This is a genomic window from Imperialibacter sp. EC-SDR9 (assembly GCF_902498805.1).
Lineage (GTDB): Bacteria > Bacteroidota > Bacteroidia > Cytophagales > Cyclobacteriaceae > Imperialibacter.
This window is the reverse complement of the sequence record NZ_LR701579.1, coordinates 171,346-253,978: the sequence shown is the minus strand read 5'-3', so window position 1 is coordinate 253,978 and position 82,633 is coordinate 171,346. Positions and strand designations below refer to the sequence as shown.

Here is an 82,633-nt window from a genome sequence, read left to right as displayed (position 1 = left end):
TTAACACAGCTATCAGAGACCATTGGGCCATTGAAAATAAACTTCATTGGGTACTAGACGTCGTCTTCAATGAAGACGCTTCCAGAAAAAGGAAAGGAAACTCAGCAGCAAACTTCAATGTCATCACCAAAGTAGCGCTATCCTTACTCGAAGATTGTCAAATCAAATTACCTAGAACCCAGAAAAGAAACAGAGCTGCATTCAACCCTGCTTTCAGAGAAGAATTACTCAAGGTTTAAATGCGATTGCCCTGAGTTGCAGACAAGTGAAGTGATCCTTATAGGGAATATCTTGTAAGATTATTCTAATTTAAAGGTTGAAAGAAACCTTTGAATAATGACTAAGCCCTACCTGCTCTGCATACTACCTTTCCTCCTTTTTGCTTGCTCCGAGCCTGACGAGCCCGGAGAAATAAAGCTGCGTTTCAATACTCCTGCCAAAGTATTCGAAGAGGCCATGCCCATTGGCAACGGTCGCCTTGGTGCTATGATGTATGGTGATGTTGCCAAAGAAAAGTTCTCGTTGAATGAAGAAACGCTTTGGTCAGGCGGGCCTGTCGATGCCAACATGAACCAGGAGGCATACAAACATCTCCCAGCTGTTAGAGCAGCCCTTTTCAACGAAAACTACCAGCTGGCTGATAGCCTCGTCCGCAATATGCAGGGTTCCTTCTCACAGGCTTATGAGCCTATGGGCTTTCTTACCTTTGATTTCGACCATGCTGGCGACCCAACTAAGTATAGCAGGTCGCTTGATTTAAGCCGGGGCATCGCTACTGTTGACTATGAAATAAATGGCACAGCCTTTCATAGGGAAAGTTTCGTGTCGTTTCCGGATCAGGTAATACTGGTGCGGCTTTCTGCTGAAGGAAATGATAAGCTAAATTTTGAATTGGGCCTCAATAGTAAACTTCCGTTTTCCACTATAGCGGAGGGAGCACAGGTGGCCATGACAGGCTTCTCTCCTATCAAGTCGGAGCCAAGTTATCGGGGTGATATGCCCGATGCGGTGAGGTTTGATAGCTTGAAGAGCATGCGCTTCTGCACCATTGCCAAAGTGCTGTCGACCGACGGAACCTCCGCCGCCACCGACGATAGAGTGAAAGTGTCGGGAGCATCGTATGCCATCATAGCACTTTCCGCTGGTACCAGCTTCAATGGCTTCGACAAGCAGCCGGGCACAGAGGGAAAAGACGAGATTGCCGCCGCCACTCAGTATCTCACTAAAGCTGAAGGCTCCGATTACGACATTTTATTGAGAAGGCACAAAGAAGACTTTGGTAAACTATTCGATAGGGTGTCCATCGACCTTGGGCATACACCTGCCGACACGCTACCAACACCGGAACGCCTCAAACGATTCACAGCAGGTGAAGCGGATCCAGACCTGGCCGCCCTTTATTTTCAATACGGCCGTTACCTGCTCATCAGCAGCTCGAGACCCGGAGGCATTCCCGCCAACCTACAGGGTATCTGGAACGAGCATGTGCGCCCGCCCTGGAGCAGCAACTACACCACCAACATCAATGTGGAAATGAACTACTGGCCTGTAGAAGTGGCTAACCTTTCGGAATTGCACGAGCCTCTGCTAAAATTCATTGGAAAGATCGCCCAAACTGGAGAAGCAACAGCCAAAAACTTCTACGATGCAGATGGGTGGGCGCTTCACCACAATTCTGACATCTGGGCAATGAGTAACCCAGTAGGAGATTTCGGCAATGGCTATCCCGGCTGGGCCAACTGGAGCATGGGCGGCCCCTGGATCAGCACCCACCTTTGGGAGCACTTCGCTTTTACAAGAGACACCGTCTTCCTTGAAAACCACGCTTATGAGCTGATGAAAGGTGCCGCACAGTTCTGCCTCGATTATCTGGTGGAAGGGCCCGAAGGATACCTGGTTACAGCACCTTCTACTTCTCCTGAAAATGACTACATCACCGACAATGGATATGTAGGCGCTACATTCTATGGCGGAACGGCTGACCATGCCATGATTAGAGAATTGTTCATTGACCTGATCGAAGCCACAAAAGTGCTCAACAGGGATGAAGATTTGAGGAAGGAGCTGGAGAGTACGTTGGGCAAGTTGTATCCCTATCAAGTTGGAAAGAAAGGCAACCTGCAAGAGTGGTATCATGACTGGGAGGACAATGACCCTCACCACAGGCATATTTCCCATTTGTTCAGCATCTACCCGGGCCACTCCATCACACCCTCGACCACACCAGATTTAATGGAAGCAGCCCGTCGCTCACTTGAACTCCGCACCAACAACGGCACCGGCTGGTCAATTTCCTGGAAAATCTCTTTGTGGGCCCGGTTGCTGGATGGCGACATGGCGCTGGATGCCATCAAAAAGCTTTTCAACTATATCGGCACAGAGGAAGGGGTGCAATACCAGGGCGGCGGCACCTACCCTAACCTGATGGACGCCCACCCACCGTTTCAGATTGACGGAAACTTCGGAGGCACAGCCGGCATTGCGGAAATGCTACTGCAAAGCCATGAAGGTGTCATCCATTTACTACCAGCGTTGCCTTCTGAGTGGAAATCCGGAAAAATCACCGGGTTGCGTGCACGTGGTGCCGTAACCGTCGATATAGAGTGGAAAGACGGCAAGCTGGTATCGGCAGTCATCACGCCCGACTTTGAGGGAGAATACACCATCAGATTCGGAGATAAAATGCAGACTATAGCGGCGAAGAAAGGAAGCAAGCAATCGATAAAATTCTAACAATATGGCGTACGATGAGCACCTTGCTGAGCGAATTGGCCAAAGCCTGAAATCGAACAAAGTGTCGTTCGAGGCCAAGAAGATGATGGGAGGGCTTTGCTACCTGGTGGACGGAAAAATGACCGTGGGCATTGTAAAAAATCAATTGATGGCCCGCATTGACCCTGCTATCTACGAGAAAGCACTACAACGAAAAGGAGCCAAGGAGATGGACTTCACTGGCCGACCAATGAAAGGCTATGTATTTGTGTCGCCTGAAGGAATAGATTTGGATGATGATCTGAACTATTGGGTCGGGCTGGCAGTGGAATTTAACCCCAAGGCCAAAGCGAGTAAAAAGAAATCGTAAATTGTGGCTATGTCAAAAGTTATCCTGAGTAAAAAAAGCATCAAAGAGCAGGAGGCAGAACGGATGAACAGGTTCCTAAGCCTGTCAGCTGAGGAGAAACTTGCATTTTTACTAAAGCTCAACAGCTATGCAGCAATGATGAAAAAAGGACCACTGAAGACACCGCAGGGAAAAGGGCTTTTGATTACAAAGCAGGTCAAAAATGACTAACGAGCTTCCGGAATTCCTTAAGGTAATTGATTCACTTAACAATCATCAGGTGCTTTATATGGTGATTGGTGGGTTTGCTGTTAACTATTACGGTCACAGCAGGGTCACCGGAGACATCAACTTGTATCTCAAAGATTCGTTGGAAAATCGCCAGAACCTTATCAACGCTATTGAGTCTCTCGGGTATGGGCGATTTGAATCACTACTCTCCGTTCCGATGATAGCTGGCTACTGTGAGATCATGATGGACGACGGGATGTATGTCGACCTGATGACGCAAATTCCAGGAATTGATCCGTTAGCTTTCGATGCAGACCGGGAGCAGTGCGAAAAAGCAATTATTCAGGGGGTACCCGTTTTCTACATCGGGTTTCGGCAGTTATTAAAGAACAAGGAAAGTACTGGTAGAAATAAGGACTTGCTTGACCTCGAAGAGTTAAGGAAAATAAGAAAGGATTAGAATATATCTCTCGCTTTCAAACTAAAACCAACAAGCACAACAGACTGAATTTCGTCCTCGCCAATAAACCGATTTCGCAGTTCAAATTTTCCGTTGTCGCCCAGCGCAAAAATCTCGATAATCTCCTCTCCCGGATACACTATCCAATACTCCCTAACACCACTTTCTTCGTACAGGCTGTATTTGTTTTTCAGATCCTTCGCTGCTGTAAAAGGAGAAAGTATTTCCACGACCAGATCGGGGGCACCTATGCATCCCTTGTCGTCCAGCTTGCTTTGGTCGCAAACGACCACTATGTCGGGTTGAACTACGTTGAAAATCTCTTTGTCTTCGCTGCCTTTCTTCGATGGAAGTCTGACATCAAAGGGAGCAAAGTATACTTCACATGAATGCCCCTCTAAGAAATTGTACATCTTATTTCCAAGTGAGGCACTTACCTTTTGATGGCTGCGATTAGGCGCTGGCGACATATGAAAAATCTTGCCTTTGATCAGCTCCACTCTATCCTCAAAAGTCCACCGCAAATAGTCGGCATAGGAATAGGCTGCTCCTGAATCAAGGAGGGTAATATCGTCTACGTTTTCCTCTGGAATTTTATATTTTACAGGCATCATGTAAATATAAAGATTTAACGCCTCTTTAAACAAAAAACCCCGACCATTTGGAATGGTCAGGGCTTGTATTTATCTACCCGAATAGATGTTAGTTCACATTCATGTTCGGGTCAAATTCAGCCTTCCAGGCAAGAATCCCTCCAGCCAGGTTATAGGCATTATCAAGCCCCTTTCTTTCGAGAAACTCCACAACCGTACCGCTTCTTCTTCCGCTTCTACAGTACACCACCACCTGCTTGCCTTTCTCCACTTTATCGATATTGTCGGCCATGTTGCCCATAGGTATGTGCAGCCCGCCAATATTGGCCTGAGCCACTTCATTGGGCTCTCTTACGTCAATCAGCTGAAAGTCAGCCCCTGAATCCATCAGTTTTTTCAGTTCGTTTACACTTATTTCCTTCATGGCTATTCCCGTTCTTTAATCTTCGAAGATCAAATTAAGTCCTTCAAAAAACAACAATTAAATGCTTAATCAGTATTTAAAGCCACTAATTTTTTTGAAAAGTTCCAAATAAGCCTTCACTTTGTCGCCTTCAATTTTGTAGTTACAGCATATGAGCAGCAAAAAACATTTCGAAACCAATGCCATCCGTACACAGGCAGAACGTTCTTCACAACGAGAACACAGTGTGCCCATCTACGCCACGTCTAGTTTCGTATTCGATAATGCTGAGCAAGCCCGTGCGTTATTTGCCAATGAGGAGCAAGGCAACATATACAGCCGGTTTTCCAACCCCAATAATGACGAATTTATCGAGAAGCTATGTCTGTTAGAAGGAACAGAGGACGGTATGGCCATGGCCTCGGGTATGGCAGCCATGTTCACCAGCATGGCGGCTTTTCTGAATAGCGGCGACCATATCATCGCTTCCCGTTCTGTCTTCGGCTCCACCCACCAGATTCTGACACAGCTTTTCCCTCGCTGGGGTATCACACATACTTACGTAGACCTGAGCGACCCCGCTGAAGTATGGGAAAAAGCTGTAACACCCAATACAAAAATGGTATTTGCAGAAACTCCCTCAAACCCAGCGCTCGACTTGATAGACCTGGAGTGGTTAGGGGAGTTCGGTAAAAAGCACAACCTGATCGTCAATATCGACAACTGCTTTGCTACCCCTTACCTGCAAAACCCAGCCAAATACGGGGTGCACATCGTTACCCACTCAGCCACTAAGTTTATCGATGGCCAGGGAAGAGCAATTGGTGGTGCTGTGCTCGGCAGCAAAGAGCATATCGAAAAAGTAAGGTTCTTCGCCCGACACACAGGCCCGGCCATGTCTCCATTTAATGGTTGGATTCTTTCCAAGAGCCTGGAAACACTGGCAGTGCGGATGGAAAAACATTGTGACAATGCGCTCAAGCTAGCCACTCACCTGGAAAGCCACCCCGAGGTGGTTTGGGTGAAATATCCTTTCCTTCCTTCTCACCCTCAACAGGCGTTGGCAAAAAAACAAATGACCCTTGGCGGCGGCCTCGTCACCTTTGAGTTGGGTGGTGGAGTAGAAAGAGGCAAGAAATTCCTCAATGCACTGCAAATGATCTCGTTCTCAGCCAATTTGGGCGACACACGCACCATAGCGACTCATCCTGCCTCTACTACACACTCGAAGCTCAACGCAGAAGAGAAAAAAGTGGTAGGCATCACCGATGGACTCATCAGGGTGTCAGTAGGCCTGGAGCACCTTGATGACATAATTGCCGACTTAGAGCAGGCAATTGAGGCATCGAAATAGCAATCAAATACTGGTGGCAAAAAAGCATCAACCCCAGCTATCAGTTGATACAAGATAACTGAGCTGAGGCTGATGACAACTTTGCCGTAAGTGAATTTATATTTTAAAGAACCACGAGCAATTGGGCAGCGGAAAGGAGTACACATCTCCATCTTGAAATACCGTTACGCCAGCCAATGCAATTTGGAAAGCCCGCCCCTCCCGATGCTGAAATCTTACGCCTGGCATCAAAACCAGCGCAGAGAATTTTTCATAACCGGACTCATCCGAGATTCTTACCGAAGTAAGCATTCCATTGCTGTCGTAGTTATCGTGCCACATACTGCTCCTGCGGTATTGGCTGGCCACAAAAAACATTGAGTCAAAAATAAAACTTGACTTACTACCTACCGGCGTTACACCGGCAATCGAGAATGATGGCGCCTTTGCCATCCCGTTTTTCTCTGATCGGTAAGGGATATTTGGATAGTAGTATCCTCCAAATTCGTCTGGCGTAACGGGATAAACGCCCGGCTCTGAATAGTAGCTTTCTGTTCCCGTCCCAACGTACAAGTAACCGGCAGAGAATGTAATATTACTCCGTCGATCCCCTAGCGTTACCATCCCCCAGTGAAGTCCTCCAGCACCTTTGAAGCTATTGAGATAACCGGAGGATCCCAGAAGCGTACCGATGCCAAAACTAACTTTATCATTTCGAGTTGGGATCGAGAGTTTGAATACTCCAACGAACGGACTGGCTATCCAGGTAGACATGATACCCGCCGAAAAATTGTCGGCCAGAGAAAAATGAACTTCAGGCCCATACAGGTTCAGCATGCCATAGTCCTCCCCCTTCCGTATTGGTAGCGCATTGGTAGTGAAATAGTACCTTGTACTGAACGGGTCATTGCCCTGGTACTCTCCGGTTACGTCAATACGATCCGACTCGGCAAAGGGTCTGATCGTTTTGACATCGCTCTTGGATATATAAATTTTTCCAAGGTTCTCCGTTTCAAGAAGTATTTCTCTCCCATCATCGCTCACAACCACACCTACTCTTACAATACCGTCGTGAGTAGTAACAACCACCTTTTCTGCCACGCTACCGGCAGCTGGCTCCTGTGCATAAGCTGCAAATGAAATAACCAGAGCAGCCACAAATGAAAAAATCAGTTTTGCTTTCATAGTACGAATCGTTTAAAAAATGATATTGGTCTTATAAAAAATCTTAAGTTCAAAACCTGAATTCCAGGTAGGCCAGGCACTATCAGCTATAGCCACCGCCTCTAAGAAAATACCCGCTTCAGGTTGCCGGGCAATAACACGAGATCAAAAAATAGCGATAGCATGCTACCCGCTATTGTGGGTTATGCAAAAAGTCGGCCAATTATTAAAACCTTAAACCAATCGAAACGCACCATGCCCACATCAAGACAATGACGTTCGCTTGCATATTCTGTCATCCTTAAATGATATTCTGCTGCTGATCATATGCTGTCCCTTGTCAAATATTACTACTTTTGCAGCTTCCGAATAAACAGCAAAAAGAATGGATTCTGCAGAATTAAAAAAAGTTGCCCTCAACGATATTCACGTGGCCCTGGGTGGCAAAATGGTGCCTTTCGCAGGCTACAATATGCCTGTTCGCTACTCCTCTGACCTGGACGAACACCATACCGTTAGAAATGCCGTAGGTGTCTTCGATGTGTCGCACATGGGAGAGTTTATGGTAGAGGGCCCGGGCGCCCTGCCCCTCATCCAAAGCGTGACATCCAACGATGCTTCGAAACTAGTAGACGGACAGGCGCAGTACTCCTGCCTGCCCAACGACAAGGGCGGCATTGTCGACGACCTGCTGGTATATAAAATGGCTGACGAGAAATACCTGCTAGTGGTCAACGCCTCCAATATCGACAAAGACTGGAACTGGATCAGCAGTCACAATTCCTTCGGAGCAAAAATGACCAATATCTCCGACGCCACTTCCCTTTTTGCGGTGCAAGGCCCGAAGGCAGTAGAAGTCCTTCAAAAGCTCACCAGCGTCGATCTTTCAGCTATTGGCTACTACCACTTCACTGTAGGAGAAATGGGCGGCATCAAAGACGTTATCATTTCCGCTACAGGCTATACAGGCGCAGGCGGCTTTGAGCTGTATGTAAAAAATGAGGACGCTAAAAAGCTCTGGGATAAAGTATTTGAAGCTGGAAAAGACGCTGGCATCAAACCTATTGGGCTTGGTGCCAGAGACACCCTGCGTCTGGAAATGGGCTTCTGCTTGTATGGCAACGACATTGACGACACCACCTCTCCCATCGAAGCTGGCCTCGGCTGGATCACCAAGTTTACCAAAGAATTCACTAACTCCGCTGCCATCAGGGCCGAAAAAGAAGCTGGTATCAGCAAAAAGCTGGTTGGCTTTGAGTTGGTTGACAGAGGCATTCCACGAGCGCACTACGAGCTGTTCAATGCCTCTGAGGAAAAAATTGGCGAAGTAACATCCGGCTCACAATCGCCCACCCTTGGCATAGGCATAGGCATGGGCTACGTGAACAAAGCATACAGCCAGCCCGACACGGAAATATTTGTGGGAGTAAGGGGCAAGTTCCTAAAGGCCAAAGTGGTAAAAGTGCCTTTTTTAAAAAAGTAAACAGATGAGGAATATTGACGTCTGCCTTTCTCCGGAACTAATCCATCAATACGAGTTAAAAGGCAAAATTGTGGTGGTGGTGGACATACTCAGGGCCACCTCCTGCATGGTGTCAGGCTTGGCTACCGGAGTAGCCGCCATCAAACCATTGGCCGATGTGGACATCTGCAAAGGGCTTAAGCAGGAAGGCTACTATACGGCAGGTGAACGCAACGGCAGCAAGGTGGAAGGCTTCGACATGGGCAACTCCCCTTTCGAATACATGGAGCCTCACCTGAAGGGGCAGAAAGTGGCCGTTACCACCACCAATGGTACTCTTGCCATCGAAAAATCAAAGACAGCAGATCAAATCGTTATCGGTGCCTTCCTCAACCTGAGCGCCGTTGCAAAATACATCCAGCAGCAAGACAAAGATGTGGTTGTGGTTTGTGCGGCCTGGAAAGGTAAAGTGAATCTGGAGGACAGCCTGTTTGCTGGTGCTCTGGTTGAAAGGCTGGCCACTTCGCACCAACCTGAGTGCGATGTCCCCCGAATGATGGTAAAGCTCTACCAGGTCGAAAAAAATGACCTCTTCACATTTGTGAAGGCATCGTCGCATGCCCGTCGGCTGAACAAGCTGGAGGTATTTAAGGACATCGAATTTTGCGTGCAGGAAGATCAGTTTGATATCGTTCCAGTCCTGAAAGAAGGACATCTCGTTTTAGCGGGCTAAAATGGCGCCGGCGGGCAACCCCACCGGCACAGCATCTATTCGACGCTACTCACTCCGCAACGTCTGCACTGGGTTGACGCTGGTAGCTTTGGTCACCTGACTTGCCACCGTCACGGCTGTTGTCACCAGCACAATGCCCATCGCCAGAATGAATGGTAGTGCTGTGGTTTGCTTAGGGTCTGGATAAATAGCGTTGATCATTTGAGTGATAAGAAAAGCACCTGCCGGTGCACCCAAAAGAAAGGCAATAAGAATCGTCCAAAAGTATTGTTTACTGGCAATTCTGATGATTTGCGTTGCATCAGCCCCCAGCACCTTCCTTATCCCAAATTCCTTTTTCCGACTTTGAATGCTAAAGCCGAGCAAACCAAACAAGCCCAGACAAGCCAGCACAATAGCTAAGCCAGAGATGAAGCTTATGATTACAATATTTCCCTGATTCTCTTTGAAGAAGTAATCAAAAACATCCACCTGATACTTGCTGTTGTAAGGGTCGTTAGGGGCAATTCCTGTCCATGCTGATGCAAAATATTCGTCCAGGCCTTTTTCATTACCCGCAGCGGTTTTCACTACGAAATAATTAAAATCCTCCTCGGGAGCAGCAGTGAAAACAGATGGTAGCATTTCATCATAAAAAGCATTGCACATAAAGTTTTCAACTACCCCCACTACTGTGTACCGTGTGCTATCGTAAGTCACCTGTTGGCCTATGGCATCGCCCCAACCGGCCTTTTCAACAAACATTTCTGTTACAATAATACTTCCTGATTGGTCAGCTGCTTTGCTGTCTCCAAAGAACCGCCCTTCCTTCAGGCGGAAGCCCATCGTTTCCATATAGTTTTCGCCCACATGAAAAGCATAGGTTTTGACCTCCTTATCAAGCACTTCGGCTTTGGTGAGTTTGTTGGCCCTGGCTACATGGTAGTTACTCCCGGCATAGCTCAAAACAGAGGTATTCTTGTTAGCTGCATCCCTCAAGGCCCGAAAGTCCGACGCCTCCACCAGTGGCATTGAAATGATTCCTTTGGGGTTGTATCCCCAGTCTTTTTCTGCCTGATAAATGGCATTGTCGGTAAAAACAAAGCAAGCGATGATGGTGCTTATGGCAAAGAAAAACTGAAAGCCCAGCAATATTTTGCTAAAGACGTTCTTCGAACCGAGCTTCTCATTTCCTCTGAAAATACTTGTTGGTTGAAACTTCGACACATAGAAGGCCGGATAGGCACCGGACACCAGCCCAATAAATAGCAGCAGTCCACCGAAGAAAGCAATCAGCATGGGAAAACTTGAAAATTCAAAAGGAATAGTAATCGGGATCATTGTGTTTAGCCCAGGCAAAAAGAAATAATAGCTCATTACGGTACCCAAAGCCAAAGCCAAAGTGCACAGAATGATGTTTTCCAAAATGAATTGGTAAATAATCTGTCGCCGGTTTCCTCCAATCACCTTCCTCATGGCTATTTCCTTCAAACGTCTTGTGGCAGCTGTGACGGAAATGTTCATATAATTAAAACAAGCCAGCAAAACCAACATAGATGCTACCACAGAAAGCCCAATACGCCCGGCTGGGTGCCCGGCTCCGCTTATCGAACCATCTATTTCAAATGACCTCAGCGCTAGTTGACTCAATGGCACCATTTCAAATTGTTCGATAGGCCATTTGCTACTTGTCTGATTCTGAAGAGCCACAAATCCATTAAAAGTCTCCTCTAACTCCTGCGGCTGATGACCATCTTTCATTTCAATAAAAATAGCATCAGTAGCATATGACCAGTCGTAGTGATCTTCGAGCTTTAAATCAAAGAAGTTGTCGATAGGCACCATGATTTCGAAGGAAAAGCTCGCTTTATCCGGCGTCTTGTCCATTACCGCCCCCACCGTATAGTTCTGAATCAAACCGTTGGAATACTTGATGGAAACATCCCTGCCCATTGGGTTTTCCTGTCCGAAATATTTCTCGGCGATATTTTTACCAATCACCACATAGCTTTTATTCTCCAGCGCATTTACATCTCCATACTTGATCGGAAAATCAAACACTTTCAGCAGAGCCGGGTCAACAAACGATACCAACTCACTAAAAACGTTGTCGCCAAACCGCATATTGCCGTACTGGAATTCGACCCGCACCACGTTGTCAACTCCAGCGTGCTTGTCCACCAAATCCGGCCCTATCAGCAAGGGAGCATCCGCCCACATTGCAGTGCTGTTCTCGGTTTTCACATGATTGATCAATTGGTAAATATTCTTCCTGTTGGAGTGGAAATCGTCCATATGCGTCTGCATATCAACAAATATGAAAATGGCGATGCCCATGCCTATCGCTACAGACAAGCCGAGGATATTGATGAGCGATATGCCCCAGTTTTTGGATAGGTTTCTGAAACCTACCGTAAAGTAATTTTTAATGAGTCCCATTTGATTAGCCTTATAATTTGAGTTTGTTCTTTTAATGTTCGCCCACCTGAAAAACCGAAGTACATTCCAAATAAACCGCCGCCGGGCTTTTTGGGTGTCTACAGCAGCCTCCCTCTCAAAAATCTCATAGATATCCCCTTCGATCTCCTCCAGAAGATCGGGATTGCAATACCACCTAAGGAATTTATCAGCCCATTTAGGCGGCGATAACTGCTTCATAATGAAAAGTTGAAGGCAATTTTTGGTATCCTTTTATACAGCTCGTTCCTGAAAGCGAAAGACTCATCCAGCGCTTTTTTGCCAACAGCCGTCAAAGTGAAGTACCGCTTGCGTCGCCCGCCTCTTTCGTTGGTCGCTCCTCCCATCCGTGACGTTACATAGCCCTTCTCTTCCAGCCTCCGCAACACAGCATGGGCCGCACTTACATTCATGCTTCTTCCAGTCTGCTTTTCTATTTCATCCATTACAGCCACGCCATAGGCCTCATCAAACAATGCCCCAACTGTCAGCAGTATAAGTTCTTCCAATTCACCCAAATACGAGCCTTTCATAGTCACTATTAGTTATACAAACATAAAAGTAATGCATTATGTTGTCTTTTTGTAGAAGAAATAAAATAAAAAGAGCCGGGAGGTTATCCCGGCTCCTGGCCCTATTCATCAATCACTTATGGTTTTTTATATCTCGCCCACGTTTCATCTATGTATACAGAGTCAATTTCTTGTCCTTGCTTCACTGTCTTTTCCGCAAAAAGTGTCCACCTGTTGGCGTTAACAACACCACCAAATGTAATGGTAGCCCCCGTTAGGGTATGACCCGACGGGTGAATCATTGCCACATTCTCGGTGTACGTCTTCCCGTCATAGATAATGGATCCTGTGCCTGTTCCCGAAATATAGTCTCCGTCATCATTGTATTGAATCCAAACAAAATGTGAAGGAGTCACAAGCTTCATATACTTCACAAAGCCAGGGTAGCTCATTTCAGGACCGCCTTCCCTTTCATGATAGGAAACCAGCTCCCAGGTTCCGACCAGAGAAGAATCGTTTTCTGCAACTGCGGGCACCTTCCTCCACATTTCCTCAATGCGAGACGAATCCACGACAACTGTTTCAGCACTTTCGACATCAAACTCAAAATCTTTCACGAAACCTCTATGATGCCATTCACCGTCAACAAAGTCAGCAGTGAAATTGATTTTTTGCCCGAGGATGCTACTGGTGGCTGGTAGAAAAAATTCAATGTTTTCAACATAATTCTCACCATCGTAGGTGTAAGTTCCGCCTCCCATCCCCACAAGTTGATCATTATCTTTCTGATAGCTTATCCAGGTAAAATGGGTTGGGGTCAGGTGTTTTTGGTATAGAATATTGGAGGGGTGATCTATCCATGCCTTTCCACCACTGGAGTCGCTCATGTAAGACACCAACTCCCACGTTCCCACAAGGCTTTTGGGGGCTTCCGTTGATTCCTTACCAGAATCGTTTGAGCAGCCGCTGATAAGCACATATATACTGACAATAAAAAAGATCGAAACATTTTTCATGGCTTGACTATTTTGGGTTGGTTTCTTCATCCTTATATGATCCTCATAAAATATAAGCAATATTTCTGAGGATGTCCGAATTTTCTACCGCTTAATATCTGCAGCATTGACAAAATCATCATCCATCGCAGGTTGACCTCACATATCGGTCACTTATAATCACTAACTTTCCAACCGATTTCATAAGTTTGCGGGTTAATAAAGAACCATGTCCTCTCATCCCTCTATTATTCTTAAAGCAGGAAAAGAACGCTCCATCCAGCGTTTCCACCCATGGGTATTTTCAGGGGCTATCCAACATACTCCAAAGGAGTTAAATGAAGGCGACCTGGTAGAGGTGCTGGACAGCAGAAAGAAGTTTCTGGGAATTGGCCACTACCAAATTGGCTCCATCACCGTGCGCATGGTGGCTTTCTCCGATGTCACAATCGATCAAGCCTTCTGGAAAGCCAAAATTGAAAAAGCAGTTGAAGCTCGCAGGGCAGTTGGTTTAACAAAAAAAGATAACCTCAATGTTTTCCGCCTGATACATGGGGAAGGCGACGGCTTACCCGGCCTGATCATGGACTACTACAACGGAACGGTGGTTTTTCAAGCGCACTCTGTTGGCATGTATCTGCTGAAAGACACTTTTGCTTCTATCCTCAAAGAGCTTGACCTCCCCATAACCGCCTGCTACAACAAAAGTGCTGGCACCATTCCTTTTAAAGCGCCTATTCAAGCTGAAGACGGATTTATCTTTGGGGAAGGCGACACCGTGGAGGTGAACGAATACGGAAGTAAGTTCACCATCAATGTGGTAGAAGGCCAGAAAACAGGCTTTTTTATCGACCAGCGGGAAAGCAGGCGACTGCTGGAGGAGTTTAGCAAGGGCAAGAAAGTGCTTAACACCTTCTGCTACACAGGTGGCTTTTCGGTATCCGCTTTAAAGGCTGGTGCCTCAGAAGTGGTCAGCGTCGACAGTTCGCAAAAAGCCATTGACCTGACTGAGCAAATCATTGATTTGAATTTCGGAAAAACGGAAAAGCATACGTCCCTGTGTGCCGACGCTTTCGACTATCTGGCTAAAATGCCCGACGATTTTGATGTGATTGTGCTCGACCCGCCTGCCTTTGCCAAGCATGTAAGGGTGCTTGAAAACGGTCTCAAGGGCTATCGCACGATCAATGAAAAGGCCATCAAAAAAATAAAGCCGGGAGGAATACTGTTTACGTTTTCATGCTCTCAGGTGGTGTCACCGCAAGATTTTCGCACGGCTGTGTTTTCAGCAGCTGCTGCCACAGGACGTGAGGTTCGCATCCTGTACCAAGTGCACCAGCCAGCCGATCACCCTGTAAGCATTTACCACCCTGAGGGGGAGTATTTGAAGGGATTGGTGTTGCAGATAAGCTAACTTTGACCCTACTTCAGCTTTTCATTGCCCTTGTGGCGGGTCTTGTCTCTGCTGGTCTTTTTCTCCAGGTTCTTTTGGAATGCCTCCGTTAGGTTAACTCCTGTCTGGTTGGCCAGGCAAATCAGCACCCACAGCACATCGGCCATTTCATCGCCCAGGTCTCTTCCTTTGTCTGATTCCTTGAACGACTGTTCGCCGTAAGTCCTTGCCATAATGCGGGCCAACTCCCCCACTTCTTCGGTCAGAATCGTCATGTTGGTCAGCTCGTTGAAGTAGCGGACACCCACGGTCTTTATCCACTGGTCTACCTGCTCCTGTGCTTGTTCTATCGTCATCTGGAAGGGTTTAAGCTTTGTTCTTAGTATCAATAATGATCGTAACAGGGCCATCGTTTACAAGCGCCACTTTCATATCGGCCCCAAACTCACCCGTCTCAATTTCACGTTGTAAGTCAACCTGCAGCTGGGCAATCATTTTCTCATAAAGAGGTATGGCCACATCCGGCCTGGCAGCTTTGATATAGGAAGGTCTGTTGCCCTTTTTTGTGCTGGCATGCAGCGTAAACTGACTGATAAGCAGTATGTCGCCCCCAACCTCCGCAAGGCTTCGGTTCATCACACCATCGTCGTCGTTAAAGATCCGCAGGTTGACAATCTTTCTACTCAACCACTCTATATCTTCCAGAGTATCGGCCTCCTCAATACCCAGAAGCAACATAATACCAGTTCCAATTTTTCCTTCGACGGCGCCCTTAATTGTTACAGATGCCTCCGAGACTCTTTGAACCACTCCAATCATTGCTCTTATTTTTCCTTCGAAACATTATCAGGTTCAAAGTACAATCAATAATCAATTCAGGCTAATCCTTTGTGGTCGTAATTTTTTCAATTTGTCGGGAGGGGAAAACGTGAAGGCCTGGTAGCCCCTTTTTGGCTGTGACCACCATTCCTTTTGCCACCCTGCTGGCCTCAATAGCAAAAAGCTTTCTACTCGATCCTATCATAAAAAAGGAGAATAGGTTGGAAAAAAACTTGGCAATTTCTTCGAAAGGGCGACGCTCATTCCTTTCACCCAAAAGAAGCGAAGGTTGGTAAATATACAGCGAAGGGAGGCTCAGTTTTTTCAATGCATCCTCCAGCATTCCTTTCACCTTGTTGTAATAAATGACCGACTCAGCATTGGCTCCCAGCGAAGTAACAACGTGGAAATGCTCACATGTGGCAGTTTTAGCAGCCATCTGAGCCAGATTGAAACAGTAGGTATAATCCACTTTGAAAAACGCTTCCTTCGACCCAGCCCTTTTCAAAGTAGTGCCCAGGCAACAAAAAAAATGATGGGCCTGCATATCAGCGGAAAGGCTCTCCAAATTCTCAAAATCTGTAATAACAGCCCGAACTTTGCTGCTTGCAGATGGGAGCTCTCTTCGTGTGAGGACTACAATTTTATCGTAATAATCATCGCCAACCAGCTGATCCAGCAACGATTTGCCAACCAGACCAGTGGCGCCAGCTATAAGTGCAGTCTTACCCATATCATTGAAGTTTAATTGTCGGCAACTCTATCTAAAGGCTACTTAAAACCATTGACGGATACCGCCTCTGCGGCCACTCTTTCCACAGACCTATTTTCTGGCTGGCGCTGGTTGAGAAAAAACACTTACCCGCTTATTGAAATATTAATTGCTGGCATTAAACGGCAAGTCGTTTAAGATAAAGTTATTTCCATCTTGCTTAAGTACAAAATATCCTTTGGAAAATTTAGTCACCTCCTGTTTTGCCAACTGCTCAGCCCTTTTCAAATCGAAAAATTATCCCTTTCCCATAACAGGTACTCGTCAATATCCTGCTTTAAGCTGCGGTAAATAAAAGCAATCATTGAGATATCATCGATCAGGCCCAGCGCTGGGATAAAATCAGGAATAAGGTCGATAGGAGTGATGAAATAAATAAGACCTGCAACCAGGAGGACGATACTTTTCCAGGGCATCACACGGTAATTACCAGAAATATAGTTCTTCACCATTCTGGAAATGACCTTGATCCGTCCGACAAAACCACTGAGCCTTTCATTGCTTTGGGTAATCTCGCCAAGCTTAGAAGACACACTCCCAATTATTTTATCCACACGATCACCATCCCGAAGTACCCGCTCGGCTTTCCTTTCATACGACGACAGTGCTTTCTTTTCCTTGTTCTCCTCCATATGACCTAAAACACCTTTCTGATTTCATCTTTCATAAAACTCAAGGCCTGCTCTACCGGATCACGCTCCTCTTGCATGGCCCTTTGAATAACGGCCTTTGCCAACTCAATGCTCTTCGATTCAGGATTCACTTCCGTAATCGCCTGATTAACAATCATAATCACACTTTCCATGGCGCTTTTTATCGACCTCCAGGCGTCGTCTGACATGTACAGCTGCTGCGACAAATTGTGGTTAAACTCGTCACGGATCTCCTTGAGAAGCACATGCTGTAGTTCTTTAGAAGTGAGGTTGCCGGTGCTCAGCCTGGCAAGCAGGTTACTTGGCGATATCCGTTCCAGAAAAAGGCACATTCTCTCATAGGCCTGGAGCCTGATCGGAAGAATGCTCTCCGTATTCTTCATTTTTAGCTCAAGCATTCGTTTTTCCAACTCTTTGTTCAGAAACGACCGCACCATCAGGTACATAGCATAAAGTACCAGACCAGCCGGAATAATAATTTTCGCAAGATCAACTAAGGGCTCCATTTACCAGGGTTTTGATTTGAAGTTAGAATTATTTTAACGGACTTACCGTTTTCAAAATAAATAAATTTAAATCCCCGAATTGCACCAACTTTGCCGGGGTTCAGGAAAAATTAGCGAATACAGATGAATATACACCCTGTAAGCATTAGCGGGAAAGCGCTGGGGGAGATCAAAGAGATCATTGCCAAAAAGAAGATACCTGAAGGCTATGGCCTGCGTATTGGCATCAGAGGAGCCGGCTGTGCAGGTGTTTCCTACATGCTTGGTTTCGACAAGAAAAAAGAGGGAGATATTGAGTACTCGATAGCGGGAATTTCCGTGTTTATTGCGAAAAAGCACACCATGTACCTGATCGGCCTGGAGGTAGATTTCTACGATGGCGCTGATGCCCGTGGCTTTTCCTTTGTCAACCCCGACCTACCGGTGCCTGACCAGGCTCACTGACGACTCCTCACACCTGCCCTCCAGCGGCGGCAATATCTTAGCCACGGTTATGTCAAGTATCTTCACCTCAGTGTATTCTTCAAAAAGTTTCTCTGATATTTTGTAAGCCAGGTGCTCTAGTAAGTTCACCGGAACTTCCATGATCTCAGCCACTATCTGATACACCTCCTCATAGTCGAGGGTGTCAGCCAGCTTATCGGACAATGCGGCTTTTGAAATGTCTGTTTGGAAAACCAGGTCAATGCGAAAATCATTGCCCCTTTCACGTTCAAAGCTATGAACGCCATGAAAAGAGTGAAACATCAGCCCCTTCAGTGCAATTTTTCCCTGCATCAATTCAGCTCATCAAAAAATGAGCCTGTCGAGCTGATTTCCTCCAGGCTGTACTCCTCGCCTGCTACCTTGATCACCTTTCTGGATTCGGTGACGGTCTTCGCTTTGACCTCTTCTTTTACGGGGGTTTTTTGAGCTGGCTTTACCTCGGCTTCCACGGAGAGTTTTCTGACCTCAGTAGGCGACTCAAGCTTCACATCCTCATCCGAAAAAATCTCCTTTTTCACACGGGAGAGTGCCTTTACCTTTTTCAATTGCTCATCAAAGGTTTTTCCGCTTCTGGCCTTTTCGATGCGATCCACCTTCTCCATGATATCGCTGGACGACATCCTCAGGCTATTGATCAAATTGTCACGGTGGTTCTCAATAGACTTATAGGTTTGCTCCAGGGTTTTCACTTCCTCATGCAAATCTTCAATAATTTCTCTTGAATGATCTTCAGCCCTCTCAATCATCGCACGGGCCTTATTTTTTGCCTCACTCATAAGGGCCTCCGCCTTCATTTGCGTCTCCTTCATATGAAGTTCAGCGGCTTTGCTTGCCTGCTCAATGAGGTTAGCAGCAGTATCGTCAGCAGTTTTGAGGGTTTTGAACAGCGAACTTTCAACTTCACGAAGCTTGGCAACTTCTTTTTCGGCGGCCTCCAGCTTGTAGCGCAACTCCTTGTGCTCATCTTGCATCCTCTCCCACTCTTGTGAAAGCGTCAGCAAAAATGCATTCACTTCATCTTTGTCGAGGCCTCTAAAAGCCTTTTCAAAAGCCTTTTGCCTTATTTCTAATGGAGTAATTTTCATCTGATAGTATATCTTCCTTTCGACGGCGGTATCGCCAAGGGGTTAACTAATAAACCGAAAATGAAGTTGCAGGTGAGCTAAAATAGGGAGGAAAGGTAGGTAAAATCTATTGTCATTCAAAGTGAGAGGGGTTGAAATTCAAATCCCACACCGATATGGACCTGTCGTCACTGGCAGAAACAAGCTGGTCATTGTAAGCCGTCCACAGCATTTTATTCACCGAAGTGCCATGTCCGGCATGGCGTGATTTGTCGATCACTTTTAGTAGTTGAAGTGTTGAGGCGTCCCACACCTTGATGCTTTTGTCCATGCTGCACGTTACAAAATGGCTACCCGAAGGGTTGTAAACAATATGATTGATGGCATACATATGGGCAACGATGGACTCATAAGCCGCATAGTCCTTCTCCACATCCCACACCTTCAAATGGGCATCCCTACCCCCGCTTAGCAGCCACTTGAAGTCAGGCGAGTAGCAAACGGAAAACACGGAATTGGTGTGAGAATCGATGGTATGAACCACATCATAAGTTTGGAGATCGATCACTCTTATGGTAGCGTCGGAATAACCCACTGCCAGGTGCCTGTCTACCGGGTTCACGGCAATCGTTCTGGCGCTTTTGTCACTGAATTTGAGCCTGCGAACAATTTTCACATTCGGCCAGTCAATCACAATCACCTCACCGCTTCCAGTGGCCACAAATAACAAATCCCTGTAATACTGAATATCGAATATAGCGGCATCGGTCAACTTCAACGAGGCCTTCTCCTTCCCTTCGGTGGTGTCAATAAAATGGACCCCGTCGTAGTTGTGTCCCGCCACTAAAAAACCCGCCTCACTGATATAGCAGAGCGCATAAATAGAGTTGTCGAGCTTGGCCACCAGCCTTCCATTTTCCGGTGCCTCCAAATCCCAACTGGCCACCATGCCATCACCAGCAGCGGAATAAAATAGCTGATTGGTACCTCCAGAAGCTAACGTGTAAATACAGTCCTTGTGCCCGGTAATGGCAGCTAATTTTTTTACCTCCACTTTTGACATTGCGCTATCTCTCTTTAGTTTCGATCAACGGATTACAAACATACAAAAGATGCCAGTGGTTCTGACGAAACGTATTAGTGAGGACGAGATTCTGGCGATTTGGGAAATCACCGAGTCGTATGAGGAATTTGAAGAGCGCCTTCACAGAACCCCCTGGATCGACAATGGGCAGGAAGGAACCATACACCCCATCAAGAGACTGGAGTACCTCGCCTGCCGTTTTGCTACCGAACACCTGACCGAAGCCATCAACATACCGTTTCACGGAGTTTATAAAGACTTCCACGGCAAGCCTCATCCGAAAGGAGATGAGTTTTTCCTTTCATGGTCGCATGCTTATCCCTATGCGGTAAGCTGCATTCATCTCAAAAAGCCTGTTGGCATAGATATTGAAAGACCAAGGGAACAACTCGTGAGAGCCAGCAGGAAATATGTGAATGACGAGGAATTATCTTTGGTAGAAGGAAACAACCTTGATCAGCTATGCCTCATTTGGGCCGCCAAAGAAGCTATTTTCAAAATGAATGGCAGAAGCGGTTTGTCGCTGAAGGACGACATAACAATAGAGAGCATAGAAAATACCAAAAAAAAGGTATTGTCTAAGGCGAATATTAATGGTAGCATTAAAAAAATATCTCTCGATTTCTTTCAAATGAAAGAAAACTGGGTGGTATATACCCGATAAATAGCTATATTTATATAAAATATTTTATATTTTATCTTCTTAAAAGAACATTAGAATTGAAAAAGACTGCTTGTGTATTTTTTTTAGTTGCCTGCTTACTTCAAACTACTGCGCCGGTTTATAGCCAAACTATCTCGGGCGATATCAACCTGCAGGACGTTTCGTCAGGAAAATCCTTTAGTTTTTCAAGTTTGCCTGGAGCTAAAGGTATTGTCGTGTTTTTTACGAGCGAACACTGCCCTTATGCCAAGCTCTACGAAAAGCGAATAGTGACGCTGGCTGCTGAGCTCAAGGGACTCGGTATTCACACAGTGTTGGTCAACCCCAACGACGGCATTCTAAGCCCCGATGATGCAGTGGAAAAGATGAAAGGGAAAAGCTATCCTTTTCCCTACCTGGCCGACAAACAGCAGCAGTGCGTGAAAATGTTCAACGCTCAAAAAACACCAGAGGTATTCCTTATCAAGGCGTCAGGAAGCAACTATGAATTGGTCTATCAGGGAGCTTTCGATGACAACCCCATGTCGGAAGAGGAAGTAACGGAGACTTATCTGGCCAATGCAGCCAGGGCTTTAGCTGCTGGGAAAGCGGTTGCCAAAAAAACCACCAGGCCAACCGGGTGCATGATTAAGAGCCGTTAAATTGGCGTTCGTTGCAACCAGGAAAGAAAGAAACGCCTGCTTACTTCAGGTAAACCTCTATGGCCTCCGGCTTGGTTTCTCCCTTAAATTCTTTGAGCAGCTTACCATCCTTGCCATAGATGAAAATATTTGGGTAGGACAGGCTACCGAAGGTTTCGTGAAGATCGACAATAGAAGTTTGCCCGAAAGTGATATTGGATGATGCTACTGGAAAATAGGTGCTTTGGAAGTGCCTTATGGTATCCAACGGCTCTTCGGAGAGAAAAATAAACTGGGTGTCTGGATAGCTATCTATTATACCAGAAATGCTTTTCGCTTCATATTGACAATGATCGCATGCCGAATTAAAAGCAACTAACACCAATGCACTCTCCCCTGCCAAGGCAGACAGCGCTAACTGGTGCTCGTCTACCGACATGAATTTGAAAGCTGGCAACGACTGCACATGTTTCTGGCGTTCTTCTTTGGCAGCCAGCATTTGCATTGATTTTGTGGCAAGCCATGCAATGGCTCCGATAGCAAGCAACGCATAGAATAAGATGAATAGCTTCCTTTTCATGAAAAACTGATTAGAATGAACACCGTAAACACTTGCATTATTACCCAAACCGAACCGTAGGAAGCAACTACCACCATCAACATGTTACTAAATGCGTTCTCCAAAAACTTCGAGAGGAAAAAGGCCAAAAGCAGAATATACCCTACCCAGAATAAACTTGAAGTCTGAATCAATGAGAATAAGTAGGCAGGATATTCAGAGACCTCCACAATGGAACTTAGGGAGAGCGGCGCAAAGGATTGCAAATCTTCCATTGAATATGTTCGATGAATAAGGCCAAACCAAATTACTTTCATGATCATCGGAATGAAGTTTACAAATTCCGCAAGAATAGTAGCCTTTAAAACACTTCGAATACTGAATTTAACATCAAACAATATAAGTCCACCGCTCACCACCATTACAACACAAAAAAACACCAAACTATAAATGCAAGGTAGAAATACATAATTCACCCACTGCATGGACATCTGGCGATCGACAAGATCTACCGCTCGCTCGTAGGCAACTTGTTTAAGGTAAGTGTCGATAAGAATAGACTCATCAATCAATGAATAACTTACAAGAAAATAGGCTACCTCAACTAGCACGAAAAAAAACAGAAGCAGCGATCGACAACTTAATTGCCCAACTTCCTGCTTAAAAGAAGTCAAATAGACCATCATCCAAACATTTTTTCTAAAAGAGACACCCTATTTCAATGAATATCAGCCGAATTAGCAACACACACCAATACTAAATAGAAGACAAAACGTAATATTTAGGACACCAAAGATACTTCACAACGAAGCTAAGACTGACATCCATTCAATAGTTACTACCTATGAAAAACATGAATACCCTAAATGGCGAAAACACAGCAAATAACCAGCTAATTTTTTATTCTAGTCCATAAAAAAGTTATCCACCTAGAGTCATAAGTGAGAATCAAACTATAAATAACAATATAAAAAATAAGGCCCATTTGATAGCCCGCCAAGCAAAGGAACCCAGTCAGAATGGCTAAAGAATGCAATAAGACGTGAACACTACTCGTCCTTGTTAGCTTAAAGCCAAAAAAAATGTAAGGAAAAATAATCGCAATTCCTGTTAAGATTATCGGGTCATCTACTGGTGATGGCATGAATCTAATAAGAGATGGAACGAATCTAATAATCAGACTGCCAAAAAACACAACAAATGAACAAACGTACACTAATTTTTCAAACGTTTTCATCTAATATCTATTCAAATTAAAACAATAAATGTGATGAATTTATAGAGCCATTGCTGGCTCTATAAATGCTTTTTTAACTGGAAGACGACAATAACCAAGACTGGTCAATTGTTAACATTCAGTATAGGCTGCCGCTATACCTCCAGCTAGTAGCTGTGCAGCAGCATATTGGCCTTGGGGGCTTGCAAAGACCGCAATTGCCAAAGGGTTACCGAATGCCGCAGAAAATCCCATGCCAATTACGGTACCAACTGCAATAGCTGCACCAGCACAGCCCCAAAAACCACCACCCTCAATCACCTCCATTTTCTCTAAACTTAATTCTTTCATAGCTTTAAAGTTATAAGTTAATAAATATTATAATACCTAATTTAGAGTCATATCACTGAAAAAAACTTTCAGTGTTCCATAAAAATATAACTTCTATTATCTTCCGAATATATGATGCCTTTCTCCGACGTTTCCTTAATAGAACTGACAATATTGTAAACAGTACGCTCGCTGACCTGAAGTCTTTTCGCCAACTCACCTGGAGAGCCTGTCTTCTGCTTTTCAATCAATTCAAGAATTAGTTTTGTTCGTTCGTAATATTTTAGTCCAGACATGGTCGGATAGTTATGGTCGTTAAGTCAATGCGTTAATTTGTGTAAGGTATTGATAGCCTTTGGCGTAGTCGTTGTCCCTTTCAACAAGCTGTTCATGTGTAGCAGCATCCACGATTGTCCCATTTTTTAGGAGGTAAATCCTATCAGCTTGTTTAGCAAGGCCAATTCTATGGGTCACCATCAGCAGGCTAGTGGCGTGTGCTTTACAATACTTTTTCAATAGCTCAAGAACTTCCCTTTCTGTGTCAAAATCCATGGCTGAGGTGGACTCATCCAATACGATAAAGGCCGGTTGCTTGTAAAGCGCCCTGGCGATGGTCACTAATTGCTTTTGCCCGCCAGAGAGAGTGGCTCCTTCCTCCCCTGTACAGGTGAAATAACCCTGCGGGAGCCTCGCAAAAAACGGCTCCATGCCCGTTTCTTTCAAAAAATTAACACATTTATCCAATTCGTTGGGATCGTTGCTCAGGCATATATTATCAAGCACCGTCGAATTAAATATCTTTTCAAACTGCGACACGGTGGCTATCCTTTTTCGCCATTCAGGCAAGCCCCACTCCGCTAGCAACTTATCATTAAGCTTTATCGCACCCCTTTCCGCCACATAAAAGCCCTGAAGGATATCCACCAGTGTGCTTTTACCACTGCCCACCTGCCCAAACAAAGTCACCACTTCACCGGCAGCAATTAGAATACTCACATCGCTGAGCAGCGGGCTCCTTCCCGGGTAGCGAAAAGTTAAATCGTTGATCGTGAGAACGGTGTTAGCACTATTTTTAAGCGTATGCTCAGGCAGCTTTGAAGGTTCATCAAACTCGTTTTCAACAGATGATATTTCAAATAGCCTGCTGAAAGCCACTTTGGCCTCCTGTATTTGAATATTGGCTATCATGAGCCCAGCAAGCGAGGGGATTATGGAGCCGCCAATACTGATCAGGGCCATTAGCTCGCCGAGCATGAGCTTTTCCTGCAGCACAAACCAAATACCCAGGCCGAAAATTACTGTAATGTACATCCCCACCAGCATTTGGGTGAAAAAACCAAAGCGGTTACCTGTCATTGCCAGGTTATATCCTTTGGTTTGATAAGCATCGTAAACCGCATTGATCCTGTCAGCATAAACGCCCTCCCTGCCAAAAGATTTAATGGTGGCTATTCCGCTCAGTGCATCTATATATTGAGACTCATTCATAGAATGGGCAGCCATTACCTCCTTTTGCCCTTCCAGTATCTGTGGGTGAAACCGCCAGGCGATGAGAACAAAGAATACAATGCTCGAGAGCGACAACACCCCCACCTCCACAGAAAGAGTGAAAACATATACACACGAAATCAGCACAACCAGCGAGTTGATAAGAATATCGCCTGTTACCAACGCCACGGTGCTCCTTATCCTCATGGAGTCGTTCATGCGGGCGATCAAATCGCCAGTGCTGAACCCCTTGAAAAATGCCATAGGCAGCTGGACTATTTTATCGATAAAAGACTTGACAATACGCACGTTCAAATCCTTGCCCTGCCTCACCATAAAAACGCCCCTGATGTAGCCCAACACCGCCCTTGCTACCAGAAGAATGAAGAGCGCAATAAAGCCAATAAGAATTTTTTCGGTTTCCTTGTTGGGCAAAAAATCGTCGATCAGTTTTTGTGAAAAAATGGCGGTAGAGAGCCCCAGCACAGCCATCGCAATACCAACTACTGCCGCAACAGATAAGATGGAAATATCGTCCGCTATGAGTGTCTTGAACCACTGCCATTGGCTTCTACTTTCGATGCCGGAAGTCTTAAATTTCTCAGACGGCTTCAGGCTAAGCAGGGCCTTTGACTGCCAAATGGCCTCCAGTTCGTCCGCCGAGTAGCTGGTAATACCCCATGCTGGGTCGCCGATTACAAACTTCCCATTGCCAAAGCCGTAGCAAACCACAAAATGTTGCCGGTTACCGTCCACTACCACGTGAAGAATGACCGGATGATCCAATTTCTTCAAATTCTCCATGTCGGCTTCAAAGCCCTTGGCTTCAAACCCAACCTGAGCGGCGGCCTGATAAAGACCCAATAATGAAGTGCCGTTGAGCGTAGTGCCGCTGGTTTCTCTCAGTTTCTCCTGCGAAATGTAGCCATCATGGTATCTGGTGATGGCACTGAGGCAGGCCAGCCCGCAAGCATATTCGCCGAGTTGCTGAACATGAATTTTCTTAAGCTGTTGTTTGGTATACTTCATTGAAAAGTAGGTTGATTTTCTCTTTTTGATCCGACAACCTTTTGAATCAATGCCAGCATATTTTCTTCTTCCACTGGCTGACTCGCTGTTATATATTTTTTCATTGTTCGTAAAGAATCGATAAAGAATGCCTTGTTTGATAAAACTTCATCGATCTTTTTTCCAATAGAAATAGCGTTGGCAGTTCTTATATTTCCTTTTAGTGCAAGCCCATGAAAAACAGCCCTGGCAGCATTGCCCGGCTGATCCCACTTTTTGGTAAGTGGGTAAATCAGCATAGGCACTTCTTTATCTATGCATTCTCTGATTGAGTTCAAACCGCCGTGCGTAAGCATCAAATCGACGTATGGGAGGAGTTCCTTCTGAGGGACCGATTGAAACACTCGCACATTAGATGGGCCTTCTGATAACTGGCCAACATCGAACCCCTGACCCACGGAAAGAATAAACTCACGATCAGGGGTTGATTTTGCCAACTCTATAACATGATTAAAAAACTTCTTACAGGTCGGTAAACTATTGTAGGTAACTGTTCCTAAAGAACAGTAAATCAAGACACTGTTGGGTTTATCCACTTTAGTTAACTCCATCTTCTTGAGCAGGCTTAGCAGTCGATTGTCGGCTATATCCAACGGTGGAACGTCCCTGTTAGAACTACAATAAGCTATGTTTGAGAATCTGTCAGCAAATGGGAAATCAAGTGGTTGTGGCGCTGTTGTGATCATAGGAACTTCTTTGAAGCCAATACCAAAACAACGATGCTTGTCAACAGTTAGAGATGCTGTTGGGCAAAGTCTCTTCATTATGGCAAGATTTGTATTTCCTCTAGTGAGCACTTCTATCCATACAGTATCGAGCCATCTCTTTAATTGATTCAGCTTCCAAAAACCATTTACAGTATTCCTTGAGAAGGCAGAAGCAGTTGGCACATAGCCGAACTGAAACGGCGGCACAGCTACCTGCTTCAAGGGCGGAAACATAGTTTGGATAGTGATAACAGGTATGTTCATGCTTCGATAGAAAAAAGCTTTCGTAGAAAAATGATCATCCAAAAGCACTACATCCGGCTTAACTTCATCAATAACTCTTTGATAAGATGTGAAAACCCTTTTATAGTTACCTATTTCAATATTATACCTCGATTTAAATAAATTACTTGCAAAAAAACTAAAGTATCCTCTTTCTTTTATCTCTGATTCGACTGGCCTGAGCAAAAATGACGGGAGTAAATAAAAACCATACTGACTTCTATCCAGAGATTTTCCAATATCAGCTAACCCAATAAAAACTACTTTAAAACTATTTAAGTGGAATATTTTGGCAATAGATAGCATTGAATTTACGTGTCCAAATGCTGGAAATGGATCGAAAAGAACCGTGATAATCAAGAAGGTACAAGGTTATTGTTGGTGAATAGTCGACATCAATATATGAATCTTTCAATCATAAATCAAAAAAAAAAAACATCCAAAATGATATTTTTCTATTACAACATAGAGGTTTGGATGCAGATATCGCCAAAATTATATACTACAACAGTTGTATTAATTGCCTCGATGATCAAATTAGGAGCGCTAAACAATGCAAATCATCAGTCGAACGTGGTTCTCGCATTTAAGGAGAAGCAGCGAGTTATGAGACATGGGGTATTACTTATCAAAAACAAAAGCAACCTGGATCAGCAATCGTATACTAATGACGAACTGTGGCCGAAAACATGAAAGGAAACAAGACCAACCTTGCATTTTTAACATGCGATGTTAAAAATGCAAGGTTGGTCATGGGTGTCGATCCCGGCGAATGGACACAATATTTAGGCGGTAGTCACAAACAGCCCACTAATAAATCTCTTCATCCCCCAAAACTTTCAAAAGTATCTTTATTTCATCGGTGCGGTGGTAGTCGCCCAGCTTATCAAAAGAAACGATCAGGTTTCTCATGATACGCCTTATGATTTCGAGGTTAGCGCACGGCTGATAGTAAGATTCCTGAGGAACGAGGTGTAGATGCTCGATGTAATTGTTGATGTCTTCTTTGCTGAACACCAACCCTTTGTTGAATACATTGATGTAAAACTGAAGCTTCTCTGTTTTGTAGGTAAGTATAAACAGATTGGGGAGGTTCACGCCTTTCACAGGCATATCGAGTTTCTGCGCTATCAGCATGTAAACCACGCACAACGAGATCGGGTTGCCTTTTCTTGACTCAAGTACTGTATTGATCATTGAGTTGGCGGGTGAATGAAAATGCTTGGTATTGGCGCTGAACTTCAGTTTCCCGAAGATGGCGCTGTTCAACATCTTGACCTGATCAAATGGGCTCAAATCAGGGTTATGCTCAGTCCAAACGTCCACAAAAAGCTGTTCAAAGTCTCTTACCAGTTTGCTGAGTTCCAGATCGGGGTATTGGTAGGTCGCAATCAACCACAAGCCTTCCAGCAGGTTGTCTTCCCTCTCATCCATCCACGCCTTCAATCGCTCCTGCAAGAGATCGAACTGTAGCGTATGAATCATGTCCTCCAGCCTTCGCTGGACAGTTGGATTGAAGCTTTTTTCCCATTCTCCTTCCAAAAACGGAATAATGGTCGTGCCTAGCGACATTATTTTCCCCTCCACATGAGTGCTAACCTCTGTGTCATCGTCGTCAAGCAACGACACCAGCGCTTTTAGCTCTCCCTCGTTGATCACCTCTACACTCATTTATACTGAATAACTTTAGTTCTGTTAATGGAGAAATACCTCGTCAAAATGCCTCAAAAAAATAAGAATCAAAAGAGAGTTTCAAATTAATGCATGCCCCTTAACGCCTGTTATGTTTGAATAATCCCCACATTGAATGGCCTGGTAATGGGGGCGTGATTGGCCGCTTCAATCCCCATGGAAATAATTTTCCTGGTCTCGGACGGATCAATGATCCCATCCACCCATAGCTGAGAAGCCGCATAGTAAGGGCTTAACTTCTTATTGTAGCTGTCGGTAATCTCGTCCAGGAGCTCCTTCTCAGCCTCCGGTGTTATTTCCTTTCCCTGCCCTTTGAGGGTTGATACTTTGATTTGCAAGAGCGTTTTGGCCGCAGAGCTGCCACTCATTACGGCAATCTGGGCCGTTGGCCAGGCGTAAATCAACCTCGGGTCATAAGCCTTGCCACACATGGCATAATTACCAGCACCATATGAATTACCTAGAATGAAAGTAAACTTGGGCACTACCGAATTAGCCACGGCGTTGACCATCTTTGCACCGTCCTTTATGATGCCGCCATGCTCAGCCCGGCTCCCCACCATGAACCCGCTCACATCGTGAAGAAACACGAGCGGTATCTTCCTCTGGTTGCAGTTCATGATAAAACGGGCCGCTTTATCTGCCGAATCACTATAAATCACCCCACCCATTTGCATTTCTGAGGCTGCTCCAGAGCCCTTTTTTGCTTTCACTATCTTCCGTTGATTGGCTACTATCCCCACTGCCCATCCGTCCACTCTTCCATGTCCGCAAATGAGCGTCTTTCCGTATTCGGGTTTGTACTCATCAAATTCGGATCTGTCTACCATGCATTTGATCACTTCCAGCATATCATAGGGTTTGACCCTATCTACAGGAAAGAGGCCATACAGCTTTTCCTCATCAAGTGGTGACTCAGTCTTTATTCTATCAAAGCCCGCATGCTCCGGAGCCCCTATCTTGTCAAAAATCTTCCTTACTGCATCGAGACATGCTTCGTCATTTGGATACCTATTATCAGTGACTCCAGATATTTCACAGTGGGTGGAGGCACCCCCAAGTGTTTCGCTGTCTACATCCTCACCGACGGCTGCCTTTACCAAATAGCTGCCAGCAAGAAAAATGGAGCCTGTTCCGTCCACAATCAGCGCTTCATCGGACATGATAGGCAAATAAGCTCCGCCGGCCACACAGCTACCCATAATAGCCGCCACCTGCACAATTCCCATGCTCGACATCAGGGCGTTGTTGCGAAACTGCCGCCCAAAGTGCTCCTTGTCAGGGAATATTTCATCCTGCATCGGCAGAAAGACACCAGCACTGTCGACGAGGTAAACGATGGGGAGTTTGTTTTCAATAGCGATTTCCTGCGCCCTTAGATTCTTTTTGGCTGTGATGGGGAACCATGCACCTGCCTTTACAGTGGCATCGTTGGCCACTATGACGCACTGGCGTTTGCTTACATAGCCAATGCCGACGACAACGCCTCCGGACGGGCAACCGCCATGCTCTTCATACATGCCGTCGCCCACAAGAGCACCTACTTCAAGAAACTCCGATTCGGCATCGATCAGATGGTGTATCCTCTCCCTGGCGGTGAGCTTTCCTTTGGCATGTTGGGCGTCTATTTTTTTAGTGCCGCCACCTTTTTTTACTTCGGCAAGTTTCTGATTGAGTTCACTAACGAGGAGCCTTAGTGCATCTTCATTTTTGTTGAATTCCAGATTCATATAAGCTTTTGGGTTAATAGCTAATTCTGACGTGCCTCCATCGCATCGGCTCAGATGAAACCCAAATTACCTCAAAAGGATTAATTTTTGTCCCTCGCCAGGTCTTTTTCGATTTTCTTCCTGCTTTTGCCCAGCGGAGCAAAGAAATGTTTGGGATATGCATTGATATGAACAACCAGGCTGTCAAGATCCTCGATGGTTTTGTTCAGATTGGAATAGATTGAATCTTCTTTGAGCAGGCGGCCTACTGTGCCCTCTCCTTTATTGAACATGTCGAGTGTGGTATTCACATGTGAAAGAAGCTCTTGCGTCTCATCCAGGGTAGCCTGTAGCTCCAGCGCATTTACTTTTTCAATCGCTCCATTGGCGTTGACTAAAATTGGGTCAATCCGCTTAATGGTTTGGCTAAGCTGAGCAGCCAGTTCCTGAAACGAAATCATGACATTGTTGAGTTCTTCCTTATTCTCGCCAATAATACCATTCACCTGGTGGGCCATCACCTGAAGCTCACCAATAGTGCTGTTGATCTTTTCACCACTGCCCTGAAGCCCAAGAAGTATTTCATTAATTCTTCTTATTGTAATCCCAAGGTTGTCGGCAACCGGTGCGGCACTTTCTTTCAGAAAATCGGTAATGCCTTTGTCGATTTCGGAAATAAGGGTGTCACCGTCCTCTATTGGCATTCCTACATCGTCGATGCTAAGCTCTATGGCCTTGCTCCCGAGAAAGTCGACATTGTACAGCTTTGCCCGTGTAGAGTCAGTCAGAATAATATCCTCATCGATGGTCATTTCTACCAAAACCTGATTATCCCTGTCCTGCAGGATACGGATTTTGCTGATCCTTCCAACAGAGTAACCGTTGACTATGACCGAGTTAGCTACTTTTAAGCCATCAATGGTCTCGTAAAGTGCATAGTACTTGCTGGTGTTGGAAAAAAAGTCGGTTCCTTTCAAAAAATTGAAGCCGTAGTATAGCAGTGCTCCAGATACAATAGTAAATAAGCCTACTTTAAATTCTTTAGAAAATCTCACGTAGTCTGGTTTAGTTCATTGACTCAATCTCATTCTTGTAATCTCTGAATGCCCGAAAGATGCCAGAAGCTATATACGATTGTTGCAAGGGATCGTTGAGTTCTCTTTCTTCCTGCTCATTGCTAAGATACCCTGTTTCAACCAAAACACTAGGCATAGAAGTTTCCCACAGCACCCAAAAACCGGCCATTTTCACTCCCCGGCTCTTTTTACCTACCCTTGTTTTGAATTGATGCTCAATTTTTGACGCCAAATTAAGGCTATTTTGCTGGTAGGCGCTCTGGGTCAAACTAAAAAGTATATAAGACTCGGGAGAATTGGGGTCAAAGCCCTCGTATACTTCGGAGTTTTCTTCCTGAAGTATAACAGCATTTTCTCTTTTGGCTACGTCAAAGTTAGCATCGCTTTTGTGAAGCCCCATTACATAGGTTTCGGTTCCCTCAACAGCAGGATTTGAAACCCAGTTACAATGTATCGAAATAAAAAGATCAGCGTTGTTTCGATTAGCAAAAAGCGCCCTGTCATGCAACGATGGGAAAGAATCATCATTTCTGGAGTAGAGGACTTCTACATCAGGAAGATATTTCTTGATTGTCTGCCCCAATTCCAGAGCAATCTTTAGTGCTATATCCTTCTCTTTGGATATCTTTCCGTGTGTTCCAGGATCCTTGCCGCCATGTCCGGCATCAATCACGACCTTCCTTACCCGATAGTCGTGAACCCCAATAGGGGAATAGGATGCAGCAACCAGAAGCAGTGAAAATGAAAGTAATAAGACAATATTTTTCACAACATTTCGGTTGTTAACCTTAAACGAAATAATTTTACGCAAAATTGAAAATTTTTATCAGAAACTGAAATCTGGTCGTTCATTTCAAATAACCATTTCTTAATTGTCCCAATTTTAAATGCTCTCAATAAAAAATGCCTTACTACTTGCTATCGGCATCGTTATATCCACATGGGGGCATGGGCAAAATTTAGGCCAGAAATCTGGACAAGATAGTGTTGCCATCGAAGAGAAACTCCCCATTTTGAAAGGAGATACGCTGGTGCCAAAACCAGAGCAAAGGTTTTTAGGCAGCGATACGCTGAGCTTGCCAGGGAGTGATTTCTTTCAAAATCTAGCTATCGATTCACTGGTTAACAAGCAGATAGGAGCAGATACATTGAAGACTGACTCGGCCAAAGTAGCAAAAGAAATTCCCAAAAGCGACATCGAAACTGCTATTAAATACGAGGCGGCAGATTCGATTTTTTTGGACGTAAACACCCAAAGAGTGATGCTCTACGGTGAAGGGAAAATTAACTATGGCAAAATCGAGCTTCAGGGAAACAGGATAGACATTGACTGGCCTACGAATACCATTAAAGCCAACTATACCACAGATTCATTGGGGAAAAAAGTCGGTGTACCGGTGTTCACCGAGGGTGATGAGAGCTACAATGCTCAGGACATGACCTACAACTTCAAAACCAGGAAGGCACTCGTGAACGGAATTGTCACTCAACAAGGTGATGCCTACATGCATGGTGAAAAAGTGAAAATGAATGCCAGTAGCGAGCTTTTTATCAGGAATGCCAAATACACCACCTGTAACCTGGAAGATCCTCATTTTCACATTGCTGCCAGTAAGCTGAAAGTGATCCCGGGCAATAAGGTGGTTTCAGGACCTTTCAACCTTCATTTCAGATCCATTCCTACTCCATTGGGCTTTGCGTTTGGTATGTTTCCGCAGCCGAAAAAGAAAGTATCGGGTGTGCTGGTACCCAAATATGGAGAAGAACGGCGGAGGGGCTTCTTTTTGAAAGACGGGGGCTACTACTTCGCCATCAACGACTATATGGATCTGGCGCTGACCGCTCAGGTTTTCTCCAAAGGAAGCTACGGTGCAACCTCTGATTTCCGATACAAAAAGCGCTATGCATTCAACGGCAATATGAACCTGTCGTTCAACAGGAATAAGGGAGAAAAGGAAGAAGACAGCCTGTCGACCAAAGACTACTGGATCAGGTGGAGCCACACTCCAGAAACAAAAGGTACTTTCCGGATTTCGTCGTCAGTGAACGCTGGTAGCTCCACCTATAGCCAAAATAACTACCAGAGTGTGCAGTTCAATACCAATGCGCAGTTCAACTCCAGTGTGAGTATGAGCAAAACGTTCACAGGCACACCGTTCAATGCCTCGCTCAACTTCAGGCAGAGCCAGAACGTGCAAACCAAATCGATGACCATTTCGGCGCCAGAGTTTACGCTGAACACCAACCGGTTTTTTCCGCTGGCCTGGATTACCTCCGGAAATGGCTCTGTGCTGGACAAATTGAGTGTCTCTCACAATTTTAGCCTTAAAAACGAGTTCAACAATACCAATCCAAACTACAATCCCAGTATTGAAGGATCGGAACAGTACCTGCCTGTCAACTCCGACAATCTTCCGGGCATGCTTCGTAACTCCAAAAATGGCGGACGGCATTCGGTACCTATTTCCACCACTTTTAATGTTTTCAAATTTATCAGTGTTAGCCCCAGCTTTAATTACACAGAATGGTGGTACCTGAAAGAGCTCAACAGGCGATGGGACGACGAGCAAAAAGAAGTGGTTACCGATACGGTTCGTGGCTTTAGCCGGGCCGGATCTTATAGTTTCGGCACAGGTTTTTCAACCAGGCTCTACGGCATGGTGTTCGTAAAAGGAGAAAAAGTGGAAGCCATTCGGCATGTAATTACTCCTACCATCTCCCTGTCCTACTCGCCTGACTTTTCAGAAGAAAAGTATGGCATCTATCAAAACGTTCAAAATGACTCGCTGGGGCACACAAAGCTGTATTCGAAATACGAAGGGTTTGTGTTTAATGGGCCGGGCCTGGGGAAATCGGGCAGTATTGGCTTTTCGCTTAACAACAACTTTGAGATGAAAGTGAGGGACAGAAAGGACAGCACCCAGGAATTCAAAAAAGTGAAGCTGCTCGACAACCTTTCCATTAGCTCGGGCTATAACTTGCTGGCAGACTCCTTTAACCTAAGCACAATAGGCTTCACAACGAGAACTCTGCTGTTCAACAAGCTGGATATCAACTATAGAATGACGCTTGATCCGTATTTGTATGTGCTCGACAGTTCAACAACAAGCTCGTCTGGAGCCAGAACAGTTTATCAAACCAAAGTAGACGAATTCACCTGGAACCACGGCCAGGGATTAGGAAACTTGAGTAATGCAAGTATTGCGCTTAGCACCAGCCTTAACCCAAAGGCACAAAAAGAGCAGAATAAGGACAAAGAAAGTGAGTTTGGAACGGAGGAGGAAAAAGACTACATCCGAACTCACCCTGATCAATATGTGGATTTTAATATCCCCTGGGATTTGCGCCTGAGTTACAATGTGGACTTTAGAAAAACAGGCTTTGCTGACCCAGTAGTTACACAGTCGTTCACAATGAATGGCAACACCTCCATCACCGAAAACACCAAGATCACCTTCAGCTCAGGCTACGACTTCAAAAACAAAGAAATAACGCAAACGAGGTTGGGAATCATAAGGGACATCCATTGCTGGGAGCTTTCCGCCGACTGGACACCCTTTGGCCGATTCACATCCTACTCTGTAACTTTGAGAGCCAAGTCGTCACTTCTGCAAGATTTGAAACTCAGCAAACAGAGGAGCTTCTTCGATTCATTTTAAAGAGCCGTTGTCCAGATGCGTCTAGGGTTTAAACAACGGATCGGCAATCTCCATGAAGTTCATAGCCAACAGCCCCAAAACGCCGATCACCAGGAGGTAGTAAATAGTAGGGATGATGGTCTTCCGCAAAATGAGACCTTCCTGCCCTAAAAACCCCACAGTAGCTGACGCCGCCACAATATTGTGAATAGCTATCATGTTTCCTGCAGCTGCCCCTACCGCCTGCAATGCCACCATAAGCGTGCCGGGCATCAACAATCTCTCAGCCACTCCAAACTGGAAAAAACTGAACATTAGGTTACTGACTGTATTACTGCCGGCAATGAAGGCTCCCAGCGCACCAATGGAAGGGGCAAATAGCGGGTAAATACTTCCGACATTGGAGGCCACCCACTCGGCCATAACAATAGGCATTCCGGGGATGTTTTCGGGGTTAACCCCTGAATTGATATAAATTCTCACCATAGGCACGGTGAAAATCAACACGAAGCCTGCGCCCAAAATCATTTTACTGCTGTCGGAAAATGCCTGCCTGACTTTCCTCATCTCCATTTTGTGCAACAAAACTGTTAAAAATCCAGCTAAAAGAAGAATGGTGCCCGGCAAGTAAAAGGGCGTGCTGCTGGCTGAGATATCAGTCCCCAGAATTTGGTTGTAGCTCACGGCGATGCTCGTAAGCATGCCTTTAAAAGGAAGCTGCGGAAGGCGGCTGAGTACCAGAAGCGCTGCCACCAACAGATAGGGAGCCCAGGCAACAGCCAGCGAAAATGGAGCTTTTTCCAGTTTGTTGTCTGGCTGCACTTCGAGGCTTCCCAGCCATAGTTTTGGCCAGTTTTCCCGAGGAGGGAAGTCCCAGCTAGTCTTCGGTAACAGAAATCCTTTTCTGGCAGCTGCCACCACTATAACCAAGCCAACGAGGGATCCAAAGAGGGAGGGAAACTCTGGTCCCAGTGCAAACCCTGTGATCACGTAAGGAATAGTGAATGCCAGGCCTCCAAGGATAGCGAATGGAATCATCGCAAAGCCCTCACGCCAGCTTTTGTTCGTTCCAAAAAAGCGGGTCATCATGCAAATCATAAATAGTGGCATTAAAACCCCGGCAATGGCGTGCAACACCACCACTTGACTGGTCACTATGTGCAGGTAATCGAGGAAACTAATATTAGCGGCGGACAGCTGGCTTTCAAAGTCAACCCCCTGCAGGCCTCCTCGTAACCCTACCAGCACTGGTGTGCCCACAGCACCAAAGGTAACTGCCGTGCTTTGCACCATCATGCCGAGCATGACAGCCGCCATGGATGGAAAACCCATGGCCACCAGTAGCGGCGCCACAATGGCGGCAGGCGTGCCAAAGCCGGCAGCACCTTCAATAAAAGATCCAAACAGCCAAACGATGATCACTACCTGCACCCGCCTGTCGGTGCTGATGTCAGAAAAGCCACGCCGGATGACTGTGATAGCTCCAGAGTAGTTCAATAATGTGAGCATCAGGATGGCACCAAAGATGATATATAAGATATCGAAGGTGATGAACAGTCCTTGAATAGTAGACGCCAGAATATTAGCCAGTGGAAAGTCCCAGGCTGTAAAAGCGACGATTGCTGTAAGTAGAAAGCCGATGGGCATCGAAATTCGGGCGGAAAGCCGGAAGCCCGCCAACATAATAGCGACAACCAGAATAGGGAAAAGCGCAAGAAATGAAAGTAGTGACAAAGACATAGGTATGGTGTTTATAACGTCGCCCCAATGGGCTTACAGAACAGGCACAAGCGTGCTTTGAATACTCATTTCAAGTGCCTGATTTGAAGATAGATCAATTCAAAATGTTTAACCAGCCGCTCACAACAATTGGTAGACATCAAGGGTAAGAAAGTCTTTAAAGTCCTCCTCTCTCACCAGTTTGTCGAACAAGTCGGCTGCCATCTTCAGCTTGCCCGTAGCCACTCGTTCTTCGCCCAAAAGCAGTGCCGCACTGGCTTTTTCCTCTTCAAAAAGTGTTTGATATAGCTCAATATCGACAGCCCTGCCATCGTCAAGTGATACTCCATCGCTATGCAGCCACTGCCATACCTGAGCCCTCGATATTTCTGCTGTAGCAGCGTCTTCCATCAGATTGTACAGAGCAGCGGCACCAGTACCCTGAAGCCATGACTCGATATAAAGGATTCCCACGTTGATGTTTAAGCGCAAGCCATTTTCAGTGATCTTTCCGCCTTCAATATTCAGGTTCAAAAGATCGTCCCTTCCCACCTTTACGTCGTCTCTCATGACATTTTTCTGATGTGGCTTGGTTTTTAAAACCGCATCAAACTCCTCCATGGCCGCAGGCACCAGAAATGGGTGGGCCACCCAGGTACCATCGTAGCCCTGGCTGGCTTCATTCTTCTTGTCCTGATGTACTTTTTGGAAAGCAAGGTTGTTTGCTGCCTCATCCTTTGACGGAATAAAAGCAGACATGCCTCCAATGGCATGGGCACCCCGTTTGTGACAGGTCTTCACCAAAAGCTCAGCGTAGGATTTCATGAAATGGACACCCATGGTGATCTGAGCACGGTCGGGTAAAATAAATGCTTTATGATGCCTCAATTTTTTTATGGTACTAAAAATATAGTCCCATCTGCCTGCATTCATGCCAGCAATATGATCTTTCAGTTCAAATAGGATTTCCTCCATCTCGAAGCTGGCCAAAATAGTTTCGACCAACACAGTGGCCTTTATCGTTGCCTGGGGAATACCGAGCAATTGCTGGGCCTTAACAAAAACATCGTTCCATAAACGTGCCTCAAGATGACTTTCCAGCTTAGGAAGGTAATAATAGGGCCCAGACCCCTTTTCGATAAGGGAGTGAGCATTGTGAAAAAAGTAAAGCCCAAAGTCGAACAGTGACGCCGACAAAGGCTCTCCGTCTACTTCAACATGCTTCTCGGTCAGATGCCAGCCCCTGGGCCTGACTACGAGTGTAGCAATCTCTTCTTCCAGTGCATAAAGTTTACCATTGGGCGCTGTAAAGTCTATTTCCCTCAAGATGGCATCTTTTAGATTGACCTGACCTTCGATGCAATTTTCCCACGTGGGCGAGTTAGCATCTTCGAAGTCAGCCATAAACACCTTCGCACCCGAGTTGAGGGCATTGATCACCATTTTCCGATCGACGGGGCCCGTAATTTCAGTTCGTCTGTCCTGTAGGTCGGCTGGAATGGGTGCTACCTGCCAGTTTCCGTCACGGATTTTTTTGGTACTCCCGAGAAAATCGGGCAGCTCGCCAGCATCAATGGCCTTTTGCCTTACTTCTCTGGCCTGCAAAAGCTGCTTTCTCTTTTTATTAAAGCTTCGATGCAACGACGCTACAAATTCGATGGCCTCGGGGGTCAGAACGGATTCATATCCATTCGACATTGCTCCGTTTATCTTTACTCCTGGTATATCTATTTTTGATGTTTTCATTTTCCGCTTTACTTAACTTTCTAATCCTTATTTAAGGCCACCAAAGCACAGGTATTTGATCTCCATAAAGTAGTCCATGCCGTATTTGGATCCTTCTCTGCCAATACCCGATTGTTTCACTCCGCCGAAAGGTGCCACTTCGGTGGATATCATGCCTTCGTTAATGCCCACCATACCCGTTTCCAAGGCTTCAGCTACCCGCCAGCATCTGCCAACATCCCGGCTGTAGAAATATGATGCAAGACCAAAATCGGTATCATTGGCGATCCGGATCGCTTCTTCCTCAGTTTTGAACCTGAATACAGGAGCTACCGGGCCAAACACCTCCTCCCGGGAAATGATCATCTCCTGGGTAGCATCGGCAAGGACGGTGGGTTCAAAATACAAGCCCTCCATTGCCTTGCCTCCTACTACAACTTTACCTCCTTTGGCCAGGGCGTCGTCCATGTGATTTTTTACCTTAGCCAACCCTTTTTCGTTGATGAGTGGCCCAATCTCAGCTCCTTCCTCCAGGCCATTGCCTACCTTCAGCGCTGCCACAGCCTTTGAAAATTTCTCTACAAACTCATCGTAAACGCCGTCCTGCACCATGAGCCGGTTTACACAAACACAGGTTTGGCCGCTGTTGCGAAACTTGGACGCCATAGCCCCTTTCACTGCTTCATCAATGTCGGCATCATCAAAAACAATAAAAGCCGCATTGCCACCAAGCTCCAGCGACAGCTTTTTAAGGGTCGAAGCGCTTTGGCTCATGAGCACCCTGCCTACGGCAGTGGAGCCAGTAAATGACAGCTTTCGCACTTTTTTGTTTTCACAAAGCTCCTTCCCTACCTCGCTGTTGTCCGATGTGGTAACCGTATTGTATACGCCCGGAGGAAAGCCTGCCAGTTCGGCGAGGTGAGAAATGGCCAGGGCGGTAAGCGGAGTCTCCGTTGGCGGTTTCACTACTACCGGGCTGCCCGCCGCCAGGGCAGGACCAACTTTTCTCGTGATCATAGCCAGCGGAAAATTCCATGGAGTGATGGCAGCTGCTACACCGATCGATTGCTTGATGACGACAATTCTCCTGTCGTTGCTATTGGCAGGGATCACATCACCATAAGTGCGCTTAGCCTCTTCTGCAAACCACTCAACAAAACCGGCTCCGTAAGTCACCTCGCCGAGGCTCTCGTTCAATACTTTCCCACATTCGAGAGTCATTAGTTTGGCTAGCTCATCCCTGTTTTCCAAAATGAGATTAAACCATTTGCGTAACAGCGCTGACCGCTCTTTAGCTGTGAGATCCCGATAAGCGGGCCATGCTGAATTGGCTGCTTCAATAGCCTTGCGTGTGTCCTCACGCCCCATGTCTGTCACGGCAGCCAGCACCTCGCCTGTTGCCGGGTTGATCACGTCAAAAGTCTTTCGGCTGGCAGCACGCACCCATTGGCCATTTACGTAGGATTCTGTTCTTATTAGTTTGCTAGTGTCCACTTTTTTGTCTGTTTAAATTAATTCAACGCCGGGCATGCCAGGGTCAGAACGTAATTATCTGGCGTATGGCCTCTCCCTTTGCCAGCCTTTCAAAGCCTTCGTTCACCTCATCGAGGCCAAGCTTATGAGTCATGAGTTTGTCCACTGGCAGCCTGCCGGATTGATACAAAGCGATGTAGGCAGGAATATCTCTCGCTGGAATGCAGCTACCCAGGTAGGAGCCCTGTAGCGTTCTTTCTTCAGCTACCAGTTTCACAGGAGCAAATTCCATTTTCTTGCTCGGATGTGGCAGGCCCGCTGTCACCGTTTTTCCGCCTCGTGCCGTAGCATTGTAAGTAAACTCCAGCGCAGCAACCACTCCAGCAAACTCCAGCCCAATATCAACGCCACCGTTGGTCAGGTCTCTTGTTTTTTCAAGTGCGTTTGGCTCCGAGGTATCAATGGTTTCATGAGCCCCCAGCTCCAGCGCCTTGGCTAGTTTCTCTTTGTTGACGTCAGCGACAACCACCTTGCTCGCACCTCCTGCCAGTGCGCCCAGCAATGCGGCAAAGCCAACGCCCCCCATGCCAGTGATCAGCACAGACTCGCCCATCGATAGTCTGGCTGTGTTGATGACTGCGCCTACACCCGTCATGACGGCACAGCCAAATAGGGCGGCTATGTCGAACGGAAGGTCTTTCACTACTCTCACTACCGACTGCCTCGACACAACAGTGTATTCCGCAAAACCTGACACTCCCATATGGTGATGTACTTTTGCATTGTCCTTGTTGGTTAGCCTTGTGCCTCCACCCAGCAAAACACCACTGTTGTTGGCGGCCATGCCGTTTTCGCACAAAGCGGGCCTGGCGGTCATGCAAGGCATGCAGTGCCCACAAATGGGCACAAATGAAAATACAATATGGTCACCCACCATCAGGTCAGTGACTCCTGGCGCCACCTCTACCACTTCTCCGGCGGCTTCATGCCCCAGCACCATGGGCATTTGGCGGGGCCTGTTTCCGTCCATTACCGATAAATCAGAATGGCAAAGTCCGGCGGCATGTATCTTCACGAGAATTTCACCCGCTTCGGGGCCTGCCAGGTCTACCTCCTCTATGGTCAGAGGTTTGCTTTCATGATAGGGTCTGCTTGCGCCCATGTCATGTAATACTGCAGCTCTTATTTTCATGGTATGTTATCTGATTAGATTTAAGTTACCTGGCTGGCTCAAATGGCACACCAGTTTTCATTTATCAACTCCTCCCAAAAATTCCTGAATATTTTGCCCCACTTTATCAATCAGCAGTGTTCGAGCTTCCATGCTTGCCCAGATGGAATGCGGCGTCATCACCAGTTTTTCCTTTTCATTTACCAACAAAAGTGGGCTTTGAGGGTCCAGCGGCTCTCTGGCAAACACATCGATACCAGCCCCGGCAATAAGTCCCTGGTTGAGTCCCCTCACCAGGTCTGTTTCATTGACTATACCTCCCCTACCAGCATTAATCAACAAGCTGGAGCGTTTCATGAGACCAAGCCTTTCATAGTTGATGAGGTTGCTGGTGTGCTGGTTCAAAGGGGCATGTATACTTACAACATCGGCAGTCGTAAGAAACTCTTCCAGTTCCAGACGAGGGTAGGGTGCCTCATAACTTTGACCCGAGGCGGAATAGTAAACCACTTCGGCCCCAAAGGCTTCCGCAATTTTTGCCACCTGCAATCCAATGCTGCCGAGCCCTATAATACCAAACCTTTTTCCGCTTAATTCCCAAAACGGTTTTTCAAAGTGCGTGAAAATATCCGTCTTTGAATAGGCCCCCGACTTCACATAATTGTCGTAGTAGGGCACTTTGTTTATCAATTGGAGTAAGATGGCAAACGTCCCCTGAGCCACACTTTTTGAAGAATAGTCGACAGCGTTTTTTACAGGAATACCCAGTTCATTAGCAGCCACAATGTCTACATTGTTAGTTCCTGTGGCTGCGATACAGATCAGCTTCAGCCTTTTGGCTTCGTGAACGGTGCCTCTGTCGATGACTACCTTATTAGTGATAATTATATCTGCTTCCCGAACTCTCTCCAGCGTTTGATCCGAAGAGGTAGTTTCATAATAAATGGCCTCACCGAAACGCTCCAATGATTTTATATTGGGAACATCTCCAATCGTTTTGGTATCAAGAAAAACCAGCTTCATTGGCGTTTTTTTTTAAAACCTTATACAATTCTCACCCAGTCACCTAATTTTAGGCGTTGCATATCCTTATTAAAATACTTTGCGTGAAGTGGATCGGCGTAAGCCGTGGTCAACCCGGCAGTCGCACTAAATCAGCCACCAGCCCTGACTTTAATAACTATCTTTTTCACCGTATCGTACCCTTCTACTTTTACGCCAGGCCGATGGGCGTCTTTGTCAGGAAAAACGACGAAAAAGGTCTCAGGATTCTCCTCGTAATATTTGCCTTTGGTTTCATGAAACATGATCTCCCTTTCAGCATCATACGGTTCAGTCACCGTGGATCCTTCCACCGGGGCTATGCCAATTTTCTCTTTGCCGTCAAAAACATAGTGAATGTCGGCGTAAACCTTGTGTGACTCGTATCTCGTCTTGGCCAGCTCTTTGGTTGGGCCATCGCTGACAATCACAAAAACGTTTTCACCGTCAATGGGGTACCTGCCCGGCTCAATGCTGGCAAGGTCGTCTCGCTGCATGTAGGCAAAGGCCTTATCCCACCAATCAGTATGGGCACTGTACTGGCTCGCCAGCTCTTGTTTGTCAATGGACTTATGAGGAACCAGATTATCGTTGCTCAGCCATTTACGCTCTTTGAACCATTCCTTTGACTCCTTTTTTCCGAGGGCTTTGCCTGATTGCGCCTGCAGCTCAAAACACATGCTGAGCGCCGTTAATAGCGTCACTGCAGATAACAAACGGCGAGAAAAACTATGCATAGCATTACAACTTTAGAGTTAGCTTAATAAAACGTTACCTATAGTAGTGAGCAACATTACTTACTGTAGTCAAAAACAAATCATGTCAAACAATTTACATAGGGCAACCAAATGAACTGCCGCCCGACATGGAATAGGTTTGGGGTGCTGTTTGAACCAACAAAAAAGGGAGGGGTTATACAGCAATGATTGCCAATAGCTATGATTCGACCGGCATTCACTTATCAGACTGCTTATGATCAGCTGACACTGTATACCCCCCTGCTTTCACCTACCTACTTAATCGTTTAATGAGGAGCACGACCCAGTCCAAACTGGTCACCAATTTTTACCGCTTTGTTGTCAACGAATTGAATTTCGACCATTTTCTCACTAGCCACATAGTTGTTACCCTCGTCAGTAAGCAACGTCACAATTTTGCGGGTTTTTACATCGATCACTTCGCCGCTTGACGGATAGGCATACTTACCATCAAGACTGAAAGTCACCCACCCTGGCATGTCCTGCAAAGGAATAGTAGTGAGCTGCTTGTATGGAGGCTTGTTTTCGAAAATATGCATGCGCATGTTATGTCCGTCGCTCACCCAAATTTCCTTCTCGTCAGGTGTGAGACCTATACCGTGACTAGGGCAGGAATGTCTCCTGACTGGTCCTTTTTCCCAGCCTTCCACAGTCACCCTGGCTAACTTTTCCCCTGTTTTCAAGTCTCCAACTTCAAAACCCAGCAACTCGTTGACGTTAACAAACACAAGCGACTCATCACTATTGACTGTGAATGGGCGAATACCTCCACCAAATGGCCCCACCTTGCTCACAAGCGTATGGGTCTTAGTGTCAGCAATATTCAAAAAAGGCGTGCCAATATCTGCCAGATAGGCTTTGGTACCAGACATGCCAATGATGGTATTGTGGGCACGGGTGAAAACCTGTATTTTGCTCTTGATTTCACCTGACGCACAGTCAACTACATTCCAAAAGTCTTTTTCCAATGATGGCAGGTACATTGTTTTACCATCCGGTGAAATCGACATTCGGTCACATCCACCTTCGAAAGGTATCTCCCACAATACTTTCTCAGAAGTAATGTCTATCCTTTGCAGGGTCTCCAGCGTACTGACATAGATACTGTTGGTGGCCAGGCTTACCGCTACACCTTTTACATTAGAGGGGGTGCCATCTTTGTGATAACCCTTCATCGGTATTCTTTTCACGAAACGATGGTTATTGTCCATATCGAAGACAAGTATTCCATGACCGCCATACCCCAGATAGTCTCTTATCCCGGGAGTGGCCACATACAGGTATCGTTTCGATGTGGCCGCCAATTCATCACCTCCTGCCGACGGTTCTTCGCCTGGCAGCGATATCCACGCCGCCGAGACTATCAAAAGCATGCCAAGGATCGCAACCTTAAAAGCGTTAATGTTCTTTTTCATGATATGTAGTTTCTTATGTTTCTTACTATTTGCTTTAAAAATGAGCTTGTTCAATTATATCCAGTGTTCTGAGGGAAAATTTCCAGGTCATTCATCAACTGAATCTGAGCAAGCGGGATTGGAAAAACTGTCATGTAGTCTTTCATTCCAAGTGGTGCCATCACCTCCAGAGCCCGGCCGGTCCTAACCAGGTCGAACCATCGATGGCCTTCAAACGAAAGCTCAAATCTTCTTTCCAGGTAAATCCGATCACGTGTTTCAGCTTGTGACAAGCCGGTCAAGTCGTCGAGCCCACCTCTGTTTCTCACCTGATTAAGGTAACCAAGTGCCTCAACAGTTTTGCCATTTTCATTCAGTGCTTCTGCATAAAGCAGCAAAACATCGGCATAGCGAATCACCTTCCAATTGGCACGGCTGTCGCAGCTGGTAAGCAAGCGAACCATGTACTTTTTGGTAAATGTAGCCACGTCGTTGGAAGTGGGAATCAGGGGAATAAAGTTACCGTCGGCATCGGTATGCCCGTTGGCAGCAGTAACATCCTTTCTTACGTCACCTGGTTCAAAAATTTCGAATAAGTGGGGAGGCGCATTGTTGTTCCCGTTTTGACCTCCGGTAACGCCATAAAACTCGGCCAATTCAGGGTTCTTTGGAGTAAAGTTAGTGGTGAAGCAGTTTCCTTCACCGCCAAGACCCTCCTCATACTCGATATCGAAGATGTATTCGCTGTGATGTTCATCTTGCATGTAATCGAATAAGTCATTGTAGTTCTCAAGTAGTGCATAACCCATCGTCGTCACTTCTTTCAACTTGGCCTCCGCCTTCACGAATTCCTGACGAGTCATGTAAACTTTGCCGAGAATTGACTTGGCAGCTCCCATAGTGGCTCTGCCAACGTCCGACCCAGAATAGCTGCCTGGCAACTTCGTTTCAGCGTCCAGCAAGTCGGGAATGATGACTTCGTTGTATATCTTTTCGACACTTTCACGTCCCTTTGTATACGACTCCTCAATGGTGATAGGCTTGGTAATCATTTGTACATCACCAAAGATTCTTACCATATCAAAGTAAGCAAGGGCACGAATGAACCTGGCTTCACCTATGTACAAGTCTTTATTCTTAACAACAGCGGGGTCGGCCTGTTCAATTCTAGCGAGCAACATGTTGCAGCGGCTGATGGTTACGTAATAGTTCCGCCATGTGTCACGCAACACATTATCGTCATTGTTGATAGTGAAGTTATCCATGGCCGCAGCGGTATTCTTAACCAACTCATCCCATGAGTCGTCGCCTCTCATATCGCCAAACAACCACATGTCCTGATATTGGTCCTGCAATGAACCGTAAATGCCTATTACAGCATCATTGTAATCTTTATCTGTTTTAAATAAAGCATCTATACTTACTGTATCTACCGGTGCTATGTCAATAAAGTCCTTGTTACATGACATCATAAACAGCGATACGAATGTGACTATGCTAATTATGTTTTTCATTTCTATTTCATTTAGGGTGAGTTAATTAAAATCCTACGTTTAGTCCAAGCTTGATGCTTTTCGCCACGGGATAATCATACTGTTCGTTGCCTGGGTTCAGGGCGCTTCCACTCCTGCTCACGTCAGGGTTGAAACCAATATGCTTCGTAAATAAAAAAGGATTGATTGTGTTAATGTAAACTCTAAGTGAGCTTAGATTAAGGCGCTCAACGAAGGCCTCTGGCAGCAGGTAACCAAGCGTTATATTATTAATACGCAAATAGGTTCCTGTATCCAGCCACAGTTGACTGTATTGCCCACGAAAGTTACCTGTTGGGGTATCGTTAGGTCTAGGCGATCCATCGCCTGGCTCACTTTCTGATTTCCAGTAGTCGTTCATGATCGACAATTGTCTGAATCTGGATCTGTTGTTAGCCAACTGGTTTCTGGAAATCGCTAAGATCTCATTTCCCTTCGATCCCTGAATACCAATGGTCAGGGAAATATTCTTGTAAGAAAGGTTATTGGTCATTCCATAGTAGAAATCCGGATAAGGAGAACCCATAATGGTTTTATCAAGACTATTGATGACTCCATCAGGCACTCCCTCCGGGCCACTCACGTCCACAAACCTTACGTCACCCACTCTTGAGGCATCTCTGGCACCCGGATTAAAAATAGGCCCTGCATCCAGCTCGGCTTGGTTTTTGAATACACCATCAGACAACCAGCCATAAAACATTCCTATCGGCTGACCTATCATGGTAATGTTACCTCCGGAAATAATCGGATCACCCTCCGGGCCCAGCTTAACCACTTCGTTCTTATAAGTGGAGATGTTAAAATTGGTTGTCCATTTGAAATCACCTGTGGTATTTACAGTGCTTGCTACAAACTCCCATCCGCTGTTTTTCACCTCTCCAATATTCTTTAACGCAGTGCTGAAACCGGTAACATCGGGCACATTCACATTCAAAAGGAGGTCATAATTCCTGGAATTGAAATAGTCGATGTTGAAGCCAAGCCTGTTATCAACAAAACTTAGGTCGACGCCTACGTTTATTTGCTTTTGCGTTTCCCAGGTCAGAGAAGGATTGGCCAGCCTGCCCGGCGCATATCCACCAACAGCACCGCCGCCGAGGGTATACTTGTCGTAATTGATGGTAGCATAGTGCTCATAATTACCAATATTATTGTTACCTGTGCTGCCGTAGCTTGTTCTTAACTTCATTTCAGAAAGAGCAGGCATGGATTGCATGAAGCTTTCGTCAGAGATTCTCCAGGCTAAAGCCAGCGAAGGAAAAACGCCAAACTTGTTCTCAGAGCCAAAGCGAGACGAGCCATCTGTTCTCAATGAAGCTGTGAAGTAGTACTTTCCCAGGTAGTTGTAGTTGACCCTTCCCAGGTAGGATACCAAAGACCATTCGTAGTAGTTGGACGTACCACCGGTGATAATCCCACTCACGGCGCTCAAAGTTGGGACGAGGTTGTTTGGGTACCTGTTACTAGTCAGACTATTTGATTCAACTGTTTCTTTTTGGGTAGTAAAACCCGCTAATCCCGAAAAGTTATGGTCGCCAAAACTTTTGTTATAGTTAAGGGTGGTTTCAGTAAGCCAGTTTAAGCGAAGGGCAGAATAGTCGGAGCCTACAGCCGGATTGTTGAAAAATGCCGGAAGCTGCGGCTTAAAACTCATCCCTTTAATTGCCTGGAGGTTTGTGCCTGCTGCTACATTCACTTTCAGTTCATCAAGGATGGCGTACTCTACATTGATATTGCCTAGTAAGCCTATTCCTTTTTGCCTGTTGATTACTTCATTAGCTAACGCAACTGGATTTTGGGTTGTAACCACTGCGTCGAGTCCGCCACCAAAAGGAAAATAAGAACCATCAGGGTTGTACAATGAATAGTATTGTGGAATTACCAGGGAGTTGTACAAAATGTCAGTGTTGCTGTTAACACCGTCAAAGCTGGTTCCTCCTACGTTGGTTTTATCAACGTAAGACGGGTTAATACTTGTTTTGATGGACAACTTATCGGTCAACTTAGAATCGATATTGGAGCGCAATGAATACCTTTTGAAATTACTGTTCAAAATAATTCCATCCTGAGATAAGTATTCGCCACTGATGGCATACTTTACATTTTCGCTGCCTCCGTTTGAAGATAGCTGGTGCTGCTGCTGGGGCGCTGTTACCAGAATTTCATCGAATGGATCTTTGAAGTCGAGAGTGACACCGGGCTGAGTAGGCGTTCTGCCTTCCAGTACTTCAACAACAGTAACCGGAACAGCGATTTTCCAGGTTTCTACCGGACCGGATACGTCATTGCCCTCGTCAATATTTCTGTTTCTTATGCCGTCATAGTAGTGCTGCGCTTCCTCCTTTGCAGATTGAAATTCAGGCATTTTGGCTATTTTCTGAAAGCCAAAGTAGGCGTCGTATTTGAAGGTTGGCTTTCCTTCTTTTCCTCTTTTGGTGTTGATTATTATCACACCGTTGGAGCCTCTCGATCCATAAATGGCAGTAGCCGAGGCATCTTTCAATACGTCGATACTCTCGATGTCGTTAGGGTTGATGGTTTGTATGCTTTGCATGGGGAAACCATCTACCACGTACAGGGGATCACCTGCAGCGGAAATACTGCCTACGCCTCTTATCCTGATTTGCGGCGGCGCTCCAGGCTCACCAGAAACTGGCATTACCTGAACGCCAGCAGCCTTTCCCAGCAATGCCTGGTCTACCCTGGTGGCCCCCAAATCTTTTATCTCATCGCTTCCCACAGACGAAATCGAGCCTGTGACGTCCTTTCTCTCCATCTCTCCATAACCCACCACCACTATCTCACTCAGCTGAGCTATGTCCGAGGTCAGCATGATGTTAATTACAGAGCGCCCATTTACCGGCACTTCCTGGCTTGCATAGCCAATAAAAGAAAAAATCAGGGTGGTACTACCTTCAGGGCTCTTTAAAGAGTAATTGCCGTCAATGTCCGTTACCGTACCGATATTGGTTCCTTTTACAATAATATTAACACCCGGAAGTGCCTCACCTTCCTCGGAAGTTACCTTCCCCGTTATTATCACATCTTCTATAATTACTTCAAGAGAAGGTGAAGACTCCTTGTCTTTATTGGCATTAATTACTGTGATGTTTTTATTTATCTGTTTAAAACTCAGGCCAGTTTCTTTGGCAATATCCAACAACACGTCGCCAACAGTTCGTGGTATTTTGTATTTACCTGAAAACTTAATATTGGGATCAAGTTTGCCCCTGTCATATGCAAAATGGTAATCTGTTGCCGACTCGATAATTTGGAAAGTCTCAACTAAGGTATTTTTATTGAATTCAATATTCAATGGATAATCTCGCACACTCTTGGTTTCCTGAACGGATGCGAAACTGAACGTAAATGCAAAAAATTGAAGAAATAACCCGTATAGCAGTCGCCTGAACACACAGGAGGTTTGGTGTAGAAATCTTTTTAACATAACTTTGTAGTTTAAGTATGAAATAATTTATCTGGCAATATTTTTTATCTGATACATAAAAAATACTTGCGACTAAGTCGGCAGCTTTCTGGTTGCCGACTTTTTTTATCCACTATCTATCGATTCTGTTTTCATAGGCTTAGAAAAATATTTTGACTTTGTTTCCCTTTAGTTCATAAGTAATGTCTTGCGATGCCTGCAAAACATCCATGATATTCTTAAGATTATCTCTCTCAAATTTTGAAGTTAGTTTCCATTCCTGATCAGGTTTCCCCACAGTAGTTATTTCCACATCGAACCAATTCTCAAGTATCTTAATTACCTTGCGATGGTCGGCATCTCTAAAGTAAATGATGCCTCTTTTCCATGAGGTCATCTCCTCTACATTAAACGACTGTCTGCTAAGCTTACCCGACTGCACGTTTAGGTCGGCCATTTCACCAGGGCTTAAGAGTAAAGTCTCGTGTTCAGCCCCGTCATTACCCTTCCTTACTCTACCTACCATTAATTTCCCCGTCACCAGTGCCACATTGTATATATCAAGTTCCGGAAAAGACTGCACATTAAACGACGTGCCCAAAACCCTCATTTCTAAATTGGACGACCTGACAATAAACGGCCTGCTTTTATCAGGTGTCACTTCAAAAAAAGCTTCACCCACAAGGCTCACCACTCGCTCAGCATCACCAAACACCTCCGGGTAGGAGATACTGCTGCCAGAGTTGAGAATGACTTCCGTACCGTCCGACAGGTGAATAGTCAATTTTTGGCCCTTGTGTGTCTCCTTCTGCAATTGCGGCACAGTCTCTACCACCTCCGGTGGGTTGTCAAATGTTCCCTTGTTGTAAAAAAACATTCCAATAATCAGCAACGACACAGCCGCTGCTGCAAGAGATGCCCTTCTCAACCAACTGGATTTTTTATCCTTTGCCACGTAAACTTGTCTAAATGGACTTTCATCAGTAGCTGTAATACTGTCCGTTTTCTTCACGTACTCAACCAAATCTTCCATATTGATCAGGTCATGAATTTTCCTCAGCATGCCTTCTTCATCGGCGCTCTTCTGGGCATCCTTTTTCCGATTGAATTCCAAAATCTGGTTAGACAAGTGCTCATCCAATTTTCCAGACTCCAGGCTTTCAAGAATATACTTCACCTCTTCTATGCTACATTCTCCCTGGAAATACCTTTCCAACAGCTTTTTGTCCATTTTTGCTTTTGTTGCTTAGTGGTAATACAATGTGCTGGCTTGCTACCCTGAAAAGCGTTGTAAAAAAATTCAGTTCGACTGTGTATACGTGAAACCAACATGGGGTCGACCTGCCTAAAACTACTCAGGCTATGCCTTACAATGACCATCACACGACACAAGTGCATGTGGCTGTATGGTTGAGCAAACGCCGCCAAAAAAAGACCGACCTGCCAGGTTCTGAGCAAATTGCCTTTCATCAAAAAAAAGCAACCCAAACTATCGATTTCTAATTTTTATGACGATGTTGTTGCCCAGTATTGCATATTTTGTAATAGCACTCATCCTATGAAAGAATCATTAGCTACGATAATTGATCAACTTAAATTAGGTGACAAAAAGGCCCTTGACACTCTATTTTACCTATATAACAAGCGGATTTACCATTTCGGTTTGAGCTACTTTCATAACAAGGAAGAATCCGAAGAAATTGTACAGGAAGTATTTTTGAAGCTTTGGTTTAATAGAAAATCCATTAACAGAGACGGCGCTTTTGAGTCGTACATTTTTACCATTGCTAAAAACACGATCCTCAATAGCCTAAAGAAAAAAATTCATCATAAAGCTTATCAGGAATACCGGCTCCATGTAGCCGACATTACTAGTAACTCAACAGAGGATGATGTTATATACCATGACTTTGAAAAGCTTTATGAGATAGCCCTGCAGGTGCTCCCGAAAAAAAGGAAAGAGATTTTTATCCTTAGCCGAATGGAAGGCCTGAGCTATCAACAAATTGCCGAAAAGCTTGGGATTTCGGTGAAGACAGTGGAAACACAAATGCAGCTCGCACTCAAGCATTTCAGGGGGGTACTGAAATCCAACACTGACCTCATAGTTTCTGCATCACTTTTTTTCCTGGCTGCCAGCTAAACTACCCACCACAAACCTTCAGTTTTACACCTCATTTAGCGCTCACCTGGCCAGTCTAACCTGGTCTTCACTTTCGCACCTCAACTGCCAGTTCATTCACCCATCTTCCTCGAAAAATAAACTTCACTTAATTCAGGGTAAGGCTTGATCACATTGTACTACTTCACAGGGAAAGACAACTACCCTAATTTCACACATAAAATATCCTGCTGCTGGCAACTGTTGGCTCAGGTTAAATTACACTACTTATGAACCTCATCATTCTTTTATCAATATCTGCCATTGTGCTACTTGTAGCCTATTTTACCTACGGGAAGTTCGTGTTCAAAAAATTAAACATAAGCAACAAAAACACCACGCCGGCACACTCTTTTGAAGATGGGATCGACTACATCCCAAGCAAAACACCAGTGGTCCTTGGGCACCACTTCGCCTCAATTGCGGGTGCCGGACCAATAGTCGGGCCGATCATCGCTGTCACCTTCGGCTGGATTCCAGCAGTGATCTGGATATTGCTCGGAGGCATTTTCTTTGGTGCTGTACACGACCTCACCAGCATGATTGCTTCTATGAGGCACGGCGGCAAGTCTATCGGGGTGATTATCCAAAAATATATCGGGCAAGGAGGAAAGCGCCTTTTCCTGATTTTCAGCTTCGCCACGCTTATTCTAATCACTGCGGTTTTTGTTGATATCATAGCCAAAACCTTTATCAATAACCCAGGAGTAGCCTCTGCATCCATCCTGTTCATGCTGCTGGCTGTAGTTTTTGGGATTGTTAACAAAGCGACCGCAAACGTCAAACATGCCTTTTTGATCAACACCGTTATTGGCGTGCTTGCTATGTACTATTTTGTTTATCTGGGCATGCAAATACCCTTCTTACTGGATTACAAACTGTGGGTTGTGTTACTGTTGGCTTACGCTTTCGTGGCCTCTGTCACACCGGTCTCATTTCTCCTGCAACCGAGAGACTATCTCAACAGCTTTCTTTTATATGGCCTCATGATTGCCGCCGTGGTGGGTGTCTTTATTGCGAATCCCGAGATTAAAATGGACAACAACGTCCAAATCAATTCTGAAAACCTTGGCTACCTCTTCCCAGTGTTGTTTGTTACCGTGGCGTGCGGTGCCATCAGCGGTTTTCACTCGCTGGTGGCCAGCGGCACCACTTCCAAACAAATCAACAAAGAAAACGACACCAAGGTGGTGGGATATGGTGGCATGTTGATTGAGTCATTTTTAGCTATCATCTCAGTTGGAACGGTCATCATTATTAGTCGGGGAGAATACGCTAGTCGATTGGTCATCGAAGGGCCAGTGACCTTGTTTTCCGACGGACTGGGTAACATCATTTCATCTTCGGGAATCTCCGCACAGTTAGCCATTTCATTCGTGGCATTAACAGTATCTGCTTTTGCGCTCACCACGCTCGATACCTGCACCCGGCTGGCTCGCTTTACAGTTCAGGAGTACTTCGAAGATGTCGACAACAAAGTGGGGAAGGCATTTACCAAAAATCGCTACCTGGCCACTTCAGTGGTCGTCGTATGCTCAGTGCTGCTGCTTACCTCAGGCGAGTTCACTACGCTGTGGCCAATTTTCGGATCGGCCAATCAATTGCTGGCGGCATTGGCACTTCTGGCGGTCGCCGTGTGGCTCATCAAAAATAAAATCAATCCCAATTTTGTGCTCGTTCCTATGTTTTTCATGTTTTCGGTCACGCTCAGCTCACTCCTCCTCTTCGCTGTCAAAAACTTCACCGACGGCATTTATGTTTTGTCGATCATTGCTGGCATTCTCTTCATCCTTTCAATAGTACTGATCTGGCTGGCCACCCGAAGTCTGAAAAAAGAAATGAATGAACAGGGGCAAACTTTAACAAACGCCTAAGCAAGCATTATACACCAATTAAAAAGAAAAAAGAGAGATGAAAATTCACAAAGTGGCCGTGATAGCGGGAGATGGAATAGGGCCTGAGGTTTTGGCTGAAGGGATCAAAGTGTTGAAGAAAGTTGAGGCGCTTGACGGCAAAATGAAGTTCGGCTTTACGCATTTTCCCTGGGGTTGTGAGTACTATGCCAACCACGGAAAAATGATGGCCGATGATGGCATGGAGCAGCTTAGGAATTTTGAAGCTATCTATTTGGGTGCTGTTGGGTTCCCGGGAGTGCCGGATCATGTTTCCCTCAGGGAACTGCTGTTGAAAATCAGAAAGGGATTCGATCAGTACGTCAACATTCGTCCCGTCCAACTCTTGGAAGGTGCTCCATGCCCTTTGAAAGATGTGAAAAGAGAAGATGTCGACATGATCGTGATCCGAGAAAATAGCGAAGGTGAGTATGCCGGAGCAGGCGACTGGCTGTTCAAAGGAAAGCCCGAAGAGGTGGTGCTTCAAACCGGCGTCTTTTCCAGAAAGGGGACAGAAAGAATCATCAGGTACGCCTACGAGCTGGCCCGAAAAGAGAAAAAGACCTTAACCAGCATAAGCAAGGCCAACGCCCTGAACTATTCCATGGTCTTCTGGGATCAGGTATTTGAAGAGGTGGGCAAGGAGTATCCGGAAGTAAAAACCGCTTCCTACCTGGTAGACGCCGCTGCCATGTTCTTTGTGAAGCAGCCGCAACGGTTCCAGATAGTGGTAACCTCCAATCTCTTTGGAGACATCATCACCGACCTGGGAGCGGCCATTGCCGGCGGTATGGGGCTTGCTGCGGGTGCAAATGTTAACCCGGAAAGGCTACACCCTTCAATGTTTGAACCAATTCACGGATCGGCGCCCGACATTGCAGGCAAGGGAATAGCTAACCCCCTCGCCGCTATTTGGTCCGCCAGCCAAATGCTTGATTTTTTTGGGTATAATGATTGGGGAAGGGCTGTGTTGAAATCCATTGAAAAAGTGATGGTGGAAAAGAAAACACTAACGCCAGATTTGGGAGGCACCTCTACTACATCAGAAGTGGGAAATGCCGTGATAGCGGCGCTTGCGGGAATTTGAAAGCCCCAATGTTAATGATTAAACCAATCAGCCAGCTCGCAGAGTTTCAGTTCATTTCTTTCTCTTATTTCTCATATCATCGGATTGCTAAAAATTAACGGAGCTCCCACGTCCGTCCCCTCCAATCACTCACTTTAGCCTTCAAAAAGGCAGTATTGGATATTTTCCCTTTCAGCTTTCAAATGATTTTAGCATGTTTAACCTGTCGTTAGTTTCAAATGCTCATTTTTTGAGCCCATCTGGTTGAAGCTTTCGAAGCACTTTATTATTTCAATAATTACTTTTCAAAAAAACCAATCCTATGAGAAGATTTACTAAAATCATGTTTTTGCCGTTTGTTGTTTTGACACTTTTGGCTGCCTGCGGTGGCAAAGATGACGAGGGCGTATCGTCTCCGCTTATTGGCACATGGAAATACAGCTCAGTAGACGTAATAGAACTGTCAATCAATGGACAAGACGTGGTTGCGTACCTTATAGCGGAATTCGAGTTGAGCGAAGCAGAGGCACAGGAAATTGCCGACGGGTTTTCTATTAACGCCGAGGAAGAGTCCGATATAACCAATGTTACCATTGAATTTAAGGCCGACAATACCTATGTCAGCAGTCAGCCAGGCGAAGATTCGGAAACAGGCACCTGGTCATTGAGCAGTGATGGCAAAATGCTGACGGTTGACGACCAGACTTTTGAAGTTCAAACGTTAACATCAAGCAAGCTCGTAGGCCGTATTAGCCAGCAGGAATCAACTGAGGTTGGAACTATGAAAATAGTGATTGAATTTAGTTTCACTAAGTCCTGATAGAATATCCTCAGACCATTGCATGCTGCGGTGGTCTGAGGATATAATCTCATCTGAGAGTCTCAAATATTATTTCAAGCTAGCTCGCTTACTGTTTCGCAACTCGCACTACTGAAAGCTTCGCCGTTGGCTTGCTTCCGCCATAGGTAGCGACATACATGTTTCCCGGCACCATCGAAGAGTCACTTTGAAAATAGGTTGTGCTCATGATGTGCTTTTCAACCCCATTCACATAGAAGTGATAAAAAGCTCCTAGCTTTAAGAGGGAAAGTCTAATGGGTGTCTCTAACTTCATCTTATCTGTGTAAAGCGAATAATTATCCCAAATTTCTTTGCCTTTATTACTGATCGAATACTCTCCACTTTGGTGATACAACTCAACGGTGATAGCATCCCATTGAAACCCGTAGATAGAGTTGAGTGAGTCGTATGTTAGTGTAAGCAGGTAATCGGTTGATTCGTCAATTGCCAACGCACCGACTATTCCAAAATGTCTGGTTTGAAAACTTTCATATTGCAATGAGTCCTCCTTTAGAAGTAAAGTATCTCCTATGACCAATTTAGTGAGGTCTTGAGTCCGATACCAGTCTGGCACCTGCACGGCTGGATCGAATAGCTCATCGATATAATAGGAGCGCCACGAGTCGCTGAAGATATCATCTACGCACGCATCTTCTCCACCCTCTTTCATTATACTGGCACATTCACCTAAAAGTAACCTTTCATTTTTGTGTTGCCGCCCTAAAACACAATGACCTAATTCATGAAAAACAAGCATTTCTCTTTGCCTGTCATTCATTTGCTTCCAAATGAGGGGGTCAAGTTTGATGTGGTTAGCGAAAAAAGTGGATTTCGAACTCCCTGCTTTATTGTCTGGCAGATTGGTAAATTCAATGGTCAAACCCCGACGAGCGTTCGAAAAATCATGGCCCCGCAGTTCAGCCTCATGAATAAACGAGTCAACGTAGCCACTAACATCGTCGGGAAAATTCCTGCCGCATCCCGTTAAAGCAAACATCCCAACCAAGCCCAACACTTTAAGAAAGCTGGATTCAGTTGGGATGCTATTTCTTTTCATTAGCTTATTTCGAGGCAGCCTCTATCCAGCCCTTCACCTCGTCGATGGTTGGATTAGTAACGTCGTTCAGCTTCAGTTTCTTGCGCATGCCGCACACATCGTTGAAAAGCTTGCTGTCTTTGCTGTCGGCAATGGCCTCTTTGGTAGACATATTGAGTTTTTGAAGTATCGGCACCAGCTCTGTCCTCACTCCCAGCTTCTCGTAATCCTTCTCCATTAGCTCGGCTACTTTCTTTTCTGGCCTCATTTGAGGGAAGAAAAGCACCTCCTGAATGGATGGCGAATTGGTCATGATCATACTCAGCCTGTCGATACCTACTCCAAGGCCTGCTGTCGGCGGCATACCATACTCCAACGCCCTAAGGAAGTCCTCGTCGAGCATCATGGCTTCATCGTCGCCTCTTTTACCCAGCTCTAGCTGCTCTTCAAAGCGCTTGCGCTGATCTATGGGGTCGTTCAGTTCAGAGAAGGCATTGCAAATCTCTTTGCCATTACAGATCGCTTCAAACCGCTCCACCAGCCCGTCTTTGCTTCGGTGCTTCTTCGCTAACGGCGACATCTCCACAGGATAATCCGTGATGAATGTTGGCTGGATCAGCTTAGCCTCGCAGTGCTCGCCGAAGATCTCATCGATCAGTTTGCCTTTACCCATCGAGTCATCAATAGGCACTTCCAATTTCTTTGCTGTAGCCCTTAGCTCCGCCTCATCCATGCTACTGATGTCAATACCAGTAAAATGCTCAATGGCCTCAAACATGGTGAAGCGCTTCCACGGACGCTGGAAGTCGATAACGTTCTCCCCCACCTGCACCTGGGTGGTTCCATGGAGGTCAAGAGCGATTTTCTCAATCATCTCCTCCACAGTATCCATCATCCAGTTGTAATCTTTATAGGCCACATACAGCTCCACCTGGGTAAACTCAGGGTTGTGAAAACGAGACATGCCCTCATTCCTGAAATCCTTTGAAAACTCATACACGCCATCAAATCCACCCACAATCAGCCTTTTCAGGTACAACTCATTGGCAATGCGCAGGTAGAGCGTCATGTCCAGCGTGTTGTGGTGCGTTTTGAACGGACGAGCAGCAGCGCCGCCATACAACGGCTGAAGGATGGGTGTTTCCACCTCCAGATAGCTTTTATTGTTCAGGTATTCCCTGATAGAGTTGACCAGCTTGGTGCGTTTGATGAACGTATCCTTTACATGAGGATTCACCACCAGATCGACATAGCGCTGGCGATAGCGCTGCTCCGGGTCAGTGAAGGCGTCGTGAAGCACTTTGTTGCCATGTTCGTCCTCAGTTTCCTTCACAATCGGTAAAGGCTTCAGTGCTTTCGTCAGCAGCTTGAACTCAGTCACATGTACGGATATTTCACCGGTTTGCGTCGTAAACACAAAGCCTTTAATGCCTACGATATCACCAATACCTATTTTCTTTTTGAAAACGTCGTTGTAAAGCGTCTTGTCCTCCCCGGGGCAAATATCATCTCTTCGGATATAAATCTGAATCCTGCCAGATGCATCCTGGAGTTCCGCAAATGAGGCCGAGCCCATAATACGGCGGCTCATGATGCGGCCTGCCATCGATATGTTTTTGTAATCGGTCTTGCGCTTTTCGTAGAATTCATGGATTTCCTCTGCGGCCACGCTGACCTCGAAGGTTTCGGAAGGGTAGGGATTAATACCGGCAGCTATGAGCTCTTCTCTCTCTTTCCGGCGCAAAATTTCCTGCTCGCTTAAATGCATCGACGTTCGTAAGGTTTAATCAGTATCAGCTAGTTAGCTGATTTTCAAATGAGGGGCAAAGTTAACTGAAAGTCGAAAAAAATACTGGATTGGCTCAGTAATAGTTGGAAAGTAGTTGACTAAGCCAAATAAGACCTTCAAATATGTTCGCTGGTAAAAATATTGGTTAGCATCTGGCGTTTACAATGGATCAATCCTGCCAGATATGAAAGTTTCAGTGATTCTCTGTTTTTTTGCTGCTTGCTTCGTTTTTTTGCTACCCTCAAAAACTTGGGGTTGGCTTCGGCACAAATGGCATAAATGTAAAAACAGCCCCATTCAATAAGTTAAGGTTCATCGGTAGAGTGAGCCCCATTTTCTCTGATGATTTTACCGTAGTTAATTGTAGCGTGGAAATAGGCCGCAATTTCATTATGGAGGAGCATGCTTCCATGTATGCAGGGCTCGGCGCAGGAACTCCATTTAGCGAGGCTTCGAAAATAGTAGATGAGGACAAGTGGTTTCTCACCATCCCAATTGGGCTTGAAATTTTCCCTTTCAACGCCAGAAAAATAAGTTTTGCGGCAGAGTCGGGTCCACAATTCGACTACGAAAACCTCAATAGATACCCTGGGAAACCAAGCTGGACGATATCTCCTAAAGGGCTGATCGAGTTCTCCTACTACTTCTAGCGCAAACAGCTAAAGTCAACCCAGCGAGGGTCTGAAACCGAATCAAAAAAAGGGTTAAGAATTATTATCCTTTACCTCAACCTCAGTTTTCTTACCATCATCCACCTCAATGGATGTTAGATTACTTCCTGAAAATAAATAATCAGGATGTTCAAATTCATTAGTGGAAGTATGCTGTGCTTGTTCTTTGTGCAAGCCGCCGCTCAGCCAGAAAAACTGACGAAGATTTTAAAAGAAGACAATGTTTCGGAGTTTGTCCGCCACTACAGCGAACCAACTGCTGACACAACCCTCCTTCACAAAAGTGTGAGAGCCGCTGCGTACAAAATCTCCGAGTTCCTTATTCAAAAGGAACCTGACATCAACAGCTTTGATGAAAATGGTCAAACACCGCTTCACATTGCTATTGAGGTTGAAAACGCAAAGCTGGTTAAACTCCTGATCAACAGTGGCGTTAACCCCAACCTGAAAACAAAAGGCGGCCTTGAGGGAACCCCACTCATGTTTGCCTCCTCTATCAAAGATCCAGCCATCAGCAAACTGCTGCTCGCCGCCGGTGCCGAAGTAAACATTGTCGACATCAACGGAGACCCTGCGCTCAACTGGGCTGCCTACTATGGCCACACGGATCAAATGAAACTCCTGATCAAGGCCGGAGCCGATTTGTCGCTAAGGAGCAAACATGGCAACGTGGTGGACGTGGTGCTGAGGCTATGGCAGGCCGACTCAGTGGCTGAGCTACTCAGGCAAACCTCCCTGGCCACAAAAATCCCCAACCAGGCGGCAAAGCTTGTGAATGCAGCCAACACCAATGACCTGGAAGTGGCCAGGAAAATCTTAAAAAGCGGTGGCGATGCCAATGCGATGGACGGACTCGGCATTCCTGCGCTCCAGCTCGCCGCACAAAAGGGCTATTTGGAAATGACGCAGCTACTATTGGACAATGGAGCCGACCCAAATAAGCTAAATCGTGTAGGACAGCCTCCTCTCGCTCTGGCCGCACGGTTTGGGCACAAAGACGTGGCGAAGCTGCTGCTCGACAACGGAGCGAATCCAAATGCAACCGACCAGCACTACAGGCTCACCTCCCTCATAGGTGCAGCAGTAAATGGCGATGCATCATTAGGCCAAATGCTTATTGACGCCGGAGCCAATATCGATCACACCGACTCGGTTAACCATTGTGCAGCACTGCACTGGTCGCTGTTCTATAGCCACAACGAGTTTGCTACTATGATGATCAACTCCGGAGCAGACTACGAAATGAAAGTGCTGGATAATAGATACACAGCCTACACCCTGGCAAAGTTTTACGGCAATCAAGAAATCATGGACTTGATCCAGGCGAAAAGAAACCAACTCAATCCACTGCTGGGGTCCTGGATGTTCAAAGAGATTCACTACATCTACAAAGACACTACGTATTCCGTGCCCGAAGCCTACCCAGGCACCTTTGTGGTAGCCCCGAACCGCTATGCCATTATGTACAACCCCTCCGACGAGCCAAGGAAACCATTCCAGTCGCTGGCCAAGCCGACCGACGCCGAAATAAAGGCGGCCTTTCAAAGCATTGTTTTCAATTCGGGCAGCTACGAACTATCGTCGGCAATGATGGTCACAACATCAGACATCGCCAGAGTGCCCGGGTTTGAAGGTGGAAAGCAGTACTATGAGTATAAATTCGAGGACGATGCTCTGCACCTGAAAATGGTTGACGAGACCTATCCCGATGGCACCAAACCGGCCTGGTACCAAAAGCTTGAAGTTCTTTTTATATTGACGAAAGAATGATGCAGTATGACGGCCTTAAGGTTTCTTCTCCTGGGATATGCATTCCTGACCATTTTCATCTCTGGCGGGCTCTTTTTTAAGAAGTCTGGGCAAGCCTATTTAACGCTTTCCGTTTTTATACTGCTATTTGGGCTGGAAATGCTCGACTTCCTGTATTCAACAAGCGAGGTGGTTAAAGTATTTCCTCAATTCTATGGCAGGTACTATTTTGTCGCCGGTTTTTTCTACGGACCTGTACTCTGCCTGCATTTCACAGCCCTGCTTCAGGAACGACGTTTCAGGGCAGTTGATTTATTCCATTTTGTGCCTGCCCTTATTGTCATAATTAGCTTCAGCAACATGCTGATGCTTCCCGGCAAAGCCAGAATAGACTATGTTTCGAATCATTTTTACGATCAGATCATGCCCCTCAACTACGCCAGGGCCACTCACATTCTGCTCTATGGGATAGCATTTATCTTTCTGATAGCGAAAAACTACCGAGGCGTTGATGCGATAAAAAGGCTGTACGCCTTGTCAATTTGCTCTATTTACTTCATCACTGCAGTACTCATGTCGTGGCTGACAGAATATGCAGACAATTGGAGGCAGTTTATTCTGTACTACATTTCCACCTCCAGCATTGTATTTATAGTTGGTTATGTGCTTTACAAAGAGCCCAACTTTTTAAAACAAATTACAGGCAAGTACTTAAGCTCCAGGCTGTCCAGAAAGGAAATGGAACTCATAAGAGACAAGATTATTTTCACCTTCAGAGAAGACAGTCTATTCTTAAATAGTAACCTTACTTTACCTCTCCTTGGAGAGGCAATCGACGAAAAACCGCATAGAATATCTCAAACAATGTCGGAGCTCGTTCAGGAGAGCTTTAACGACTTCACCAATCGCTTTAGAATCGATTATGCGAAGGAGATGCTACGAAAAAAAGAATTTCAACACTACAAAATTGAAGCAGTTGCGTTAGAATCGGGCTTCAACAACAAGGTCACCTTTCTAAAAGCCTTCTCCAAGTTTACCTCGCAGAAGCCCTCCGCATACCGAAGCAACCGGATGCAGGCAAACGCCTGACGGCTCTTATGACCAAGCTTATATGGCCGACAATTTCCTACGCTCAATCTCCTTCTTTATAAAGCTAAACTCTCTCCCTGTTTGTCCTGCTACCGACGTATTCTCCTCCGCCCTTCTAATTAGATACGGCATCACCTTTTCCAGCGGCCCATAAGGCACATACTTCGCAACGTTGTAGCCTTCCTTAGATAGCTTGAAAGAAATATTATCGCTCATGCCGTAGAGTTGCGCAAAAAACACTCCCGGATCATCCTTGGCTATGCCATATTGTTGCATCAGCGAGGTGAGCAAGGCGTTCGACTGCTCATTGTGACTGCCCGAGCAGAAAGCAATCCGCTTGTGGTTAGCTGCGCAGAAATCAAGTGCCCTGTTATAGTCAATATCTGTGGCTTGCTTCGTCGGCTGGATTGGATCCTTATAGCCCAGGTCCTCCGCCCGCTCACGCTCGTTCTCCATATAAGCACCACGCACCAGCTTCACTCCAATGTAAAACCCTTCTGCTTTTCCTTTTTCATGCAAAACCACCAGCTTATCGTAGGCGTCCCACCGGTAAAATTGAAAAGTGGTGTAAACGATCACTCGCTCTTTGTTGTATTTCCGCATCATTTCCAGCGCCAACCCGTCTATCACCCCCTGATAAGCATAGTCTTCTGCGTCAATAAATATTCTGACATTCAATTCGTGAGCTTTGCTACAGAGCTCTTCAACCCGACGGTGAATATTGTCAAACGCCTTCTGCTCTTTACCATTCAGTTGTTTGCCATCCTGCGACTTAGTCATCAACTCTTCCGACCCCAACCCCGACACTTTCATCACGGCAAAAGGGATGTGAGCGCTAGTGGCTGCATTCATCACAGTCTGCATTATTTCTTCCTTGTTGGCTTCAAATCCTGCCTCTGTTTTCTCCCCCTCGGCGGAGTAATCGAGTATGGTACCAATGCCTGAAGCACCGAGCTCAGAAATCGTTTGTTTGCACTCCTGGATCGTCTCACCACCACAGAAATGCCCGAAAACAGTACTTTTTATGAGTTTTTTGATGGGCAATTTCATTTTTAGTGCTAATATTACGCCCTGTGTTCCAAAGCGCACCAAAAAGTTACTGTTCATAGCGGCGAATAGCCAATACATCTTCTTCAATTCCCGGTCCGACTTAGAAGCAAAAGCTACTTCGGTATCTTCGAAGGTAAAGGGATGGGTAACGGGCATGGTTAATGTGTTTAATTGGAGTGCAATAATAAGTAAAAGACTAGTTTGATCGTTTTTAGTTTATAAAAAATAAGTGAGGTGGGTATGGAGCTTACTATTGACAAATTTGAATCCTGGTCTCCGGTAAAAGAAAGACCATTGATTATTTCAGGGCCTTGTAGCGCTGAATCAGAAGAGCAACTCATGGACACCTGTACCCAACTGTATAAGGAAGGTATCAGAGTGATGAGAGCTGGTGTGTGGAAGCCAAGAACTCGTCCGGGCGGATTTGAGGGCATAGGCAAAGAAGCCCTTGGCTGGATCCAGAACGTGAAGAAAGAGTTGGGTGTCAAATTTGCTGTTGAAGTAGCCAACCCCGACCACGTAGAAGCTTGTCTTGCTGCTGGCATCGACATCCTTTGGGTAGGTGCACGCTCGACAGTGAACCCCTTCACGGTGCAGGAAATTGCCGACTCTCTTGTAGGCGTTGATGTACCTGTACTGATCAAAAACCCTATCAACCCCGATTTGGCGTTGTGGTTGGGGGCAATCGAAAGAATTAACAAGGCCGGTATCACTAAAATTGGTGCTATCCACCGTGGTTTCTCTTCTTTCCAGAAGACGAAATATCGCAACGTGCCTGCATGGCAGTTCCCTATCGAGCTAAAAAGAGAGTTTCCTGAAATGCCTTTGTTTGGTGATCCCAGCCATATTTGCGGCAACAGAGAAATGCTTCTGGATGTAGCTCAGAAAGGGTTGGACTTGAACTATGACGGCTTGATGATCGAGTCGCACAGAGATCCGGACAACGCATGGAGTGATGCCAAGCAGCAGGTGACGCCTGCCCGCCTGGGTGAAATGGTAAGAGAACTGAAGCCAAAAAGCGCTCATTCAACTGACGCCACTTTCAATCATTTCATGGAGCAAATGCGTGATCAGATTGACAACGCTGACCGTGAAATCCTTGAAGCTTTGGCCAACAGGATGCGCCTGGTAGAGAAAATGGGTGAATTCAAGCGTGACAACAACGTCACTATCTTTCAGGTAGACCGCTGGAATGAAATTTACAAAAGCAGAGCTGAGTGGGGCAAGTCACTTTCCCTTTCTCCTGACTTTGTAGAAGAAACCTACAAGCTGATCCACGTTGCTTCTATCAAGCAGCAAACTGAGATTATGGCGAAAGTACCTGCAGGCGGAGAAAAGTAAAAATGATTCTCGGTAACGTAGAAATAACGAACAACCTCCCCGAGTCATTGGGGAGGTTTTTTTCAGTCCAATCCTATTCAAAGGTGGCTGTGCTGGTTGACGAAAACACCAGGCAGCATTGCTATCCACAAGTAGCGGCTCACCTTCCCGAGCACTCGGTGATTGAAATAAAAAGCGGTGAGGAAGAGAAAACGCTGCGCACTTGTGAGCACATCTGGAACGAGCTTACCAAGCTGGAGTGGGACCGAAAGGCGCTGCTTGTCAACCTTGGCGGGGGCGTGATAGGTGATATGGGTGGCTTCTGCGCTGCCACGTACAAGCGGGGCATCAAATTTCTGAACCTGCCCACTACCCTACTGGCACAAGTAGACGCCAGCGTGGGCGGCAAGCTGGGCATCGACTTCCACGGCCTAAAAAACCACATCGGCGTTTTTCAGGAGCCGGAAAGAGTCATCGTATCTTCTGGCTTTTTGGCTACGCTGCCCGAAAGAGAGCTCAGATCGGGCTTTGCAGAGGTGCTAAAGCACGCCCTGATAGCAGATGCCCGCTACTGGAAAACCCTCACTGCTAAGCCATTTGAAGAGCAGCCCTGGAACGACCATATCCAGCATTCTATTGAAGTCAAAAGCGGTGTGGTGGATAAAGACCCAAAGGAAAATGGGTTGAGAAAAATCCTGAACTTTGGGCATACCATCGGCCATGCTATAGAAACCGCCCTGCTTGATTCCGGCAACAGGTTGCTCCACGGCGAGGCCATTGCTATCGGGATGATTGCTGAAGCCTACCTGTCGACAAAAAAGACAGAACTTCCACAAGGAAGCTACGAAGAGATTACGCAATACCTGCTGGCGACGTATCATCCGGCGCAGGTAAGTGAGGCAACGATTAAAAAAGCCGAAAGCTTGATATTACAGGATAAGAAAAATGAAAAAGCTACCATTAAGGGTAGCTTGTTGAGTGCCATTGGTCAATCAGAATACGATGTGATTATTACTTTAGGGGAAGTTAGGGAAGCCTTGGCTGAGTTCAACTCAGTGGTAAATCTTTCTTCTGCTAAATAAAAAAATGATCGTCTTCGTCTCTCTGTTTCACGGGTGTGGTTTTTGTCGATTTTGATACACGAGCTTTGTTAACCATTCCCTTGATAGGAGTAACGCCGAATACTGTAATTGCACCAATAACTGCACCGGCGAGGATGGAAGTTATGGTTTTTGATCTGTTCATAATGAAAAAGGGTTTAAAGCATTTAATCACAACAACGATGCCAGACTGCCGAAGGTTTTAAAAATTATTTTTAAGTCACTATCATCCAGCTAACATAAAGACAATTAAATCGGGTATTTCCACTAAGCATCCATGAATAAAATTTCAATCAACACCTCCGCCGCTATTCCCGCAGCATCCACCATCAACCTGAGTGCTTCCAAAAGTGAAAGTAACAGGGCCTTGATTATACAGGCACTTTCTGATGAGAAAATTGACCTCAACAACCTTTCTGATGCCCGTGACACCCAAACGATGATGCGCTTACTGGCCTCAAAAGACAAAACGTGGGACGTGTTGGACGCTGGAACAACCATGCGATTTTTAACAGCATTCCTGGCACTAACAGGGGAAAACCAAACAATCACTGGGTCGGAGCGGATGCAACAACGACCCATCAAATTGCTGGTGGACGCCCTGAGAGAACTGGGCGCAAGCATCGATTACCTGAAGAATGACGGCTATCCGCCGCTTAAAGTCTCAAAATTAACTCAGCAAAAAACGGACTCCCTGAAAATACAAGGCAACATCAGCAGCCAGTACATTTCAGCCTTGCTAATGATCGCCCCTATGCTACCTAACGGTCTTACCATCGAACTGGTGGGAGATGTGTTCAGCAGACCCTACATAGAAATGACACTCGGCCTCATGCAGCAGTTTGGGGTAAAGAACGAGTGGAAGGGAAATACCATCGCTATTGCACCACAGAAATACACCGCTAATTCCTATACCATTGAGTCGGACTGGTCGGGTGCAAGCTACTGGCTAAGCATGGTATCGCTGTCTAAAAACAGCAAAGTAAACCTCACGGGGTTAAGGGAAAACTCTTACCAGGGCGACATCCGCATCAGGGAGATCATGCATGGCCTGGGGCTTACCACGAGGTTCAGCGGTAAAGAGTTTCTGATCGAGAAAAAGAACAGCGTTTCCCCCATGGTTATCGACTTTAAGACCTGCCCCGATTTGGCACAGACGGTGATGGTGGTAGCCACAGGACTCAAAAGTCCCATTTCGATGACCGGGCTTGAAAGCCTGCGGATAAAGGAAACGGACAGGCTGGCGGCGATGCAAACCGAATTGGCAAAGTTTGGGGCTACGCTGGTAGAGGAAACGCCTGGTTTTTGGGAATTGGAGCCTCCGACCGCACTTCCTGAAGGTCCTGTAACGATCAGCACCTACGAAGACCACCGCATGGCCATGGCCTTTGCACCTTTGGCTCAAAAAGTGCCTTTGATTATCGAGGAGCCCGAGGTGGTGAATAAGTCTTACCCGGGTTTCTGGGAGGACTGCAAAAAATACGGGCTGGACATCAAAGAACTATAATCCATGGACATCATCTATCAGCAAGAGCAGGATTTAACCGTGAAGGACTTCACGGAGCTGCTTATTAGTTCTACCCTCGGTGAGCGGCGTCCCGTGAACGAGCCTGAGCGCATAGAAGAGATGCTCAGGCATGCCAATCTCACCATTACCGCAAGGCACAATGGAAAACTAGTTGGGGTAAGCCGCAGCCTCACCGACTGGGTATATGCCACCTACCTCAGCGATCTGGCGGTGCACATCGAATACCAGCACAAAGGAATTGGCAAGGAGCTCATCCGCCGGACAAAGATGCTGGCGCCCAAATCTAACGTGATACTGCTGTCGGCTCCAGCTGCTGTCGACTACTATCCAAAGATTGGGATGACGCACCACGCCCATGCTTTTTGGCTGAGGGATTTAAAGGAGATAAGGTAGGCTTTCAAAAGATCAGTAAGCGCCTATTCGCTCGCTCCATTATTTAATCTATCACATTTTCTTCTGATCTACGGCCTATCTACCCTGTGTCTAATGTATAGATTTCAACTATAACCATATAGAAAATATAGATTTATACTATCGATCAGAATGTTGTAGATTTGAATATCGAACAAAATAAATCTATAACTATGGAAAATAAAACACACGCAGGAGGCGCCTACGATGTAAACGGAGCAGAAATGTGCCCGTTTCTGAATGGCGAACTCAATCAAACCGCAGGTGGTGGCACGGCAAATAGTGACTGGTGGCCTAACCAGCTGAAAGTAAACATCCTTCGTCAGCATTCTTCCCTGTCTGATCCGATGGGCGAAGACTTCAACTACGCTGAAGAGTTTAAAAGCCTTGACCTAAAGGCTTTAAAGAAAGACCTCACTGCCCTGATGACCGACTCACAGGACTGGTGGCCTGCTGACTTTGGTCACTACGGCGGTTTATTCATTCGTATGGCATGGCACAGCGCCGGCACATACCGCATTGCCGATGGCCGTGGTGGTGCAGGAGCCGGGCAGCAAAGATTTGCTCCCCTTAATAGCTGGCCTGACAATACCAGTCTGGATAAGGCACGCAGGCTCCTGTGGCCGATCAAGCAAAAGTATGGACGCAAAATCTCCTGGGCCGACCTGATGGTTTTAACCGGCAACGTGGCGCTGGAATCTATGGGCTTCAAAACCTTTGGTTTTGCCGGTGGTCGTGCCGATGTGTGGGAACCAGAGCTGGACGTGTACTGGGGTGCTGAAGACACCTGGTTGGGTGACAAGCGCTACTCAGGCGACAGAGACCTTGAAAACCCACTGGCTGCAGTGCAGATGGGACTGATTTACGTAAACCCTGAGGGGCCAAACGGTAAGCCTGACCCTCTTGCAGCTGCGAAAGATATTCGTGAGACGTTCGGTCGAATGGCAATGAATGACTACGAAACTGTGGCCCTGATTGCAGGTGGTCACACATTTGGCAAAACTCACGGCGCTGGCGATGCAGCTCACGTTGGCCCTGAGCCTGAAGCAGCTGGTATTGAAGAGCAAGGTCTTGGCTGGAGAAGCAGCTACGGCTCAGGTATAGCCGGCGACGCAATTACAAGTGGTTTGGAAGTGATCTGGACAACCACGCCAACCAAGTGGAGCAATAACTTCTTCGAGAACCTGTTTGGCTACGAATGGGAATTGACCAAGAGCCCCGCAGGTGCACACCAGTGGAAGCCTAAGGGTGACGCAGGCGCAGGTACTGTACCCGATCCATTCGATCCATCCAAGCGAAGGTCACCATCAATGCTTACTACCGACTTGGCGTTAAGAGTGGATCCAGCCTACGAAAAGATTTCAAGGAACTTCCTGGAGAACCCTGATGAGTTCGCAGATGCTTTTGCCAAAGCGTGGTTCAAACTTACTCACCGTGACATGGGGCCTCGTGCCCGTTACCTCGGCCCTGAAGTGCCAAAAGAAGAGTTGATTTGGCAAGACCCGATCCCAACTGCGACACACAAACTAGACGACAAGGACATTGCTGCCCTGAAAGCGAAAGTACTTGCTTCAGGACTGTCCGTATCGGAGCTGGTGTCAACTGCCTGGGCTTCTGCTTCCACCTTCCGTGGCTCCGATAAGCGTGGTGGTGCCAATGGAGCACGCATTCGACTTTCACCCCAGAAGAACTGGAAAGTAAACAATCCGGCCCAGCTGGCTAAAGTATTGGGTAAGTTGGAAGAAATCCAAAAGGGCTTCGGTAAGTCAGTATCATTGGCTGACCTCATCGTATTGGCGGGTTGTGCGGGTGTTGAGCAGGCGGCCAAGAACGCTGGACAAACCATCACTGTTCCTTTCACTCCCGGACGTGCTGATGCGTCTGCAGAGCAAACCGACGTGGAAAGCTTTGCAGCACTTGAGCCACAGGCCGATGGGTTCCGTAACTACGTGAAGAAAAAATTCACCATATCTGCAGAAGAGCTACTGATCGACAAAGCCCAGTTGCTAACGCTTACTGCACCAGAAATGACTGTGCTTGTGGGTGGCATGCGTGTGCTTGGCACCAACTTCGACGGATCCAAGCATGGTGTATTTACCAATCGTGTCGGTTCATTGAGCAACGACTTCTTTGTGAACCTGCTCGACATGAGCACTACATGGAAAGCTGTTTCGGCAGATGGGGACGTCTTCGAGGGGCACGATGCTAAAACTGGCAAAGTAAAATATACAGCCACTCGTGCCGACTTGATCTTTGGCTCCAACTCTGAGCTTCGTGCCCTGGCTGAAGTATATGGCTGCGGCGACTCTCAGGGCAAGTTTGTCAAAGACTTTGTGAAAGCCTGGGACAAGGTAATGAACCTCGATCGTTTTGATCTGGCCTAATTATGGCACAACTATTTGAAGTAAAAAGGTGGCCTGGAAACGGGCCACCTTTTTCTATTTATTACAACATCATCTTGCTTATGATAGATGGGCATTTACTACCAATCATACGTTCTAAAAAACTTCCTTACCCAATGTAGTTAGGAAAATTATTCTGCATCTGCTGTATCGGTATTCACAATAGGCCAAACACCTGGCGACGGTACACTAACGCCTTTGGTATCTCCTCTTTCAGTATCCTGACCAAAGTAGTACAATGGCCATCCCTTGTAGGTCAGCTGGCTCTCTCCGAATACATCGATTGAGCCAAAGTCGCTCTTGTCAATCGCTGAAACCACAGCATTGAGGTCTTTGGTATAAACCGGCCAGATCCCATCATTAGAAAAATCGCTGGCAGTAAAAGTATTATCGTCTTTTGAGTCGTTGGTGAAGATATAAAGAGCCCTACCTTCAGCATTCACAAAGAAAGCGGTAGCCCCATCTCCTTCTTCAAAGGCTGATGTGTAGTTCTTTCCGTCATTGCCTACCAGTTGGGCATTTGCCAACATAATCGAATAATCAGGTTTGGCTGCAAAAAAGACACCTCCAGCGCCGTCACCGGCAGTAGCACCTGCCGTTTCAAGCACGCCGTCGCCAGCAGGCGAAAAGTAGTAAAGCGGCCACCCTTTGTAGGTAGTTTGTTTGGAGCCGTTGCTGTGGGTGATCACTGCAAAGTCAGCAGCTTCCAGGCCCGTGCCTATTTGAGGCTCTTTAGCGTAGTATATTGGCCACTTGTCAAGACATCCATTCAGGCAAGCACTGCTGCCTGACACATCTTTTGCAAAAACGTATAAGGTAACACCATCGGTATCTGTCAAAATCTGGCCAAGTGAAGTGTCAGTCGACAGCTGGATCATCGGCGTTGCCTCAGGAGTTGGTTCTCCGCTGTCGTCGCTACAAGCTGTGATGGTTGCCAATACTAGCAACGCTAATAAAAGTTTTGCATTCAATTGTTTTACTAAGTTTTTCATTATTCTTTAATCTGGTTTAAAAATTCGTTTAGCGTTCGATCAAAATTCTTTGCTGCTTGTATGGTTTCTTATTCATGTTGTGCTTATCCGTCAGACAATACTCTTCTGTCTCAAAACCGGGTCTGGTTTCGGGTAGAGTTGGGGCGCACGGGGTTATGAAATATTGAACTGAGGGGCATTTCTCGTCAGCTCAAATCAATTAGTCCGTGTTAATAAACTGGATGCTAGTTCAGTTGAAAAGTTCTTGAGACATTAAAACCGAAGTGAATTTCACCTTTGAAAAAATCGTTGGTCGTTTCTGACACGAAGCCCTTCGGCACCATGGACGTGGCATTGGTAAACTGTAGCTGAAACACATGGCCGCCCGTTTCAATATCGACCCCTACCGCCAGCGCATTCTGTGTGTTTTCATTAAGGTGTTGAAACTGATAGTAGTATTCAGCACAAAGTGCCACCCGTTGAGAAAGCTTGATGCGTCCGCCAACACCCAGCGCTAAGATGTCATTGTTCAGATCCGTTTCGCCAATCAGGTTCCGGTGCACCCAGGTGGGCATCAGCTGGAGCGAAAGGCCGTTGTTAAACTTGCGAGCAAGCAAAAGCTGATGCGAAAAAGCAAGCTTGTCGGTAAACTGCAGATCATACGTCGGATTCTTCAGGGTCTTCAATGCCATAGAGCTCAGCCACGTGGCAGACAGCGGAACACTCCCTTTGCCCGTCGACTGACGAAGCAGACGGTATTTGACAAACCCATCATAGGTCTTTTCAAAAGAGCTCCTGCCAGCTCCCACGTAGAGCCTGTCGTTGACGGCGTACTCCAGCCCTATGCGTACCAGGGCGTTGTCCAGCCCAAAAAGCTCATAGGCTCCACCGTCGATAGTACCAAACCGGTGCGCTATGATAAAATCCATCACACCTTGTTTTCTGGTTTCAATGGAATGACCGTTGATCAGTCTGGTGCCTTTGAAGGTGGCATCCACCAGCGTTTTCTGATCGGCCTGCTCAGCTTCCAGACCAGCCAGAAGATCATCCTGGGCCAGCAGCGGCATAGCCAATGCCAGCGAGATAAGGGTTGAAGTGATCTGCTTTACCATCATTTTGGACGTGTGAAATTAAAAAATGCCTTTACCTCGACTACCTCCGCAATGTTCTTGAACACGATGGTGGGTATCTCGATATCGAAATCAGCCACCGCCAGATTGAAAGCAGTATTAACTTTCAAATCTTTAGAAGAAACTTCAAATTTGACCGTCGTCTTTAGGGGTTTCTTCACTCCATGGATTTCTATTTCCCCATCGGCTTCTACTTCAAAGCTCCCGCTTTTCGAAAAGTCGAGTGCAGCGAAGTTGCTGATGACTCCCTTGAAAGTCGCTCTCGGAAATTTATCCGACTCCACGTAGTTTTCATTGAAGTGTTCCTCCATCAGGCTCTTGTCAAAGTGAAATCCCTTCATGAGCATAGACACTGCCAATGTCCCTTTTTCCAGGTCCATAGCACCCAACACCTCTTTGTTAGTGGCTTCAATGTTTTCGAGCGGCGCTTCAGAAAAGAAGGTGGCGGTTCCGCTGCGATCCACCATCGGGCCCTGCGCCATCGCCAGGCCTGCTGTGATCAAGCCAAGAATGATTGTTAATATTTCACGTTTCATTGTATCTCTGTTTTAAGTCTAAAAATTGGAGTTACCCTGGTTCCCGCAGGTATTCCTTGTTATTTGTTGTCGCTAAAAGTGATTCATCTATCAATTTTGTGGGGCTCCATCATCCACCCAGCAGGCAATAGCATCTTTTTGTGCCTGAGTAAGTGTCGACCCTCTGGGCATTGATCCACTCGCTGTTCTTGCTTTGATGGAGCTGGCCCTGGCTTGAATAGTGGCGAAAGACCTCAGGTCGGGAGAGATGCTGCCGTTGTGGCAACCCGAAACCGCACAGCTGTTTTCAATAATGTTTTTGACAGAATTCTCGTAGCTAACGCCCGCCAACACCTCCACACTCTCGACGATCTCACAACCCAGCTGGTCTGCTATTTTCACGGTATAAGTACCCCTGGTCAGGCCAGAAAAAGTCCTCCCCGTCTGTGGCTGGCCTTCGTTGATACTGTAGAGGTAGGGCTCCACACCCCCAGAGGCTACCACCTCAATTTTTCCCTCTGTTGACCCACATCCCGACTCCTCCACCACAATTTCCTGTAGGTTCACCCCCTCCAGGTTTTGAATCGGAATAGTTACCTCACTTGCACAACCTTTCGCATCAGTCGCTACCACTACATAGTTTCCCGCCTCCAGACTACTAAATACACCATCCGCATTTGTGCCAGCTTCTGACGTATATAAATAAGGAGGCTCACCTCCAGCCGCATTGACCCTGAAGCTCCCAATGGCAGCGCCACATTCAGTCGCTACGCTTTCCAATACGTCTATTTCCACTGGCGACACCGAGCAATCTACCTGTGGTTCAGCCTGCTCCCAGGTGCACGACATTGTGGTGAGAAAAAATAGCACGCTGACCGTGCCACGAATTAATTTTGTTTCCATCATTAAAAAATAGTTTTGCTAGCAACCCCGCCCGGTTTCTAAAAAAGAAGAATAGCCAAACAGTTGCCATTTTTCCTCTTTGCCAACGTATGCCAAAAGCCAGCTGGCAGCACCCAGGAGTAATATTTCTAGTATTATTTGATGACAAAATTAGATATAACCAATAGGGTGCGGCTAGCACAATACCGCCAATTGTGTTAACATTTCCGACATGGGGTATAACAAAACCGACAAAACGTGGTAGTTCCTAAGCTGATAATCAGCGGCTTAGTAGTAAAAGATCGGAGGGGCTTGATCCAAACTCTTTTTTGAAACATTTAGAGAAATAGGACGGATTGGCAAAGCCTGTTTTAAAGGCGGCTTCTGCAATCCCAAACTCACTACCCATGAGCAGCTCCTTCGCACGGTGCAACCGCACAGAAGTAATCAGCTGATTGGGCGACTTATTGGTCACCGCCTTCAGCTTGCGCTGGAGTTGGCGCTCACTGATGCCAATTTCCCGGCAAAGCATTTCCACGCCAAAAAGCTCGTTCTCCAAATGAGTATCGATACTCTGCAGCACGTTTTCCAGGAAGGAATCATTTTTCAACACCTTCTTCGGCGAAATTTGCCCCGCTTTTTCATCAGCACTGAGCGGATCGGTTACACTGAACAGCAGAAACGATTCACCCGAAAGCGTTTCGTACACCGCCTTATACTGCGTGAAACTCACGCCCGCTCCCGATAGCAGGCTTTTCACAGTTTGTGTGACAAGGATCTGGTTGGGTTTTGCCAGCTGGAGCATGGCGTCGACAAAGGCCTCGGTTTCACCGCTGATGAAGTGAGCCTCATCTACAGCCCCTTCTCTGATGTGAATACCAATGGCCAGCTGGGCAGGCATGCTCTGAATGGCATCCACGAGATCGATGCTGCAATGAACGGCCTTGCTTGGCCCTTCAAATATAGCGATGAATGTCTGGCGGTTGTATTGAACCACCTTGCCCCGGTACTGCTCCACAAATTGGCGGATGAGCTCCTCAGGATTGGCATCAACATTTTCCAACGAGATAATACGGGCGGCAACTATAGTGAAAAGCTGCTCCCGATAGTTTCTGATGGGCTTCACCCCTAAGATAAAAGCCCTCATCGTTTCCAGCACCTCTTTAGTATTGCCCACCCAAAAAAGGTGGTCTCTTCCCGTAAACTCCACGAACTTGGCTCCCTGAATACGCTCAGCAATGAACCGTCCCTCCTCAATTTTCACATCAATGTCGTGGGTGCGCTGCATAAGGAGCGTTGGCACTTTGATCGTACCCAAAATATCAATGATATCAACCTGCGTATTCATTTTGGTGAGCACCATCGCTGCGCTCGGGCTGGCGCCGGAGCGGAAGTAGCTGGCCAACCAATCCATAAACACCTTATCGTTGGCTTTGGAAGGGGCGAGCGACTCCAGGCCCATGTCGCCACCGCCCCAGTTGTTTTCGATCATGTCATACACCACCTGGCGCTCCTCGTCGGTGGGTGCCCAGGGATAGTCGGGCGCATAGCGGCGCTTGGCAAACACGCCAAAAGTAATGAGTGAAATGGTGCGGTTGGGGTAGGTAGCAGCAAAGAGGGCCGACACGGAGCCGCCCTCTGAATGTCCAAACAAAACGGCTTTTTGCGACCCAACGGCGTCCATTACGGCACGAATGTCGTCCATCCTTTCTTCCAGTGTGGAAAGCTCCACCACACGGTCCGACAGCCCTGTGCCTCTTTTGTCAAACAAAATGACCCTGGCGATTTTGCCCAGTTCCTGTAGAAAGTCGACCAGCTCAGGGCAGGCCCACATCCAGTCAATGTTAGACACCCATCCCGGAATATAAACCAGGTCGATTGATCCGGAGCCAAAAACCTGGTAAGCAATATTGATACGGCCGCTTTTTGTATACTGAGTAGCTGGCTTCATAACAAATGATACTGTCTGGAATTTTAGTATACAATTATAGCACAAATACCGCCAAGGACAGAGCGTCGCATTTCTTCTTTAAAGCCATAATGAGTCAGACAGAAGCACCCAAACATGACCCATAATTACCTACTGGCCAGTTATCGACGCAAAAAGGGCAGGTTAAATACTAACCTGCCCTGGAGTCTGGTGGTGAAAAAAATACGGAGAAATAGTTAAAAAAATAATTCGATCCACCCACAGGATGGGCTCTTTCTTTAAATAGCTTGTTGCGTTTTTGTGGGTACAAAGGTAGTGGGCAGGCAGATGAGGCAACTACAAAAAATCCGGCGAATCCATTCACTTTTCCGACAACGGTGTGGTAAAAAGCCGACGTGTTGGAAAATTTCCGACGCTAACAACTTAAAGAATAAGTAAGGCTGGCCTTTTAGAAGGGGTTGATCAGATACAAAGCGGCATACTCAGGGTGAATGTGAATAAGCTGCGAAGCGGAAAACGCAACTGTCGTCTTTGCACCTTCCTCAATCGTCTTCATTGGCAGTATGCCTCATCTATCACTTTATCAGCAGCACCCTGGGATTGATCGGATACAGCCATTCGACACCTCTCGCAGTAATAATGGCATCATCTTCCAGCGCCACCCGCAGCTTCTTACCGCCCCACTCGGGCACCTTTGTGTAGGCAAAAAACTCAATCGACAGCAAATTGGAGGGCTTGATCTCATACCCCAACTGCAACGGATTGAAAAAAGCAATGGACGGCCCGATGCCATGGCCCCAGTTGCCTACCGAATGGCAACCAATGATTACATCCGTTTTATCAAGCTCGGTAGGTTTGTTGAACCCTGCCATCTTGTTAAAACCGGCTTTGGTCAGCGCTTCGTAAACGGCATCCTCAGCTTTCTGCGCCGTCACTCCGGGTTTGATGGTTTGTTTTACCACATCCCGTACTTTCACGGCCTGTTCGAAGGCGTTTTGGATGCCAGGAGGTACTCCGGTTTCCCCTTCTTTCAGCACATAGGCCATCCGCTTCATGTCCGTATACATGTTCATGAGCCCCACACCCCAGTCGATGAAAAGTACGTCGCCTCGCTGAATGATGCGGTCGGTGGAAGTGGCGGCAATCCCCTCAGGGCCGGTGACATACACTGAAGGCATGCCAAACGATGACTCCAGGTTGTTTTTGAAAAGCTGCTCCTTCATCCACCAGGCCACATCTTCCAACGTGGTTACGCCCGGAGTGATTACCTCGTTCGACAGGGCCCTTTCTGCAAGGGTGTACGACAGTTCACCGGCCTCACCATAAATCGCTATTTCGCCGGCCACCCGCCTCGACCGGAAGTCGGACGCCAGCTTCTCCGCCGACACAAACCGCTGCTCGAACTTCTTGCCCAGCACTTCAGCTAATTCCAAGTAGCCTGAATGGCTGAGGCCATCGGCCCCACCAATGTTTTTTGACATATTAAGGCCAATCCGCTTAGGATCACGGGCCTCCACAAATGCCTTGAGTTCACTGGCCGACCCGAAGTAATCGTAGGCGCCACCCTCTTCCAGCAGATAGCCGTCAATGCCCAGCACGGATCGCTCGATACGGTCGCTCCCACGATCGGTGAAAATGTAGTAGCCCACACTGCCGACGTAGCCTTCGCCCATATCAGGATACAGCGGATCAAAATTCCCCTCCCGGTTCATGATGATCCACATATCAATATTGTTTTCCCTCATGGCTTCCGGCAGCACCAGGTCAAACTTATCGTTTCGTACCTGGTTCATTTTGCGCCAGCGGCGCATGGCTTCCTGGCTGAAGGCGCTGGTGCTGACAAGCAGCATAAAGAAGGCGAGTAGTATTCTCATGGTTGAATGGCTGTTTACGAGTACGGTGCTAATTAGCAATTTCCGGCGTTTTGCACTACTGAGAAGTGATGTATGGGAGTTGAGGTCGTTAAACAAGGCAAGGCACACTTGAACCCAGCGCTATGCCGATGTCATTCTACACCTGGATGAACAGATAACCACGGCAAGACGCACTCCCATCCACCGCTAGAAACAAGCGAATCTACGGCGAGATTCGTTCCCGTCTACAGCTAAATCCAGGTCGCTCTACAGCAAGTTCAAGATATTCGATGCGCATCAAACAAGTTGTTTGATGCCCATCAAACGGATGAATCTAGCGCTGGAGGGGAACGTGTGGCAGGGAGAAGAGAAAGCCACCTCGTTTGTTTAATATACGAAAAACAGGCTGTAAAGGGTATGCTCTTAGCAACTCAAAGAAAAAACCGATATTGTAGGTAAGTTCAACAGCTCACAACGCCATCTTACCATGATCAAACTCGTACCTACACTTTCGCTGGTTGTTTTCATTATCCTATTCAGCTGCCAAAGCTCTTCTGAAAAACAGGATTGGCAAATCCTGTTCAATGGGGAAGACCTGACCGGCTGGGACACCTACCTGGGCCAGGAATGGACACAGGTCAATGATTCTACGTTTCGACCGGCCGGTGAACCAGTGGGCCTGAATAAAGACCCTAAAGGAATCTTCAGCGTGGCAAAAGTTGATCAGCAAAGCACCATTCGTATCTCAGGCGAGCAGTGGGGTGGCATTTCGACCACCAGCGAATTCAGTAACTACCACCTGAAGCTACAGTTCAAATGGGGAGAGGCCAAACACCGGCCGAAGGACAACAGCAAAAGAGACAGCGGCTTGCTGTACCATGCTGTAGGAGCACATGGGGCCGATGGCGGCTTCTGGATGCGCTCGCAGGAGTTTCAGGTGCAGGAAGGTGACACTGGCGACTACTGGGGTGTGGCTGGCGGCGTGATGGACGTGCCTACCCACCAAGACGGCGACAACTATGTTTATGATGCCACTGCCGCCATGCGTGTCTTTAGCGAAAAAAGTGATGTAGGCCGCCATGCCACCAAGTTCCCTGATGGTGAAAAGCCAACTGGCGAATGGAATACGCTGGAGTTGATTTGTTTCGGCGACACTGCCATCCATATCGTGAATGGCCAGGTGGTGATGGCGCTGTACAACTCCCGCCAGCTTACTGACGCTGGCGAACAGCCACTGAAGAAGGGAAAGATTCAACTCCAGTCGGAAGGCGCAGAGCTGTTTTACAAAGACATCATGATCAAGCCGATCAGCGAGGTGCCTGAAGGGGTCTTGTGAAAAATTAAAGAGGTTACTATCTGCGCTCATGCATATAGTAACCTCTTTAATTGTTAGCACGTCAATCGTCCTCGTTTGCAACGAGGACGGGCGGGATTTGCGTTTCTAACGAATCAAACAACGGTCTTCTTTTCTTCCTGATTTTATGCACTACAAGTGCATGTCTCGCTCACCCTCGTTTCAAACGAGGGTGATTAAAGAGGTTACTCTCTGCTAATCGCAGTTAGCAACCTCTTTAACTATTACTTGATATACCTGAAGTCATGCCCGGCTGGTAGCTGCACAAGAAAATCGTGCATCAGCTTGATCACGTTTTCCACGTCATCTTTGTGAGCCGTTTCTACCGTGGTGTGCATGTACTTAAGTGGCAGAGAAATAAGCGCTGACGCCACACCTTCTGCCGAGTAGGCAAATGCATCGGTGTCAGTACCTGTCGCCCTGCTGGCTGAGGCCCGCTGGAAGGCAATCTTGTTTTTATCTGCCACATCAATCACCATCTTCAGCAGGTTGTTCTGCACGGCCGGCCCATAAGTCAACACTGGTCCCTTGCCCGCTTTCAGGTCACCCTGTTGTTTCTTGTCGTACATGGGAGCATGCGTGTCGTGGCACACGTCAGTGATAATGGCCACGTCCGGCTTGATCCGCCTGGAAATCATTTCAGCGCCTCTCAGGCCAATCTCTTCCTGCACAGAGTTCACAACATACAAGCCAAACGGCAACTTCACTTTCGATTCAGCAATTCTCCTGGCTGTTTCTGCAATCATAAAGCCGCCCACTCTATTGTCGAGTGCTCTGCCACACAGGTAATGCTCACCCAGCTCGATCAACTCATCTTCGAACGTCATTACGCTGCCTACATGAACACCCACCTTTTCCACTTCGTCTTTTGAAGTAGCTCCAATGTCTACAAAGATGTTTTTCAGCGTCGGGCTTTCTTCTTTCGCTGAGTCTCTTACGTGGATCGCAGGCCAGCCAAACACCCCTTTTACAATCCCTTTGTCGGTATGAATGTTGACTCTTTTGGAAGGCGCAATCTGATGATCGGAACCACCGTTTCTTCTCACGTAAATATAACCATCGTCGGTAATGTAATTAACAAACCAGGAGATCTCATCGGCATGCGCCTCAATCACCACTTTATAAGGTGCATCGGGGTTAATCACCCCTACTACAGTTCCGTAGGTATCGGAGATGTAGGTGTCGATATACGGCTTCATGTATTCCAGCCATATCTGCTGACCCGACGACTCGAAACCTGTGGGCGATGCATTATTTAAATATTTGAATAGAAAATCTCTGCTCTTCTTGTCCATTGTCAATTGCTTATCTCTTGTTTGTGTTATTTATATCCAGCGACCATTTATGCATTCTAAAGCGGAATATTGCCGTGCTTCTTTCTTGGAAGTGTGTCTACCTTGTTCTTCAGCATCTCAAAGGCCTTCATGACCTTCACACGGGTGTTGTGCGGCATGATCACTTCATCGATATAGCCTCTTGCTGTAGCCTCGTAAGGATTCGCAAACCTGTTGGTGTATTCCGCCACTTTCTCGTCGAGTTTGGCAGCAGAATCCGATGCTTTGGCAATTTCACCTTTAAAAATGATCTCCGCCGCTCCCTTTGCCCCCATCACGGCTATTTCGGCCGTCGGCCAGGCAAAGTTCATATCGGCACCAATGTGCTTACTGTTCATCACATCATAAGCGCCACCGTAAGCCTTCCGGGTGATGACCGTTACCCGTGGCACCGTTGCCTCCGAAAACGCATACAGCAGCTTGGCTCCATGGTTGATGATGCCATGCCACTCCTGGTCAGTGCCTGGCAAAAATCCTGGAACGTCAACCAGCACCAGCAAGGGAATATTGAAGCTGTCGCAAAACCGAACAAACCTGGCTGCTTTTGTCGAGGAGTTGATGTCAAGTACCCCAGCCAGCGAGGCAGGCTGGTTGCCTACAACGCCAATGCTGCGGCCACCAATTCTGGCAAAGCCAACAATGATGTTTTCCGCATAGTTTTTATGCACTTCCATAAAGCTGCCCTCGTCGGCTATTTCGGCCACCACTTCACGCATGTCGTAAGGCTGGTTGGGGTTGTTGGGAAGCACCTTATCGAGGGCAGGTCGCTTCTCATCGGAGGGCTGGTAGCTCACGGCCGGAGCCTCATCCTCACAGTTTTGAGGCATGTACGACAGCAGCTGCTTGATATTGTTGATGCATTCTACCTCGTTGGTACAGGAGAAATGCGTCACGCCGCTTTTGGTTGAATGGGTGCTTGCGCCGCCAAGCTCTTCAGACGTCACATCTTCCTGGGTCACCGTCTTCACCACGTTAGGGCCGGTCACGAACATATAGGACGTGTCCTCCACCATCAAAATGAAGTCGGTGATGGCAGGCGAATACACCGCACCGCCAGCACAGGGGCCCATGATGGCCGAAATCTGTGGTACCACGCCAGAAGCCCTTGTGTTTCGGTAGAAAATATCCGCATAACCTGCGAGCGACACCACCCCTTCCTGTATCCTGGCGCCGCCTGAGTCGTTCAGACCAATGACCGGTGCTCCGTTTTTCATAGCCAGGTCCATGATCTTTACGATTTTCTCAGCAAACGTTTCAGAAAGGGAACCGCCAAACACTGTGAAGTCCTGGCTGAATACGTACACCAGCCTGCCATTTACATTGCCATACCCAGTGACAACCCCGTCACCGAGGTATTTCTCTTTATCAAGCCCAAAATCTGAAGATCGGTGCACCACCAGCTTGCCGATCTCTTCAAAAGTTCCTTCGTCCACCAGCAGCTCAATTCTTTCCCGGGCAGTCAGCTTTCCCTTTTCATGCTGCCTGGCTATCCTGCCTTCACCCCCGCCCAGCAAGGCCTGCTCGTTCAACTTCTGAAGTTTGTCAAATTTTTCGCTGGTGGTAGCTAAATGATTTTTGGGCGGCCGCTGTTCCATTATATCGGGGTTAATTGCCAAATATATTGTGGAATACGCTAAAAACGAACTCAAACGAACGGTATATACCTCGGCGGTTAAATTTTGACGGTATATGCTTAGTGGTATGATAAAGTGTTATCTTGCGCCAATTTTTAGCACAGCCGAGGGACTAAATCATGAAAGTCGGAATCATTGACATGGGTACGAATACCTTTCACCTGCTCGTTGCGGAAGTGAGAGATCATGATTTCACCATCCTTTTTAAAGAGAAGCTGCTGGTAAGAATTGGCGAAGGTGGCATTTCACATGGTCTGATCACTGAGGAAGCTACACAAAGAGCCTTGAAAGCGCTGCAGAGGTTCCACGAAGTGCTAAAGGCTGAAAAAGTGGATGAGGTTTTTGCCACAGCCACCAGCGCCATCCGAAACGCAAAGAACGGTGTGGAGTTTGCTGAAAGGGTTCAGCGTGAATTGGGCATCGAAGTCAGGATTATCTCCGGGGACGAAGAGGCCGAAACGATCTACTACGGTGTCAAAAAGGCTATTCCTATGACAGATGAGCCTGTGCTCATCATGGACATCGGTGGTGGCAGCATTGAGTTCATTATCGGCAACCAATCGGAAATCTTCTGGAAGAGGAGCTTCGAAATAGGTGGGCAGCGCCTCATCGACCAGTTTCACAGCCACGACCCCATTTTACCAGAAGAAGTCATCAATCTGCAAAGCTATCTGGCCATGAATCTGGAGCCACTCTTCGAGGCGTGTAAGGTCTACAAACCACAAACGCTGGTGGGCTCATCGGGCACCTTCGATACATTGAGCGATATTTATATGCTCGATAATAAAATCGAAAAGAATCCACTTGGCACCGAATTTCCCTTTACGTTGGACGCATTCGAGGGTATTTATGAGAAAATGATCGCTTTGAACAGGCAAGAAAGAATGAGCGTGCCTGGTATGATTGAAATGCGGGTGGACATGATTGTGGTGGCGAGCATCCTTATTCACTTTGTCAATCAAAAGCTCGACATCAAAAATATCCGGGTTTCTGCCTACGCTTTGAAAGAAGGTGTCCTCTTAAAGACCATCCATTCGCTCTACAAAAAGAAGGTTTAACCCCTTAGAAATTTCTTGGTCAAATATTCTGTTTCTGATTGGGTAGCACCTCTTCTATCTCTATTTTTACCCCTCAGAAATCGGACCTCATGTTTACATATCAGCATTTACTTTCCTTCACAGAAAACATACTTCTTGCCATCGGGCATTCTAAGAAAGACGCCACCCTCGGCGCCAAAGTACTCCTCAGTGCCGACCTCAGAGGAGTTGACTCCCATGGCGTAGCCCGTCTTTCAGGCTATGTGAGGCTCTGGGAAGCGAAAAGAGTCAATGCCAAACCAAACATCAGGATTGTGCACGAAACACCTTCAACAGCAGTTGTGGACGGTGACGGCGGCCTGGGTTTGGTAGTGGCACCCTATGCCATGAAAGTGGCTATTGAAAAAGCAGAGAAAGTCGGCACCGGCTGGGTTTC

Annotated in this window: 73 protein-coding genes and 1 pseudogene (1 of these 74 cut by a window edge); 28 read left to right on the top strand and 46 right to left on the bottom strand. The window is 46.5% G+C overall.

The genetic code is table 11. From position 1 onward, the window contains the following. The 5 genes and pseudogenes from GC130_RS28860 to GC130_RS09445 all read left to right on the top strand — a co-directional run. Positions 1 to 239 (top strand): annotated as a pseudogene (locus GC130_RS28860) (ISAs1 family transposase); the annotation flags it as partial. Between the two features lie 97 nt (positions 240 to 336). After that, positions 337 to 2,733, top strand: a complete 2,397-nt coding sequence (locus GC130_RS09460) for a glycoside hydrolase N-terminal domain-containing protein (protein ID WP_151998041.1) — start codon at positions 337 to 339, stop codon at positions 2,731 to 2,733. Positions 2,734 to 2,737: 4 nt separating this feature from the next. Further along, positions 2,738 to 3,082, top strand: coding sequence for a TfoX/Sxy family protein (locus GC130_RS09455; protein WP_151998040.1), 345 nt, complete (start codon positions 2,738 to 2,740; stop codon positions 3,080 to 3,082). A 9-nt stretch (positions 3,083 to 3,091) separates the two neighbouring features. Further along, positions 3,092 to 3,292 carry a hypothetical protein gene (locus GC130_RS09450; protein ID WP_151998039.1) on the top strand — a complete coding sequence of 67 codons (201 nt, stop codon included), beginning with the start codon at positions 3,092 to 3,094 and terminating at the stop codon, positions 3,290 to 3,292. Next, the gene (locus GC130_RS09445) at positions 3,285 to 3,752 is read left to right on the top strand and encodes a hypothetical protein (protein ID WP_151998038.1); all 468 of its coding nucleotides are present in this window, start codon (positions 3,285 to 3,287) and stop codon (positions 3,750 to 3,752) included. The genes GC130_RS09450 and GC130_RS09445 overlap by 8 nt, the downstream gene beginning before the upstream one ends. Here the strand turns inward: GC130_RS09445 and GC130_RS09440 are convergent. Beyond that, on the bottom strand, positions 3,749 to 4,366 hold the full coding sequence (locus GC130_RS09440) for a Uma2 family endonuclease (RefSeq protein ID WP_151998037.1): 618 nt from the start codon (positions 4,364 to 4,366) through the stop codon (positions 3,749 to 3,751). The genes GC130_RS09445 and GC130_RS09440 overlap by 4 nt on opposite strands. Positions 4,367 to 4,454: 88 nt before the next feature. Beyond that, the gene (locus GC130_RS09435; RefSeq protein ID WP_151998036.1) at positions 4,455 to 4,769 is read right to left on the bottom strand and encodes a rhodanese-like domain-containing protein; all 315 of its coding nucleotides are present in this window, start codon (positions 4,767 to 4,769) and stop codon (positions 4,455 to 4,457) included. A 151-nt stretch (positions 4,770 to 4,920) separates the two neighbouring features. On the opposite strand from GC130_RS09435, the gene GC130_RS09430 reads away from it, so the two are divergent. Beyond that, positions 4,921 to 6,102 carry a PLP-dependent aspartate aminotransferase family protein gene (locus GC130_RS09430; protein ID WP_151998035.1) on the top strand — a complete coding sequence of 394 codons (1,182 nt, stop codon included), beginning with the start codon at positions 4,921 to 4,923 and terminating at the stop codon, positions 6,100 to 6,102. Between the two features lie 96 nt (positions 6,103 to 6,198). Here the strand turns inward: GC130_RS09430 and GC130_RS09425 are convergent, their stop codons facing one another. Then, on the bottom strand, positions 6,199 to 7,266 hold the full coding sequence (locus GC130_RS09425; RefSeq protein WP_151998034.1) for a hypothetical protein: 1,068 nt from the start codon (positions 7,264 to 7,266) through the stop codon (positions 6,199 to 6,201). A gap of 364 nt (positions 7,267 to 7,630) precedes the next feature. On the opposite strand from GC130_RS09425, the gene gcvT reads away from it, so the two are divergent. Together gcvT and GC130_RS09415 are read left to right on the top strand one after the other, a co-directional pair. Further along, positions 7,631 to 8,728, top strand: a complete 1,098-nt coding sequence (gene gcvT, locus GC130_RS09420) for a glycine cleavage system aminomethyltransferase GcvT (RefSeq protein ID WP_151998033.1) — start codon at positions 7,631 to 7,633, stop codon at positions 8,726 to 8,728. Positions 8,729 to 8,732: 4 nt separating this feature from the next. After that, positions 8,733 to 9,440, top strand: coding sequence for a 2-phosphosulfolactate phosphatase (locus tag GC130_RS09415; protein WP_151998032.1), 708 nt, complete (start codon positions 8,733 to 8,735; stop codon positions 9,438 to 9,440). A 45-nt stretch (positions 9,441 to 9,485) separates the two neighbouring features. Here the strand turns inward: GC130_RS09415 and GC130_RS09410 are convergent, their stop codons facing one another. The 3 genes from GC130_RS09410 to GC130_RS09400 all read right to left on the bottom strand — a co-directional run bounded on the left by GC130_RS09410 (position 9,486) and on the right by GC130_RS09400 (position 13,404). After that, positions 9,486 to 12,077, bottom strand: coding sequence for an ABC transporter permease (locus GC130_RS09410; protein WP_151998031.1), 2,592 nt, complete (start codon positions 12,075 to 12,077; stop codon positions 9,486 to 9,488). Continuing rightward, complete coding sequence (locus GC130_RS09405; protein WP_151998030.1) at positions 12,074 to 12,409, bottom strand: PadR family transcriptional regulator; 336 nt, start codon at positions 12,407 to 12,409, stop codon at positions 12,074 to 12,076. Before GC130_RS09405 ends, GC130_RS09410 begins: the two co-directional genes overlap by 4 nt. Positions 12,410 to 12,525: 116 nt before the next feature. Further along, entirely contained in the window at positions 12,526 to 13,404 is an 879-nt protein-coding gene (locus GC130_RS09400; RefSeq protein WP_151998029.1) for a hypothetical protein, read from the bottom strand. Positions 13,405 to 13,612: 208 nt separating this feature from the next. On the opposite strand from GC130_RS09400, the gene GC130_RS09395 reads away from it, so the two are divergent. Further along, a complete protein-coding gene (locus GC130_RS09395) occupies positions 13,613 to 14,797 on the top strand; it encodes a class I SAM-dependent rRNA methyltransferase (protein ID WP_151998028.1) in 1,185 nt (394 codons plus the stop codon). An 8-nt stretch (positions 14,798 to 14,805) separates the two neighbouring features. Here GC130_RS09395 and GC130_RS09390 read toward each other — a convergent pair whose 3' ends face one another. From GC130_RS09390 to GC130_RS09370, 5 genes are all read right to left on the bottom strand, one after another. Then, entirely contained in the window at positions 14,806 to 15,132 is a 327-nt protein-coding gene (locus GC130_RS09390; protein WP_151998027.1) for a nucleotide pyrophosphohydrolase, read from the bottom strand. A gap of 10 nt (positions 15,133 to 15,142) precedes the next feature. Further along, positions 15,143 to 15,595, bottom strand: a complete 453-nt coding sequence (gene dtd / locus GC130_RS09385; protein WP_151998026.1) for a D-aminoacyl-tRNA deacylase — start codon at positions 15,593 to 15,595, stop codon at positions 15,143 to 15,145. A 61-nt stretch (positions 15,596 to 15,656) separates the two neighbouring features. Then, entirely contained in the window at positions 15,657 to 16,328 is a 672-nt protein-coding gene (locus GC130_RS09380; protein ID WP_151998025.1) for an NAD(P)H-binding protein, read from the bottom strand. Between the two features lie 263 nt (positions 16,329 to 16,591). Beyond that, complete coding sequence (locus GC130_RS09375; protein ID WP_151998024.1) at positions 16,592 to 16,999, bottom strand: YkvA family protein; 408 nt, start codon at positions 16,997 to 16,999, stop codon at positions 16,592 to 16,594. 5 nt (positions 17,000 to 17,004) lie between these two features. Beyond that, on the bottom strand, positions 17,005 to 17,526 hold the full coding sequence (locus GC130_RS09370; RefSeq protein WP_151998023.1) for a hypothetical protein: 522 nt from the start codon (positions 17,524 to 17,526) through the stop codon (positions 17,005 to 17,007). Positions 17,527 to 17,649: 123 nt separating this feature from the next. On the opposite strand from GC130_RS09370, the gene GC130_RS09365 reads away from it, so the two are divergent. Next, a complete protein-coding gene (locus tag GC130_RS09365; RefSeq protein ID WP_151998022.1) occupies positions 17,650 to 17,970 on the top strand; it encodes an iron-sulfur cluster assembly accessory protein in 321 nt (106 codons plus the stop codon). Here GC130_RS09365 and folB read toward each other — a convergent pair. The 3 genes from folB to GC130_RS09350 all read right to left on the bottom strand — a co-directional run bounded on the left by folB (position 17,944) and on the right by GC130_RS09350 (position 20,139). Next, the gene (gene folB, locus GC130_RS09360; RefSeq protein ID WP_151998021.1) at positions 17,944 to 18,303 is read right to left on the bottom strand and encodes a dihydroneopterin aldolase; all 360 of its coding nucleotides are present in this window, start codon (positions 18,301 to 18,303) and stop codon (positions 17,944 to 17,946) included. The two genes, GC130_RS09365 and folB, sit on opposite strands and share 27 nt — an antisense overlap. Continuing rightward, the gene (locus GC130_RS09355; protein WP_151998020.1) at positions 18,303 to 19,097 is read right to left on the bottom strand and encodes a DivIVA domain-containing protein; all 795 of its coding nucleotides are present in this window, start codon (positions 19,095 to 19,097) and stop codon (positions 18,303 to 18,305) included. The genes folB and GC130_RS09355 overlap by 1 nt, the downstream gene beginning before the upstream one ends. A 112-nt stretch (positions 19,098 to 19,209) precedes the next feature. Further along, on the bottom strand, positions 19,210 to 20,139 hold the full coding sequence (locus GC130_RS09350) for a WD40 repeat domain-containing protein (RefSeq protein WP_151998019.1): 930 nt from the start codon (positions 20,137 to 20,139) through the stop codon (positions 19,210 to 19,212). 49 nt (positions 20,140 to 20,188) lie between these two features. Between GC130_RS09350 and GC130_RS09345 the strand changes: the two genes are divergently transcribed. Together GC130_RS09345 and GC130_RS09340 are read left to right on the top strand one after the other, a co-directional pair. Then, on the top strand, positions 20,189 to 20,824 hold the full coding sequence (locus GC130_RS09345) for a 4'-phosphopantetheinyl transferase superfamily protein (RefSeq protein WP_193217816.1): 636 nt from the start codon (positions 20,189 to 20,191) through the stop codon (positions 20,822 to 20,824). Between the two features lie 56 nt (positions 20,825 to 20,880). Beyond that, the gene (locus GC130_RS09340) at positions 20,881 to 21,465 is read left to right on the top strand and encodes a redoxin domain-containing protein (RefSeq protein WP_193217815.1); all 585 of its coding nucleotides are present in this window, start codon (positions 20,881 to 20,883) and stop codon (positions 21,463 to 21,465) included. Between the two features lie 40 nt (positions 21,466 to 21,505). On the opposite strand, the gene GC130_RS09335 is transcribed toward GC130_RS09340, so the two are convergent. The 10 genes from GC130_RS09335 to GC130_RS09290 all read right to left on the bottom strand — a co-directional run bounded on the left by GC130_RS09335 (position 21,506) and on the right by GC130_RS09290 (position 32,340). Next, positions 21,506 to 22,024 carry a redoxin domain-containing protein gene (locus GC130_RS09335; RefSeq protein WP_151998016.1) on the bottom strand — a complete coding sequence of 173 codons (519 nt, stop codon included), beginning with the start codon at positions 22,022 to 22,024 and terminating at the stop codon, positions 21,506 to 21,508. Further along, a complete protein-coding gene (locus tag GC130_RS09330; RefSeq protein ID WP_151998015.1) occupies positions 22,021 to 22,689 on the bottom strand; it encodes a hypothetical protein in 669 nt (222 codons plus the stop codon). Before GC130_RS09330 ends, GC130_RS09335 begins: the two co-directional genes overlap by 4 nt. 662 nt (positions 22,690 to 23,351) lie before the next feature. Further along, on the bottom strand, positions 23,352 to 23,570 hold the full coding sequence (locus GC130_RS09325; protein ID WP_151998014.1) for a hypothetical protein: 219 nt from the start codon (positions 23,568 to 23,570) through the stop codon (positions 23,352 to 23,354). A 68-nt stretch (positions 23,571 to 23,638) separates the two neighbouring features. Further along, positions 23,639 to 23,845 carry an HTH domain-containing protein gene (locus GC130_RS09320; RefSeq protein ID WP_151998013.1) on the bottom strand — a complete coding sequence of 69 codons (207 nt, stop codon included), beginning with the start codon at positions 23,843 to 23,845 and terminating at the stop codon, positions 23,639 to 23,641. 19 nt (positions 23,846 to 23,864) lie between these two features. Next, on the bottom strand, positions 23,865 to 26,066 hold the full coding sequence (locus GC130_RS09315; protein ID WP_151998012.1) for a peptidase domain-containing ABC transporter: 2,202 nt from the start codon (positions 26,064 to 26,066) through the stop codon (positions 23,865 to 23,867). Continuing rightward, positions 26,063 to 27,454, bottom strand: a complete 1,392-nt coding sequence (locus GC130_RS09310) for a glycosyltransferase (protein ID WP_151998011.1) — start codon at positions 27,452 to 27,454, stop codon at positions 26,063 to 26,065. Before GC130_RS09310 ends, GC130_RS09315 begins: the two co-directional genes overlap by 4 nt. A gap of 450 nt (positions 27,455 to 27,904) precedes the next feature. Beyond that, positions 27,905 to 28,765, bottom strand: coding sequence for a transglutaminase-like domain-containing protein (locus GC130_RS09305; RefSeq protein ID WP_226940419.1), 861 nt, complete (start codon positions 28,763 to 28,765; stop codon positions 27,905 to 27,907). Between the two features lie 110 nt (positions 28,766 to 28,875). Then, on the bottom strand, positions 28,876 to 30,516 hold the full coding sequence (locus GC130_RS09300; protein ID WP_151998010.1) for an acyl-CoA carboxylase subunit beta: 1,641 nt from the start codon (positions 30,514 to 30,516) through the stop codon (positions 28,876 to 28,878). Between the two features lie 80 nt (positions 30,517 to 30,596). Further along, complete coding sequence (locus GC130_RS09295; protein ID WP_151998009.1) at positions 30,597 to 31,550, bottom strand: MlaD family protein; 954 nt, start codon at positions 31,548 to 31,550, stop codon at positions 30,597 to 30,599. Between the two features lie 10 nt (positions 31,551 to 31,560). After that, positions 31,561 to 32,340: an N-acetylmuramoyl-L-alanine amidase gene (locus tag GC130_RS09290; RefSeq protein ID WP_151998008.1), complete on the bottom strand. Its 780-nt coding sequence runs from the start codon at positions 32,338 to 32,340 to the stop codon at positions 31,561 to 31,563. Positions 32,341 to 32,458: 118 nt separating this feature from the next. Here GC130_RS09290 and GC130_RS09285 point away from each other — a divergent pair, with 118 nt between their 5' ends. Beyond that, positions 32,459 to 35,230, top strand: a complete 2,772-nt coding sequence (locus GC130_RS09285) for a putative LPS assembly protein LptD (RefSeq protein WP_151998007.1) — start codon at positions 32,459 to 32,461, stop codon at positions 35,228 to 35,230. A gap of 21 nt (positions 35,231 to 35,251) precedes the next feature. On the opposite strand, the gene GC130_RS09280 is transcribed toward GC130_RS09285, so the two are convergent. The 10 genes from GC130_RS09280 to GC130_RS09235 form a co-directional block, all read right to left on the bottom strand. Then, the gene (locus tag GC130_RS09280; RefSeq protein WP_151998006.1) at positions 35,252 to 36,949 is read right to left on the bottom strand and encodes an L-lactate permease; all 1,698 of its coding nucleotides are present in this window, start codon (positions 36,947 to 36,949) and stop codon (positions 35,252 to 35,254) included. 120 nt (positions 36,950 to 37,069) lie between these two features. Then, positions 37,070 to 38,674: a malate synthase A gene (aceB, locus tag GC130_RS09275; RefSeq protein WP_151998005.1), complete on the bottom strand. Its 1,605-nt coding sequence runs from the start codon at positions 38,672 to 38,674 to the stop codon at positions 37,070 to 37,072. Positions 38,675 to 38,701: 27 nt separating this feature from the next. Further along, positions 38,702 to 40,147, bottom strand: a complete 1,446-nt coding sequence (locus GC130_RS09270; protein WP_151998004.1) for an NAD-dependent succinate-semialdehyde dehydrogenase — start codon at positions 40,145 to 40,147, stop codon at positions 38,702 to 38,704. A gap of 43 nt (positions 40,148 to 40,190) precedes the next feature. Beyond that, the gene (locus GC130_RS09265) at positions 40,191 to 41,318 is read right to left on the bottom strand and encodes a zinc-dependent alcohol dehydrogenase family protein (RefSeq protein WP_151998003.1); all 1,128 of its coding nucleotides are present in this window, start codon (positions 41,316 to 41,318) and stop codon (positions 40,191 to 40,193) included. Positions 41,319 to 41,375: 57 nt separating this feature from the next. Then, complete coding sequence (locus GC130_RS09260) at positions 41,376 to 42,320, bottom strand: D-2-hydroxyacid dehydrogenase (protein WP_151998002.1); 945 nt, start codon at positions 42,318 to 42,320, stop codon at positions 41,376 to 41,378. Positions 42,321 to 42,451: 131 nt separating this feature from the next. Further along, on the bottom strand, positions 42,452 to 43,075 hold the full coding sequence (locus GC130_RS09255) for a YhcH/YjgK/YiaL family protein (RefSeq protein WP_151998001.1): 624 nt from the start codon (positions 43,073 to 43,075) through the stop codon (positions 42,452 to 42,454). Between the two features lie 287 nt (positions 43,076 to 43,362). Next, complete coding sequence (locus tag GC130_RS09250; protein WP_151998000.1) at positions 43,363 to 44,511, bottom strand: YncE family protein; 1,149 nt, start codon at positions 44,509 to 44,511, stop codon at positions 43,363 to 43,365. Positions 44,512 to 44,561: 50 nt separating this feature from the next. After that, positions 44,562 to 46,004, bottom strand: coding sequence for a RagB/SusD family nutrient uptake outer membrane protein (locus tag GC130_RS09245; RefSeq protein ID WP_151997999.1), 1,443 nt, complete (start codon positions 46,002 to 46,004; stop codon positions 44,562 to 44,564). Between the two features lie 25 nt (positions 46,005 to 46,029). Then, a complete protein-coding gene (locus tag GC130_RS09240; protein ID WP_151997998.1) occupies positions 46,030 to 49,473 on the bottom strand; it encodes a TonB-dependent receptor in 3,444 nt (1,147 codons plus the stop codon). Positions 49,474 to 49,612: 139 nt separating this feature from the next. Continuing rightward, positions 49,613 to 50,683 carry a FecR family protein gene (locus GC130_RS09235; RefSeq protein WP_151997997.1) on the bottom strand — a complete coding sequence of 357 codons (1,071 nt, stop codon included), beginning with the start codon at positions 50,681 to 50,683 and terminating at the stop codon, positions 49,613 to 49,615. 327 nt (positions 50,684 to 51,010) lie between these two features. Here GC130_RS09235 and GC130_RS09230 point away from each other — a divergent pair, with 327 nt between their 5' ends. From GC130_RS09230 to GC130_RS09215, 4 genes are all read left to right on the top strand, one after another. Further along, positions 51,011 to 51,595 (top strand): RNA polymerase sigma-70 factor, encoded by a 585-nt coding sequence (locus tag GC130_RS09230; protein ID WP_151997996.1) that lies wholly within the window; start codon positions 51,011 to 51,013, stop codon positions 51,593 to 51,595. Positions 51,596 to 51,843: 248 nt separating this feature from the next. Next, positions 51,844 to 53,487, top strand: coding sequence for a carbon starvation protein A (locus tag GC130_RS09225; protein ID WP_151997995.1), 1,644 nt, complete (start codon positions 51,844 to 51,846; stop codon positions 53,485 to 53,487). Positions 53,488 to 53,524: 37 nt separating this feature from the next. After that, positions 53,525 to 54,592: a tartrate dehydrogenase gene (locus GC130_RS09220; protein ID WP_151997994.1), complete on the top strand. Its 1,068-nt coding sequence runs from the start codon at positions 53,525 to 53,527 to the stop codon at positions 54,590 to 54,592. A gap of 301 nt (positions 54,593 to 54,893) precedes the next feature. Next, a complete protein-coding gene (locus tag GC130_RS09215) occupies positions 54,894 to 55,391 on the top strand; it encodes a lipocalin family protein (protein WP_151997993.1) in 498 nt (165 codons plus the stop codon). Between the two features lie 88 nt (positions 55,392 to 55,479). Here GC130_RS09215 and GC130_RS09210 read toward each other — a convergent pair whose 3' ends face one another. Both GC130_RS09210 and lysS read right to left on the bottom strand, forming a co-directional pair. Beyond that, complete coding sequence (locus tag GC130_RS09210) at positions 55,480 to 56,469, bottom strand: hypothetical protein (protein ID WP_151997992.1); 990 nt, start codon at positions 56,467 to 56,469, stop codon at positions 55,480 to 55,482. A gap of 4 nt (positions 56,470 to 56,473) precedes the next feature. Further along, positions 56,474 to 58,216, bottom strand: a complete 1,743-nt coding sequence (lysS, locus tag GC130_RS09205) for a lysine--tRNA ligase (protein WP_151997991.1) — start codon at positions 58,214 to 58,216, stop codon at positions 56,474 to 56,476. 344 nt (positions 58,217 to 58,560) lie between these two features. Between lysS and GC130_RS09200 the strand changes: the two genes are divergently transcribed. The 3 genes from GC130_RS09200 to GC130_RS09190 all read left to right on the top strand — a co-directional run bounded on the left by GC130_RS09200 (position 58,561) and on the right by GC130_RS09190 (position 61,746). Further along, entirely contained in the window at positions 58,561 to 58,887 is a 327-nt protein-coding gene (locus tag GC130_RS09200; protein ID WP_151997990.1) for a hypothetical protein, read from the top strand. A gap of 147 nt (positions 58,888 to 59,034) precedes the next feature. Next, positions 59,035 to 60,678 carry an ankyrin repeat domain-containing protein gene (locus tag GC130_RS09195; protein WP_151997989.1) on the top strand — a complete coding sequence of 548 codons (1,644 nt, stop codon included), beginning with the start codon at positions 59,035 to 59,037 and terminating at the stop codon, positions 60,676 to 60,678. A gap of 6 nt (positions 60,679 to 60,684) precedes the next feature. Then, positions 60,685 to 61,746 carry an AraC family transcriptional regulator gene (locus GC130_RS09190; RefSeq protein ID WP_151997988.1) on the top strand — a complete coding sequence of 354 codons (1,062 nt, stop codon included), beginning with the start codon at positions 60,685 to 60,687 and terminating at the stop codon, positions 61,744 to 61,746. Positions 61,747 to 61,764: 18 nt separating this feature from the next. Here GC130_RS09190 and GC130_RS09185 read toward each other — a convergent pair whose 3' ends face one another. Continuing rightward, positions 61,765 to 62,952 (bottom strand): proline dehydrogenase family protein, encoded by a 1,188-nt coding sequence (locus tag GC130_RS09185; protein WP_151997987.1) that lies wholly within the window; start codon positions 62,950 to 62,952, stop codon positions 61,765 to 61,767. 84 nt (positions 62,953 to 63,036) lie between these two features. On the opposite strand from GC130_RS09185, the gene GC130_RS09180 reads away from it, so the two are divergent. Further along, complete coding sequence (locus GC130_RS09180) at positions 63,037 to 64,137, top strand: bifunctional 3-deoxy-7-phosphoheptulonate synthase/chorismate mutase type II (protein WP_151997986.1); 1,101 nt, start codon at positions 63,037 to 63,039, stop codon at positions 64,135 to 64,137. A 2-nt stretch (positions 64,138 to 64,139) separates the two neighbouring features. Continuing rightward, a complete protein-coding gene (gene aroB, locus GC130_RS09175) occupies positions 64,140 to 65,198 on the top strand; it encodes a 3-dehydroquinate synthase (RefSeq protein WP_151997985.1) in 1,059 nt (352 codons plus the stop codon). Here aroB and GC130_RS28575 read toward each other — a convergent pair. After that, entirely contained in the window at positions 65,191 to 65,361 is a 171-nt protein-coding gene (locus tag GC130_RS28575; RefSeq protein ID WP_193217814.1) for a hypothetical protein, read from the bottom strand. The two genes, aroB and GC130_RS28575, sit on opposite strands and share 8 nt — an antisense overlap. 132 nt (positions 65,362 to 65,493) lie before the next feature. Between GC130_RS28575 and aroA the strand changes: the two genes are divergently transcribed. The 3 genes from aroA to katG all read left to right on the top strand — a co-directional run bounded on the left by aroA (position 65,494) and on the right by katG (position 69,539). Then, on the top strand, positions 65,494 to 66,723 hold the full coding sequence (aroA, locus tag GC130_RS09170; RefSeq protein WP_151997984.1) for a 3-phosphoshikimate 1-carboxyvinyltransferase: 1,230 nt from the start codon (positions 65,494 to 65,496) through the stop codon (positions 66,721 to 66,723). A gap of 3 nt (positions 66,724 to 66,726) precedes the next feature. Next, the gene (locus tag GC130_RS09165; protein WP_151997983.1) at positions 66,727 to 67,137 is read left to right on the top strand and encodes a GNAT family N-acetyltransferase; all 411 of its coding nucleotides are present in this window, start codon (positions 66,727 to 66,729) and stop codon (positions 67,135 to 67,137) included. A gap of 191 nt (positions 67,138 to 67,328) precedes the next feature. Further along, positions 67,329 to 69,539, top strand: coding sequence for a catalase/peroxidase HPI (gene katG / locus GC130_RS09160; protein WP_226940418.1), 2,211 nt, complete (start codon positions 67,329 to 67,331; stop codon positions 69,537 to 69,539). Between the two features lie 149 nt (positions 69,540 to 69,688). Here the strand turns inward: katG and GC130_RS09155 are convergent, their stop codons facing one another. From GC130_RS09155 to GC130_RS09130, 6 genes are all read right to left on the bottom strand, one after another. Then, positions 69,689 to 70,549 carry a hypothetical protein gene (locus GC130_RS09155; RefSeq protein WP_151997982.1) on the bottom strand — a complete coding sequence of 287 codons (861 nt, stop codon included), beginning with the start codon at positions 70,547 to 70,549 and terminating at the stop codon, positions 69,689 to 69,691. Positions 70,550 to 70,773: 224 nt separating this feature from the next. Next, entirely contained in the window at positions 70,774 to 71,643 is an 870-nt protein-coding gene (locus GC130_RS09150) for a DUF5777 family beta-barrel protein (protein WP_226940417.1), read from the bottom strand. After that, positions 71,640 to 72,194 carry a YceI family protein gene (locus tag GC130_RS09145; protein WP_151997981.1) on the bottom strand — a complete coding sequence of 185 codons (555 nt, stop codon included), beginning with the start codon at positions 72,192 to 72,194 and terminating at the stop codon, positions 71,640 to 71,642. Before GC130_RS09145 ends, GC130_RS09150 begins: the two co-directional genes overlap by 4 nt. Before the next feature lie 90 nt (positions 72,195 to 72,284). Next, on the bottom strand, positions 72,285 to 73,079 hold the full coding sequence (locus GC130_RS09140) for a hypothetical protein (protein WP_151997980.1): 795 nt from the start codon (positions 73,077 to 73,079) through the stop codon (positions 72,285 to 72,287). Positions 73,080 to 73,335: 256 nt separating this feature from the next. Next, entirely contained in the window at positions 73,336 to 75,006 is a 1,671-nt protein-coding gene (locus tag GC130_RS09135) for an alpha/beta fold hydrolase (RefSeq protein WP_151997979.1), read from the bottom strand. Between the two features lie 554 nt (positions 75,007 to 75,560). Then, on the bottom strand, positions 75,561 to 76,859 hold the full coding sequence (locus GC130_RS09130; protein ID WP_151997978.1) for a Xaa-Pro peptidase family protein: 1,299 nt from the start codon (positions 76,857 to 76,859) through the stop codon (positions 75,561 to 75,563). A gap of 466 nt (positions 76,860 to 77,325) precedes the next feature. Here GC130_RS09130 and GC130_RS09125 point away from each other — a divergent pair, with 466 nt between their 5' ends. After that, entirely contained in the window at positions 77,326 to 78,174 is an 849-nt protein-coding gene (locus GC130_RS09125) for a DUF1080 domain-containing protein (RefSeq protein WP_151997977.1), read from the top strand. A 242-nt stretch (positions 78,175 to 78,416) separates the two neighbouring features. Here GC130_RS09125 and GC130_RS09120 read toward each other — a convergent pair whose 3' ends face one another. Both GC130_RS09120 and GC130_RS09115 read right to left on the bottom strand, forming a co-directional pair. Then, entirely contained in the window at positions 78,417 to 79,487 is a 1,071-nt protein-coding gene (locus GC130_RS09120; protein WP_151997976.1) for a M42 family metallopeptidase, read from the bottom strand. Between the two features lie 56 nt (positions 79,488 to 79,543). After that, on the bottom strand, positions 79,544 to 81,121 hold the full coding sequence (locus tag GC130_RS09115; protein WP_151997975.1) for an acyl-CoA carboxylase subunit beta: 1,578 nt from the start codon (positions 81,119 to 81,121) through the stop codon (positions 79,544 to 79,546). Positions 81,122 to 81,279: 158 nt separating this feature from the next. Here GC130_RS09115 and GC130_RS09110 point away from each other — a divergent pair, with 158 nt between their 5' ends. Beyond that, positions 81,280 to 82,218, top strand: coding sequence for an exopolyphosphatase (locus GC130_RS09110; protein ID WP_151997974.1), 939 nt, complete (start codon positions 81,280 to 81,282; stop codon positions 82,216 to 82,218). A gap of 89 nt (positions 82,219 to 82,307) precedes the next feature. Beyond that, positions 82,308 to 82,633: the 5' end (the start) of an Ldh family oxidoreductase gene (locus GC130_RS09105; protein WP_151997973.1), read on the top strand. It continues 742 nt past the right edge of the window; only the first 326 of its 1,068 coding nucleotides appear in the window; its start codon is at positions 82,308 to 82,310; the stop codon falls past the right edge of the window.

Excerpts from the sequence above, each read along its gene's own strand:
- GC130_RS09300 (WP_151998010.1), bottom strand. The coding sequence starts at position 30,516 with ATGAATCTGGAATTCAACAAAAATGAAGATGCACTAAGGCTCCTCGTT.
- GC130_RS09115 (WP_151997975.1), bottom strand. The coding sequence starts at position 81,121 with ATGGAACAGCGGCCGCCCAAAAATCATTTAGCTACCACCAGCGAAAAA.
- GC130_RS09225 (WP_151997995.1), top strand. The coding sequence starts at position 51,844 with ATGAACCTCATCATTCTTTTATCAATATCTGCCATTGTGCTACTTGTA.
- GC130_RS09180 (WP_151997986.1), top strand. The coding sequence starts at position 63,037 with ATGGAGCTTACTATTGACAAATTTGAATCCTGGTCTCCGGTAAAAGAA.
- GC130_RS09425 (WP_151998034.1), bottom strand. The coding sequence starts at position 7,266 with ATGAAAGCAAAACTGATTTTTTCATTTGTGGCTGCTCTGGTTATTTCA.
- GC130_RS09285 (WP_151998007.1), top strand. The coding sequence starts at position 32,459 with ATGCTCTCAATAAAAAATGCCTTACTACTTGCTATCGGCATCGTTATA.
- GC130_RS09380 (WP_151998025.1), bottom strand. The coding sequence starts at position 16,328 with ATGGGTAAGACTGCACTTATAGCTGGCGCCACTGGTCTGGTTGGCAAA.
- GC130_RS09155 (WP_151997982.1), bottom strand. The coding sequence starts at position 70,549 with ATGAAAAACTTAGTAAAACAATTGAATGCAAAACTTTTATTAGCGTTG.
- GC130_RS09435 (WP_151998036.1), bottom strand. The coding sequence starts at position 4,769 with ATGAAGGAAATAAGTGTAAACGAACTGAAAAAACTGATGGATTCAGGG.
- GC130_RS09215 (WP_151997993.1), top strand. The coding sequence starts at position 54,894 with ATGAGAAGATTTACTAAAATCATGTTTTTGCCGTTTGTTGTTTTGACA.
- lysS (WP_151997991.1), bottom strand. The coding sequence starts at position 58,216 with ATGCATTTAAGCGAGCAGGAAATTTTGCGCCGGAAAGAGAGAGAAGAG.
- aroB (WP_151997985.1), top strand. The coding sequence starts at position 64,140 with ATGATTCTCGGTAACGTAGAAATAACGAACAACCTCCCCGAGTCATTG.
- GC130_RS09230 (WP_151997996.1), top strand. The coding sequence starts at position 51,011 with ATGAAAGAATCATTAGCTACGATAATTGATCAACTTAAATTAGGTGAC.
- GC130_RS09365 (WP_151998022.1), top strand. The coding sequence starts at position 17,650 with ATGAATATACACCCTGTAAGCATTAGCGGGAAAGCGCTGGGGGAGATC.
- GC130_RS09235 (WP_151997997.1), bottom strand. The coding sequence starts at position 50,683 with ATGGACAAAAAGCTGTTGGAAAGGTATTTCCAGGGAGAATGTAGCATA.
- GC130_RS09145 (WP_151997981.1), bottom strand. The coding sequence starts at position 72,194 with ATGAAACGTGAAATATTAACAATCATTCTTGGCTTGATCACAGCAGGC.
- GC130_RS09190 (WP_151997988.1), top strand. The coding sequence starts at position 60,685 with ATGACGGCCTTAAGGTTTCTTCTCCTGGGATATGCATTCCTGACCATT.
- GC130_RS09140 (WP_151997980.1), bottom strand. The coding sequence starts at position 73,079 with ATGATGGAAACAAAATTAATTCGTGGCACGGTCAGCGTGCTATTTTTT.
- GC130_RS09305 (WP_226940419.1), bottom strand. The coding sequence starts at position 28,765 with ATGAGTGTAGAGGTGATCAACGAGGGAGAGCTAAAAGCGCTGGTGTCG.
- GC130_RS09430 (WP_151998035.1), top strand. The coding sequence starts at position 4,921 with ATGAGCAGCAAAAAACATTTCGAAACCAATGCCATCCGTACACAGGCA.
- GC130_RS28575 (WP_193217814.1), bottom strand. The coding sequence starts at position 65,361 with ATGAACAGATCAAAAACCATAACTTCCATCCTCGCCGGTGCAGTTATT.
- GC130_RS09345 (WP_193217816.1), top strand. The coding sequence starts at position 20,189 with ATGCCAGTGGTTCTGACGAAACGTATTAGTGAGGACGAGATTCTGGCG.
- GC130_RS09315 (WP_151998012.1), bottom strand. The coding sequence starts at position 26,066 with ATGAAGTATACCAAACAACAGCTTAAGAAAATTCATGTTCAGCAACTC.
- GC130_RS09410 (WP_151998031.1), bottom strand. The coding sequence starts at position 12,077 with ATGAAGCAGTTATCGCCGCCTAAATGGGCTGATAAATTCCTTAGGTGG.
- GC130_RS09195 (WP_151997989.1), top strand. The coding sequence starts at position 59,035 with ATGTTCAAATTCATTAGTGGAAGTATGCTGTGCTTGTTCTTTGTGCAA.
- GC130_RS09460 (WP_151998041.1), top strand. The coding sequence starts at position 337 with ATGACTAAGCCCTACCTGCTCTGCATACTACCTTTCCTCCTTTTTGCT.
- GC130_RS09320 (WP_151998013.1), bottom strand. The coding sequence starts at position 23,845 with ATGTCTGGACTAAAATATTACGAACGAACAAAACTAATTCTTGAATTG.
- GC130_RS09165 (WP_151997983.1), top strand. The coding sequence starts at position 66,727 with ATGGACATCATCTATCAGCAAGAGCAGGATTTAACCGTGAAGGACTTC.
- GC130_RS09450 (WP_151998039.1), top strand. The coding sequence starts at position 3,092 with ATGTCAAAAGTTATCCTGAGTAAAAAAAGCATCAAAGAGCAGGAGGCA.
- GC130_RS09370 (WP_151998023.1), bottom strand. The coding sequence starts at position 17,526 with ATGGAGCCCTTAGTTGATCTTGCGAAAATTATTATTCCGGCTGGTCTG.
- GC130_RS09400 (WP_151998029.1), bottom strand. The coding sequence starts at position 13,404 with ATGAAAAATGTTTCGATCTTTTTTATTGTCAGTATATATGTGCTTATC.
- folB (WP_151998021.1), bottom strand. The coding sequence starts at position 18,303 with ATGCAGGGAAAAATTGCACTGAAGGGGCTGATGTTTCACTCTTTTCAT.
- gcvT (WP_151998033.1), top strand. The coding sequence starts at position 7,631 with ATGGATTCTGCAGAATTAAAAAAAGTTGCCCTCAACGATATTCACGTG.
- aceB (WP_151998005.1), bottom strand. The coding sequence starts at position 38,674 with ATGAAAACATCAAAAATAGATATACCAGGAGTAAAGATAAACGGAGCA.
- aroA (WP_151997984.1), top strand. The coding sequence starts at position 65,494 with ATGAATAAAATTTCAATCAACACCTCCGCCGCTATTCCCGCAGCATCC.
- GC130_RS09130 (WP_151997978.1), bottom strand. The coding sequence starts at position 76,859 with ATGAGAATACTACTCGCCTTCTTTATGCTGCTTGTCAGCACCAGCGCC.
- GC130_RS09240 (WP_151997998.1), bottom strand. The coding sequence starts at position 49,473 with ATGTTAAAAAGATTTCTACACCAAACCTCCTGTGTGTTCAGGCGACTG.
- GC130_RS09110 (WP_151997974.1), top strand. The coding sequence starts at position 81,280 with ATGAAAGTCGGAATCATTGACATGGGTACGAATACCTTTCACCTGCTC.
- GC130_RS09390 (WP_151998027.1), bottom strand. The coding sequence starts at position 15,132 with ATGACGATAGAACAAGCACAGGAGCAGGTAGACCAGTGGATAAAGACC.
- GC130_RS09260 (WP_151998002.1), bottom strand. The coding sequence starts at position 42,320 with ATGAAGCTGGTTTTTCTTGATACCAAAACGATTGGAGATGTTCCCAAT.
- GC130_RS09455 (WP_151998040.1), top strand. The coding sequence starts at position 2,738 with ATGGCGTACGATGAGCACCTTGCTGAGCGAATTGGCCAAAGCCTGAAA.
- GC130_RS09445 (WP_151998038.1), top strand. The coding sequence starts at position 3,285 with ATGACTAACGAGCTTCCGGAATTCCTTAAGGTAATTGATTCACTTAAC.
- GC130_RS09335 (WP_151998016.1), bottom strand. The coding sequence starts at position 22,024 with ATGAAAAGGAAGCTATTCATCTTATTCTATGCGTTGCTTGCTATCGGA.
- GC130_RS09150 (WP_226940417.1), bottom strand. The coding sequence starts at position 71,643 with ATGATGGTAAAGCAGATCACTTCAACCCTTATCTCGCTGGCATTGGCT.
- GC130_RS09280 (WP_151998006.1), bottom strand. The coding sequence starts at position 36,949 with ATGTCTTTGTCACTACTTTCATTTCTTGCGCTTTTCCCTATTCTGGTT.
- GC130_RS09405 (WP_151998030.1), bottom strand. The coding sequence starts at position 12,409 with ATGAAAGGCTCGTATTTGGGTGAATTGGAAGAACTTATACTGCTGACA.
- GC130_RS09220 (WP_151997994.1), top strand. The coding sequence starts at position 53,525 with ATGAAAATTCACAAAGTGGCCGTGATAGCGGGAGATGGAATAGGGCCT.
- GC130_RS09350 (WP_151998019.1), bottom strand. The coding sequence starts at position 20,139 with ATGTCAAAAGTGGAGGTAAAAAAATTAGCTGCCATTACCGGGCACAAG.
- GC130_RS09125 (WP_151997977.1), top strand. The coding sequence starts at position 77,326 with ATGATCAAACTCGTACCTACACTTTCGCTGGTTGTTTTCATTATCCTA.
- GC130_RS09210 (WP_151997992.1), bottom strand. The coding sequence starts at position 56,469 with ATGAAAAGAAATAGCATCCCAACTGAATCCAGCTTTCTTAAAGTGTTG.
- GC130_RS09325 (WP_151998014.1), bottom strand. The coding sequence starts at position 23,570 with ATGAAAGAATTAAGTTTAGAGAAAATGGAGGTGATTGAGGGTGGTGGT.
- GC130_RS09415 (WP_151998032.1), top strand. The coding sequence starts at position 8,733 with ATGAGGAATATTGACGTCTGCCTTTCTCCGGAACTAATCCATCAATAC.
- GC130_RS09355 (WP_151998020.1), bottom strand. The coding sequence starts at position 19,097 with ATGAAAATTACTCCATTAGAAATAAGGCAAAAGGCTTTTGAAAAGGCT.
- dtd (WP_151998026.1), bottom strand. The coding sequence starts at position 15,595 with ATGATTGGAGTGGTTCAAAGAGTCTCGGAGGCATCTGTAACAATTAAG.
- GC130_RS09245 (WP_151997999.1), bottom strand. The coding sequence starts at position 46,004 with ATGAAAAACATAATTAGCATAGTCACATTCGTATCGCTGTTTATGATG.
- GC130_RS09120 (WP_151997976.1), bottom strand. The coding sequence starts at position 79,487 with ATGGACAAGAAGAGCAGAGATTTTCTATTCAAATATTTAAATAATGCA.
- GC130_RS09440 (WP_151998037.1), bottom strand. The coding sequence starts at position 4,366 with ATGATGCCTGTAAAATATAAAATTCCAGAGGAAAACGTAGACGATATT.
- GC130_RS09330 (WP_151998015.1), bottom strand. The coding sequence starts at position 22,689 with ATGATGGTCTATTTGACTTCTTTTAAGCAGGAAGTTGGGCAATTAAGT.
- GC130_RS09135 (WP_151997979.1), bottom strand. The coding sequence starts at position 75,006 with ATGAAGCCAGCTACTCAGTATACAAAAAGCGGCCGTATCAATATTGCT.
- GC130_RS09265 (WP_151998003.1), bottom strand. The coding sequence starts at position 41,318 with ATGAAAATAAGAGCTGCAGTATTACATGACATGGGCGCAAGCAGACCC.
- katG (WP_226940418.1), top strand. The coding sequence starts at position 67,329 with ATGGAAAATAAAACACACGCAGGAGGCGCCTACGATGTAAACGGAGCA.
- GC130_RS09185 (WP_151997987.1), bottom strand. The coding sequence starts at position 62,952 with ATGCCCGTTACCCATCCCTTTACCTTCGAAGATACCGAAGTAGCTTTT.
- GC130_RS09395 (WP_151998028.1), top strand. The coding sequence starts at position 13,613 with ATGTCCTCTCATCCCTCTATTATTCTTAAAGCAGGAAAAGAACGCTCC.
- GC130_RS09375 (WP_151998024.1), bottom strand. The coding sequence starts at position 16,999 with ATGGAGGAGAACAAGGAAAAGAAAGCACTGTCGTCGTATGAAAGGAAA.
- GC130_RS09255 (WP_151998001.1), bottom strand. The coding sequence starts at position 43,075 with ATGCATAGTTTTTCTCGCCGTTTGTTATCTGCAGTGACGCTATTAACG.
- GC130_RS09250 (WP_151998000.1), bottom strand. The coding sequence starts at position 44,511 with ATGAAAAAGAACATTAACGCTTTTAAGGTTGCGATCCTTGGCATGCTT.